Source organism: Legionella sp. JM-2024 (genome assembly GCF_055389095.1).
In genome coordinates this window covers 1,642,915-1,758,257 of sequence record NZ_AP039388.1, presented here as the reverse complement: position 1 = coordinate 1,758,257, position 115,343 = coordinate 1,642,915, and the positions used below count along the sequence as shown (strand labels likewise).

Sequence of the window (115,343 nt, the reverse complement as noted above, 5' to 3'; positions counted from 1 at the left end):
AGAAAAAAATTTACACTATCTGGTATTAACTCAAAATTTACCATCGAAACATTCTATTGAGACAATATTGGCATCCATTTCTTTTACAACAAAACTCGATGAACTCAAGCACTCTGAATACATTATTGAAAATATTCCTGAAAATTGGGAACAGAAAAAAGCGTTATATCAGGTATTAAATGAACAATGCAGTTCAACCTGTATTTTGGGAGTAAACACTTCTTCCATATCAATTACTAAAATAGCATCACTGGTTGAGTATCCCCAACGCGTTATAGGTGTTCACTTTATGAACCCTGCACCGATAATGCCAATGATAGAGGTGATTAAGGGATATCACACTGATGAATTGACAATAGAAAAAATCAGATCGTTACTTAAACAAGTACACAAAAAAATGATCGTTGTTAAGGATTCCGTTGGTTTTGTGAGTAATCGTGCAATGATGATTTTTATTAATGAAGCCATTTTTATGATCCAGGAAAATATTGCATCAATCGAAGACATAGATATTCTATTTAAACAATGTTTTGGGCATAAAATGGGGCCACTGCATACTGCAGATTTAATTGGTTTGGATACAGTTCTCTATTCTTTAGAAACAATCTATTCAGAGTTAAATGATCCAAAATATCGACCATGCTGGTTATTAAGAAATATGGTAGATGCGGGGCTTCTTGGACAAAAAACAAAAAAAGGATTTTATCAATATGAATAAGGAGAAGAATTTTGCCCAATTATCATCCTCGATACCTGAAACAACAGCGATTCTTTGATCAATTCATAGAAAACTATCTTCACTCCTATGCGGAAGTTTTTGATAAAGAAAAAAATATTCCACGCGATTTTTTTTATACATTAGCCAAAAATGGCTTTTTAGGTGCTTGCATACCTAAACGATTTGGTGGGCAACAATGGGATGAATTGACCATTGGTCTCATGCATGAAACATTTGCTAAAGAGCTTTGTTCCATGGCAAATATTTTAACAGTATTAGGCATGGTGAATAAATCACTCTTACAGTTCGGTTCTCGAGTACAGCAACAAACCTGGTTGCCCCGGATTGCATCAGGAAAAACTTTAGCTGCATTAGCATTAACAGAACCTAATATTGGTAGTGATTTGGAGCATGTTGAAACTCAGTTATTAGAAAGAGGGGATGAATTTATTCTAAAAGGGAGTAAAAAATACATTACCTTAGGACAAATCGCTGATTTATTTTTAGTTTTAGCCAATTGCCAAGGGCAACCAACTGCTGTTTTAGTTGAAAAAGACACGCCAGGCTTGATTATTTCACCGATGCCTGATTTTTTAGGTCTACGCTCTAATATGTTGGCAGAGATTTTCTTTGATGATTGTCGCATCCCTAAAACAAATCTGTTAGGTAGCATCGGTATGGGTCTAACTTATGTTATCCAAACTGCTTTAGATGAAGGACGCTATACAACCGCATATGGATGTGTTGGTTTAGGACAAGCATGCCTGGATGCAGCTCGTGGCTATACTCAAGAAAGAAAACAATTTGATCGTACATTGGGTGAACACCAGTTAATTCAAAAAATGATAACTGAAATGGTTGTGCAAGTTAAAGCTGCCCGAGAATTGTGTTTTTATGCAGGGGTACTTAGACAGCAAAAAAATCCAGCATACATTGCTGAAACATTAGTAGCTAAATATGTTGCTTCAAAAATGGTTGTTTTTGTATCTAATCATGCTTTGCAAATATTTGGTGCAGCTGGTTTTGATGAAACCTACCCTGTGGAACGATATTATAGAGATGCTAAAGTAATGGAGATCATCGAAGGAACCTCACAAATGCACGAAATTCTTATTTCGAAGCTTTGCATCAATTAATAGATGGGGGTTTTATAAAATGAAATCTTCTGATCAATACACAACAATTTGCTCTTTATTCGAGGAACAAGTAAAGCAATATCCAGAAAACACAGCTATTTATTTAGAAAATCGCCAAATTTCATATGATGCTTTTAATAAGCAAGCCAATCAATATGCACGACACCTGCAAAGAAAAGGACTACCATTAAATGGAATTGTCGGCATTCAACTCATGCGTTCTTTTGAGATGCTTGTGGCAATCTTTGCAGTCTTAAAGGCAGGAGGAGCCTATTTGCCTTTGGATCCCCTGGCCCCTGCAATTAGAAATCAAACTATCATTGAAGAGAGTCAAATAAAATTTCTAATTGTTGAGGATAATTCATTATTGACAGCAAAATCAGGGTTAAATGATAAAAATAATCTTCAAGTATTAAGCATTCATGACAATGTGAGCCATGAAAAATGCCATAATTTAAATCTGCTCCGAGGAAAACAAGATTTAGCTTATGTGATGTATACATCAGGTACTACAGGGAAACCAAAAGGTGTCATGATTTCACATCAGTCCCTGGTCAATCGAATTCTATGGATGCAAGACACTTTTCCATTACAAAGACACAATGTATTGTTTCATAAAACACACACTTGTTTTGACATTTCTGTTTGGGAGACCTGTTGGTGGTCTATTGTGGGAGCCGGGGTAGCTCTTTTACCACCTGGAAAAGAACATGATATTAAATTATTTATTCGTATGATTGAGCAATATCAGCTGAACGTTATTCATTTTGTACCTTCTGTATTACATATATTTTTAAATTATATTGAACAAGATTTTTCGATGAGTCGCTTAAAATCTTTAAAGTACGTGTTTGCCAGTGGAGAGGCGCTGGACGCAAGAAGTGTGAATTTATTTAATAAGCTATTCCAAGATCAAGGAACACTATTAGTCAATTTATACGGACCCACAGAGGCCACAATAGATGTTTCTTATTTTATTTGTGAAAAGCACAAGCGTTATCGCACTATTCCAATAGGAAAGCCCATTCAGAATATTCAATTTTTTGTGTTAGATGAGCAGCTCAATTCAACCGGTTTTGAACCAGGTGAACTATACATTTCCGGGATTGGACTAGCTCAAGGTTATTTAAATAATCCAGTGCTTACTCAAACATCTTTCATAGACAATCCTTACCTTCCTGGAGAAAAAATGTATCGTACTGGGGATATAGTCTGTTGGAATAATGCGAATGAATTATTATTTTTAGGTCGTAAAGATGATCAGATAAAACTACACGGTATACGTATTGAATTAGGAGAAATACAATTTCATTTATTAGAACATCCCGATATTCAGGATGCAGTCGTCGTTTGTCAGAAAGTGGATCTTCTTGATCATAGAATGGTCGCATTCTTAATTGCTAATAACAAACAAATAGAGCTTAGTAGTGCTGAACTTAAATCGTTTTTAAAAACCAGAATTCCAGATTATATGGTTCCTGAGCATTACGTATGGTTAAGTGCATTGCCAATAAAAGAAAATGGAAAAATAGATAAAGAGAAACTATTGAGTTTCATTTAATCCAAGAAACATCTGAGAAATAAAAATAAACTGGGTTTGATGGTTATTTAATTCAAATGAAAGAAAATGACTTATACTTAAAATAATCGTTTCATTAAAAAATAGTTGCAGCAATAAAATAAGGTGAGGCATGTTTTTGTAAGGAAATGAGAGGGTATGAGCAAGCTACACGCACATTTTGCGGCAACTTGTTTTAAAGTAGGTAATTCTGACTCAGTTGTCTAAGGATATGGCATCTGGTTAATGTCTATTAAAACTGTTAGTGCGACCAAAGAAATGGAGCCATTAAATTATGAATGTGAATGACCACTTAAACAAAATTGCTATTGTGGGTATGGCTGTAAAATTTCCTGGAGCCAATGATCTAGATGAATATTGGGATCTATTAAGATTTGGCAAAGAAGCGGTTAGTAAATTCTCCGCAGAGCAACTACTAAGGTCGGGTATTTCAGAGCAATTAATCACTGCGCCTTATTACAAACCATACAGAGGAATATTAGATAACCTAGAGTCATTTGATACCCCTCCGTTTGAAAGTACCACCAAAAATTATGAATTGTTAGGCGTTCAAGGCAAAGTGATGTCACATTTAACTTATCGTGCTTTGAGTACCATGAGAAGTCAGGTGAATAACTCAAATAACTTCATCAAAAGAACGGCTGTTTATATTGGCGCAAATAATCAACCTGCCTCTCATTTCTTGGGAGGAGCGTACTATCATGCTATTGATACTCAAAAAGCGATAGAAAGGTATTATTCAAAAGTAATTGCACCCTATATTTCCTATCAATTTGGATTTCAAGGAAGTTCTATTGATTTATATACGGCATGCTCGTCTTCTTTAACTGCTGTGATACAAAGCTGTCGAGAGTTAAATAGTTATCAATGTGATATGGCAATTGCAGGTGCCGTCTTAATCGATCTACCACAAGAAGTTGGTTATATTTATGAAGAAAACGGATTATTTTCCTCTGACGGTCATTGCCATTCTTTTGATGCTTCAGCATCCGGTACTTTATACTCAAATGGTGCTGGGTTGGTTGTTTTAAAGCGACTTGAAGATGCCATTGTAGATAATGATCTAATCCATGCTGTTATTATTGGAGACGCCATGAATAATGATGGCAATTCTTCAAAAGAAGGATTTATGGCTCCAGGAGTGCATGGCCAATATGTTTGCTTACAATCCGCTTGGAAAAATGCAGGGATTGAGCCAAGTGACCTTGATTATATTGCTGCTCATGGAGCCTCAACCAAACTAGGGGATGCAACAGAAATATATGCACTAAAAAAAGCGTTCAAAGACGTTACCAAAATAAATCATTGTCCACTGAGTTCGGTAATAAGCAATCTAGGTCATACAGGTATTGTATCTGGTATGGCTTCAATCATCAAAACAGTACTTATGTTAAAAAATAAAGCTATTGTTCCTTCAATTAACTTTGAAACTCCGAATCCAGATTTTATGTTGGAAGACTCTCCACTATATATTGCCACTCAATTCCAAGAGTTCCCTAAAATAAAAAAACACTATTTAGCTGGCGTTTCCAGTTATGGAGCAGGGGGGAGTAACACACACCTTGTTTTGCGTAGCTATAATGAAAGCTAAAATCTCATCTAATGGTGTCTTCAGGCAAACCTGTGTGAGTCTTCTGCAAGCTTGCAGTAAGCTCATTATAAAGCTAAATTTTTATGTCTTTTTTGTGAATGCTATAAATTACAGCTACGTGAGTCAGTGAGTTTTGTTTCTATATTTTCTGCAAAATGACTAAATGCATTTACAAGCCCGTCGGGGAAACCAGCGTTTCTGATCATTTCATTAATCTTTTGAATAGTTGGCAATGCTTGAGCAAGAAGCTCTGAATCTATTTCCAGATCACAATTTACTTCTTTATTCTTTGAAATAGCAATCAATAATTGGGCTACATTAGAGGGCGCAACCATTAAAAAATTATGCAAAACCACATCAGACTCTTTCTTGCCACCTGTCAGATCGTTCAATTTTTCTAAGGTTAGTCTTGTTTTTTTGAGTTGGTGATAACCTATGGATTTGCCTATCTGAATTAGATCAATTGGAGAGTAGGTTAAAGAGCTATATTTTTCAAGCAGCAAAAGCCTGGCAATTATTTTATCGTCTTCAGTGATCTCTGGTCTTACTTCCGTTTTATTGAAATAATCTATGAAGTCTATAAAATCAAATTCAGTGTAACTTCGACCTAATCCAACGTGATAAAGGTCCAGAATAGCACGACTTCCTGGTTCAGCACTGACATGTCCCGTTCTATTAAAAAAACCGTGTTCTTTGCGGATGCTATTTTCACATAGAACTCCACCTTCGATTGTCCAATATTCTTCAGCCGAAGGACCATAACTAAATCCAGAATTTTTCGGATATAATATTTGCATTATGGGATCATTTTCATATTTTGGACCTTGGAAAAAAGGCCTGAAATTATATCTTGCTTTCCCGGTAAGATTATGCAAACCATGAATTAACTCATGAGCCAATAAAATAAAGGCAGGGCCACCATCTGTTAATCCATTCCCAGCTGAGGCATAGACGTCTATATCCAAGGAAGATATTTTATCGTTAAAACGGTAATCTACACCAATAATAACCCTTGTAGCACCAATTCCACAAAGCGTTTCTCTTTTAAAAATAGTTTTAAAATCTTGCTCTGGTGTTATCGATTTGGGGATATAATCTGGACTTGTTTCTGCAAGTCCTTCCCGTACCATTGCACATTCAAAATTATGACTGGTTTTTAAGATTAATTGGGCATTCTTAGTTGTTAGCAAATAATTTAACTTTACAATTAATTGTATCCCTTGAGGTCTGGAGGCAATTTGCATTAGGAGTGAGGTAATGTAATTAAACTCTTCTTTGCTTAGTGAATTATTTCTACTGATGTTCTCTAACAGTTGATAAAAGTTTGCACTAACAATTTCTTTAGGTTTTTTTTCTTTTAATTCAGGAAGAATATATTTGGCTTTTAAGGAGATTGTTTCCTCATTATAGATATAAAGCGCTGAATTTTCATATAAACTCTCGGCTAAATCGTCATGAGTCACTTGTAATTCTCGCAAAACATTTTTTATTGCCAAAATTCTTTTAAAAAAATGAAATTGTTCATCTTTCGATGCGTCAGGATTAAATTTTGAGTATTGTTCTTCAATTGCTTTATATGCTGCATGATGTAAATGATCAATGTAAGCTGCCCACTTCATTAATGCTTGATCATTTTCTTGAGGAAATTCCTTTTGATGCTTAATACCTAATACAGATAAATGGTTGGAAACGTTTTCAATTTTTTCTTTCATGATCGAAATAAATACAACAAGTTTTTTTACATTATAGATGATTATATTTTGTTCGTCTGAAATATCGGAGTTCCTCAAAATTATGAACAAAATATCAATTACAATCATTACAACCCCATAAAACATCACTATGTTTTCGGGTATAACGGGTTTGAGTGTTGTACGATATAATAAATAATTCCTGAAACTATTATTCAACACTCGAGTTCGATTTCAATGGTATAAAACGATTCAGCTTACCTGAATACAAATAGATAATTTCAGGTACTTCGATGATTCTTACTTTGGCACCAGAGAAACCTACTTTGCTAAGACGTAAGCGTATATTCTCTTGCAATTGGAGCTTGTTTATAGAGCCAGTGGTTACAATCTTAATATTAACCCCATCTATTGTTTGTTCGACCTGATATTCTTGAATATTTTTTTCTGGCAAAAGTGCTCCCAAAAAAAGCGAATGATGTACAAAAATATTGCCAGGATAATTAAAGTCACATCCAGGTCTACCTTGAGGTGTTTTTATAAGCTGATGTTGTATACCGCAATCACAGGTTTTGTTTAAAAATAAAATGTCATCCGAGTTTTCATAACGGATTAGTGGCAAAGTATAATTATATAAATTAGTTAAATATACTTTGGAAACCATAACTCCTTTATCAACAGGGCGATTTAGTTCATCCAGTGGCTCAATAATACATTGATCATCATTCAAATGCATCTCATCCATATTCGCTCGGCAATTCAGTCCCACCATTCCCTCAGTACAACCAAATACATTAAAAATATCCACTTTAGGCCAGGTTTCTTTAATTAGAGCCAGAGTTTGTTCAAATAGTGGTTCTCCACCAACAAAAAGAATCTTAGGTTCAATTTTTATTTGTCCTTTTTGAACCAGTTGACATACTTTGTGAATATAGGAAGGAGAAGCAGCCAAGATATCTGGCACAATTTGATTGAGACGAGTAATGACTATGTTTAATGGCGTTACAGCCATAGGCAGAAAATACATATTTTCATTATGTCGCCCAAATGTTTTTGCTAAAGAGTAGGCTGCAATTGCAGTGTTTGTTACAAACAGGCTAACCGTTTTTGAATTTGCATTTAGTTTTGTAGTTACAATTTGCGTCCGTTCATCATTGTAGAGTGGATAGCGGATAAATGCAGTGTGAAATGTAATCCATTCATCCCAATCATAAATAAATACGCCTCGTTTCCCACTACTTCCTCCAGTTGACACGACCTGATAACGGGAGAATAGATACAATGTGTCGATCGCATCATTTTTTTTGCTTAAATGCTTTTCAACCAATGCTAATGAAAGCTTGGGATTGGTGACAATAGCATCCCAATTTTCCATTAAAATGGTTTTATTTATAGTGGGAAGCTCGTTTAATCGCTCCTTGGTGAATTTGTCTATGTTAATTTTTGCCAGCGTTTTTTTATACCAGGGAGATTTTGATTTTGCGTGAAGTAATAATGCTCTCAGTCTTTTATTAATTAGGTCTTGTAGCATTTCTTTTGAATAATAGATTGCTTCTTGATTTTTTTGAAACTGTTTATTGAAATCTTGAATCTGATGCAATGTTAATTCATTTGCAGCTATTGAACCATGATCCTCCTCACGGCTAACCAAATGATTGAGTCTATTTATTAAGAAGCGAAAAAAAGACATATAATTACCTTTTTTTAGAGCGTTACCCTGCTCACCTAAGTTAATAGTCTTTGATCATCTTCTCTGAGAGATCATAAAAAAGTAGCTCAGCACCAAAAAAAAGCATATATCCTGAATTTGCCAGGATATTCTCTCAAATGAGCCTGGTTTATATAGATTGTAGTACATTTATTCATTATGATAATAAGAAGTTACAGAAAAAAGTCAGTTTTTAATAATGCGGGTTGTATAATTTATATTCTGATTCAATAATATTTAATCAACTCACTTTTATAGTTATTTTAATTCATTTATGATAGGTCTAAACAGCGTTAAAAGGATTTTAAAATGCATAATTCATCAACATCGCAAAAAAGGAATGTGGCAATCATTGGTGGTGGTACCGCACTAACAACAGCATGGGCACTTGATAAACAGTCAAAATTCAATGTCACAGTCTTTGAAAAAAATGGATCATTTGGTGGACATATACAAAGTATAATAGCCAAAGATGCAATCCTTGAGGGAGGCGCTGAATTTATTGGTAATCCTGATCTTTATCCTAATGTTCATCGATTATTTAAATACCTCAAAGTCCCCTTACAAGAGTTTGAACTTAATATGGATTTTCATGACCTAAGGGATGATCGCCATATAGTCTTGCCCCCGTTATTCCATACAGATGATCACAATAATAATTCTGCCTTATCCCCTCTATCCTTTTTAGGATTATTCACAGGAGATAAACCACAGAAAAACTCACATATTTCTTTCCACACCTTGTTTTATGATTTTTACAGATTATTATCCATGAATGAAATCATTCACAAGTCTAAAAATAAATTATCAAATCCTGACGAATTTATCACTCTCGAAGACTTTGTAAATGCTTATATCAATGAAAGCTCCAGTTTTAAAAAACATCGACAAGATTTTGCAGATAATTTTCTTTATCCCTTGATCGCTGCAGGGTGGGGGGTTTCAACAGATACAATAAAAACTTTTGGTGCACACTGTGCCATGAACTATCTGACAGCTGGAAAAGACTGGTACGATGCAACTGAAGGATTAAGCTCATATATTAATAAATTAATGAAAAGGTGTCACAATGTTCAATTTGTTAGTGACACCTTCATCAAAAACATCATTCCTGTCGAAGAGGGTGGGCAAACAAAATATCATTTAATAAAAAATGATGATACCTATTGCACTGATAATAAAGGCAATCCATTAGTATTTGATGATGTGGTAATCAGTACACCAGCCTACATTACAAAAGAACTGATTAGTGAAATAGAAAATAGTACTATAGAAGAATTACGAAAAAAATTGGCAAAAGTACAATATTACGATACCACAATAGTATTTCATCAGGATACCAATTACTGTTCGCCTAATGACACAATAATTCATACTCGTTTTAATGGAGTAGATGCTACAAACACTATGTGCAAGGGGTGGAAATTTAAAAAAGATGAGATACCTGTTATGAAAACTTGGGTTTTACCCGGACAGCCAATGCCTCAAAACATTATTCAAGTAATCTATTATAAACACCCAGTAATGAATGAAGATTATTATGAAGCACAAAAAACACTGCAAAAAGTACAAGGCTTTAGTGGACTATGGTGGGGAGGAATTATTGCTGGAGGTTTCAATGGTTCGCATGAAAACGGTATCACTGCAGCTCTTCAAGTCGCAGCCAAATTATGCCTTCAGGAACATTGCCTGGAACACAATAAACGTTTAGCCATGTTTCCCGAAGTAATACATAACATTCAAAACGAAAATTTAGACATGGATTATGGGCACATGGATGAATCAATACCAACATGGTGTTCATGTCAATGATACGTTTAATGACCCTGTATATTATTATCTGAAAAAATCTATTGAAGAGGGGAGAGAATGAGATTAGAGAATCCATCCCCCTTTAAAAATAAACTAAATAGAATCTGCATGATATGAACCTCTACCGCAGTTACGTTGCATGAGGGCAATTAATCCATAGTCAATTTTAAAGCTTGCTCTTGAGCATTCGACTCATTCTTTAAGTAAGTCAGTTCATCTGTTTTCTTGAGCTCATCCGAGATATTCTTTGCAGACAAAATATTATAGGTTTTAAAAAAACTATAAGAACTGGCAAAACCTGCTATCACACAACCAGTCATTGCTAATGCTGCAATTCCTCCCGTTAGAACGGTAGTTGCCACTGCGAGACCCAAAACAGATGTTGCAAAAGCTAGTGTTGCAAGAGCTATGCTGGTATATAAAAATAAACTACTATATCGAGCTGCTATGTCAGGATTATTTCTCGCTTCTACATGAAATTTTGCATTGGACATCACACGACCTCCAAGCGTTACGGGACAAGGAATAAAGCTTGGCCATAGGATACCAAAAGCAAGATGATTGAAACTAATATTTGATAAACCCGGTTTTGGAATTCCTGCAAATTCAGTCAAAAACCACTGAGCTGCCACAGAGCAGTTTTCACCCAAAATGCTGGCATTATCCCAGGTTTCGCGCCAATATTTTTGCCAACTTTTAGTAATTTTATCAGTATCAGCCTCAATATGAAAACTATATATTGAGCTGGCTTCCTCAATATTGTATTTAGGTCCATGTGTGCACCAACTGTCTCTTGGGGTTTCCCAACGATTAACACCATAGAAAGTATGAGGACTTGTTGACGTATTTTCCAATACAATTTCTATATGAGACCAAATACCATGAAAATTTAATAGGTGTACTTTAATATCCGACATATAAATGATTAAGCAGAGCTTGATTGCCCCATATTTTACCTACTTGTTATTAAATTAACAATGGGGTTTTTAAATTGCTCAATATTGAATGAGTTTGTGGTATTTGTTTGATAAAATAATTATTATTTTATCAAACAAATACCTGATTACTGTTAGCTATAACTGATTACTTTTGTAATCTCTGTTAAATCGCTGTTTGAACCATGACTAAGATCACATGTCCCATATACGAGAGAATTATTTTCACTAGAAAAAAACATTCTTAATTGAGTAGCATTTTGGCGTCTTAATTTTGGACACGTTGAAGGGTAACCATCATCGTCAAGATGCTGTTCATTTACTCTAATAGATTCCTGAATTACCCGTTCTGGTAATTTTACGGCACCAGCATAGGACTCTACAGAATATAAGGTACCTGTCTTTAAATTGAAAAATTTTGACATCATTTACTCCCGCTGTTTTTAAAAATTCCATTTTGATAATAATTGGAAAACCATTAAAATTCACTACTTTTGTAATGCCATAGAAAAATGGCAAAGATTTTATCTAATTAGAAGGTTAACCATTATGAGTAAAACACATACCGAAAAATTATTTTCATACGGTACATTGCGATATGAAGCCGTACAGCTTGCTAATTTTGGCAGAAAATTGGAAGGGCAGGAGGACACAATACAAGGATTTAGATTATCTATGATTGAGATTAAAAGCCCGGAAGTTGTAGAAACAAGCGGTGAACAGCTTCATCCTATCATTACCTATACTGGTAACGGCTCAGATACTGTTCGAGGCATTGTTTTTGATATCAGCCAAGAAGAGTTAGCAGAAGCAGACAAGTACGAAGTCTCTGAATATAAACGTGTTAACATAAAACTGAACTCTGGCATTAATGCATGGGTATATATAGATGCCACAAATGATTTCGAAAATTAGCCAATAAAATAAGTGGATAACAATCTCATCGCATAATTATTATACGATGAGATATAAAAACTGATGTTTATCTAAAAATTATATATAGGCCAATTGATAACTAGTGATGTACATCAAGGGGAGGAATGTCTCCAACAGTAAATGTGGGCCCATGATCGCCTGGCTCATAGCCATCGGGATTTTGGTTATCAAGGACTTCCAGCTGGATACTCACTCCATCCAGAGGAAAATGCTGCATTAACTCTCTTCCCATATTACTAGCAATAATCTCCCAAAACACTTCAGCAGGAAACTCCTCTGAAGGCTCCATATACTTGAGGACGACCGAACGTAATGTTCGGTAATCCGGATATTCATTAGTTGGTGTTTTTTTCTTATAGGCATACTTAACATATATATTGACTGTCTGTCCTGATTGACGAGTCGTATGATATTCAGGAATAGCGAATTGAAAATAATTCTTCTCGTCAATATTTTCATATCTTGAACTTGCTAATAATGGGTTAGACCAATAAGAAACCACTGTTGTTAATATAATTATTCGGAATAAATTCTTCATTTAATTCTCCAATGTAAAATTAACACATCAATTTAATAAATATTGATATGCACTTTGGTTTAAAAAAGTGTTTTCATCATTGGTGAATGTCGTGGTGGCCTATAGACTTGTGTTCTGAATCCTCGGCATAGAGAAAAAAAATAAATAATGAATAAAATCAAACTCACAAGAGTATATTTGTTCAATAGATTTAATGTTTCCGACACCAAATAGATTTGACTTGAATTGCACTTCGAAGCAATAGTATTGATTGGCGTTTTTAGTGGGCATTTGACGCCATGCTCAAAAGCATACCTGACATTAGAATTGGCCGGAAATTTATTGTTGCTTGTTGTATATGGTAAAACGACAAGCAATATAGTGAAAAAAATAAAACATATTTTCATGTGTTTTATTTTAACAGGAAAATATATTTATTCAATCAACACCAGGATATACGACACCTAGTACAATATTTTAGCTGGGGTTAATAGAGGACACGATTTATATCACCCATCTCTTTCTACTGAAGAGTTTGTTGGGAACAACTAAAATACCTCAAATATCAATTTGTGGCGATGGAAATTCAAGAGCCAATAAATAAAACCAAAAGAAACCATTAATACCAATATTGATTATTTTTTATTCATTTTGTGTTATTATAATAGTATTCGAGTTAGATATTATAAATCACAGAGAGCCTATTATGACAAAGCATAAGTGGAGAGCTTTTTATGGTTCTCATCGCCAGGAAAAAAAAATTTCTTATGTTGAATATTTTAAAGAGCATTTAATTGAACATTTGACCAAAGAACATGACCCTCATGGTGAAACAAATCAACCGGGGAAAATAATTGAGACTGCTCGAAGTACAACTGGAAAATTATCAAGAATATTTGATGCATATAATTTCCCGGCTCCAAACTTTGAAGAGTTAAAAGCAATTAATCAAAAACCTAATGGGTTGAGAGAGCACATGCAAAAAAATGTAAATGGGGTTATCCCTGTTTTATTAAACGAAGAGGGAACAGCGCTTCATCCAAAAGTTATCGACGCCATAGGGCGCGAGAATTATGAAGCCATCTTAAAAAATGCTCAAGGTAATGAAAAAGAAGTTGCTCTGCAATTCCTAAAGGCAGTGGTGATAAGTTATGGACAAAGAATGTTAGACAATACTGATGATAAAAAACTGAAGAGTGAAGCCTTTTTTTCAATTATGCCTTCATTAGAAAAACTTGCCAATGAAGTGACTTTGAAAGGCTTGCCAGAACAATCTAAAAAAACAAATCCAATAGATATTCTAAAAATATCGCAGGAGTTTTTAGAACTACTAAATGAAGCTGAGAAAGCGGAAATTACTATCCCTAACAGCAGTATAATGCGTGATAAATTGGTAGCTGTATGTGATCTTATGGATCCAAGTAATGAAGATTATAAAATGCTTTCAGAAGAAACAAAAATTCAGAAGGCTATGGAAAATTATGATAAAGCAGTTGACAGTTTTATTGATGGGGCGCAAAAGACAATAGAAACTGAGCTTCCCAAGCCTAAAGAAGTCAGCTGGTTTAAACAGTTTCTACGACTCATTACAGGAAATGAAAAATTATTACAAAATACGGATGAGAAGCGTTATGATCGACAAATGAAAGTCCTTTCTGGAATTAATGATTTAAATAAAAAATTGAATTCTCTCCCAGAAGAAAATGAATTAAAAGACATATCCTCAAAACCTGAACAAACTCTTGACCAAAAAGATGAGATTCAGATGAAACTCTGATTAAAAGGGCGATTTTCATGGTTAGTTTGTGTAGAGTTTGTCTGATTATTTAATTCAGAGAGTTGAACATGGCAGAAAAAAATAAAAATAATGTTTATCAAATATATAATAAGATCGTTAATTGGTTTGACAATAGTCGTAGTAAAGATCTGACAATGGAGAAATTTTATTTAGATTTTATTCAAAAATATCTCCAACCTAAAAGCAAAATATTAGATGTGGGCTGCGGCACAGGGGAGCCTATAGCTCGCTTTTTAATCGAAAAGGGTTATGAAATAACTGGAATAGATGCCAGTATAAAAATGATTAATTTGTGTCAACACAGATTTCCAAAGGAAAGATGGCTTCTGGCAGATATGCGTACTTTAGATTTGAATGAAAAATTCCATGCCGTTATCGCTTGGCATAGTTTTTTTCATTTGCCTCATGAAGATCAGCGTATGACATTAAAATTACTAGCGTCCTACGTTAATCAAAATGGTTTATTAATTTTTACATCAGGACCAAAATACGGTGAAGTTTGGAGTGAAAATGGAGGGCACGATTTATATCATGCTTCTCTTTCTGCTGAAGAATATGAACAGATACTCATAGATAATCATTTTAAAATACTAACCCATAGAATTAGAGACCCAGAATGTGGAGAGGCGACAGTTTGGGTTGCTCAAAAAGGGTAGCGCAATTATTGAGAGAATCCCTCATAGTATGAACCCCATTAAGTCTGATTATTTTGATAATCAGACCTAATGTATGAAGTGTAGTTAATGTAGTCAACGTTAAGTAACTGGCATATATTTGTCCATTAATAGTTGATATTCAGGGAAAGATAAAATTGGGTTGAATTACAGAAACGGGACAAATGCGAACTAGCCTCTATAAATGAGAACCAATATAAGTAATGATGAGTTTATATGGTATAAAAAAAATAAGGTTTGTAGTTGTATAAACAAATAACCTCATATTCGTTAATCCATATCCGTAATTTACAATAGAACACGGTAGAAAAGGTGTTAAGCGAGATATAGCAAGAGATTTCCATCCAAATGATTCAAGGCGATTCAGCCATTGAGTTAATAGTCTATTTTTACCACCGGGAAGCCAAGAAAAACCAAAATATCGACTTACCATAAAAGCAATAGATGCGCTTACTACGGCACAAAATAAAGTTATCAAAAAGCCATAATAAAATCCAAACATAGCTCCTGATGCGAGAACGATGGGTTCGATAGGTAAGAATAACAATATGGCAAAACAATAAAGCATGAAAAATCCAATAAATGCATAAGCCCCTAGCCCTTGAGCCCATTGAATTAACGTTGGCATATAACTGTGTAATTCCCATGCAGAAAATCCAATCACAATAAAGATAGAAACTAACCTAAGCCATTTAATCATAAAAAAATAATCATTACATTCGTTTGGGACATTATATAACACAGGTGTTAATGACTAAAGAAAGTCAGATCCCACCACCCAGTGGTTTTAAATGGGTATTTTGTCGTTACAGACGTATTAAGAATTCGGATAGATATCTTGATGCTCATGATTATGGGCTCGAGTGCTGGAGATTTTTAGTACGTTGTTAAACTTAGCTACTCCGTTCGATTTGGAACGGAGTATTTTTTCCTTAATTTGATTTGGTTATTTAATACTATCAGGTTCCTAATTACATACTAAATAAGATCTGTTATCCTGCGTCAGAACGTTGACTACATCAACTACAAAACAATCTTGGATCTTTTAACATAGATAATCAGACTTAATGGGATTATAGTATTCAATGATAGAAATTAAGATATAAGTGTTTTCCTTGAAGTTATTCCTTCAAATGTATAGGCCTTACAACGATTAATTCCCAAACCGAAAAGCTGATTGATGCTCTTTTATTTCTTTCCTTGACAAATTTGTTTTATTTGTGAAAAAACGCATAAATTGATTAAATTCGTTATCCATACGACCACCAAAAATAGCATCATCATCTGTTCCTATGACTAAATTTTCAGAAACATCAGAGTAAACCGAAGCTACAGGATGTTCTTTTTCTTCCAGATGCCAGTTAAGCTTTTTATGGCAAGTCGGGCATACCTCTATAGGTAACGCCAGTGCGCGAATTTTTTCTTTCTGGTGTTCAGTTAAATAAATACAATGTCCTAATCTTATTTTGCCAAAAAATAATGTTCTTCCACTTTCTGGATGCTCTTTTTGCCATTTTTCTAATGCATCTAAAACTGCGTCTGTGTCTTGCCTTTCTGTTTCTGTATCACTCTCTCCCATATGGATAGCTATATTGACTTTATTTTCCAGGGCCATGGTCACTACTCTAGCCAAATCTTTTCCAGTAAGTGTTCTCATACCAAGAGGATTACCACTAATATCAATACCCACTAAAACAGGGCTTTTTAAAACGCGTTGAATAAAAACCGTAGCGTCTTCAACAGTGTGAATTGTTCGGTCGAGACTTAATAAGCCATGAGCTATTTTTTTATCATCTTTAAAATTAGCAGAACACAACCCCGCCTCAAAAGCATCAATGTAGTCATTTCTTGATTTGCCATTTATTGCTTTTGGTGTAGTGCGTATTTCAAGATATTTGGCTTCAGAATTTTTTGTTACATCAATTGTTCCTTGAGTGATATCGTCTAAACTTTGTACCATTTTATGAGTTAGCCCGAATAACCCCCAAATCATATCAATCAGCTTTTTGGCATATCCTTCAGCAGGTTGTTCTTTAGTAGCCTCTATATATTGTTCTCTCAGCTGTTCGTACTCATTATAAACCGCCATACAATTATTCTTTTCAGAAGTTCTTTTTAGAAATTCCAAACTAAAGCTGCCATTTAAATGGCAATGTAAATCACTTTTGTTTTTTTCAAACATTGCAAAATCCGTATTATAAAGACAAAAAAGAAGACATTATTATTAATTAATATTTTTTTGTAAATCTAAACTTATTAGTATAGGTTTTATAACTAACCATTAGGGTATAATTCAGGGTTCCTGAACTAATATCAGGGAAATTTTTTAGCATATCGTGGTAATTATAATTCGCATCTTGAATTAGAATAGAGAAAATTATTTCTTTTGCATTATACGCATGCATTAATCGATTAGCCTAGGAATTATCTTTTTTGCATAATTATTTCTGCATATTTTTGTGGAGCTGTTTTTTCATCTAATCCCAAATCTTCTTTTGAACGAGGCGATTGACATTCTGCTGTAAAAAATGAAGCTATTGTTTTTGAAAAATATTGGCGTGGTAAATAAGGTTTTCCTAAATGTGAATAAGTTGGTTTCCCTTCTAGTACAGCTTGATTTAGCAACGCACCAGGAACCGCTTGCGTTACTCGATCTGCGGTTGCTGCAGCCTCTGAACCGGTCACATTAACCTTTAAGAATATTTTTTGATATATAGGATCATTAATGGTTAGTTTAGGCTCTTTAATTCGACCAACAAGATTATCTGGCAAAATAATTTTAAATTGAGCAGTTATCTCAGGATGTTTTCTATATATTCCTAGTATCCCATTTAAATAAACATCCAGATTTTGTATACCTGGGTGCAGGCCAAGGCGAACTTGCATATTCGGATGATTTTTTAACTCTGTTAATAAGCAATCTAAAAATCCCGAATCAGTTTCTACTGGCTGAGTAGTACTACTTATGAATGCTAATGATTGATCTGGAGAAACTTGTAAAAGCTCTCTGACCTCTTGAGGTTTTTTTATGTTTGAAGTATTTGATGAATAAGCATTATCAATACTTAAATGGCCAGTGACAAACAAGCTATCGTCAGGAACATGGAAGTCCTCTTTAGCCGTGGCCAAAGGGAGAGCCCATCGAACATTAGGTTTTGCACTTAAGGACGGAACATGTTTCCAGAGACAATGATTATCTGGCTTGAACATAAACTCATAAGCCATTAATACTGGAATCTCCAGGGATTCAGCTAATTGAAATGGTATTTCACTGTTTATAGATGGTATGCCCAAATAGGTATAATCTATCTGCTGGTTTTGAAGATATTGATCTATCATACCAAGTTGTTCTTTAATTAATTCTCCTTCAGGAAAGAAATCTGAATTAGATTGGAGAATATCAGGAAGAGCAATTTTGCTTACTAATGTTGAAGATTGAAAGCTTTCAACACGTTGTTGTGCTGCTTTGGTCAATGAAATAAGAACAGTTTCTAGTTGCCCATTGTTCTCTAAGGCGTCAATTGTTTTTAAAGCTAAATCTGTGTCACCTACGCTACTGACAAGAAATGCGATTTTCATAATGTTTCAATAAATTAAAATAACCAAATAATGGTCATGATAACATTTTTTACTACTTAATCACAAACACACCCATGTGGATTTATCCAATAACTACAGCCGTTTTATTTTTTTAGACTGATTTTTTATCTAAGCCAACAATATCATAGATGGTAATGGGGGAAGCAATTCCCTTAACTTTTACTCTCAGATGCCCGTTTAATTTAAGCGAATTACTGACTTCCTGGTATGTTGCCTCGGAAATTAAAATTTGTCCCCCCAGAGTCAGATCTTGAATTCGTGATGCCAGATTAACCGGGGAACCAATGGCACTATATTGCATACGCTTTTGAGAGCCTATGTTGCCAACAATAGCACAACCTGTATTAATGCCTATACCCATTTCCAACTCAGGTAGTCCACTGTTTCGATTCATCTCATTCACCACAGGCATTGAAGCTTGCATCTCCAGTGCGCAGGCTATAGCTCGATAAGCATCATCGTCTCCGGAATATGGCGCTCCAAAAACAACCATGATGGCATCGCCAATAAACGAATCAACCGTGCCATTGTACTTTTCAATAACATCAACCATTTTTCCATAATAATTATTAAGTGCAGCAACAATTTTATCAGCTGAGAACCGTTCGGATAGAGTCGTAAAATTTCTCAAATCGCTAAACAAGATTGTAATCCTGCGTTCTTCTCCTCCTAGTTTTAATTCTGCTTTTGCTTCAAGAAGCTCGGTAACAATTTCATCAGACATAAAACTGCCAAACGCTTTACGAATAAAATTATTACGAATTTCAAGTTCTTTTTTAGCCTTTGTCAGAGAAATGTTTTTTTCTCGAACAGTCTTCTCAAGAAGCGAAATATCCAACAAAGTCAGTTGATCCTCTGCCAGTGTTGCCAAGTCTTTTAAAATTTTAATTTGGGATTCGTTTAAGTTACGTGGAGTTTTATCAATAACACATAATGTTCCCACATTAAAACCCTCGACTGTTGATATGGGAAAGCCAGCATAAAAGCGAATATAAGGTGAATCGGTAACATAAGGATTATTGCAAAAACGCTCATCTAACAAGGCATCTGGAATAATCATTGGCTTGCTCTGTTGTATCGTATAATGACAAAAGGAATCATTACGAGAGATTTTATTAAGGCCTAAACCACAACTAGACTTGAACCATTGATGCTGAGTATCTATAAAAGAGATAAACGCAATAGGAGCAGCCAAGTAACTGGAAGTTAGCCTGACAATTCGATCAAACCTCTCATCCGGTGGCGTCTCCAGAATTTTTAATTCATATAATGCAGCAATACGATTTTGCTCTTGTGTATTCACAGATTTTTTCATCATTTACTCAGAATAGTTATACACCATAGCCCCCTACCCTTGCCAACAACAAAATGAGATGCGAACTATGCTATTAAGATTATAGTACAATGCGCATTTATCAATTCGTCAAAAATTTCAAAGTTCGTGCTCTGTAACTACATAATTATCATTTGCTACACAAATTCAATAGATTCTTTAGTTTTTAAAACATGATCAATATTTTTCAGCAAATCGATATAAGATATTGCATAGCACTATTTTGCTATTATAGGATAATTTAGTGAAGATTTAGAAAGGACTCTAATCATGAAATTAAGCTTTTGGAAAAAACATAAAAATAATGAATCACAGCAACTTAATCAATTGCAAACGATCATTTCTCAACATGAAAAAAATAACCAGCCTAAGCAAGTAATGAAATTAAAAAAGAAAGCTCTTGCTCAAACCCAAGATAGTGAGAATCTGGAATCACTTAAACGAATCCTGAATAATTATGATAAAGACATTGATTGTGATGAAGTATTTAATTTATTCAAAACCACTCCTATTGATAATGGGAATCTCAGTACCTTAAAAAAACTTCATCAACGTTTCTCTGAAGCATTTTATGCTATTGCTGTTGCAAAAATTCATCTTTCAAAAGAACAAAGTTGTCCAGATGTCACTAAATATATTTCGGCATTCTTTTTCCATCGCATGTGCGTAGAGTGGTATTCATTTCTACGTGACTTTGATGAGATATATAACATTGAACTATGGGAAACATATGTGAAACTTTCAGATATTGAATCCGAATTGTTATATCATTGCAAAACCAATAACTTAAAGCTTACCTTAACCAGTGATCAAGTAAATTATATTCAGAGATGGGAAAACAGGGTTGATGAGTTAACCGGATGTTGCTACCCATGTTTTGGTATATAAATTAACTTGGAACCCAGCCTGACAATTTTTTTATATTACTTTGGCTGAGTTCTCGGTATACAATTGACCTATTTGACTGTCGCACTTCTAATTAGAATTGGCCACACTTGCCTATTTTCTGTAATTTTCGTGATATGGGAAGTAATGGAACGACCGACGTAAGGATTATTAGGGTTTCAGCCAACCATCAGCTTATATTCCGAAACAAAAATACAACTAAGTCTTGGTTTGATAAATCCTCAAGCCGATATTGGCCACCATAACTATATTTATCAAAATATTTACAGGAATTTCATAATAATTAGAAGCCAATACTGGAATAAAAGTTGGCAGATACTCTAAGACAATATAAAGTAAGTAGTATTTAATACCTACTGTGAAGGAGAAGGTAAAGTATTTGCTGAGGAAATCCCTGCCCTGGCTCCCACCATTGGCCAAAAATAACAGTATTAATCCAATCCCACCAACTATGGGAAATTGCCAAATATTTAGATAATCGATAAACTTGGGGGTTTTACCAATCATGTCCAAAGTTTGCTGAGTTAATTCAAAGTAGTCAAAAAGAATGATGAGATAAAAATAGATAAAAAGTTCTGTTTGGGAGAGGCGACTGGTTTGGATTTTCTCTATGCCAGCCTTGGTGCTGAAAAAACTTAATATCTTTGAGTGCATGCTTAGGCCCCTTTTTCAATCTTACAAACGGTATATTGTTGTTTTATGAACATTAAAAATTTTAGCAATTTCACTGACCGATTTATTTTCTTCCAATAATCGCTTTGCTAACAATTTCTGTTCCTCGTTTATTTTTTATGACATCTAAATCGAATCCCGTCTTGTTTAGCCACTACACGTCCTGCGAAAGTGGCCTGACGGATTAAATCATGCTCAAATTCAGAATACCGTCAAATACGGTCATGAAGTCGGTTGGTCGTTCCATTACTCCCCATACCTCTGTTCCATTAGTAACTATTGAAAGGCATCGATTATAGCAGAAAAATATTGTGGCTGCTCAGACCTGGAGTACCATGCCATGGCAATGGGATTGATATACGATTTTTGATGATTCAGGACGTGCAATTCACCTGATCTAATGTAAGGTTCTGCAAATTCTCTAGTCAGTACGCCATAACCAAATTCGGCAATGAACAATTGCGCAATGCTTTCAGTGTTATTGACAAAGTGTCTCTCTGACTGAACGCCCTCAAGCAAAGCATATTTATTTAAATAATTAAATGTCATTTGATCAGTTTGATCAAAATCAATTATTTTCTCATTCTGAATTATGTCGGATAATTGGCGATGCTTCCATTTTGCTGAGCAAACTAATAAATAATGCTCGGGAGATAAAAGCTTGCTTTCCATCTCTTGAGCCACTTGTTCAGGACGAATAATCACTAAATCAAAAGCACCTGATTTCAAATGCTGGCTAATGTCAGGGCTATCATCAACTAAAAATGACATATGTAGTTTGGGAAATAACTTCATTACTAGCTGGCACTGAGGAATAATTCGTGTTCGCATAATACTTGTAGGTCCAGTAATTTTTATTCTTACGTTTGATATAATACCCACTCCTTGAATATTCCCGAGCACTGTGTTTCCCATTTCAGTCACTCTCAGACAATAGCGATGTAATTGCTCCCCTTCTGCTGTTAATAACATACCACGTCGAGTACGGATAAATAATGTTGTCTTTAATTTTTGCTCTAAATTCCGTAAACGTTGAGTTACTGCCGTTTGAGTCAGAAAAAGTGATTCTGCAGCAGCATGAACTGTTCCTGTTCTAACTATTGCCTCAAAGGCAATTAACTGAGGATCAAGTAATATCAAAATTATTCATCATTTATTTAAAATGATTAATTATAAATATAGTTTTCCCTGAATTACAATAGTGTCATTGTTATAGGAGGAGAAAATTATGACCAAGTTAATCTATGCAAATAGCCCAAATTATGCGAATGCAAATTCTGTTATTTTTGGTGTTAATACAAAATGTGCTGGAACTGCACCTACCTTTTCATCAACAACTGATCGACATGAGTTTTCAGCTGATTTTATTAGACAAGTTGATAATAGATTGTATTCACTGCCAGAAAATTTTAAATCAGGTGCACAACTTTGGGACGAGGGTAACTTAGTAGTACAGCAACACACTATTTCAGAGGAAATTCAATTGGTATCTTCAAAATTTATCACACTCATGGAAGATCATAAAAAACCTATTTGCCTTGGTGGAGACCACATTATCAAATTTGCTGCCTTAAAAGCCCTGGATACAATTGTCCCTAATGAGTATGGTGTTATTTATCTTGACGCTCATCCAGATTGTGAAGTTAATGAAACACTATCCTATAGCTCAATTTTACATCATGGATTTTTGCTGCCCTCTTTAACCCCTCGCCAAATTATGCTGATGGGTATTCGACAATTCACAGAAAAGGAAGCGAATGCCTTATCCAGCTATCAAAACAATATTGGGGTTATCATGGGCAGCGAATTCGCCCACACTAATCTGGAAAATATGGTAAAAAAAATTATCGCTCAATTCGCAGGATTAAAATATCTTTACTTTTCAATTGATCTCGATGGGTTAAATCCATCTTGCGCACCTGCAGTAGAGAGCCCATACCCCGGAGGGCCAAGTGTAAACCAAATCATCTATTTGCTGCATGGCCTGCAAAACCATTTTACATACATTGGGATGGACATTTGTGAATTGATTCCAAAACTGGATCATAATCATATTACTGCCCTATCAGCAGCACGAATTATGAAAGAGTTTTATAGTATTGCGTCATCATGAATTCACAGTGTTAAATCCACTATATATGAATAATTAAAAAATAAAGCGAAATAGCCAAGCACGCCCACACCTGCAAATGCAGGATAACATGCAAAGTATTGGGGATTACATTATCCCCACGCGCAGGCAAAAAATGATGTGTATTTTTAAATTTGCTAAATTCTTCCTTAAGCTTTTGCGAACTACCCCAATAATAAGGAATCCACCAACTTAAAATAGTTCCGATTGTTAGTAGCAAGTAATATGTTAGTACTGTGACCATTGCTATTAATGGAACAGGAGTTTGTTGATAACACCTCAGTGTAATTATTAAAGGAATTAAAACAAACATTCCATTAACTAACGAACCTAATAAACGATAAAAAGTACTATCGGATTTTTTTAAAGCCTCTATATCATTAAAAGGGGGAATCGGTATCCAATCGTGAAATAACATAAATATTAGTAATATGGATTGTATAATAATAAAAAGAGCTATCATTTCTGTGCCTCAAAATAAATTCTACAGTCTTGAAACCTCTGCTATTGTACAATTACTTCCAATATCCATCAGATTTTTTGTCATTCGTACAAACCTTACATGTGTCTTATTTGGTAACTCGATTATTTCATTTGAAATTACCCTATAATCTAATGCCTTATAAAGTTTTACTCCTGGTAAAGTAGCCATCATTTCAAATCGAGTATACCCGCACGCAATAGCTTCCTGCTCACAATGTTTTAACAAAAAGCTACCCAATCCTTGTCTTGCGAATTTTGGATGAATAAAAAATGCTCTTATTTTGGCAAAATCCACTTTAGGATCAAGATAAGCGCCTTCCTCTCTCCCCAAATATTGACTACCACCAAATAATGTTTTTCTCATACTCCAGCCTCCACAACCAGCAATTATCCCATTTTTCTCAATAACAAAATAGGTTTTATCTAAAACCAACTCCAAATCGACCCCAAACACATATTGAATCGCTCCTTGTATTTCTTCCTCTGTATAGTCCTCTCGACTTAATTCCCTTGCTGAAATGGAAATCAATTGATTTAAAAATGGAAGTTCGTTCATTTCAGCCAATCTAATTTTGATCATCGTTTTCTCCTTAAGTAATCGATGAGATAAATTAGCATAAAATAAATATAAATAAATTTCTTATTTTATTTATAAAAATTACCTTTTATAATGTATTTTTATTTAAAAAGGTAATATATGAAAAATAAATCAGTTAAATCTTACTCAAATGAAAGAGACACAAACCATCCAGTTGAAATACTTGATAAAATTGATAGAAAGATCCTGAATATTCTTCAAAAAAATAATCAAATTACCAACCAAGCTCTGGCTGACATAGTTGGCATTTCTGCTCCTCCTTGTTTTCGACGTGTTAAGCGCTTACGTGAGGAAAAAATCATTGTGAACGATGTCTCTTTGGTTGATCCATTTAAAGTAGGTAGGCCATTAATTGTGTTTGTAAATATTACTCTTGAAAAACAAAGAGAAGATCTTTTAACACACTTTGAAAGAAAAATGTCGGAAGAGTCAGAAGTAATGCAATGTTATTTTGTATCTGGAGATACTGATTACCTACTCATTATTCATGTGAAGGACATGAACCATTATAATGACTTTGCCAGACGAGTATTTGCAAATGAACCTAATATTAAAAAATTCAGAAGCAGTTTTTGTCTTAATAGAACAAAATACAATACACAGGTAGTTTTATCTGAGTCTTAGTTATTCAAAATATTGAATAATTAGTAATTAAAAAAATGGCATGTACTATACTTTATTTAGGGATGAAAATTACAAGGAGCCACACTATGCAAGAATCACTTCACTCTTTATTTTTGGGGCAGGCAATAGGACTGTATTTTCTTATTGTGGGAATCATAATGCTTTCTCGAGCTTCATATTATCGTGAGTTATTGACTCATCTTAAAGAAGGCAGTGCTACAATAGTAACGGCCGGAAGCTTGGGACTAATTATTGGAATTTGCCTTGTACTTGTTCATAACATTTGGGTTCCTGAATCAGAAGTATTAATCACCATAGTAGCATGGCTTATTTTGATAAAGTCAATCTTGTGGCTTGGATTCCCTGAATTTATGGTCAAATGCAGCCAAAAAGCCTATAAAGGCTCGGGTTATTATATTATTTCAATAGTTGTATTAATTATTGGCATTCTTCTGATAACACATGGATTTTACCTGTTTTCATAGACAGCTTGGATGTCATCAGAGTGATTGCTAGCCTCTAAAATGCGGAGGGTATCTTTCATAAAAGGAATCTAAACCTGTTTAGAAAGATGCTGTTTGCATTTAAATATTTTGTAAAGAATCTTTAAAAAACTGTTAATTTCTTAATAAAATCTTAAGCTTTGTTACATATACTGCGATCTTCAATGGAAATGAACAGTTGAATAAGGAAATCTCTACATTATATGAGGTTTAGTATGTCATCGTTTAATCATTCTTGTGAAAAAATTGATATAAGTCTAGCTCATAATGTTCTAACCATTTATCCAAAAAATAAGGAAGCTCTTAACACTTTAAAAAAACTACTGAATAATCTTTACATGTTCTATTTCATAGGTGGCATTCCTAACTTCACTTCGAATGAAATGGAGCAAATTCAAATTAACATTAAGTATTCCTCGCAAATAACTGATACCAAACTCGGAAATACCCTTCTGGCGTTTGTCAATCATGAAGTAATGACTCACACAGAAAAAGAAGTATTTTTAACTAAGCTCAATGATGCCAAAACGGCATTTATGACGCAATTCAATACTGAATTGGAAAACATCAGGAAGAAAGCAGAAGAGCTAAGCAAAAAAGCTGAGTCCGATCCCTCTCAGTACAAATCAGCCTCTGAAGCGGCCAATAGGCTTCATCAAGAATTATTAATAGCCTCACAACTGTATTTTTTCCATAAAACACCCGAAGCTTATGAAAATTTTAAACAAACATGTCAAATTGAAATTGATAGAGCCCGATCAATACTCGAAAAGCATAGAGGATGGAAACCCATATTGGTAAATGCAGGTGCAGCAATTCTAGGTCTTGGCATTTTGTATTTGATCGCAGCCTCTGTGAACTACTACAAAACAGAAGGTCGTCACTTTTTCTTTCATTTTGAAACGGATTCCCTACAAAAATTAGAAAAATTGAACGTAGCCCAATCTCAAGTGCTACGAGTTTAAAGATTTGCAACCCGGATTTGTGACAAAGTCTCATAATCCGGGAAATATAAATTAATTCACCCTAATATCCAAAATGGAGCTCTTCATATCATTCACTAACGTTTCAGACTTTGTCTGAGAAAATAAACCGAAGCGACCTGTAACGTAATAATTGACCCCTAGGGCAAATAAATATCCGACACCCAATAAGGCAATCGCAGTAGACAGTTCAGCTACTAACCACCAAACATCCCGGTGATTTTTCAAAGTCGAATTTGCTATATCAATTTCTTTTGCACAGCGTTCTTTATAGCGCTTTATTAAAAAGGGATCCGGATTCTTTTCGAGATAATTTGTATAGATGGACAGTTTATTAACTAGCCTTGCCATGGCATCTGCGCCATCGAAGTGCCCTCTCAGACGCAAATCCTTCTCTTTCATTTGTAATGTGATTAAATGAAGATGAATTAAGTTGATCTGCCTTTTTAATTTAATCTCATTTTCAGTGAAATAAAATTGAGAATTTGTAGACTCCTTTAGTTGTTTATATTTTTCAAAATTAATTTGAGAAAATTGTTCGATAACTTCATCAATAGTCCCTCTTTCATCAGGATCGGTAACCAGCATTGTTTTTAAGCAATTCCTGATCTTATTTTTATCTTCATCCGTTAAATATAATTCCAACTCAGGATCAGAAAATAACAGCTCATTCGTGGATTTACTAATCACATAATCCAAATCTTTATCACGAGATATATAATAATTAGTATACTCATCTCCCCATAGATAACTTAAAACTCTACCTGTCGACCAAACATCAGTTTTTGCTGTATACAGTGGTTTGTCCTTAAAAGACTCAGGGGCTCTGTAAGCCCTTGTCCCACATCGACGATAATCCTGTTCTGGCTCTTTAAGCACAAAGCCAAAATCGATCACTTTGGCTACAGGCGGAGATTTATTAAAATCAATTATAATATTCCCTGGTTTTATATCTCTGTGAATAAGACGTCTATCAGTTACCTGTTCTTTAATAGCTTTTAAAATTGCAAAAGTTAGCTCGATCCGACTCATAAGATTAAATTCAGGTATTTTTTCAAGCAAATCAAGTCGTTTAACGGGATGAAGAACTTTTTCTAAAACGATTCCATCTACTTTTTCCATAACTAAATAACTGAGTTTTTTTTCTTTATCTTCTATAAACACTGGTGGTTTAACTGCTATATGTCCCGCCTGCATAATCCCTTGATATTCCTGAATTACTGCGTAACTTTGATCTCGTTCAGTATGATCCTGTATTTTAACTAATTTATTCTTCGGGTCTTTTTTAATTATGTTACCGAATTCAAACTGAATGCTCCCCGAAATAGGATACACTATGCCATATCCCCCCTTGCCTATTGGTTCCTTGTTGGGGTCATAAATTTCAAATGTGTACTTTTCTTGATTCGATTTTCTTGGGCGTCTGACTAAAGATTGGTTAAAATAGAAGTGATAACTGATATCCTCATAAGAATACTTGTATCCCTGCCTGTTGCTCCAAGCACCTGGTGAATTCTCATTATTGAGATAACAATCCAGAGCTTCAAAGGCTTTTGGATTATTAGTCTGAAATTTTTGAAGATTAGCTGCATCTATAGAAAAAAACATTGTTTGAGACATAATATTGTATATTATTTGTAAAATTAGGCCTATTGTATATCATTTAATTCGTTATGTTAAATTATTTGAACTCTTAGCCAAAATCTAATTCATAATTTCTTAAATTTATAGTATAAAATAAAATTTTTATTTCAAGGAGAGAATTGTGGGTAAGGTAAATGCAGTAGGAATGGCCGAAGTTGAAGTTGAAAGAGCCAAAAGAGAAAAAGCCTTGAGAGTTCTAACCTCCTCTCCCTTCAACATAGACAATAAAGAGCACACACAAGCTCTAGAGAAATACATTAAGCAATTTGAGCTAAGCGTTAATCAAATGTACCTCTATCAGGCAATGAGTTCCGCATTAACCGCCTGGGGTGGCTCTTGGATAGCTGGAATGTTTTTACCAATTCCTGAGTTTGCGAATCATCTTCTTACTGCTTGTCTCTATTTAGGAGTTGCAGGTTATGTTCTTGAATCATTTAGCATGACGGATTTTTATGAGCAGTTAACAGAAATGAAGGTGCTTTATAATTGGTGTTTGAAAAATGGCAAAGACAACTATCCCTCAGATTTCGATAATGACAATAATCTCTTGTATCCTGATATTCAACGAATGATTAAATTAATGGCGCCTTTATGTTCTACTGAATTCATGGTTGCCTGGCCTAAAGAAGTAAAAACAACGGAAGCACAAACCGGGATCCTGTCCAGCACGCTGTCTCTTGGTTATTATGTAGTATCTGCACCATTCTCTTTTTTCTCAACATCTAATAAACCAAGCCAAGATCAAGTTCAACGAGTGAAAGAATTAAAAGTGCAGGTGGAAACAAAAGGACTTGAATTAGGTGTTTTTGCCGGTTTTGAACAAGCAATAAAATATTTTGCTACCAATCCCGATTTCAGAGATTTACTAAAAGCCAAGTTAACACAACCTGTCAATTCCTTTAAGAACATATTACAAACAACCATACCTGCAATGCTCACAAGCCCTAGCTCAAAATAATATTTTGCCAACCTTTAACCTACAGTAAAGGTTGGCTTTACGTTAAATAGTAGGTTACAAATCCTAAAGGGATTCTCAAAATGACAACAATCTTTACAAATAGGGAATTGATTAATAAAAAATACAAGCAACTGTTTTTAGATAGAGTATCGAATGTTAAAAAATTAAAGGAATGTATTAAAGCAAGATACGATAAAAAAGATCTGTCTGATGAGATATTTTATAAACTATTCAGTAATAATCATAAACAAATCTATGATTTTATCGGTCCTCATAATGAAAATAGAATCAGACATTTTTTTGGTGATTTTGATAATTTCGACCCACGTGATAACCAGATTACAGTTTTAGATCGTTTTATTCTTGATAGTATTCATTTTGATGTGATAGGTACGTTATTAGTGCAATTTTATGAAGAATATAATAATAATCAGAAAGAGATTGATAAAGCCTGGCAACAGGAAATTCAAGCCTATGCTCATCTGGGCCCAATTCCAAACCAGACGATAATTACAAATTTAATTAAATCCAATAAAGATCTAGTGTTTAACGACTTGGAATTTCCCATTCATAAAAACGTTCAACTCTTCCAGTTAAAGAAATCTTCAATTGAATTAAATGTTCAAGTATTTATTCATTGGTTACCAAAAGTAAATAATGCCACAGATTCCAAATCCAATTTTCTTCATAATAATACTATTCTTTATAGTATAGTCGCAGGTATAGTCGCAGTTGCATTAGCAATAATCATTGCTCCTTTCTTATTTTCTACAGGTGCAGCGACTGGCTTAGCGGTTATTTCCAATCCCGTGTCCTGGGGTATTGTCTTTGGGGTATTAATAACAACTCTGCTTGCGATGAAGGGTATCTCCATTGCTGCTAATAAGTCCTCAAATCCTAATTGCAATGAAACAGAGTATTTTCAGGAAATAAAACAGTCATATAATGGAGTTCTTAAAAATAAAATGTGCTTTAGAAATGATAAAATAGAACAGTCTCCACCTGTTCACGATATCGCATGGCCGCTGTCAAATAGGAATAACCACGTGAAAGAAAAATTGGGGGTTGGTCAAGAGTTTAAATCTGAACTAGACCCATGCATTAAAATCAGCAGATGAGAGAAGTACCAACCAATGAGACTGTCTATGCTCATTCATCTGGGTACTTAACTTGATTTTTATGAAAGGGATTGGTTTAAAATTTGTGATGTAAAATATGAACGTAAATAAAATCCCCTCGGTAAGGTTTTTATACGATTTCCCTCTGAGTCATAACCATAACATAAGGCCTTCCCATTTGCTGCCTTGGGTCTTACCTGCAGATATTCTCCTGCAGCAGAATTTAATAATTCTAACTGTCCCATGATAATTTGGTTGGTTAAATAGTTCCAATCTTCTTCAAGAACAGACTCATGATGCTTATTTGGAGACCATAAAAATCCGCGCCCAATTCTTCTTTGTAGAAATGGAATATCAGTATCCCCTTCGATAGGTACCCATAATACTCGTTTTAATTTAGAGTAGCATTGAGAAGATTTCCAATGTTGCTCATGTATAGTAAGTAATGGGATCGAAACAATAAAAGTTGATTCTGCAGGTTTTCCTGACTTATTAATGGGTATCGTTTTTAATTCAATGTCCAGCTGTTTAAAATCAGGTAGTGATTCATTCTTTGCATCGGCACCTAAAGCCATTTCCAGAGCCTGGCCTGTCCACCCCTTTCTGTGAATCGGATTTAAGGAAGTAGAAATATTTAAGCCCATCGCTAATTGAGCAAAACTCAAGCCCTCAATCAACTGACACCGATCCAGTAACTCCTGCTCACTCTTCGGTGGTTTGCTTTTTAAGGCTGAAATCACTGGAACCCTCTTTTAATTCAACGCTAATAGGCTCGATAGGTGGTTGAATTCCTGCGGCCTTAAATTGAGCAGTAATTGCAAACAAGACTTTTGATCTGACTTCTACACGATTATGGTTTTGTATATTAATAAAATATCGTGCTTCAAATTCTATTAAAGCCGTATCAATTTTCTTTAAAAAAACTTGTGCTGGAGGATCAGAAACTATTTCCGGAATAATGGCTAATACATCAAGTATTAATTGCTGAATCATAACGGGATCATCTGCCCTGCTTACCTTTATTGGAATCACTGTACGAATAATTCCATCCTGATGAGTCCAGTTTGTAAAGGGTTTATTGAATGTTTCAGCATTAGGTATCAAAACTTGCGTGTTATCCCACGAAGAGACACGCATAGAACGAATCCCAATGTGGGCTACCTGCCCTTCGTATTCACCAATGGAAATCAAATCCCCTTCTCTTACTGGTCTTTCAATTAAAAGCATAATGCCACCAACAATATTGCTGGCAAAATCTCTAAGTCCAAACCCCATGCCAACAGCAAGTCCTCCAAGAATCATGGACATACCGCTAAAATCAAGACCTAATACGTGAAGAGTAATGAAAGTACCAAGTAGTATCACTGTGTATTGAGTAAACACGGATAAACTATGACGTATACCAACATCCTTGGTGTTTTTGTATAACCAACGAAAACAAAATTCACGCGTCCATTTTGCTGCCCAAACCAAAGCCGCGAGCAAAATAAAAAATTCGATTATGCTGGCAACAGTAATGTGTATGCCCGTGATGTTCAGAATACTGTACTTAACGATTTTTTCCAGGCTGGTCACAACTAACGAATCAGAGTACCAACCAAACAACTGAAATAAAACCAATGCACTTGTCAAAAATAAAACGATGCGCAAAATTTTATCGATTGGCTTTAGAAAAACTTCTATCCATAGCCAACCATTCTTTAGAGAAGATATCATCCATTCCGAAAAAAGCTCCAAAGCATCAAATATCAAACCTCTAACAAGAATATATCCTACTAAAACTAATAAAAAATAGGCCTGATAACGGCTCATAGTCCAAGCCATATTGACAAAGCCTATTAAACCAATAATTGCAGTCGTAAATAAAGTAATAGGAATTAGAATGACCAACAGGGACATTGCATTTTTAAAATATCTTTTTTTAGACTTCAATAATGGCCTGATAAGATAAGGAATAACATCTTTACTTTTCCATGCCACCAAAGACACCGTTAAGATAAACAACATAAATAATCGATTAAATATATCTTGTAATAAAACAGACAATGGTAATAAGTGACTAAATGTCATCAACGCGGTCGTCCACCCACCAAAGAGCAAAAGCCATTTTAATCGATAATATAATTTGACGTCTTTACCTGAAGAATCTGAAATACTTTCTAATAAGATCAAGCGCGCTATTAAAATCAAAATTCTAAAGGTAAACCATACTGCAATTAAATTAATTAACAATTGCGAGTTGGCAAGAGAAATACTGGTGAAATATAACACAAACCATAACATGGCAAAAAAACAAAGATGCGGCATATTCCTTTGCACTAAAACAAGTATTCCATCATAAAGGTAACCAGTAAATCTTGATCTCTCTTTGTCTCTGGCTAAAGTTTTTAAAAATTGATTTAAAATATAAAAAAAACTCAGAATACAAACCAGAAATACCCATAAAATAATAGTTGGAAAAGTATCTAGCCAAGTGTAGCTGTCATAAACTTTTAAAGTCAGTGTTTTTATATATTTATAAGATAAACTTGGAATTTCAATTAACTTCTTAAGGATTACAGTCCAGCTGTCAATATTGTATTCACTTAAACTTTGTCTAGTTGAAATCTGTTTCTTTAATTGATTCTGATAGTCTTCCAATCGCTTGGTTAACAGCAACTTTTGATTAGCAGTCTCTTTTAGTTCTGTTTTGACATCAAGCTGTAATAAGCTGTTAGACTTCTGTAATCCAGGCTCAACAAAAAGATTCGCTTCGTTTGTAAGAGAGGTGAGTATTATTTGCAAAGAGTTTTCGATACTTGAATATTGATTAATAACCTCTCTATAAGTATCAATTACAGACTGCAGAGTTTTGGTATCTGAGCTATTTAACAAAACCATGTCCGTTTTAATTACTTTTTTCTGTAACTCAAGTGTATTCAGCTTTTGATGAATAAATGCGATTTTCTGGTTATTAATATACAAATTGGCTTCGTAACTAATTTGTTCATTAACAGTCAATTCAGGGTGTTTTTGATCTTGTCCCGATACGATATTCGCATAAAGTGCATTCAGTTCTTTATTTAATTTTTCTTTGGAAAATTTTATTGACTTAAGTTTTTCCTCCAAGTCAAAATTTGCCTTCCAAAGTTCTAGCTCATTTAATGCATCATTTAAAATTAATTGATATTGCTTAGCCAAATCCAAAGTTTCGACAATTAATTCAGTAGTTTTTTTATTAACAGTGAGCAGGGTTTCGATTTTACCAACCTTTTCTTGAATATTTACCTCGCCGTTGGCAATCGGCATTTGTTGCAAATGCTTCAATTGCTCATTCAAATTGATTTCTTCTTTCTTTTGATTATCAAGAAAACCATTCAAACTTTCAATTTTAGCTTTATTCATCGAAAGAATAGTTCTAATCTGCCTCACTTTCTCGCTGTATTCTTTCTCATCCTTAGGCATACTCCTTTGTTTGATTTCATTGATGGCTATAGTCAAATGAGTTTTTTCATGAGCCAAATACTCCACCAATGTTGCATTACTTTCTTTAATCGACGCTGAAAAGATAGGGAAACTAAAAAAACTAAGTGTCAAAAAAAGAAGAGGCAGGAGCAAGCACCACAAGCGTTTGAAGCTTGTGGTGGTTAAATTTAAATTATTTTGTCGTAATAGTCGGAGCAAGTCTTATTCCCAGTTCATTTAATTGTGTACTTCCCGTGGGCGATGGTGCGCTTGTTAAGAGACAAGATGCTGTTTGAGTCTTAGGAAACGCAATAACATCCCTAATGGAAGTTGAGTCAGTTAACAACATGGCTAATCGGTCAATTCCTAATGCAATGCCACCGTGTGGTGGAGCACCATATTGTAAGGCATCTAGCAGGAAACCAAATTTTTCATGCGCCTCTTGCTCATTGATGCCAAGCAAGTCAAATACTGTACTTTGTAATTCAGGTTGATGAATACGAATTGATCCACCACCAATTTCATAACCATTAATAACTATATCATAGGCTCTAGCTAATGTTTGTGTAGGTTGGGAACGGAGTGCCTCAGCTGATAGTTCCTGTGGGGAAGTGAAAGGATGATGCATCGGCTGTAGTTTATTACTTTGGGGATCTAATTCAAACATGGGCCAGTCAACCACCCATAATAATTGCCATCCAGAACTAATCAGATTTCTGTCATGACCCAGTTTATTCCTTAAAGCTCCCATCGATTCATTGACTATATGGGTTTTATCAGCACCGAAGAAAATAACATCTCCTGTTTGTGCTTCAACTCGGCTAAGAATAGCCTGTACTGCAGTTTCAGGTAAAAATTTAAGAATAGGAGATTGTAAGCCTGCTGAACCAGCACTTACATCATTCACTTTAATATAAGCAAGTCCTTTGGCTCCATATATAGCCACAAACTGTCCATAAGTATCTAGTTCTTTTCGACTAAGATCGCATCCATTAGGTAACTTTAAGGCAACCACTCTCCCAGAATCATCATTAGCTGCAGAAGCAAACACATTAAAGTCACAATCTTGTACTAAATCAGCGATGTCAATTAATTCAAGAGGATTACGCAGATCGGGTTTATCACTTCCATACCGTGTCATAGCTTCCTTGTATGACATTCTTGGCAATTTATCAGGCAATGTGACATTAGCAAGTTCTTTAAATACAACTTTCAATAATCCTTCAATAAGTTGTAATATGTTTTCTTCATCAATAAAAGCCATTTCTATATCAAGTTGAGTAAACTCAGGCTGTCTGTCGGCTCGCAAGTCTTCATCCCTGAAGCAGCGGACAATCTGATAATACTTATCAAAACCTGACATCATCAACAATTGCTTAAACAATTGCGGAGATTGAGGTAAAGCATAAAATTGCCCAGGATGAACTCTTGATGGCACAAGATAATCACGCGCCCCTTCAGGAGTCGCTTTGGTTAGCATAGGAGTTTCAATATCCAAAAAATCTTGTTCATTAAGATAATTACGTATGCAACTGTTTAATTTGTGCCTTAAGGTCAGTTTGTTTTGCATAACCTCACGTCTTAAGTCAATGTAACGATACTTGTAACGTAAATCCTCATTAACAATTTGATGATCGTCAGGCAAAAAAGGTGGAGTTGGAGATTGATTAAGAATCTCAAGTTGGGTACCGATCACTTCTACCCTGCCAGTCTCCATTTTGTCATTGATCATTCCCTCTGGTCTTTTACGCACTATACCAGTAACACGGACAACAAATTCCGATCTAAGTTTTTCAGCAATTGCAAAAGTTACCTTGTTTTCAGGCTCGTAGACAACTTGCAATAGTCCCGAACGATCACGAATATCTAAAAAAATAACCCCTCCATGGTCACGTCTATTATGTACCCACCCACAAACTGTGATTTGCTTATCCAAGCTTAATTCATTCACGGCCAAACAGTAGTGTGTACGCATAAAACCACCTATTAAAGTTTATTGAGTTTTTACTTGTGACAATGCAGGATCAGCCTGCATTACACCTAAGGAAATTACTAATTTTAACGCTTCATCAATGCTCATATTCAATTCGATGGCATCTTGCCTGGGTATCATCAACATAAAACCCGAAGTTGGGTTAGGAGTAGTTGGCACAAATATAGACATCATGTCTTCCTTAGATTTTTCTTTAATTTCAACATTAACAAGCCCCGTCTGAAATGCTATAGTCCAAAGCCCTTTACGGGGATACTCCACTAAAACCACTTTTCGAAAAGCCTGACTATTAGTCGATAAAACTGCTTGAATGACTTGTTTCACAGCATTATAGATGGATCGCACCAAAGGTATTCTAGCCAACAAAGACTCACCCCAACCCACTAGCCTTTGTCCAAAAAAATTGGTTGCAATAATTCCAGTCACAAGTAATAAAATTAATGAAAACAAGACCCCAAAGCCTGGTATATGAACCCCTAGTAACTGCTCAGGTTGATAAGCTTTAGGAAATAAGGCCAGTGTGCCATCAAGCATATCAATGATAAAACGCAGAACTACTATGGTTACGAATATTGGTAGCCATACTATTAAACCTGTAATTAAATAGCCTCTTACTGAGATTGGTTTCACTCGCTATCACCTTTTGTCGATTTTAAAGTGTCAGTAGAGGTTGATGCTGGAATTTCTTTAGTGGAATTATCTTTTTTTGTGTTGGAATCTTCAGATTGATTCTCTGTTGACTCCTTTGCTGCGCTGCCCTTATTTTTGAAATCTGTAGCATACCAACCAGTACCCTTCAGCTGGAATCCGGCAGGAGAAATAAGTTTTGTCAAGGTATTTTCATAACACTTTGGGCATTGCTTCACAGGAGCATCTGTAATTTTTTGCATCAAATCAAAGTGATGATGACAACTTGTGCATTGATATTCATAAATTGGCATCTGGCATGACTCCATAAACTCGAAGTATCTGTAATTTAACTTTTCATTATAATTCCTAGCATGGGTTTAGCGCAAGAAGAACTAATACTGCAATCAGGGCAAAATCATATTTTGATTGTAATTCACACAAAACGATGTCATTTTGTGCGAAGAAAGGATTTCCTGAGGATAACTTCCGAGCTTGAGTGAGGAGATCCTTGGCTTTGCCAGGATCATTGATTGGGACAAAATAATGGTTCTAAATCAACTCAATCGGATATGATATTCACTGATAAAATCTTATTTTGATATAAAATCCCACTGAAATTACAAGGAATTTAAACAAATATCAGAAATCGACCCACCATAATTTGTAATAGCCAGCAAAGGATATTTTAATTGAGTCTCAAGAGTGCTTATATTTTCCTCCAACATTAGCATCTCAGGATCTATGCAGTTTGCAATCCATCCTTTACATATAATTTCATTTGCTTCGAGCGCAATCTGAGTAAGTAATGCATGGTTGATACAACCTAATTTCATACCTACAACTAAAATGACAGGAATATTAGTTAATTTCAAAAAATCCAACCAGGTTCCCTGATCATTCAGAGGAACCATGAGCCCCCCTGCTCCTTCAATAAATAGTTTCTCAATACCATCCAATTGCAAGTTAAGACAATAATCAGCTACTTTATGAATATTAATACATACTCTATCTTGCTTTGCGGCCAAATGAGGTGACACGGGTGATCTAAATCTCCAGGGATTAATAATATCCAAAGATAAACGGCTTTGCTGTTGGTGAAGAAGCGCGTCAGAATTTACTAATTGGTTCTCTTTATCATGACATCCACTAGCTATTGGTTTTATTGCTGCAGAATTAATAAAAAAGTGACCCAGTTGATTAGTAACAAATGTCTTACCGCAATCAGTATCAGTACCAGTAATAAAATATCGTTTCATTTTACAAATTCATTAATTGTTTTAACAAATAAATCGGTATGAGATAGAAAAGGCATATGAGCTGCCTTGTTAAACAATACATAATTAAAATCTGGATAAATTTCCTCCATCGTTTTCATTGTTTTAACAGGGGTTATGGGATCAAGTCGACCAAATAAATAAGCCGTAGGCACAGATAGCTTTTTCAAATCCTCTCTCAGGTCCCAGGTACCTAAAGCTTTAAGGCCGAATTCCAGTCCTTCTACAGACGGAGTATGGCCAAGTTTAAAATCAAGTTCCATATTACTAAGTTGTAAAGACAAAAATTCATTTAGTGTCTTATTAATATCTTTTGATAAATTGTTATAAAATTTGATGAATACCTCTTGCTCTACTCCTGGCCAGTTTACATCGGCGATAAAGCGTGGTGAAGAGGTAACATTTAACAAACAATGAATTCGATTTGGCTCCTCAATAGCCAGCCGCGTCGCATACAGCCCGCCCATTGACCATCCTACCAAAGCAAATTTATCTGGTAATTGATCAAACAATTTCTTTTTAAAATCATCCCACTCCATCATTGAGGTCAGTCCAAAGCCAGGTAAATCAACCAAAATAATTTGGTAATTAAGCTTAAGATAATGAACTAGTGGTAGCCAGATTTGACAATCAAACCCCCATCCATGAAAAAAAACTAACGGAATACCTTGCCCATATTTATCTAGGTGAATGTTCATATATTAAATGTAATTTGTTGAATAATTGAGTAATTTGCTCTGTACTATGTTTAAAATTAATAATAATCCGTAAACCAGAAGAAGTACTGCTTACGGTTGGAGACCTGATGGCAGAGCAATGAAATCCTTCTCTTTTCAGTGCATTAGAATAATAAAGCGCCTTATGAGGGCATCCTAATCTTAATTGCTGAATTGGTGTATCCGAGTCAAGCCAATTCAAAGGTGAGGACTTAATTAATTCTTTAAACTGAGAAATTAAATGCTTTAATTTTGTTCTTCTACAATCCGCTTCTATGATTATGTCTAATGTTTTTAGTAAGCCGTAACATAAAGCAGGACTAATGGCTGTTGAATAGATAAATGAGCGTGCTGCTTGTAACAACGCATTTATCCAATCTTGATGCCCTGCAACTATGGCTCCCTGAGAAGCAAACGTTTTACCAAAGGTAATGACCCGTAATGGCACTTCATTCTGAGTCAATCCATTATCTGGTACAGCCCCCTTTCCTTGAGGCCCGATCACACCAAAAGCATGAGCTTCATCCACGATGAGTTCAATACAATTTTCCTTGCATAAAGAATGAATTGTGGACAAAGGAGCCTTTTGTCCACTCATACTAAAAATTCCTTCTGTGATCACAACAGAGTCACCTAAGCTGGACGTCAATAGACTTGATAAGGCATTCATATCATTATGAACATAACGAGAGTAATTTACCTGAGACAAAGTTAATCCATCATAAATAGAAGCATGAACACTTTTATCTATGAAACAATGGGCTCCCAGACGTCCGAGCAAAGCCGTAATGGCTAAATTTGCAGAATAGCCAGAAGAAAATAAAAGGCAATCATCAACTCCCAATAATTTTGAGAAAGTATGCTCAAGAGTTCGATGGTTCGCATGATATCCGCTTAGAACCATAGAAGCACCACTTCCACAAGGATATAATTGATATCCTTTTTGATAGGCCTCGGCAATACGTTTATCCTCAGTTAATGACAAGTAATCATTAGAGTCAAACCGAACAATATCAGTGGTATTAGATTCGAAAAGTTGCCTCGTGCGTAGTAACCCTTGTTCCTGTATGTGTTTTGTATACTCTTCAATTTTAATATTAAGAGTCATTTATACCATCTCAGTTAAACCAAGCTTATTAAAAAGTGCTTTGTCCTTGATACGCTGAGGATTATCTTCGGTTAATAACTTATCACCAATAAATACTGAGTTCGCTCCTGCAAAATAGCAAAGGGCTTGTAGTTCATCACTCATTTCAGTCCGTCCAGCTGTCAATCTAATAGCACTTTTAGGCATTAAAATTCTGGCTGTAGCAATGGTTCTCACCAATTCGATTCCTTCAACACGCTCTGCCTTAGCCAGGGGCGTTCCTTCCACAGGGATTAAACGGTTGATCGGCACACTTTCTGGAGGAGTTTCCATGTTGGCTAATGTCAACAAAAACTCGATACGATCTTCTCTGGTTTCGCCTAATCCTAAAATACCACCACAACATACATTAATTCCTGCCGAGCGGACGTTATTCAGAGTATCTAAACGGTCACTGAACTTTCTGGTAGTAACTACTTTTTCATAGTAGGAAGGTGACGTATCAATATTATGATTATAATAATCAAGTCCTGATTCTTTTAAATGGTCAGCCTGCTCCCTTGTAAGCATACCCAAAGTCATGCAGGTTTCAAGCCCTAAGGACTTTACGCCCTCTATCATTTCTTTTAATTGCGGCATGACCTTATCCGGTGGGCAACGCCAGGCAGCACCCATGCAAAAGCGTTTTGCTCCACCCTCCTTGGCCTCTTTGGCACATTGCAATACCTCTTCAACTGACATCAATTTTTCTTTTTCTACATGAGTTTTATAATGACCACTTTGAGAACAATAGCCACAATCTTCTGGGCAGGCACCTGTCTTAATACTTAATAAGGTTGCAAATTGCAACGAATTAGAATCATGAAATTCACTATGAATAGTATGTGCTTTATAAAGTAAATCATTAAATGGTTGCTGATAAATTGCTTCGATCTCTGAAATTGACCATTTTTTCTTTTCTTCAGACACTTCTAACCCCTTTAATTCATAATAATGAACATGATAAAGTCACGCCTACGCTTGTCAACCAAAATTTTAAAAATGGTAAACATAGATCAACTTATAGCAAAAGATTTACTTCACATTTGGCATCCCTGTACACAAATGAAAGATTTTGAGACTTATCCACCTATCGTTATAAACAAAGCAAATGGTAGCTATCTGGATACCAACAAGGGTCCGTTGATTGATGCCATTTCCAGTTGGTGGTGTAAATCCTTAGGCCATAGCCACCCTTCCGTAGTAGCTGCGATTAAGAATCAATTAAATAGTTTCGAGCACGTTATTAGCGCTAATACAACTCATCCTATGGCTGTAGAACTGGCTGAAAAATTAAGTGAAATTACCGGCAAACAACATGTATTTTTTGCCAGCGATGGTTCCAGTGCAGTTGAAATTGCTATGAAATTAGCAATCCATGCTGCACAAATAAAAGGATACCAAAATAGAAATCAATTTATTGCATTAAAAAATGGATACCATGGTGAAACGCTTGGTGCTATGAGTGTTAGTGATTTAGGTCTCTATAAAGCACCATACACGTCATTTGGTGTTCAATGCCATTATATTAATGACATTCCATATGTCTCAGGCTTCAAAGATCCATTATGGGTAAATTGCGATACCCATTGGGATAAAATTGTTCAGCAATTAGATAAAATTACTGATAAAACATGTGCCATTATTTTAGAACCCATCGTTCAAGGTGCCGGAGGGATGCTGTGCTACAGCGCTGATTTCCTGTCAAAAATTGCTTCCTGGGCCAAAGAAAAGGACATTTATTTAATAGCCGATGAAATTATGACTGGTATTGGAAGAACTGGCCAATGGCTAGCATGTGATCATGCCAACATCAATCCCGATCTGATTTGTCTATCTAAGGGGCTAACTTCCGGATCAATACCATTTAGTTGTGTCATGATCGATAGCGCTATATTTGATCTTTTTTATAATGATTACCATACTGGTCAATCTTTTTTACATTCACACACATACAGTGGTAACCCACTCGCAATAAGTGCTGCATTAGCTACAATTAAAACAATTGAACAAGAAAATATCCTGGCGTATACGCAAGAAATTGGTGAGGCTATGCTGTCTTATTTGCATGATATAGCCAGAGAATGTGGAAAACTTGTAAACGTACGTGGCATTGGGGGGGTCGTTGCTGCAGATCTTATAGATACCGACCAAGATAGAATAGGATTCAAGATCTATCAGCAAGCAATAAAATTAGGTGCTTTAATACGTCCTATTGGAAATACTCTCTATTGGTTACCTCCGCTAAACACAGATAAAAAAATCATTGGGAAATTAGCAGAAATAACATTAAACTCTATAGAAACAGCCTATAATAAAACTCAGAGATATGAGTAAGGTTATTCATATATTGTCTTTATTTATTTATAAAAAATTCAAAATCATATGGATTCTGTTTACCATTGGCATCCTAATTCCATCCCTGTTTATCAATTGGAACCTTAACGAAAAAAGAGCATACAACGATCTAAAAGAGATCGCTATAAATCTTAGTAACAACATGGATGGTTTTATTGAAGATCTATTTCAAGAAATCTATGCTTTACCTGTGTATGGCAAAAATTTTGTTGATTGTAAATCTGATTTGTATCCGTTTCTAGAGCATATTACTCTCAATAATCCCAAAGTGTCAGGAGTCATTATTAGTGATAGCCAACATAAGCTATTCTGTTCAACTTTACCAAATAATAAAGGATTTATATCTACAACAGTTCATACACGCACAATATTAGGTCCATATGAACTACCTTTATTTGATCAACCCGTTTACTTGATCCAACAAAAAATGGGTAATTATCATATAGGAATTTATATTGTTGCTTCTGTTATAAAAAACGAATTAAAAACTGAAAAGGATATAACAACTTCCATCGCCTTATATAGTGTTGCAGAAAAGAAAACCATCCTACGCATTGAACTATCTGATGACAATAGAAACTGGGTATTAACTAAAAATATGGAGGCTCAAACACCAGAAAATCCAGCCGGTCTATTTGCGATAGAAAAATTACAAAGTATAAATGATATTTCCATAGTTGTTTTTGAAAATAGCAAAACCATCCTGTATAACCTTTGGTTTAGCCAGATAATAATTATTCTTATCATTTTAATATCTTCCTTTGTTTTATATGCCCTTATACAAAATATGATGTCAAAACGATATTCCTTACAGGGTGCATTGAAATTAGCTATTAAAAATGAGGAGTTTTATCCAGTATATCAACCTTTATTTGATTGTAAGGCAGGAAGGTTTTCTGGCGTTGAAATACTACTCAGGTGGGAAGATAAAGACAGTCAAATCATTATGCCTGATTTTTTCATTGTTGAGGCAGAAGTCACGGGCTTAATTGTACCTATTACACTTCAAATCATAGAAATAGCATTGAAAGAATCTAAACCTTTATTAGAGAAACAACCTTATTTTCATCTTGCATTTAATATTTCCGCATTACATTTTACTAATCCAGAATTTTTTAATGGTTTCAACAAGTTAATAAAAGAATACCATGTCTCACCACATCAGGTTATATTTGAAATAACAGAAAGAGAACTTCTTGATAAGAATGACAAAATTTTTATTGATAAAATGCGAGAACTGAGGAAGACAGGGTTCTCACTCGCGGTGGATGATTATGGAACTGGTCATGCCAGCATTAGTTATTTACAACATTTTCCATTCAATTATTTAAAAATTGATAAAGTATTTGTTCAGGCAATAGGTACAAATGCAATTACAGAATCCTTAAATGATGCCATTATTCAGATGGCAAAAGGGTTAAACTTAATAATTATAGCGGAGGGTGTAGAAACTAAAGACCAGGCAATTTATTTATCAGATAATGGTGTTCATTTACAGCAAGGTTGGTATTATTCTAAAGCTTTATCCATTGGAGAATTAACTATCCTGCTAAAAGGAGAAAAAATATGAGGAATTGTATTTTTTATGGTTTATCACTACTAATTTGTTTATCAACTGCAGGATTTAGTGCACCAGCAATGAATAAAACCAATTATTGGAAATGCGTAACCCATGATAAAGCTAATAAACAATGGACAGCACGCAGCCCTTACCGAAAGGTAGCTATTAATGTTGCATTCTCGGCTTGTAAAAAAGAAAGCGTAGTACCCGCAACCTGTAAAACATCAGCATCAAGTTGTGAAGGATTTGTAGATGGAATTAGTACAAGACCAATGTGGCATTGTACTGCCATAGACATGGCAGCCCAACCATGGGAAAGTAATTATTATTCTAATCGAGATGATGCAGCCCTCGCTGCCCAAGCCTTCTGTAAAGAGAATAGTACACTACCAGCGACGTGTTACATTAATATGGTAACTTGCATGAACATGAATGAAGGAGTCCGATCTCATGGTTTATTCAGTGGGATTAACTGGTAATATTGCAAGTGGTAAAAGCACAGTTGCTGAGTTTTTTTCCGAACTGGGTGTTGACGTCATTAATGCCGATAGAATTTCTAAGGAATTAACCTCTAAAAATACACCCTATTACCAAAGTATTCTTTCACATTTTGGTGCTTCAGTAGTATTGGGAAATGGTGATTTGGATCGAAGGCGCCTGAGAGATATTGTATTTTCTGATAATAAAGAGCGGCTATGGCTTGAAAATCTGTTACATCCAGCCATTCGTAAAAAAATTGAAGACAAGATTAAGGAGTGCACTTCTCCCTATTGCCTTATTGAAATCCCTTTATTATTTAATAAAAAACACTATCCTTACCTCCAAAAGGTTCTATTAGTTACTGCCCCATTGGAATCTCAGTTAGACAGAGTTATAAAAAGAGATAATTGCTCCAGGGAACAGGCGTTAGACATTTTAGCGACCCAACCGAGTTTAAAACAACGCATGGAAGCAGCAGATGATGTACTCAATAATGAATCTGGATTAATTGAGTTAAAAGCTAAAGTGAATGAATTACATAAAAAATATCTCGAGGAAGTGAACATCGAGCGCAAACGATAAATAACTACTAAACTATTCAAGTTTACCCAGATTTTAAACAAGGCAAAATCATACCATTCCAAGTTAATCCAACGACCTTATTCTGCTCAAATGATTATCGTCCTTCGCTTCGCTCAGCGATAACATCGTTTTGTTTGTTTTGTAGGCAAAATATGATTTTGCCCTGTGATTTTAAAGATTTTTTTGTTTTCAACAACTTTTATGTTAGTCTTGACACAAACTAAACATTAATAGCTTGATTTTTTGGATTTGTTTATAAAAAAATAATGCTGTTTTTTTTAAAACATGGAAATTCGTTTTTATTTAATGAGTATCTATAAAAATTTAAATAACCGCTACTATAGGATAAAGCTAGGGATGGCCTTAATCTATGCATAATAATATGATAACTTTTCAACTTGCAACTCATGTTTTATCAAGAATAGCTTTGCGCTTAGAATATCTATTTAAAACAATTAATGAAGCATGCAATGAGTCCCATGAGGTTATCCATCGATTTGCCTTAAAAAATATTATTGAAATTGTTGAAATAATTGAGAAACCTGAATTAAAAAGCCGATTTATAAAAGAATTAATTCGAATAGAACATGTACTAAAAAAACCTAATTTATTGAATAATAATGAGTTATTTGATCATCTGGCTACTCAAATTCATATATTAAATCATGTACCAGGTCGATTCAGTAATACCATTCAGGATGATGAGTTTTTAAAAATTTTAAGACAAATACACCATCCCAATACTAAAGAATGTGAATTTAATTCCCCGCATCTGGTTTTATGGTTTGACTCCGACCCTTTAATAAGACAAAAAACAATTAGTCAATGGGTAACTTGTCTAAAGGATCTGGAAGACACAGTAAAAATTTATTTATCCTTATTACGTAGTGTCACTCGATATATCCCTATCAGAGCATATAATGGGTTTTACCAATACAGCATTTCACCTAATTCAATGAATCATCTTATATTATTAAGAATGGATAAGACATTGAGAATTACACCTAAAATCCAGTTAGGGCATCACAGTTTGACTATTAGGCTCTATGAGCTAATTACTGCTCATGAAATTCGGGATAAAACAGTAGATATGGAAATTGCTTTTTGTCAAATTTAATATCACTTGGATTCAGCTCATTTTTTTATATAGTTTGAATTGAGTAACTGTTCATAACCCCGCCGGCTCTTCTTAATTGAAATGGATTGTAATCCCCCCACCATAATAACGTTCAACCCCGTTCAAAAGACCTCTAATGCGTTGATCCACTTCCAAGTCAATTACAATATTCTTTTTAATCTGATAAAGTATGCCTGCGTCAGCATTATAACCGCTCCCTTCATCAGGTGCTGTTTTACTTTGCCCATATGCCTCAACAAACAATGAAATTTTATTTTTTGTCCAAGACAAAATGAGATCCGGATTAATAGTGGTAAAGCTTTGACCACCGCTATTAATAGGCTCTGATAGAGAAATAAACTCCAAAGTTCCTGTCAGGTTTAATTGTGAGTTAAAATTATAACCCACTACTCCCGTTAAACCACCACCAGGTCCTTTACTGCCAAAAGAAGCACTTCCTGAAGGGAAAATGAATGTTCCATCAACTGCAACGATACAACTCTCATTAAACCATAAAACATGTTTGACATCTAACTCTGTTGCTGTAAAACCTACACGCGGCGTGACAGTTTGATTGATATAATTGGGTAACGTTATGTCCACTTCAAAGTAATCTGACAAACCCAGCTGTATTACACTAGCAGGAAAATTATTTTGTATTCCTTCACCGATCAATTGTTGATATTGATATCCAGCACCCAACAACACACTTTTAGGAGGAACTACGCAAGGATTTATTGCAATGCCTCCCCTATCAACAAAGGAAAACATATCCGTTGGTTTTCCACAAACACTTTCATAATTACTTACAGCGTGCACTTGAAAAGTAAGTAATATTAAAAAAAAAATAAAAATTCCATTTCGCTTGGTAACCATTTTCCTTCTCAATCTGAAGACCTTATATATAAAACCTAATATCATACTGGCCGTATGCAAATGAACTCTAAAGGATTGCCTTACTAAACTGGAATGCTCCTGCCTTAGTAGGGCATAATAACTGCAACATAGCATGAATTAATGTGGGATAAAACGGTGTATTATTCTATATCTGATATTTCGAATTATAAGTTAGTAATTAAATAGCTATTAAATCGAAAACAGCATGATTCGCCTCAGGAAAATCGTCAACTTTTAATTCCTCTTTTTTTACCCATTTCATATTGAGCTGTCCTTCCAGGCATAAAGGCATACCAGTAAAACGAGTCACCATAAAGATAATTAATTGTACTGACTTATCTGGATAGTCATAATTGACATACCCAAGTAACTGATATTCATTTACTTCTATGCCTACTTCTTCTTTTAGCTCTCGGATTAATGCGTCCTCAGCCAATTCCTCAGGCTCTAGTTTCCCTCCTGGAAATTCCCAAGATCCTCCATGAGTAGCATGCAAAGGACGTTGGGTAATTAATATGCGTTGTTTGTCATCAACAATAACAGCGACTGCTACTTTCACACCAAACTTCCATGACAAGCTTTATACTTTTTACCTGAACCACAGGGGCATGGATCATTACGACCAATTTTCTTTTCCTGGCGTCTAAATGTTTGAGTTTCACTCGCTGCCTCATCATTCTCAGATAGATTTTCATGCATTAGATTCATTTTTCTGATCTGATCGGCCCTACGTTGTTCTTCTACAGCATTAGCATCTTCTTCCGTTTGAATTTCAACAGAAGAGAGTATTCTGATGACTTCATACTTGAGATTATCCAGCATCATAGTAAATAAGCTGAATGCTTCTTTTTTATATTCTTGTTTTGGATCCTTCTGAGCGTATCCTCTTAAATGAATCCCTTGACGCAATTGATCCATTGCTGCTAAATGTTCACGCCAATGATTATCTAAAGTTTGTAAAATAACTGATTTTTCAAATTGGGAAATAACGGGTCTTCCAACTTTTCTTACCTTTTCATCATAATACTCTATGGATAAAGCAAGAATTTTTTCTTTAATTTGCTCTGGTTGTATGCTGTGATCTTTGTCGATCCATTCAGATACAGGTGCTTGGATTTTAAATTCATCTGATAAAACATCAGCCAAGGCTTGCGGATCCCATTGGTCTTCTAAACTTTGAGGGGGTATATAAGTATCTACCAAGCTCTCTATTACCTCATCCCTCATCATCTCAACCACTTCTTGAGTATCCGTCATTTCCATGATAGAAGCTCGTTGAGTATAAATAACCTGGCGTTGATCATTGGCCACATTATCATAATCCAAAAGCTGCTTTCTTACATCAAAATGGTGCCCTTCCAGCTTACGTTGCGCATTTTCAATTGCTCTTGTAACTAAACTATGCTCAATCGGTTCCCCTGGCTGCATTCCTAAACGACGCATCATAGAAGCGACACGCTCGGAAGCAAATATCCTCATTAAATTATCTTCAAGCGACAAATAAAAACGACTACTGCCAGGATCGCCTTGACGACCAGCCCGTCCTCTCAATTGATTATCGATACGTCTTGACTCATGACGCTCGGAACCAATAATTCTAAGTCCGCCAGCTGCAATGACTTCATCGTGACGTTTTTTCCAATCTTGTTTAATCGCTTCTTTATCTTGTTCACTTGCTTCAGCAGGCAAGTTTGCCAAATCTGCAGCCAGACTTCCACCTAAGACAATATCAGTTCCTCTACCAGCCATATTGGTCGCAATAGTTACAGCACCAGGACGCCCAGCTTCCGCAATAATTTGCGCTTCTTTTTCATGAAATTTAGCATTCAAGACCTGATGTTTTATATTCACCTTTTTTAAAAGCTGACTTAAAAATTCAGAAGCCTCAATAGATACTGTTCCTACTAAAACAGGTTGTTTTCGATCACCACATGCTCGTATATCCTCAATTATTGCCTGGAATTTATCGGCCTGGGTTAAATAAACCAAATCAGCTTCATCGTTTCTGATCATAGATTTATTTGTAGGTATAACAACAACCTCAAGATTGTATATTTGCTGGAATTCATAGGCTTCTGTATCGGCAGTACCAGTCATACCGGATAGTTTATTGTACATTCGGAAAAAATTCTGGAAAGTTATAGAGGCTAAAGTCTGATTTTCATTTTGAATAGAAACACCTTCTTTAGCTTCAACGGCCTGATGCAATCCTTCCGACCAACGTCTTCCAGGCATTGTGCGGCCAGTGTGTTCGTCTACTATAACCACTTGATTGTCTTTCACTATATAATCAATATCTCGATGAAACATGGCATGTGCTTTTAACGCAGCATTCACATGGTGCATCAGCATAATATTGCTTGCATGGTAAAGACTTTCACCAGGATCTAGCAATTTAGCTTTTATAAGTAATTCCTCAATATGCAAATGCCCTGCATCAGTTAAATGAGCCTGTTTTTGTTTCTCATCGATCGTATAATCACCTTCTCCACCTTCTTCCTCTTGTTTTTTCAACTGAGGAATCAAGGAATTAATTTTAATGTACAGCTCTGAACTGTCTTCGGCTGCACCTGATATAATTAGTGGAGTTCTCGCTTCATCAATCAAAATAGAGTCTACTTCGTCTACAATGGCGAAGTTAAGCTCTCTTTGAACCTTATCTGTTAAACTAAAGGCCATATTGTCACGTAGATAATCAAAACCATATTCATTATTGGTTCCGTAAACAATATCTGATTTATAAGCCTCTTGTTTTTCCTTATGCGACATATCAGGGTAAATAACACCAACAGTAAGTCCTAAAAATTCATATATAGGCTTCATCCACTGACTGTCTCTTTTCGCAAGATAATCATTAACAGTTACTATATGCACACCGCGCCCGCTAATGGCATTAAGATATGCAGGTAAGGTAGCAACTAATGTTTTACCTTCCCCCGTACGCATTTCTGCGATATTCCCTTCATGTAAAACCATCCCACCTATTAACTGCACATCAAAGTGCCTAAGACCAAGAGTGCGCACAGACACTTCTCTAACCGTTGCGAATGCTTCAGCAAGCAACTCATCCAGGCTTTCACCTTCATTAAAGCGGGCTTTAAATTGTTGAGTTTTAGCTGCTAACTCTTCATTTGACAAAGCTTGCATTTGAGATTCAAACGCATTAATAGCCATTACCGACTTTTCCATACGCCGTAATATCCGTTCATTTCGGCTTCCAAACATTTTCTTGATTAACGTACTCAGCATGGCCTAAATAACCCTCAGGATGTTCCAATTAACAAACTCATTAATGTACTAGAAATCGCGATAAAATGCCACGAATTGTTGACATTCGTCCTATTATTTCTTAGACATACTCGACTGGATTCATCTCTTCCAAATCCAGTAAATACTGTATTAACTCACTAAAACCAGAAGTATTTCTATCCTGGATAATACTCATTAATTTCTTTTTCCACTGTTTTGCTCCAGGCAATCCAAAAGCCAAATTAAAAAGAGGTTTGACAAGAATACTTAAAGACATCTCTTTTTGAGGGTCATCAAGCAAATAATCCAGATAATTAATTAGCAACTGACTACGCTTAATCTTAATAAACTCTGGATGTAAAGCTTGATGAATCTCAGCAATCTGGTACGGATTATCACAAGCCAATCTTCCTAACATCACGCCATCAACATAATTCAAATGACTGTTTATTTCATCAATAGTCAATATATTTCCATTTATAGCTACAAAAACATGAGGAATTTCTTTTTTCAATTCATACACATAATCATAATTTACAGGAGGAACTGTTCTATTTTGCTTTGGATTTAACCCATGTAACCAGGCTTTTCGAGCATGTACAATAAGCTTATCACAACCCGCTTCAATCAAAGGAAGAGCAAAAGACCTGAAAAATTCATAACTGTCTTGATTATCTATACCAATTCTTGTTTTGGCTGTAACCGGTATCTGAACTACTTGCTTTATGGCACGAATACAATCAACAACATGTCCCGGCTCCTTCATCAGACAAGCACCAAATCGCCCAGCCTGTACTTTGTCACTTGGACACCCTAAATTCAAATTAATCTCGTCAAAACCGCTCTGTTCCGCAATAATGGCGCATTTTGCCAACGCAAATTTATCCGCTCCACCTAATTGAATAGCCAGGGGATGTTCAATAGGATTAAAATATAAAGTGCGATGTGGATTATTTTGAATAGCCCCGGTTGTATGCATTTCAGTATATAAAAAAGCATTTGGAGCCAATAATCTCATCAGAATACGGAATGGACTATTAGTCCAATCAATCATTGGGGCTATGGACAACTTGGAAGATATATTATTTACCACGTTCAATACAAATAAAGATAAAGCGGTGATTATACCTTTTTGTTTGGGAAATATACAAAAAATAGTAGGGTCTGTTGACAATTCGCTAGATTGAGCCAAAATGGCGTGATTTTAGAGCACCGAAACACAGCATACATGAAGTATGTGAGTATCGGAGCGCATAAAATCACGCCATTTTGGCCAAGATAGTAGAATTGTCAACAGACCCTATGAATTTAAAAGATTACACTTGCTAAGCAACATTCATTGCCTGAATCAGTAATTGCAATTTTGTTCTGCCCTGATAAAAATTAATATCCAGCTTATAGGCCACATGGATGTATTTAATTCGATAATTAGGCCAAAATTTTAAATCCACATTAAAAGCAATAGCATCCAGCTGCTCACCACCTAGTAATGAAATTAATGTCATTTTTAAATGATTTTTTCCAACAACTCTCTGATCCAGAATTTCAAATACATTATCAAATACAGGTTCTGCAAATAATTGCCCCCAAGGACCAGCTTGCTGTATTAGTTGTGCTGTTTCCAAATTAAGCTCGTGTGGTTGTAACGGCCCATCAGTCAGTACTTCTCCTTCACATCGTGATAAATCAAGATGCTTCCGGGTTTCTAACACAAAAGCGTCACGAAAATCATCCAATAACTCTGGTTTAATACTTAAGCCTGCTGCCATGGCATGACCGCCAAATTTAAGAATTAATCCTGGGTTATCTTTATCAACAGCAGCCAATACATCTCTAATATTTAAGTCCGGTACAGAACGTGCAGACCCCTTTAACTCCTGCTCACTAACAGAAGCAAACGCAATAACAGGCCGATGGTATCTCTCTTTCATACGTCCAGCCAAAATCCCTATAACTCCCTGATGCCAGGATTTATCATGAATGCACAAGGCAACAGGTAAATTTTTATTGGCTTCATCACTAATGGATAACTTGTCCAAAGCAAGCATAGCTTGCTCTCTCATTTCTAATTCAATCTGTCTTCTTTCCTGATTCAATTCATCCAATTGCTGGCAGAAATTTCTTGCTTTTTGTGAATCAGTTGTAATTAAGCATTCGATACCAAGAGACATATCATCTAACCGGCCTGCGGCATTTAACCTCGGTGCAATAGCAAAACCAAGATCAGATTCTTTGAGCTTGGAATAATCTCTGCCAGCAATTTCAATTAAGGCTTTTATACCCTCTCTGCATTGCCCTTGACGAATTCGCATTATTCCTTGATTAACCAGTATTCTGTTATTCTGATCAAGTCCTACCACATCCGCCACAGTCCCCAACGCAACCAAATCCAGGAAATTCGCCATATTGGGTTCAGATAGGTTCATTTCACGAAACCAGTTACAATTGGATAAGTGCCTGCGAAAAGCAAGCATAACATAAAAAATAACACCAACCCCGGCGATCGATTTACTCGGAAACAAACAACCAGGTTGATTTGGATTAACAATAACGCAAGCTTCAGGTAGAGACTCAGCTGGTAAATGATGATCTGTGATTAATACATCAATTCCCATTTGATTTGCTGTTTCTACTCCTTCAAAACTGGCTATACCATTATCAACGGTAATAATTAAATGAGGTTGCCATTTGCTTGCTACCTCAACAATAGCTGGGGTGAGACCATAACCAAACTCAAATCGATTAGGCACCAAGTACTCAACAAACTTTGCTCCCATAGCTCGCAATGCAGTAACAGCTAAAGCAGTGGAAGTTGCCCCATCCGCGTCAAAGTCCCCAATAATGAGAATACGCTGTTCAGAACGCAATGCTTCCTCAAGTCGTAAGCAAGCTTCGTTAATACCTTTTAAAGAATGAAACGGCAATAATGTTTGTAATTGTTTATCAAGTTGAGATTCTTCAAGAATGCCACGTGTTGCATAAATGCGTTTTAGTACATCAGGTACATTCGGTAAATTGGCAGTATGCTCAGGTTGTTGTCGTTGTTTAATCAGCATGCGTCAGACTTCTCCATAATCGAGTAAACCAGTTGTATTTAGTGTGAATAGAAGCACAATTATTCCAATACCAATGTGCCGATATTTTTTTTATTTCAACTTGATGAGATTCGCTTAAAGAATCCATTCTATTTAATAAAATAATTTGAAACTCACTTAAATTCAGTGATGGGTTATAGACAAATACACTAGAGGAGCAAACTTGAGCTATATCGAGAAATTGTTTATCTGTACAAATTGGTATTGTTTTTTTTGCTGTTAGTTTGGCACTACCCCAAGCCCAGACACCATTTATTAAAGATTTCTGGGGATGAGATGCAAAAAACATTTGGCTTTCAGTAAAAAATTTTTGCCAATACATAGTAGTATCCAGTTGTGATAATTCAGGCATCAGAGACTTATTTAGCATCTGGTATACGGGTTTAGCATTAAGCGAAGGCTTATCGTCGACTTGTAATAACCAGGTGAATGCATCATGAAAATAAAGAATCATATTGTCATCCGCGAGATAAGCACAATACAAATCAAACCAATATTTGGCTTCTTCTTCTGTTACCTGCAGATTCTTACCAAAAGTAACAATCACAGCATCATTATGAGATGCTTGCCAATGTATAGGGGTTAAAACCACCCAATTTCCTTCTAGATGGTGACAGGATTTTAATAAGTCACCAATGGGAGGATTTACAGGATCATAACCAGTACAAACCAACAAATTAAGTTCTGCCGAACCTTGTGATTTTAATAACTTATCGCCCCTGTCATCACAGCTGTCCTCAATATTTATAATAACATCCATTCTTAAACAGCCCTAAGTAGACCATCTCTCTTAAACAAGGCTTTGAGATTCCTTAGTGCTTGTCGGGTTCTGTCTTTATTTTCAATTAAGCCGAACCGTACATACCCATCACCTTGTTGTCCAAAGCCTATACCAGGTGAAACAGCCACTTGAGCCTCTTTTAACAAGTATTTACTAAACTCAAGTGAACCCATATCACGGTAATTGAGGGGTATAGGAGCCCAGACGAACATGGTTCCCTTTGGTTTACTAACTTCCCAACCAATATCATTTAAGCCATCACACAAAAGATTACGACGTTTTTCATACAGATCTCTTATCTCTAGCACACAATCATCAGGTCCTTCCAGAGCTGCAATAGCAGCAACCTGTATAGGAGTAAAAGTACCGTAATCCAAGTAGGATTTAATGCGTGTCAAAGCAGCAACCAGCTCTTCATTACCGCAAGCAAATCCAACACGCCAACCGGGCATATTATAAGACTTTGACATGGAATAAGTTTCGATAGCGATATCTATTGCGCCAGGAACTTGCAAAATTGAAGGTGCTTTATACCCATCAAATACTATATCAGCATAGGCTAAATCATGGATAATCCAAATTTTATTACGCTTGGCAAGATCAACCACTTTTTCAAAAAATTCGTATTCAACACAGTGTGTACTAGGATTGGCGGGGAAGTTTAAGACCAGAGCCTTGGGTTTCGGCCAGGTTCTGTTAATAGCATCTTCTACTGCATCTAAAAATTGAATCTCATCAATTAAAGGAATTTGCTTTACATTAGCACCAGCGATAATAAATCCATAAGTATGAATAGGATAAGCTGGATCAGGAACCAAAATAGTATCACCTGGACCAGAAATTGCTAAAGCCAGATGCGCAAGACCTTCTTTCGATCCGATAGTAGTTAATATTTGAGTTTCACTGTCTAAGTGTACGTCATAGTGTCGCAGGTACCATGTTGCCATTGCACGGCGTAATCTGGGTATTCCTTTCGACATAGAATATCTATGGGTATCGGGTCTTTGAGCCACCTCAATCAGTTTATTAACGATATGTGGAGGTGTTGGTTGATCAGGATTCCCCATACCAAAGTCTATGATGTCCTCACCCCTTGCTCGCGCTTCCATCTTAAGCTGATTTATCGTATTAAATACATAAGGGGGTAAGCGTTTAATGCGTGGAAATTGGCTCATAATATTGACCTCTGTGATATACTGTTAACCACTATAACTTAATGAATTCTTTAAAACCATGAACATCAATCTAGAAACTGCTGAGCAATATGCTGTAGAAGCCTATAGCGATAAAAAGATTCAGATTAATTCCATAATTTATGAAGCTAGTTTAATTGTTTCCAGAGAAGAAATCATTACTGATTTTGTAATTAAAGACATCCAGGAAATAAATGATTCATACATCGATTTATTATTACGAAGCAAACCAGAATTAATTATTATTGGCTCTCTGCAAACAGGTAAAATGTTACCTGCTTCTCTAATGAGTCGATTTTCACAAAATAGAATAGGTATAGAATGCATGTCCATAGGTGCCGCTTGTAGAACTTATAATGTCTTGTTAAGTGAGCACAGAGCGGTCGTCGCTGGATTTATTTTTTAGCCTGTATTAGGCAAAACCGTAATACAGAGGAATTCCACATATCACGCTTCGCTAAAACGGGCTTGATGTGGTAATGAGAGTTGGATCTTGCTCTGCACGAACCTGAGTTAAAATGTTAGAGTTATAACTGCCTTCTGGCTTCCAACACATTGGGAATCTGTTCCAGTTTAGCTAATAGACGCGACAAACTGTGTAAACCATCTATTTCTACAGTTAAAGTAATATAAGCCATGTTTTCCTGTTTATTGCTCTGGGTCTGTAGGGCATAGACATGGGCCTTTTCATTTGAAAGTAACGAAGTGACATCTTTTAACAACTCGGACCGATCAAAAGCCTTGATTAAAACATCGACAACATAATTTTCTCGCGTTGCACTACCCCAATTGACTTGAATAAACCGTCGTTTTTGCTTCTCGCTCGCATGAATAATATTAGGACAATCCTTTCTATGGACTGATACGCCTCTTCCAATTGTGATATACCCTATTATTTCATCACCTGGAACAGGTTGGCAGCACCTTGCCATAAACGTTAATAAATTGCCCACTCCTTCGATTCGAAGATCACTGCCCGTTACTTCTGGTTTTTGTTGTTGTCTTACAAATTTTTGTAAATTCTGCTCAGAGGTATCTGGGGGCGCTAACCGATTGACAATCTGACCTATTTTAATATCACCACGACCCAAATTGGCATAAAGATCATCTGTTTTTTTATAGTTAAGGGCAGCAGCAACCTCATGCAGTTTATCTGATTTAATGCCTAAGGATTTTAATTCCTTTTCTAATAATTCTCGGCCATCTCGTATATTATCCTCATAATCCTGCATTTTAAACCAGTGTAATACTTTAGCCTTGGCTCTTGCTGTCTTTAAATAATTCAAATGAGGATTGATCCAATCTCTTGATGGCTTAATTTCCTTTCCAGTCAAAACCTCAACTCGATCACCTGTTTTCAATTGATACGTCAAAGGCACTATATGGCCATTTACCTTAGCCCCTCGACATCGATGTCCCAAATCACTATGAACATGATAAGCAAAATCCAAAGGAGTAACTCCATGAGGCAAATCCAGTACATCACCATCCGGAGTAAAGACGTATACTCTGTCTTCAAGGAATTCCGTTGTAATGTTTTCAGAGACACCTTTGTTAGCTGCCATCTCCTGATGCCATGCTAATACATCTCTTAACCATTCAATTTTGCGTTCATGGCTTTCTTTTTGGGTAACACCTCCTTCCTTGTATTTCCAATGCGCGGCCACACCCATTTCTGCTAAATCATGCATAAGGAACGTTCTGATTTGCACCTCAAAAACTCTTCCTTCCGGACCTTCAACTGCTGTATGAAGAGACTGATAACCATTGGGTTTTGGATTAATAATATAATCATCAAATTCAGCTGGAATTTGTTTCCACAAAGTATGAGCCATACCCAGTACCTCATAACATTGTGCCTCAGTATCGACCAGAACACGAACTGCAGTTGCATCATATATTTCATCTAATGATACGTTTTTGCGTTTCATTTTTTTATAAATACTATGGATATGTTTGGAACGTCCATAAACAGCGAAGTGATGAGCTCCCGTTGCACGAATCTGGTGTTCAAATTGCTCAACAATTTTGTTAACAAAATTGTCTCTATCCAATCGTTTGGCTTTCAATCCCTTGGCAATAGCCTTATATTCTTCCGGATGTAAATAACGGAAAGCCAAATCTTCCATTTCCCACTTTATAGCTCCTATTCCTAATCGGTTGGCTAAAGGGGCGTAAATTTCCATAGCTTCTGTTGCAAGCTGTTTACGGACAGCCTCAGACAGATGTCCCGCGGTTCTTAATATACACAGGCATTCAGCCAATTTGATTAAAACAGCCCGCACATCATCTACCATTGCCAGGAGCATTTTACGAATATTGTCAATTTGATTTTTGTTTTGCGGGTATTTATTCAAAGCTTGGAAATTGTTCATGGCACTCATCTTTTCTATGCCTCTGACCAATTTAGCAATGTTATGACCTAATTGCTCTTCAACATCATCAATGGACAAATCGGCATAATGAACATTTTCAAAAATAATTGCCGCAGCCAAGGTCTCCTGATCTACTTCCAAATCTGCAAGTAAATCAGCCATAGACAGGCCTTGTTGTAAACAAGTTTGTCCTGTTTCAGTAGCATGATCTTGCCCAGCTAATTGACTTAATGTACACGCATTTCGTATGAGCTCAAGATTATCCAAATACCCTTTTGAGCCAAGATGATGTAACCACATTTCTACATCAATACTGCCATCTGAAGTCAAAGGAGTAGTATCTTTTACTCTTACCATACCTATTATCCTTTTTGAAACAAGGCTATAGACTCGACATGTGCTGTGTGTGGAAACATATCCATCACTCCAGCTGTTATCAAAACGTAACCTTTTTGATTAACCAAAATATCAGTATCACGAGCCAATGTGACCGGATTACAAGATACATATACTATACGCTCAGGATTAATTGAATCAATTTGCTTTACAATTTCAAGCGCACCAGACCTGGGTGGATCAATTAAAACTTTATTAAATGAAGTATTAACCAGATTCCTTACTTCCATTACATCATCAAGATTGGCAGCATAAAAATCGGCATTGGCAATATGGTTAGCCCTGGCATTCATATAGGCTCTTTCAACCATATTTTTGCTTCCTTCAACTCCAATCACTCTAGAGCATAATTTAGCCATGGGAAGTGAAAAATTACCCAGCCCACAAAATAAGTCTAGCACTATATCAGAACTTTTTAATTCCATAAGTTGTAATGCCTGACTTACCATCTTTCTATTTAGCCCGGCGTTCACCTGGGTAAAATCATTAGGATGAAATTGAAAGGTAATTTTGTAATCTGGCAGCTGATAGCTTAAATAGTCATGGGCATTGGGAGGATAAAAAGAGAAAACAGTATCAGGTCCACCTGGCTGTAGAAAAATTTTGTATTGGAATTGTTGTGCAAATTCCTGAATTTTTAACTCATCTTGTGATGTTAGCGGCGACAAATTTCGGAAAATCAGGGCAACTTCATCATCACCTGCAGCAACTTCAATTTGTGCAATACAATGCTTATCTTCCATAGTATCAATTAATTTTCTCAAGTGAACAATATCAGCGTCTAATTTCGCATTAAGAATAGGACATTGATTAATCTCAGTTATGTATCTTGGATTATTCCGCTCTCTAAATCCAACCATAGTAGTTTGTTTCTTTTCTACAAAACGAGTACTTAAACGTGCTTTATTCCTATAATTCCAAGGATGAGATGTTAAAGGTGATAACACAGTTTGGGGTTCGGTATGTCCATAGCGTGACAACAAATCCAAAAGATGTGATTGTTTAAAACGAATTTGTTCCTCAGCACTCATATGTTGTAAAGAGCAACCCCCACACATTTGATAATGAGGGCACTTTGGCTCGACTCTTAAAGAAGATGATTCGACAATTGATAATAGTTTTCCCTCATCAAAATCTTTTTTCACACGCGTATATTGAAATTCAACCAGCTCATTAGGTAATGCTCCTTGAATAAAAGTTGCCTTACCGTTAATTCGCGCCACACCTTTTCCATCATGACTTAAATTAACAATCTGGGTAGTTTGTGGAATTGGATTTGGTTTTGGTTTCACTTTTCTCATGAAATAGTTCTCAAATAATTATCAATTATAAAAATCTCATGCTACATTTTTAGAATGTTGTATGGATATAAAAAACAAAAAATGCCCATTTAGCGGGCGAAATAATCAAAGGAATGCATAATGTTAAAGAATATCACACGAGCTTTGTCTTTGTCATTGTTAATCACCTACAACCTCAATGCCCACGAAGCATCATCTATCAAAACAATCTCATACCAAACAACCATTCAATTGCTGGAAAAATTTGGCGCAGGTTTTGCCAATCTCGAACATAAAAGCATAGGAGATTTGGTACAGCTTCACCTACCTGGTATTAATACTACTAACGGAATAATAAAATTGACTTTGCCAAATGGAGTAAAACTGAGTTATGGTGATATCGTCATGTATGGTGGCGACATGTTTGGAAATCCAGCAAGACCCATATCAAATTGTTCTGAAAAAGACAGGTTAACTTGTTTTCAGGCTCAGTTTGATGCCATTGGAACTTTAGGAAATAAAAAAGACAAACGCTGTTCTAATCCACTTAACCAACTGACTCAGCTTAATCAATATTTTATAAATTTGGCTAATGAACTCAAACAGTCACGACAAAATGGATCAAATGATTGGGATTATTACAATCAACATGAAATGGATATCAGTAAGGAATTAAACAAGCTCACCTGCGGCGGAAGCATAATCAGCGGCTTTATACCCTTTGGAAATTATATTAAATTAGCACAAGTTAATTATGATCATTTTGCTCCTGACTCACTTATAGCGTATAAAACAGGTCATCAATTTGCCTTGGAAACAGCACTAAAAGCCTATCGAAAAAAGCAAGAAGGACTTATAGAGGAAGCCAATGCGTTCCTTGAGTTAGCCTATGCTCAAAATGCTTTTGCTAATCATTACTTAACAGATTCTTTTTCCGCAGGGCATATGCGTACCCCTAGACGAGCCATAGGGCATGATATTTTACTACCTTCTGTTCTAAATCTGCTGATAGCCAATTTGATGCATAATGAAGATAATAAACATGGGTTAAATGTAGTTAATAGTGAGGGTATAAGTTGGTTTGCATATGGTGATGGATACTTATATAAACCTGAAGCGGAGCTACAAAGAGCTGTCATGGTGGATGCTATGCAACGTTCTGCTGATAGCATTTATAATACGTTTATGACTGGAGTTCTCCCTGAGCATTACCCTGAAATGGATGTATTTCCTGATTACTCTAAAATTGAACAGATCAATGACACAGCTCCGTTATTTAAGGTTGAAAATGGTATTTTGCTTAAGCGAGTTAAAAACAAAGATTATTATGACCATCATTGGACCAAATATTGGAGTGGTCTTGTGACTCTCATAGAATTTCAAGTTAGTAAAAGTTAAAGCCTTTTACTCTTAAGTAAGCATTATGAAGAAAAATATTATTATGTTTATTGTATCTTGTGCCATGTTCATGGAGGCCATAGATACTACAATTCTCAATACCGCTATCCCAGTGATGGCTCATAGTTTAAAGGTCAATCCACTTGACCTGAAACTTGCTTTAATCAGTTATCTTTTAAGTTTGGCAGTTTTTATCCCTATCAGTGGATGGATAGCTGACAAGTATGGTATTAAAAAGGTATTTATAACCGCTATAGGCATATTTACCTTGAGTTCTTTATGGTGCGGATTCACTGAAAACCTCATGGAACTGGTATTAGCCAGAATTATTCAAGGGTTAGGCGGTTCACTAACCATGCCCGTAGGACGCTTAATTATTTTAAGAACTTGTGAGCGCCATGAATTGCTTACCAAGATGACTATTGTCGTAATGGTTGCGTCTTTAGGTATGTTGCTTGGTCCATTACTTGGAGGTGTTATTACCGATCATTTTTCCTGGCGCTGGATATTTTGGGTTAATGTTCCTGTGGGTTTACTAGCCATGATTTTATCATACAAACTACTCCCTACCATGCTACCAAGGCCTGTTCCACCTTTAGATAAAGCAGGATTTGTACTTTTTGGAACTGGATTAGCCTTTTTAACTTTAGGTTTATCCATGTTTAGCGAGACTGAAGCAGGTATTGGCTACTCTAGTTTGATTATTATTTTATCTACCCTGTTGCTGGCTAGCTACACCCAACACTCTCGCAAAATGAGTCACCCTATAGTTAAAGTGGCTTTATTACATACTAGAACCTTTCGTATTGCTGTATTAGGTAATTTGTTAGCACGTTTAAGTTTCGGAGGAGTACCATTTTTATTGCCCTTACTGTTTCAAATTATTCTTGGATACTCTCCACGTTTATCTGGTATGTTGCTAGCTCCTGTCGCACTTGGCGTCTTCTTGGTTAAACCATTGTCATTTTCCATATTACGCATGTTAGGTTATAAAAAATTATTAATTTTAAATACAATTCTGGTCAGCTTTTCTCTTTGGTCCTTTTTATTTATTAACCAAAACACTTCAATTTATCAAATTGGCTTTTTAACTTTTATTTATGGTTTTTTTATTGCATTACAGTATACCGGAATGAACTCACTTGCCTACGCCAACATTGATGAAAATGATATCAGTAACGCAACCAGCATCATGAGTACCATTCAACAGTTATCTCAAAGTTTTGGAGTCGCGATATCGGCCATATTAGTGAGCCTATTCACTTACCAGACCTCCGAACATCTCGTTTTGTCTCTAAAAACTTTTCAAATAACTTTTTTATCTCTGGGAATACTTACTTTTCTTTCAGGATTAATATTTTCGGGTTTAAAAAAGGAAGACGGAGAAGAATTAATCAGTACTCCAACATTGAAATCCTCTTAAAATAGAGAGACAAGTATTGCCGATTTTGAATGACTGGCGACATGCTAAATAAAAATTAATATATTGATAAAATTGAAATACCTGGGTTATCCATCGGTTTTCCAGAATATTAAACTCTACCCATCAACTGGGGATGTGGATACGCGATGGATACGAATTAACTATTGTTGTTACCCGATTTTGAAAAATAATCATTCAAAATTTTCATAGTAATTGGCTTCAATAGAGCGCTGCCATAAGGTAACAGTGGCGCATTCGGGTTGCTTCCCTCGGCAATAACAGGTTCTTTATCTGTCAAATTACTCACGAAAATGTATCGTTGCTTACCATTTTCCACAAAACCTACAAACCAACCATCTCGTAGTCTACTGGGATTTTTTTGTCTTTCGTTTCGCCCATGTCTCCCGGAACCTGTCTTACCATAATAATCTGCTCCGTTCTCCAATTTTCCTAAGTACATGTTTTTTCTGGTAATATGTATTGCCTCTGGAGTAAGTGGCAGTTCATTGCTTAACATGGCTTTTAGAAAGTTTAATTGCTCCAATGCCGATATTTTTAGGCTACTGCTTAACCAGGCATAGGCAAGACCGTTTTTTCTACCAGGATCCCCACTGAAATCCTGATTACCATAATCAAAACCAGCCAAATAATGCTTGATTTGTGCATAACCCATCTGTTGCGTAATTTGTTGTGACACCCAAACAACAGAATATTTAAGCCAGCTGGCAGGAGTTTGATCTTGATTCCAATCAGCTAAATCTTCCTTAGTGCCATTCCATTTAAAGACAGTCTGCTGGTTAATTGTTCCTTGATTGAATGCCATTAAAGACAGTGGAATTTTAAAAGTTGAATCAGGTGCTATTCTCTCTGAACATCGAGAATTTGGGTTATATTCACTGACGATCTTGTTATTGTTTAAATCATAGAGAATAAAACAGGCATTATATTTTTTAAATAAATTGTAATAATCAGATTTTTTTGCTGCCAATACCGGCGCATTGATGAAACAGAATGCTAAAAGCAGACTTAAGAACTTGATCATGAAAACCCTACTAAAAAATTGTTTACCTGAGGATAAAGCGACCAATCCATATTTTAGCATTGCACATTCTCCTTAGACAAAGGGAACTATTATTGACCCATCAATAAAAAATACAAACAGGCTCACCAGGTTCGTTACTCACGAGCGACTCCTTTAAAACAGAGAGCTTTCTTTTACACTTAATAAAATCAGCATCTTTGGAAAACATGGTGAGTTGAGTAGAGAAGACTTCAATACCAAACACTATTTCAATAAAATTATTGATATGCGCTTTTAACTGGTTCCAAAATCCAGGCGCTGACTCTAAAGATGGTTTGTATTTATGGATAATATCCGTACATTGATCAGCCAGGAGGTATTGATTTATCGGAGCATGAGGGTATCTCAATCTGGAATCTTCATCCAGGATAATACTTAGGTCACGAAGGAAACCTTTAGCAGCCTCCATTACCTTTACCTGTTCTTTAAGTTTTGATTTATTCGCATTTAAAATCTGTTCGACACGCAAACGCAACTGACTCACTGCCTTATGGACCTCACTTTCGTCAAGCAATTCCTCAGTTGCCTCGACAAGCAACCTTTCTCCCTTATTAAGGGCTTTAGTAAACCAATTAGGCATGTCCATGCTCCACTAATAAATAAAGTGGGCAATTGTATATCATAGCATGGCAGACTATCAATCTTTTCTACACAACAATAAAGGACAAAATTTTACCAAAACAAGTCATCTTATGATAATAGGAAAAGTGCTAAAAAAGACATTAGGATCTCAAATATTGAGAAATAATCTCAGCAACAGGAGCAGGGTCATCCATGTGTACATGATGACCTCCTTGTACCCTATGTATGATTAAATTTCTTATTGATTGAGCTCGACCTTCAAAAACAGCTTCGGGATAAGACACCCCCTGATTGGCAAGAATAAGACAAACAGGCGTTTCAATAGCACGTAACATCGCTCTAATTTCATCTTCATGTGGAATAGTGGAACTAATACATCGTAATCGGGGATCAAAAGTCCAAACCCAACCCTCTTTGCTTTCTTTTGTGCCACGTTGAACCAGAGCTTGGGCGGCCTGATAGCTTATATTACCAATGTTCATGCGGTCTTTTATAGCAGAATCCTGACTGACAAATACAGTTCTCTGTTGCTGACCAAATGTTAAATAGGTTTCAATATTTAATGGCAAATAAGCAATACTGTTTTCAATAATGTTCACTGTTGGCCCTAAAATATCCAAAAATACAAGTTTCCGGACTTGATTGGGTTGGTTAATTGCTATAACAGCTGCCAAAAATGAGCCCAATGAATGAGCAATAATATCAAATCGTTTCCACTTCAATGCCTTGATGACATGGCACATCAAAAAAGCATCATTTTTCCAATGAGGAACAACCCCTTCAGGATAGTGGCTTGATAATCCTGTCCCAGGATAATCCACAGCAACCAGTTGCCTATCAACTAATAAGGGCGCTAACAAATCAAAGCTCGCCGCATTATCCATTTTACCATGCAAACACAACACCGGATTAGGATTATCGGAGTTCCAGATTTTAAGAGCGATAGTAAATCCTGGAATTTCAATTGTTCTCTCTTCGTACGTTATCAAGATCAAATTCCTGCATTAACATAGGGTTAAAATATCCTATTTTATCTCAAACCTGTTAGCATTATAATAAATCTTCAAAATTAGGAAGTACATTATTAGGGCTGTTGACATTTCCAGATCGAGTCGAGAAACCTTGGTTGAAACAGAACTTAGTGGAAGAGGAAAAGTATCAGTGCTAATATAAGCTATAGGTGTTAAGCAGTAAACAAACACCTAATGATTAAAATTCATAATGCTGTATCCAAACACCTAAGGAGAGTATTTTGAGTTTATCGCTTACCAGTCCAGCGTTTGAACACAATGCATTCATTCCTGATGAATTTACTTGCCATGGAGCAGATTATCCACCACCCCTCATGTGGGAAGATCCGCCTCAAAATACCAAATCCTTTGTATTAATTATGGATGATCCAGATGCACCAATGGGTGTTTGGATTCACTGGATTTTATTCAACGTACCGGCAAATTGCAGGGAATTAGACGCTGCCATCGATATACCCAACTCAGCAATTAGCTGCAAAAACAGCTGGGGAAAAGCAGGTTACGGCGGACCCTGTCCACCTAGCGGAACACACAGGTATTTTTTTAAGTTATATGCTTTAGATGCCTTGTTATCTTTGGATGAAACTGCATCAAAGCACGATGTAGAATATGCCATGCAAAGCCATATTCTTGAAACGAGTGAGCTTATAGGTAAATATTCCAGGCAGTAAGGTTTAATATCAAATATTAATCAGATTTTTCTTGATCAACCTTAACGATTTATTCTTGATACAATTCATTAATATTACTCCGCGAACAAAAAGATAATAAAATGTACAGAATGGTGTGTATTTTATAAATGCCCATACTTTCATCAGTAATTTATATTTAAGAATAACTTAATTTGAATTTATTTTTTCATTGTCGTATAATTTATAATCTTAAAGTTGTTTTTATAATCAAATATATGAAAGTACATCTTAAAATTTGGACAAAAAAAGAAGAGTTTCATGAGATTCCTTCAGAAACAACCGAACTTAGAATAGACGGTTATCAACCAATTGAGCCTCTCAGTTATAAAGAATTATTTGATCGTTTTTCTATCATTAAAAGCCTAACTAAACTTAAACACCTTAATATGTGTGGTGGTGGCAATTATCTTGATAAAGTAAGTGGCACTGAATTGGCTAATATTATAGCCCAACTACCACAAAGCTTGACTTACTTAAATTTAAGTTTGCTAAATTTAACAAGATTCAGTGGCGAGGAAATAGCTAATATTTTTACTAATCTTCCTAAGAATCTAACTCACCTGAATCTGGATCTTGTACATTTTAACGAAAAACTAAGTCATGAGGAATTACTGGAGATATTTTCTAAACTTCCTTCCAATTTGATTCGCCTTGATATGGCGGTATGCTCTAGGAATGCTACGCACATAAGTAATCTCTTTGCTGTTATTCCAAAATCAGTCACTCACATTAACTTGAAAGAGAGCATCATGGAGTATTTAACTCACGAAGAACAAGCTCAGTGTTATAAAGCTATTCCAGAAAATGTGACCTCTATTGATTTGAGAAACATCTTAAGATTAACTAAGACTAATTCATCCGATTTAAGTCAATTTGACTCGGCTTTACCTTATATTCAAACTGTTTATTTAAGTTTCGATGAAATTAAATCTATTTCTCCAGAAAAGCGAGCTCAATTAGGGATGATGTTCCCCAAGGCAAAGAACATTATTTTTCTTGATTCTAATGATAAAGAAGTAGAAAACATAGAGTTTAAGCAACAAATTCTGATGAGAAAAATTAAGGGACATAAAAAAGAGCAAGAAGAACTTCAATTCGAAAAACAACACCATAAACACGAAAGTCAACATAAAGAACCCAAATCAGAACTCATAGTCAATGAAACTATCAAGAAAATTGATGGTATTCTTGAGAAGCTTGCTCTCAAAATTGACCGAGTAGATCAACATAAATACAAAAAAGCACATGAAGCAGCTAATACACTTTTAACCAGTTTGATAGCTGCCCGTAATGTTTATGAGCATGATCTACAAGGTAATAACATTCCTCAGGAAAAGGCTAAGGCTGGAAACCAATTCAAATTAGCTTGTAAAGAGGCAATAAAAGATGCCAAATCAGTTCTAGAAAGGGATTTGGGTTGGGGTGACTATCTGAAGAACCTACTAAAAAGCCTGGTTAACGCCGTGATCACTGTTGCAACTCTGGGCTCATGCCAGGGCTTTTTCTCACACGTACGTCCAGAATCTGTAAAAGCGGTAGAAAAAGCGGAAGAAGATTTAGAAGTTAACAAAAAAAACACCCTTTCCTAGTAGTGTCCTGGTTGTCTATGCACGGCAGCCAGGAACACAAACAATATGACAAAAAATGCCAGATACTTTTTGTTATCGTAGTTTGACGTTGAGAGAAACAAAGCTTAGGACCTCATTTAAACTACTAAGATAATTCTTTAGGCAACGAATCAAGAAAATCTGTCACTTCTTTTGGAGTAAGTTCATAGGTCTGTCCTCTGGATAAAAACCTGGGCATGGAAAGCATGCCATAACGTACTCTTATTAGCCGACTGACCTCGACTCCTTGAGACTCCCATAATCGACGAACCTCTCTGTTTCTTCCTTCGTTAAGAGTCACATGATACCAGGAGTTAGCTCCCTCCCCACCACGGAATTGTATTTTGGTGAATTTGGCTAGCCCGTCATCTAACACAACTCCTTTCAGTAAGTTATTTAAGGATTCCGGGCTCACTTGACCATGCACTCGAACCGCATATTCCCTTTCCAAACCATATTTTGGATGCATTAGTTGATTAGCTAACTCCCCATTATTGGTAAAGATAAGCAAACCAGAAGTATTCAAATCCAATCGACCTACTTGTACCCAACGTCCTTGTCTGAGATGTGGCAAATTATCAAATACTGTTTTTTCAAATTTAGGGTCATGTCGACTGGAAATCTCACCTACTGGCTTATGATAAAGCAGAATTCGTGTATTTTGTTTAACCTTTAAAGGATTGGGAATCAATTTGCCTTTGACAGTGATTTTGTCATGGGGACCAGCTGAATCACCCAGCTTGGCAGGTTTGCCATTAACTTGAACCCAGCCACTATCAATCCATCGCTCCATTTCACGACGAGATCCCAGCCCTGCTTGGCTTAATATTTTCTGCAATCTTTCACTACTCATTCTGTAAGACACTCTTCTGTAGATTGGTTTACTTGCTGTAATGTCAATGATTCCATTACTTCAGGTAAGGAGGGCAGTTCACTTAAATAATTTAAATTGAAGTAATTTAAAAACTCTTTGGTTGTAGTATAAACTGCTGGTTTTCCCGCTACGTCTTTATAACCGGCAATACGAATCCATTCTCTTTCCATTAAGGTTTTAATGATCTGGCTGTTGACAGCAACTCCTCGTATTTCTTCTATATCCGCACGGGTGACAGGTTGCTTATAAGCAATTATTGCCAAAGTTTCAAGTAAAGCACGAGAATATTTCCCAGGCTTTTCAATTTGCAATCGTGCAACCCAAGTACCATATTTAGATTTGGTTTGTACCTTATAACCACTTGCCACCTGAATCAGTTCGAAAGCACGAGAGGAATAGTCGACCATTAAACTATCAATAACTGACTGCAAACTATCTAGTGTTGGCCTCTGCCATTCGTCGAATACCCCTTGTATTTTTTCCAGGGTAAGCGGCACATTACTGGATAAAATTAAGGATTCAACAATATTTTTTAATTCATTCTCAACCATCTTATGCAGCCTGTAAATGTATAGGTGAAAATGGTTGGGTTTGTGTAATGACTAATAAAGACTGCTTAGCTAATTCAAGAATCGCTAAAAAACTAACTACCAAACCCATTTTTCCCTCTTTCAGAGTGAATAATTGATTGAATTCCAGAATTTTCTGATGTTGCAATTGAAACAGAATACGGCTCATTCGCTCACGGACAGACATTAATTCACGGGCAACCTGATGTTTGGAATAATGCTCTTCACGCTGCATTAAAAATTTCATAGCCTCAATTAAATCAGACAACTGGACTTCAGGATAAACCTTAATAGTCTCAACTTCATCGGGATTAACCTGAAATGTAAAATTATCGCGGTCTTGCCTTGGCAAAACATCCAATAATTCTGCTGCCTGTTTTATTTGCTCATAAGCCTGCAATCGTCTAACCAGAGTCATGCGAGGATCTTCCTCTTCTTCTTCAGAATCTGGAATCACAGGCAATAAGAGCCGGGACTTAATTTCTGCCAGTACAGCAGCCATTAACAAATAATCAGCGGCCAATTCCATTCTTCGATTTTCCATGAGTTGGATATATTGTAAATATTGGTTAGTTATGCTTGTCATAGGGATATCAAGAATATCAATATTTTGTTTGCGAATCAGATACAGCAATAAATCCAATGGACCTGTAAAAGAATCCAGTAATACTTCCAATGCATCAGGGGGAATATACAAATCGTCAGGAATCTGAGTAATTTCCTTACCATCCACTACCGCTCTTACCAGAGGTTCGGGTAACAACTCCCTATTCATTAATAGTCAAGCCCCATCACTTCTCTAACCGTATTTAAAGTTTTACTCCCTTCTTCCCTTGCAGCCTCACTTCCTTCTGCCACAATACGCTTGACTGACCCTAAATCAGACTCATAATCAACAATTGCATCCTGTATCGGTTTAAGCTCTTTCTGTATAGTATCTATAACCGGCCTTTTGCAATCAATACAGCCTATTCCAGCAGTACGACAACCCTTTTGCACCCAATCTTTCACCTCATCATTGGAGTATATTTTATGAAATTGCCAAACAGGACATTTTTCAGGCTCGCCAGGGTCAGTACGTTTAACACGAGCCGGATCAGTTGGCATAGTCAAAATTTTCTTTTCAACCGAAGCCGGTTCTTCTCTTAACATGATCGTATTATGATAAGACTTAGACATTTTCTGCCCATCCAATCCTGGCATTTTTGCAGTCTCTGTGAGTAAAGGCTGAGGTTCATTTAATATAATTTTCCCACTGCCCTCTAAATAACCTAGCAATCGTTCTTTGTCTCCAATCGATAAATTAGGTTGATCCTCTAAAAGTGCCTGAGCAGTATGAATGGCTTCGTGGATTCCATGCTCTTGAAATTGTCTGCGTAATTCAGTATAGATTTTCCCATTCTTTTTACCCATTTTTTTAATAGCTGCAATAGCTAATTCTTCAAAATTGGGTTCCTTACCATAAAGAAAATTAAACCTTCGGGCCACCTCACGAGTTAATTCAATATGAGCCACTTGATCTTCACCTACTGGAACATAATCCGCATGGTATAAAAGTACATCGGCACTTTGTAACAGGGGATATCCCAAAAAACCATAGGTTGATAAATCCTTCTCTTTTAATTTTTCCTGCTGATCTTTATAGCTTGGAACTCGTTCTAACCATCCCAAAGGTGTAATCATAGATAAAAGTAAATGTAATTCAGCATGCTCAGGGACCCATGATTGAATAAAAATTTTGCATAATCCAGGATTCACCCCACAAGCTAACCAATCAATAATCATATCCCAAAGATGTTTCTCAATAAAACCAGACTCTTCATATTGTGTAGTTAGACCATGCCAATCAGCAGCAAAGAAGAAACAATCGTATTGATGTTGCAATTTTATCCAATTTTTCAAAACACCATGATAATGCCCTAAATGCAATCTTCCACTGACACGCATTCCAGATACAACTCGTTTATTGGAAGTAAATAACGCTGACATCAATTTCCTCTTATTGTTATAGATTAATCAATCATTTTAAGTAACACCAATACATTCCTTGAAATCACTTGGGAAGTACAGCTAAACATCATTATCTAAATGGTTCGGGATCCCCTTTTCCTTCCCTTATAATTACCGGATAATCTCCTGTTAAATCAACTACGGTTGTCGGTTCATGACCACAATTTCCACCATCAATTATTAGATCAATTTGGTTTCCTAACAAATCCCTGATGGCTTCAGGCTCGCTCAATGGAGCCGCAGCCCCTGGCAAAATTAGAGTGGTGCTCATTAACGGAGCCTCCAGACACTCCAATAAGGATAAGGTGATCGTATTATCAGGAACTCTTAACCCCAAAGTTCTACGTTTTGGATGAAGCATTAAGCGAGGTACTTCATGAGTTGCATTAAGAATAAAGGTATATGACCCTGGCGTAAAAGCTTTCAATAATCTAAAAATAGAGTTAGATACTCTGGCATAAGTACCCAGCTGAGATAAATCGCGACAAACCAAAGTCATATTATGATGTTTATCAAGTTGACGTAAACGACGAATACGCTCCAACGCAGATTTATTACCTAGACTGCAACCTAACGCATATCCAGAATCTGTCGGATAAACAATTAACCCCCCATCTTCAATAATTGAAACTGCTTTTCTCAATAAGCGTGCTTGAGGATTATCAGGATGTAATGCAAAAAACTGACTCATAAAGTCCCCTGTTTAATATTCCATTCTTGCCAAATAGGCGTACATATTATTGGTAATTGTTGTTGGCGTCCAAGGTTTATACGTGATTGAGAATCACCATGGTAATCTGATCCTGATGAAGCAAGCAAATCAAACCGCTTACATAACCCAGCCATTTCTTGAATTTGCACTGTAGTCATTTCTCCAGAAACTACTTCCATGCCAATACCGCCCACATCCTTGAAATCATTGATTAACTCATGCAATTTAGAACGCGTCAATCCATATTTAAGGGGGTGAGCTATCACTGCTTGTCCTCCAGCATGCATTATACCCTTAACCGCATCCTGCATACTAAGCCACATGGTTGGAATATAGGCGCATTTGCCTCTTCCAAGGTAATTTTTAAAAGCAGACTTCATATCTCTTGTCTTTCCTTCATTAATCAATACTTGAGCAAAATGAGGCCTTCCTACACGTTTGTGCCCTGCTAAATCACACGCTTTATGGTAAGCATTATTAATACCAGCCAAATATAGAGAATCTCCAATTTGCTCGGCTCGTTCTATTCGACTTTTATTTTGATGCAAAATTAATTCTTGCAACTCCGGTGTATGATTAATTTGATATCCAAGGATATGAATGTCGTATTTTTTCCAACGAGTACTTAATTCTATCCCATTGACTATTTTAATAGTTGTATGGAGTGCTGCTCCATATAGGGCGCTATAGCCTGCAACAGTATCATGATCAGTAAGTGACAAACATTGAATTTTTAAATTATTTGCTCTTTCTATCAGTTCCTCTGGAGTGAGAGTGCCATCTGAAAAAGAGCTATGACAATGAAGATCAATCATAAATTGAAATCAGTTTAAAAAAACTGAAGTATAGCATAGTTATTATCAAAACCAGGTAAAAATGCGATTTTATCACTTTCCAGATTATCCTCTTCTTTGAACAACTTGCACAACATAGCACTTTTGCACTATTCTTTAAGTATGGTCAGTTAATCTTTTAAATGCTTTGAGTAGCACACTAAATAGCGAAGTAATTAAATTACCACCACTTAATACCCAGGAGCTCGCAAACCTGTGTGGCGTTTTGCATAGTAACTTAAAAATTTTAGAACAACACTTCAAGGTTTCAATAAAAATCAAAAACCACAATATGATTTTATGCGGTCACTCAGATGATCGTTTTGAAAAGATAAAAAAAGTATTAAAATTATTATACCCTTTAACTACACAACCTATAGATGTTAATACAATGCGTGTCTTAATCAACGAGGATTATCAATCAGCAATGACCCATCATATCAGACTATCTCGAAAATCAATTTCTGCACGTAATAATAAACAAGCAGCCTATCTGGATGCTATTGATAAATACGATATTACATTCGCCGTTGGTCCTGCTGGTACCGGTAAAACCTACCTGGCTGTTTCCAAAGCAATCGAATGTTTTGAAAAAGGAGAGGTTCAGAGGCTAATCTTTGTAAGACCGGCCGTGGAAGCTGGTGAAAAACTGGGTTTTCTGCCCGGTGACCTTGTAGAAAAAGTTTTACCGTACTTGAGACCCATCTATGATGCGTTATATGAAATGATAGGTTTTAAAGAAGCTCAAAAATTGATTCAAACAGACATCATTGAAATTCTTCCATTGGCATTCATGAGAGGAAGAACCTTAAATGAATCCTTCATTATCCTAGATGAAGCTCAAAATACCACTATCATGCAAATGAAAATGTTCCTAACACGAATGGGGTTTGGCTCTAAAACAGTAATTACAGGCGATATTACTCAAGTTGATCTACCTAAAGGAATAGACTCAGGACTTACCCATGCTGTTAAATTATTTAGACATATTCCTGATATTAGCATTCATACGTTTACCAGTCGTGAGGTCGTTAGACATCCTTTAGTTTCAAAAATCGTGGACTGTTATGATAATGAGATTGAAAGGAATAAAAAATGACCTATCACATTGACATACAAAATGCTACCAATGAACCTTTGCCGCTCAGTGAAAACGAAATAACTATGCTTGCTTCATTAGCCCTAAAAGATCATAAAAAAGATGCTGAATTAACTGTCCGTTTGGTTGATATTGAAGAAATGACTAATCTCAATAATACCTATAGAAAGCAGAACAAACCAACCAATGTTCTTGCATTCCCTTGTTCTTTACCCCCTAACATTGAGTTGGAGTGTCCTCTTCTGGGAGATGTCGTTATCTGTCCTGATGTTTTATTGGCTGAAAGTAATCAATTGAATAAATCACTACAAGCACATTGGTCTTTAATCCTAATTCATGGGGTGTTGCATTTATTGGGCTATGATCATATAAAAGACAATGAAGCCTCAATTATGCAAGCGATTGAAGCTAAATTATTAGCTGAATTAGGATATGCTAACCCATATGAAGTCGAGGAAAATGAACTTGAATAAAGTGGAAGATGGTGGTTCGTGGTTTTCTCGCTTAAAACAATTTTTGCAGGGAGAGCCGCAAAATCAGGAAGAGTTGGTCAGTTTATTAAGAGACGCACAGATACGCTCTTTGATTAACTCAGAGACACTCGCAATGATTGAAGGTGCGATCCTTTTCTCTAAAATGCGCGTCCGAGATATTATGTTACCTAAAAATCAAATGGTTTGTATCAACAAAAATGATGATTTTAAACATATTATAACAATTGTCACTCAAACAGGACATTCACGCTTTCCCGTTACCGGTGAAAACCCCGACGAAATTGTTGGTATTTTACATGCGAAGGATCTATTAGGGCATCAACCAGAAAGTCAGGAATCATTTGATTTGCTGGATATCTGTCGACATGTCACCTTTGTGCCTGAAAGCAGGCGTCTCGATAGCTTGCTCAGTGAATTCCGAAGTAATAGAAATCATATGGCTATCGTTGTTGATGAATATGGGGAAGTTTCAGGATTTGTTACCATTGAAGACATCATTGAACAAATAATCGGTGACATAGAAGATGAATTTGATATAGATGAAGATGCGTATATTAAAGCACATGAAGGACATTGTTATATTATTAAAGCCCACACACCGATTGAAGAATTTAACGATCAGCTTAAAGCGGACTTTAGTGACGAGACCTATGATACGATTGGGGGTATAGTATTAAATAAATTTGGGTATTTACCCAAACGCGGCGAGATCATCACCATAGATGATTTTGAATTTAAGGTTCTTAATGCTGATTCGAGAAGAATAAAGTTATTGGAATGTCTTGATAAACGAGTTTCAGAGAAACCAAATTCTAATATTGAAGGATAATTAATTCATGAGCAGCTCTATTCTCATTATTGATGATGACACCGAACTTACTGACTTATTGAACCAATATTTGGAATCAGAAGGTTTCGAGGTAGTATGCGTACACGATGGTGAAAATGGCGTAAAAAAAGCCTTAAATCAGGTGTTTGATGCAATTATTCTAGATGTTATGCTTCCCAAGCTTAATGGCTTTGAGGTACTAAAAGCGATAAGAGAACATTTAGAAACTCCTGTACTAATGTTAACTGCTCGTGGTGACGATATTGATCGTATTGTTGGTTTGGAAATTGGAGCAGATGATTATTTACCCAAGCCCTGCAATCCACGAGAATTGGTAGCACGTTTACGGGCAATTTTAAGACGTACTCAAAAAATTCCAACTTCTAAACCAATTATTGAACAACACAATATCATCGTCGATTGCTCGAAACGCCACGTTACAATGGGAGGAAAATTTCTGGAATTAACCAATGCAGAGTTTAATATTCTGGAAATGTTAATCAAATCACCGGGACAAGCATTTTCTAAAGAAGAACTAACAGAATATGCCTTAGGAAGGAAATATACTGCCTATGACCGCAGTATTGATGTACATATCAGCAACTTGCGCAATAAATTGGGTGATAATCCTCAAGGAGAGCCTCTGGTCAAAACTGTTCGTGGTTTTGGATACATGTTTAATGCGTAGTTTGTACTGGAAAATATTTGTCTCTTTTTGGCTTGCCACCATTCTGATTATTTTCACTATCGCCTGGGTTACCAGTCAAATCGCTCAAAAGTCTTCGCAACCAGCTCGAGAAGAAATGTTCATGGACAGTTACGCTAACGCAGCTGTCGCAACCTATGAGTCAGGTCAACAATCGGCACTTTTGAAATGGCTTGATCAAATAGGTTTATCTCGGCATATGACCCTTTACCTGCTTACCAGTACTGGTGAGATTATTGGCGCACAAAAACCACCTGAAAATGTAAAAAAAATTTCGGAAAACCTGATTAAAGATCAACTACCAAGTGATGGTATATTTAAATCTGGAAAATTAATTGTGAGTCATGAGATAATGTCAACTTCAGGAAAATATTACCGGCTTGCAGCAGTCAGTGAAAAACCAATCTCGTATTTTGTACAAATTCCCTGGGCAGGACTTACTATTCGTTTAACCCTGGCCACATTCATTAGCGGACTTATTTGCTATTTACTTTCAATCTATTTAACCCAGCCCCTTCGTTCACTTGGTATGGCAGCAAAATCCATAGCCAAAGGAAAACTAAATACCCGGGTCGGTCATTTCAGAGGTCATAGTAAAGATGAGATCGCGGAGTTAAGTAATGAATTCGATCGAATGGCAGAACAACTAGAAGCCCTTGTTCATTCCAAAGAAAGATTAATTCAGGATATCTCTCATGAATTACGATCTCCCTTAACCAGACTTAAAATTGCTATTGAACTGGGTAAAAAGAAAACCAAACATTTAGCTGATAGTGAATTTACACGTATGGAAACAGAAATATCCAGACTCAATGATTTAATAGGAGAAATTCTGGATTATGCTCGTTTGGAAAAATCAACAGCAGAACTTCAATTATCCCAAACAAACATTGCTGATTTGCTCTCAGACATTATTAACGATGCCAATTATGAATTTGGTAATAACTCCGTGAGAATACAGCCTGGAATAATTAGTTCTTGTCAATTGGTTATTGATCAACGCTTAATACACAGAGCAGTTGAGAATATTGTTCGTAATGCTTCACACTACTCGCCACCAAATGAAAAAGTCATTATTTCATCAAGTTATAATGAAGATGAAGATCAATTATGTATTGATATTATTGATAAAGGTCCTGGTGTACCAGAAGATCAACTAGAAAAAATATTTAATCCTTTTTATCGAGTAGACACCTCCAGAACCAAAAAAACAGGGGGGTATGGTTTAGGATTAGCCATCGCTGCTCAAGCAGTTGCCTTACATAAAGGTGAAATAATCGCTAAAAACAGGGAAGAAGGAGGATTAATGATTCGAATTAAGTTGCCAGTAAATGCCAATTGAGATTTTCACTCGACAACACCACTTTTGCCAAAAATAGACTTTTTATATAACCGTTGTCTTTTGCTTTGATCTAACGTAGCAATAAAACAAAAACACCAGTTATACCACAGGTCTAAAGTAAGTTATACAATGAAACAATAATCTAAATTTCAAACCCTTTGAAGATCATTATCAAAACACTCTAGTCAAGATATGAATTTACTGGATAAGAACTTGATTATTCAGTAGAATGAGAAAAAAAACATTCGGAATATAATTTTGTGAGTAACGATACAAAATTAAATAATGCAAGCAGCTATTTCTTTTTTTCTGGGTTTATTGTTTCAAAAATTAAGTATCTACCCGTCCCTCTGGTATCTCCTATTCTTAATTTAATTTCACTTTTTCTTTATTTAGTTGGTTATTGTTTTTGGTTCATATCAAGCCATTTTTACCCCTCTCAAGAAAAAAAGAAAAGTGAATGGTATGGGTTTGCTCAATTCAAAGAGCAATATCTTTACGCTGCTGCGCTCGGGCTTGTCGCAACGTCCATTAGCCTTATAGCAATTTTTTTGCCAATATTGCTTGTTCCAGCAGGATGGATTTTTTTGGGCAGTAATATCATATGGACTATTGGCGAATACCATAAATTAAATAATCCTCCCAGCCATGAGGAACATTTTTCTCAAGATCGTCAAAGTGTTTATGTGTCTTATGCTTTATCAATGACTTTAATTGGATTTATTACTGCAACATCAACTACCTTGGCATTTTTTCTTCCAGTAATAACTATTCCTTTACTTATTTCTACTACCCTCATTTGTATTGGAGTAGGATCATTGGCATTGAAATTTTGGCTTGAATCCAAATTTGGTGACTTTCAACCCCCTTGCTCTAATGACGCAAGTTATAAACAAATGAACAATGGTTTAGGGAAAAAAATTCATTCTGAACCCGACCTGTCCATGGCACCATACCATGGCACCAGTCCACTGAATTCAAAATCACATAATGCAAAAGAGAAGGAATTATCGCTTGATTATCAATTGGATCTGCCAATCCAGACTTGTAAAAAACCTCATTAATTTAGTATATTCTGCACGCCAAACAAGAGAGTCATAATGGATAAAATTACTTCGAAAATGATTACTGAGGCTCATAAGGTATTAGTCAATGCCTATGCACCCTATTCCAAATTTTCTGTCGCATCTTGTATCTGCACAGATAAGAATAACTTTTATACTGGAGTAAACATAGAAAATATCTCTTATGGTTTGACAACTTGTGCCGAAGCCTCCGCAATTTGTAACATGGTATCTGCAGGCGAGAAAAAAATTAAAAGCATTGTAGTGCTGGCTGGAAATAATTTACTATGTTCCCCTTGTGGGGCATGTCGACAGAGAATACATGAATTTTCATCTCCTGAGACTATGGTACATCTCTGTAATAAAGATACAATATTCCATAGTATAACCATTAAAGAATTACTACCCTTAGCTTTTGATTTTAACCCTTAATTGGATGATTTTATGACGACTTCAACAACCACTACTAGCTATCCCCATTTAGCAGCAGAGTATATTAAAAAATTATGTCCATCATTTAAACCAATAGTGGGTGTGGTATTAGGATCAGGGCTAGGTCAATTTGCAGAAGAACTAGAAGATGCCATCACTATAGAATATGAAAAGCTCCCTGGTTTCCCCAATATTACGGTGCAAGGTCATGGTGGAAAATTAATCTTAGGGTATTATGGATCAACTGCCGTTGTTTGCTTACAGGGCAGAGCGCATACTTATGAAAGCCTGGAAAATCATAACACAGTAAAAACGTATGTACGAACCTTAAAACTATTAGGTTGCAAATATTTTATTGCCACTAATGCTTCTGGCTCGCTAAGAGAAGATGTTGGGCCAGGTGAATTAATGCTAATCACTGATCACATCAATTTTCAACCTGGCAATCCTTTAGTTGGCCCTAATGATGAAGAATTTGGCCCCAGATTTTATCCTTTGGATAATGCCTACGATAAATCCATGCGCAAAGATTTACTGGATATAGCTCAAAAAAATTTAATTAATTTGCATCAAGGAGTTTATGTTTCTGTATTAGGTCCAAATTATGAAACTGGCGCCGAAATTCGCGCGTTTAAACTATTAGGTGCTGATGCAGTAGGAATGTCTACCGTCCCTGAGGTATTAGTTGCCAACCACTGTGGATTACGAGTGGCAGTCATTGCAACTATAACGAACTACGCAACTGGCCTTGCAAAAACCAGCCATAGTCATGAAGCGGTTATCAAAATGGCATCTACAGCGTCTGAAAGGCTTAATATTTTGATTAAACAATATATCTTGGGATTATCGTGAGTTTAGATAAGCATTTAAATAATATTTTATATCAACTATTATCTAATCAAGATATTAAACCCATCATCAATGATCAATTAATAAAGTGTATCGATTTGACATGGTTGGATGCAAATGCTTCTGCTGATTTTTTACATCAGTTACAAAACCAGGCCTACAAGAATCATGTTGCTGCTATTTGTGTATTACCCAAACATCTTCATGAATTTCAGCTTAACTCTCAAGTCAAATTAGCCACTGTCATCAATTTTCCTCTTGGCAATGACGACTTGCTAGCCTGCCTGGATGATATCGATAATGCCGTTCAACTTAGTGCAAATGAGATAGATTATGTATTTCCTTACCAGCATTACTTAACTGGAAATAAACAAAAGGCATTAAATCACTGTGATGTTATCATTCAGGCATGTAAAAAAAATCAATTAACCTTAAAAATAATTTTGGAAACTGGAGCATTTCCAGATATGGAAAGCATATATCAACTCTGTACTGAGTTGATTGCTCTTGGAAGCCATTTTCTTAAAACTTCCACCGGAAAGATTCCACAAGGCGCCACCTTGGCATCAGTGTTTGCAATGCTTTGCGCTATTAAAGATTCCCCAGAGCCCATATGTGGCATAAAAGTATCTGGTGGTATAAAAAGCTCTCATCAAGCGCAACAGTATGCTCAACTTGCTGAATTAATGATGGATAAAGCGATTGATAGAGGTTGGTTTCGTATAGGAGCTAGTACACTGTTAAATGAGTTATTGAAATGTTAAACCAAGATTACTGATATTTACCTTATTAGCTTTTCCAAAAATAGCTTTCAAATGCTCTATTCGAAGCATCACGTCCAGGCAGGAAAACGACATTATGGGGTACTAATTGCAAAAAATTATTACAAATTAGGCATCGTTATGATCCTAAAAAACTGTTCATTTGCCACCATTGTATAGCGAGTGAATAAAATCAATTAATAATTTTGAAAATCTCGGTTAGAATAATGAACCATAGTCAATTAATTATCATTGGAGTTTGAATTATCATGGGTAATAAAATTATATTTAAATCCATTCCAGCATTGCTATTAGGCTTATTTCTAGCTGGTTGTAGCAATGAGCTTCCTCCAGGTGAATATGATGCTAATGAAATTGGCAAAGTTAAAAAAGTAATACCCGGGGTCATTATTTCTAAACGTCCGGTGAACCTGCATCGACAAAGTACTGATGCCAATCTTCATTCTAAAGGTAATGCCGAAAATAATTTACTTGATGGTGGTTATAATCGGACTCACGGCATGGAATATGTCATCAAACTAAACTCTGGTAGTATTATTTCAGTAGTACAAGCAGAGGATTTGAGATTAAAAAACAAACAGAAAATTCTTGTCATTTATGGAAGAAACACTAGAGTTGTAGCTGATAACGGTAGCGACGTATATTAGTTTTAAAAATACTTGCTCAAGACCTTAACGTATTGAGCAAGTCCTCCAAACACCTATTGTATGCTACAAATTTAACGATTAGTAATACGAACCTATTTCAAAACAATGCAACTGCAATTGCTAACCACATAAGCAGCCCATAATAATTACTGACTAAAAATGCCCTAAAGCAATTCTTTGGAATTCTTTGATAAATTAATTTTTGCTGATATATCAATATCCCAGTTGCAATAAACCATACAGCATAAAAAGGCCATGCCACACTATTTTTTATTCCCCAAAATAGCCATAATGAGTGAGAGAAACATTGCAACAACGCAATGATTAATCGGTCAAAGTCAGCAAAATATATAGCTGATGATTTAACCCCTATTTTTAAATCATCAGCTTTGTCCATCATTGCATACATTGTGTCATATGCAACAATCCAGGCGAAATTAATTAAAAATAATAAAATTAAATTGCTGTTCAAAGCTTCTCCCGAGGCAATAAATGCCATCGGAATACCCATTGAGAAAGCAATCCCTAGCGCAATTTGAGGTACATTTATAAATCTTTTGCAAAAAGGGTATATAAAAGTAATGAATATGGCTATCAGAGCTAGATAAAAACAAGCCGTCGGAAGTTGTACTAATAGAAGTAATGAAGTAAAAAGTAATAGGAATAATAATATAAATGCTTCAGATAAACTAACCTCACTGGAAGTTAAAGGACGTAACTTGGTTCTTGCTACATGTCTATCAATATGTCTATCGGCTATGTCATTAATAACACAACCTGCAGAACGCATCAAAACAGTGCCTAACAGAAAAATTATAAACAAATCTCCAGTAGGAGCATCATGATTGGCAATCCAAAGTGCCCATGCCGTAGGATACCAAAGTAATAAAATTCCTATAGGCTTATTTAAGCGCAGTAATCTTGCATAAGCATTCCACGAGATCATGACAAATTCTCTAACTCTGGTAATAATATTTCAATTAAATAAAATGAGTTCTGATCCAGAAATATTAATTCTGTTAACCTTACCCATAAAGAGGCATACGACGAGCTAATGTATTTTTTTACCCAATAAAACTCAAGATTCACTTTGTCAACAGGATAACAAAGTAAGGGTAGACGCCTTACTTTGCTTTCACCAAAGATCAAATTCCGTATTGATTCATTTTCTAAACGATCAAAGAACTCAGGCTCAAGATTATAACAGGTTTGTGGAATAACTGACCTGGCGTACCAATAAATCATTCTCTGATTTTTCATAATAATTTCACGCTGGAAAATAATATCATCTTGTATATTCAGAACATATTTGTCCCACCAGTTGGGTGTTGTCCACTGCTGCGTTAAAAGCTCCAAATCAATCTGTCCTACTTTTGTCTTCAATTTGTCGGTCAAGGAATCCTGGCACTCTAGCCAGCTCTTGAGTGATTCAGATTCCTTTACATCGGAAAACAGGATGGTTTGATTATTAATAGGCATAAAATAATACTTTGAAAAATATATTTGTAAGATATTACAAAATTACCTCTTTATGAACAACCATCTCAGACTTTTACCCGATTTTAACTCTACCTAACCTGTTTAAAGTAATCATAACCTTTTCATGAGTATGCCAGTTGTCCAAAATGAATTTACCATTACTTATCGCATGAGATGGGCTCTGAGACAAACCAATCCTGTTAACAGAATCAACACCTATCCAGTTAACGTTCCAATATCTCAAATTCCACTGCCATTGATGAATTACATCCATTTTTTTAGTTATCTCATTGAAGCTCACAAGCATCATTCCTTTAGACCAGTTTTCAGTAAGATTTAAAGGAGTAAGATAGACAGATTTTCCTATAATGATTGCTTGAATTTTAGAGTATTGGACCGCTGTTTTTATATTGTTAATTAGGATCTGTCGCTCATTTTTCTGTGTTAGAAAAATAAATGACTTTGAACCTATAAGTACTAATCCTGTAAAAATAGCTAATGTAATGACAAGTTCGAGTAGTGTTAGCCCTCTAATTTTCATGAATTTTAATTGTGTCTAAGAAATTTTATGATGAAAATAGGATGCCACTGCAGCAGCAATACCTTTAGGTGATATAGCGGCCGTGTAAGCCAAAATTTTATTTCTTATGCCTGGAATAATATATAGTTTTCTCTTTTGTAACCCTTTGTAGGCAATTTTGGCTACTTTCTCTGGGGTCATCATCCCAATATATCCTTTCTCCAACATAGAATTTTCCATACCGGAAGAATAAAAGAAATTGGTTTTTGTTGCTCCTGGGCAAAGAATAGACAAAGAAACTTTAGTATCTTTAAGCTCATAAGAAATCGCATGAGATAATGTTACAACATAAGCCTTGCTCGCATAATAAGCAGCCATAAGAGGGCCTGGTTGAAAAGCTGCTGTCGACGCTATTTGCAAAATGCTTCCTTCATTTCTAGCTACAAAATCATTAAGATAGCATAGTGTCAGCTCACTTAATGAGACCATATTTATGGCCATCAAATCATCCAGCTTAGCCAAACTCATCTCACTGAACGAACCCATGTAACCTATACCCGCGTTGTTAACCAGACAATTGACTTCCAGACCTTGCTCTTTCAAATCAGCATACAATTTAAATGCGCTTCCAGCTTTGCTTAAATCACATACTTTATATTCCACTTTAACATGATACTGAGAACTTAATTGCTTAGAAACGTGCGTTAATTGTATTGAGTCCCGTCCAACAAGTATTAAATCATGACCGTGTAGTGCAAACTCATGCGCCAAAGCCAAACCTATGCCTTTCGAGGCTCCCGTCACTAAGGTCATCATGATAATTATCTCCTTTTATCGTTTGCATAGGTTCCATATTGTTGCGCAAATAATCAAGCAATTTACTAGCCTCGGTGTGTTTTTCTTGTTTAATTAAATTTAAAATCCGCAAGCATTGAGGAAGACTTAAATCCCATTTTCCAAAATATTTTGCTCTCAAGAGGTTTATATTACTATACAATAAGTTCTCAACTTCTTTTAATATATCATAGACTTGTTGACATGTATTTTCTTTAAGTTCTTTCACTAATTTAACAATAATATGAATCATAATATGACCATCACTTGAAATTTTACCAAAATGTTTTAGACAATCAAAAGGAGCATGTATGCTCAGTGAGTGGCGAGCACGATCTAACAGTGCCTTATCGATTTTACTTATTAAGAACTTAGAAGATAACTTTAAAAAAATTGGATATAAAGCTAACAAAATCGCATGGTTATTATCTTCAGAATCTACACTATGATTATTATGTAGATGACACACTGAATTACCAAAAAAGGTTAAGGAAGAGCTTTCATTTGGTTCTGTCTTCTCTTTAGGGGGATTATAAGGTGTGGACGTATTAAAATAGAGATTTCTAAGCTCAAGAGATTGTTTCATTAAAGCAGTTCGGTTAGGCAAAGCGGATTTAACAATAAGGTCATTCACAATCTCAAACCATTGTAGATCACCTCTGTAACAACAGTAAGCAAGTAAATCGCCTAAAGAATTGAAAGTGGAATACATTAATTCTCTATTGACATAAGTATTACCCTTCCTGGTATATCGCACATTAATGTAGTCCATAGTCGTTTGATGACCATTTTGAATTAACTCCTCTTGGGTCTTTTTTTCTACATTAAATCCTGTAGTCGAAACGCTTCCAGTTTCGGGAATTATTGTTTGAAGAGCATATTGTCTTAATTTTAAGCGGTCCCGTTCCCATCCACTTGCTGGATCACTAACACCTGTTAATAAACTGTAAATCCAATTGAGGATAAAATTCTCTCGATAAACTTTATCCATTATTTTATCAATGACGTTTCTTTCAACCCCATTATCAAATTGAACTGCCAATACTTTTAAATTATTACCAAATTCGGACTCAAGAAAAGTGGAATGATCATCAAAAAAAACTTCTGTTGGAAAATTACTTAATATTCCTCCATCGTTATGTTCTTCACCATCTAAAAGCGTATCTCTATACAAAACCGGGAAACTGGCGGATATTTTAACTGCTTCACTAACCTCCATTAGTGGATGACGTGCCAGTGACAAATAAATGGTTTTCCCTGACCGTTTATTTGTTGCCGTAACAATTAATTCCTTACCAATGCCACAATCAGGAAACTGTAGTCTCAATGACTCCAAAGTGCTAAAGGTAATTTTTCCTTTAGGATATGGAATTTTATATTTATCTACAATTTGATTTACTTTATTAGCAATAGCATAATCAAGTGCTGTTTTTAGTGAATGCGCATCTGATAATCCATTTCTGTCTATATCAAACTGTACTAAATGCTCCTGCTTAAAATGTTTAAAAAGTTCTGTAATTTCATCTGCGGTATATCCTAAATAGCACATCAATGCCATGATAGCGCCTGCAGAACTTCCAGCAAATTTTGTAGGTTTGATTCCTGCTTCGTTTAAAGCCTTCCAAACTCCGACATGAGCAAAAATTTTGGCACCACCACCACAAAGAACCAAATTGGTAATATCAGGACGCCTTTCCGTAACTAAAATCTCTTTTGATTTGGAGCGTTGATAAATTTTGACGGTTTTAGTCTTGTAAAGTAATTCTAATTTGTCTTCGGATGCTCTTGGCTTTTTCACCTCATCCGCGTTACCGGCAAATAGATTAGATATCCATCTCCAAAGCCTGATATACCAAGGTTTCAAACCTGTAAAACGCTGCATTCTCCTATAGCCATACATTTCTTTATGACGTGCGGCAGGATTTACTACATCAATTGATTGGGGATGCGCACTTTTACACACAGACTCAAAATTAAGACTTTTATAATTAAGGTCAACTAATTCATCAACCAATTTATCAGTAATAAATACTCTTTTAGTGTTACCCAGTGGTTCTTTTTGTGAGTCATTGGGATCTTTATATTTACTACCTGAAGGCGGAACCAAAAATTGGTTAAAACCTATTAAAATACCTTGTTTCCCATGACACATTTCAATCCCTGTCAGCTGGTAATGGAGTGAAAGTCCCAAATCTGTTATCTTCCAATGTTCCGATTTATTATTAAACAACCAATTTTTTAGTATACCCCACCAGCTTAATTCCACTTCCGCAGTAAAACCTCTGTAGTCATTGACATATACACCACTTAGGAAACCATGTTCTTTATCTTTTTGATGAGGTGCGAGTAGCCATTCGATGAACAAAGATCTTTTCGCGTCACTCAATCGAGTAAAATCAAAAATCATTCGTTCGTTATCAAATAAGTAATTGCCTAGAGAAATCTTATTATCTGGGGGTAACCCATTTATTCCAAGACGTCCTAAATAAGCTGTTATGATGATTTTTTTTAATAAATCTAAATTCTGAGGGTATTTTGTGTCAGATTCCAGCAGCTGACTTATGACGTGCTGAGGGGTCATCAGTAAATCCTTACGCCTGGTAGTCCATAAGATAAATATCTGAAATAAATTGGATTTTATTTAAATATTTATCAATCTTCTTTATAACAATTATCATAAATTTTTATAGAATTGAATAGAAATGGTATAACTTATTAATATTTGACAAAAATTATACCATATGTCTCTTTTAATTAATATATGATCAATAAATATCACCAAGAATGGCAGAAACAACTTCGGAGGGATTAGCCGCTTGTGTAATTGGTCTTCCAATAACTAAAAAATCACTTCCTGCTTTAATGGCCTGTTGTGGGGTCATGACGCGCGATTGATCATCTTTTAGGTTATTTGGCAATCGTATTCCAGGAGTCACAGTAATAAAACTATTACCGCACACCTGTTTTATGGTTTCTACTTCATGAGCAGAACTGACTATACCATCAAGCCCAGCATCCCTGGCAAGCTGAGCCAAATTCTTTACTTCATCAAGTAATGAGTGACTAATACCAATGCTGGCCAGTTCGCCTTCTTCAAAACTAGTCAATACAGTCACTGCAATCAACAAAGGTTTATCTTGGCCATAAGACTCTAAAGATTTTTTTGCTGCTTGTAGCATCTTCAAGCCTCCTAAAGCATGAACATTAATCATCCATACTCCTAGCTCGGCTGCTGAATGACAGGCTTTTGCTACGGTATTAGGAATATCATGAAATTTTAAATCCAAAAATACTTTAAATTGTTTGCCTACCAGCTGTCTTATAAACTGAGGGCCTAAGAGAGTAAAAAGTTCACTTCCAACCTTTAAAGCACACTGCAACGGATCGAGTTTATCTATCAATTGTAATGCACTATCCTGATTATCAAAATCCAACGCAACAATTAATTTAGGTGTCATTTAAGCTACAGCCTCTTCATTTATCAATAGCAAAGCATTTCTAACTGCGACAACTATTTTCACTTGCTCTTCCTCTTGTAAATAAGGATGCATAGGCAAACTAATCACACGCTGACTAGCATTTTCAGAGTTTGGAAAATCTCCAAGTTTATAATTCAAATAATTGAGCGCTTGCTGCTGATGCATGGCAACTGGATAATGTACAGCAGTAGGTATTCCTGATGCCTGCATTGACTTCTCGAATACGTTTCTGTTATCTACTTCAATTGTATACTGAGCATAAACACTATTGTTGAATTTATGTACATACGGGGTTTTTACCAAGCTTGAAAGCATTTCATCGTAACGCTCAGCTACTCTTTGCCTCATTAAAATTTCATTAGAAAAAATTTTTAATTTCTCAAGCAGAACAGCTGCTTGAATAGTATCCATTCGGCCATTAATTCCTACTCGCTTATGGCAATAACGTGCATTTTGACCGTGAATTCTAATTTCAACTAATTTCTTAGCCAAGGCATCATCATTGGTAAAGCAAGCACCTGAATCTCCATAACCTCCTAAAGGTTTTGAAGGGAAAAAACTAGTACAACCGATAGTAGATAAGGAACAAGAATATTTGCCTTTATAAGTTGCCCCAAAACTCTGAGCCGCATCCTCAATAACCGGAATACCGTATCTTTCTGCGATAGCATTAATGGCATCGTAATCGGCACATTGCCCGTATAAATCAACTGGCATAATAGCCTTTGTTTTCTTTGTGATCGCTTTTTCTAATTGTTCCGGGTTTAAATTATAACTTAAAGGATCAATATCAACAAAAACAGGTACTGCATGGCAAAGACTGATTACTTCAGCTGTTGCAAAAAAACTGAAAGGACTAGTAATCACTTCGTCCCCTGGCTGAATTTCCAATGCCATTAATGCCATTAATAAAGCATCAGTTCCACTTGAGTTCACAATCGCATGTTTGACGCCAATAAAAGAAGCCAATTGTTTTTCCAGTTCTGCAATTTCAGGGCCCATAATATATTGCCCGTGATTTAATACCCGTTTAATGCTGCTTAGAATGTCCTTCTCAATTAAAGAATATTGTGTTTTTAAGTCGATAAATTGCATTATAATCTCATAATTAGTATATAAATTGTTTAGCTACACCTAAGACTGAACACAATGAAGTTAAGAAATAATTTTTATAAAAACATAGGGTTGCAATGAATTTATTAGAAAGTAAACTGTCATAATAACCACTAAAAAGCGAGCCAGATTGAATCGCGCTCAAATCTTTCAACTGGTTGCTTCACTTGGATCACAACGACACAATTCAATTACGATACCAAACTAATAATATGCAACTTTTCATTAACTTTGTGATAGCATGTCTTGGGCTAATCCCCTTCCAACCCATGAATAGGCTTCATTCTACCCCACTGTTTACAACTTGGGCAATGCCAATGTAAATGTTTACCACCAAAACCACAGTGCCCACATCGATATATGGGCTTATTGTCTAAAAATTTACTAGTAATATCATAAAGCATTTGTAGTTTTTCACGTACTTTCCCATGAGCTGATTCGAGATGCCAATATATCAAGCGATTTAATCCTCTTATTGACGGATGTTTGCTTAAATTATCAGCTACAAAGTCAATTGCAACATCCATTCCCTTATTTTGTCGCAGATAATCAGCAATAACGAAAATCACTGAAGCTCTGGGGTGTTTTACTAAAGTCTGTTCAAGATAATGAATGCAATCCGGCATTGAATCCAGTTCTTTATGACAAAAAACCAATGGTTCTATAATTTCAGTTAAAAATTCCGCATCTTGTTGCGGCACGCGCTTTAAAGACCGAATCGCTTGTTTATAACGACCCTCTTTAATTTCTATTGTTGCATTCATCAAACTGGCTCGTACTGATTCAGGATCGACATTCATTGCTTGTTTGATACAATAAATTGCTCTGTCTATAGCATTGACTTTAAGAGCTTGATTAGCCATTTCACAGTAATAATGAGCTGCCTGATTATGAAAACTGGCTCCAGTAGAAATTTCCAATTTTTTAATAATATCTAAAGCCTTTTCCCAAGCTTTTTCCTGTTGGTAAATTGCCAATAATCCTTGAAGACTGTTTGTATCTCGGCTCCCACCTAGCTCGACAACCTCAAGAAATATGCGCTCAGCCCGATCAAAAACTCCAGCACTCATATAATCTTGCCCTAGAGCCATCAGTGCTTCTTTGCGTTGCTGGATGCTTAATTGTGGCCTGGCAATTAAATTTTGATGAATACGAATAGCTCTGTCTACTTCGCCTCTACGTCTAAATAAGCTACCCAATGCCAGATGTGTTTCTACTGTATCACTATCCACTTCTAAAAGTTTGATAAATACATCAACCGCTTTATCAGATTGCTCATTCAATAAATAATTAAGTCCAACTACATATTCTCGCGATAACCGATTATGAACATGAGCGTCCTTATTAGAGTTATTGCGACTTGCCATCCACCATCCAGACCACGCGGCAGCAGGCAACAATAGTGGCCATAAATTAATCATTTATTAATTTTCCTCTCTGCATACCGAGTATCCCAAATAATAATTAAATTAATGTTGATCTTGTAAAGGTATTGAACGTAGATTTTTTATTTCTTTTTCAGTTAGTTTTAATTGGCTTTTCATTTTACGACATTCAATTTTTAAACGCCAATATCGTGCAATAAAGAGAACAAAGCCAATAAAGACTCCAACACCAAGCATAATTGTCATAAGGACAGATATAGGCATAGATACCGTTTTGAAATAGAAATTAACTTGAACTGAGGAGGCGTTTAGAGCAGCAAAACTAACACCAATAATAATAAGTAATAGATAAGTTACCAGCATCAATATGCGCATCGAGTATTCCTTTTATCCTTAAACTAAAAAACTCATCATACCATAATCTGTTTCTCAAAATAAAAAAGCGTAGAGTTATCTACGCTTTTTTTATCTTTGAATTTAAAAGGCTATTCACCCTCTTTACTAGCCATTTTCTCTTTTAATAGATCCCCTAGAGTAGTTGAAGCAGCTTCAGTTCTAGAGTATTTTTTAATTGCATCTGCTTCATCCTGAGCATCTTTGGCTTTAACAGAAAGCGAAATGGTGCGATTTTTTCTGTCTACATTAGTGATTTTTGCTTCCACTTCATCACCAACTTTTACAACAGTGGTAGCATCATCAACACGCTCATCAGACAGTTCACCAACACGAATTGTTCCAAAAACGTCTTCTGCTAATGCAACAGTTACGGTTTTAGCCTCTACTGCGGTGACAGTGCCTTTAACAATCGAACCTTTAGTGTAAGTTTCAGAAAAGCTTGCGAAACTATCACCTTCCAGTTGCTTCAAACCAAGAGAAATGCGTTCTCTTTCTGGATCAATTGCTAAAATGACAGCTTCCAGTTCTTGGCCTTTCTTAAACTGTTTTACCGCTTCCTCACCAGCTATAGTCCAGGAAATATCAGATAAATGAACCAATCCATCTATATCACCATCAAGACCTATAAAGATTCCAAAATCAGTAATAGAGCGAATTTTGCCTTGAACCTTTTCACCTTTATTATGAGTTGATGCGAATTGCTGCCAAGGATTACCCACACATTGTTTCATGCCTAAAGAAATGCGACGTCGTTCTTCATCAATTTCAAGAACCATAACGTCAACAACATCTCCTAAAGAAACCACTTTGCTTGGATGAACATTTTTATTAGTCCAATCCATTTCTGACATGTGTACTAACCCTTCTACACCCTCTTCGATTTCTACAAAACAACCATAGTCAGTAATGTTGGTTACTTTACCTTGTAGTCTCTTTCCTATTGGATAACGCTCTACCAAATCAACCCAGGGATCATTTCCTAACTGCTTCATTCCTAAAGAAACTCGATTCCTTTCACTATCAAAGCTTAACACTTTAACTTTTACATCTTGACCTACTGATAGCAGTTCGCTCGGATGTTTAACTCGTTTCCAGGAAATGTCAGTGATATGTAACAGACCATCTATACCACCAAGATCAATGAAGGCGCCATAATCGGTAAGATTTTTAACAATACCATGAAGTTCTTGACCATCATGCAATGATTCCAGGAGTGCCTGTCTGTCAGCGCTGCTTTCTTCTTCAACAACCGCACGCCGAGAAACAACAATATTGTTACGTTTCAAGTCCATCTTGATGACTTTAAATTCAAGTTCTTTACCTTCGAGATAAGAAGGATCTCTAACTGGTCTAACATCAACCAGAGAACCTGGTAAAAACGCTCTTATAGAGCCAATTTCTACAGTGAAACCGCCTTTGACTTTACCAGAAATCAAACCAGTCACTGTTTCATTATTCTCGTGACATTTTGACAATTTACGCCATGCTTCCTGACGCTTGGCTTTTTCTCTTGAAAGGAGCGTTTCGCCGTGACCATCTTCTACTGAATCCAGGGCCACTTCGACAGTATCACCTACTTTCACTTCCAGTTCGCCATTTTTATCGTAGAATTCTTCTACAGCAACAATACCTTCTGATTTTAATCCTGCATTTAGGGTAACAAAATCATCATCTATATCAATAACCTTAGCAGTAATAATGGCACCAGGATAAAATTGAGCTCCGGCAATACTTTGCTCAAATAATTCTTTGAAACTTTCAGACATGTTAATAAACTCTTTAGTAAAAAAATGGAAGAATGAGTTCCACTCACCTTCCCCCCAATTAGAACTATAAATTATTCAAACGTTCATCAATTAATTTTAATACATTATTGAACACTTGTACAATTGTTAGTCCAGTTGTATCGATCAAGACGGCATCCTCAGCTGGTTTCAATGGAGCATGTGTACGAGCCGTATCCCTTGCATCACGTTTAGCCAGTTCTTCAACAACCTGGGCGAGGCTAACATTAATTCCATTATCTTTCAACTGTAAATATCGTCTATTTGCTCTTTCTTCTGCACTTGCATACAAATATACCTTCAAAATCGCATTTGGAAAGACCACTGTACCCATATCTCTACCATCAGTAACCAATCCAGGAAATTGAGCAAAATCTCTCTGACGTTCGAGCAATGCTCCCCTTACTTCTGGAATTGCTGCAATGAGTGAAGCATCTTGGCCACACTGTTCACTACGAATTTGCTGACTTATATTTTCGTTATCAAGTATTACTTTTGTTTCATTATCTGGAGACGATTCAAAACGTAAATTCAAAGACAGAGCCAAATCAGTGAGTTGATTGATTTGATCGGGTTTTATGCCGTTTTTACGGGCAGCATGAGCGAGAACACGATAAATCGCACCACTATCAAGCATATTCCAATGTAATTTCTTTGCCACCAAATGGCAAATTGTTCCCTTCCCTGTTCCGCTTGGACCATCCAATGTAATAACAGGAATTTTTTTATTAAAAACCATCAGCTAAATTCCTCTATCTGAAAACGAAGCCTATTGGCAGTACTTGCAAAGGAAGGAAATGATGTTGCAACATTCGTACAATTTCGGATAGTTATAGGAGCACTGGCTATGGCTCCAGCAATGGCAAATGACATGGCAATCCTATGATCTCCTCGACTATCCACTTCACCACCATGTATATGACCACCCTCGATAAATATTCCATCCTCAAAGCCTTCCGCATGAATACCTAATCGATTTAATCCATCCACCATTGCACCAATACGATCACTTTCCTTCAGCCGAAGCTCCTTAGCTCCATGAAGTGTAGTTTGTCCTTTAGCGCAGGCCGCTGCAATAAAAATAACAGGAAACTCATCAATGGCTAATGGCACCATAAAAGCAGGGATATTAATCCCTTTTAATTGTGAATATTTAACTTGCAAATCCGCAACTAATTCTTCTCCATAAGTCCTCTGATTCAAAACAGTAATATCGGCACCCATTTCAGTTAAAATATGGATAATTCCAGTCCGTGTAGGATTGACACCTACATTGCGAATTAAAACATCTGAGCCTGGGGTTATAGATGCTGCAACAATAAAAAAAGCAGCAGACGAAATATCCCCTGGAATATTAAGATGAGTTCCATGGCATTCCCCATGCCCATCAATAACTATAGAATCATCCAATATCTGAACCGGGTAAGAAAAAGTTTTTAGCATTCTCTCTGTATGATCACGACTTACAGCATGCTCAGTGATTTTTGTTTGTCCTTCAGCGTACATACCTGCTAATAACAGGCAAGATTTTACCTGTGCACTAGCCTCTGGCATGACATAATGTATACCCTGTAACGTCCTTCCACCTTTTATTGTAATTGGTGGTTTACCCTCCTGAGTGGTTATATCGGAACCCATTTGACTTAGAGGTCGACTAATCCGAAGCATAGGTCTCTTAAGCAGACTTTCATCTCCAGTTAATTGACTATCAAATTTCTGCGCCGCCAGCAAACCCGCTAATAAACGTATACTGGTACCTGAATTACCACAATCAATAATGCTTTTGGGTTGTTTTAATCCATACTTTCCAACTCCATGAATAACAAGACGTTGTTTATCAGGTCCCTCGATTGCAACACCCATCGATTGAAATGCTTTTAGTGTTGCCATGCAATCTTCACCCTCTAAAAATCCATCAATCACTGAAGTTCCAACAGCAATTGAACCGAAGATAACAGAACGATGAGAAATAGATTTATCTCCAGGAACCACTATTTCGCCTTCTAGAGATTTAACAGGTTTACTAATAAAATTAAGCTTGCTCACTAACCATTTTCCTTAGCAAATTCAGACATAAACTCAATGAGAGCATTCACTCCAGACATGGGCATGGCATTATATAAGCTGGCGCGCAGACCTCCTACAAAACGATGGCCTTTTAATGCACATAACCCACGTTCATTAGCCCTATTTAAAAACTTCTCTTCCAAATCAGTATTATGAAGAGAAAAGCAAATATTCATAATTGAGCGAGCTTCTCTTGAGACGGGAGTCAAATAAAAATCGGTGGAATCAAGATATTGATATAACTTCGCAGCTTTCAGACAATTCTGCCGAAATAGTCCCTCTACACCACCTTGAGTCTTAATCCAATCAAACATTTTGGCTGCCAAGTAGCAATTGAATACTGGTGGAGTGGCATATAATGAATGATGTTTCGCATGAGTTTCATAATTCATCATGGTAGGAACCATTGGCTTAGGACATTTTTTTAACAAAGCTTCGTTAATTATAGCAACGGTTAAACCAGCATTAGCAATGTTTTTCTGTGCACCCGCAAAAATCAAACCATACTGTTTAATATTTATTGGCTCACTCAGCAAACATGAGGTCATATCAGCAACTAACGGCACTTCACCGGTTTTGGGAACATAAGGAAATCGGACTCCATTCACTGTTTCATTTGGCGTGAAATAAACATAAGATGTATTGTTTTTGAATATCCAATTTTGTGGATCAGGAACAGATACAAAGCCACCTTGCTCTTCATTGGCAAGACAGTAGGCCCTTTTCACCAGATTTGCTTCATGATAAGCCATCTGAGACCAGATTCCTGTCACTATATAAGCGGCCTCATTTTCTGGTTGTAACAAATTCATAGGAACCATTGCAAATTGAGTACGAGCAGCCCCTCCTAAAAATAATACATGGTAATTTTTTGGAATGTTTAGCAGTTCTCTTAGTGATTGTTCTGCAGTACTTAAAAGATTAATGACTTCAGATGTTCTATGTCCTATTTCAAGAATGGACATACCAGTACCGTGCCAATTAAGAAACTCCTCTTGCGCTTCCTTTAATATCACTTCAGGAAGCATAGCAGGGCCGGCACCAAAATTATAAACCCTGGCTTTCATCACTACTGTCTTCAATTTCTAATGCTGAATTTTCTGAATCCTCCAAATCTTCTCCAAGATCCTCAATCTTTTGCATTCCTACAACGGTCTCGCCAGAACTGACATTAATTAAGCGAACACCTTGTGTATTTCTGCCTATCACAGACAACTCATTGACTTTGAAACGTACCAAGGTTCCTTTATCTGTAATTAACATCGCTTCATCATTATCTGTTACCTGCAAGGAACGGATAACTTTACCATTTCGTTCAGTAACCTGAATAGAAATAACTCCTTGTCCACCTCTGCCTGAAACTCGATATTCATCGATATGAGTTCTCTTGCCATAGCCATTTTCAGTTGCTGTTAAAATAGTTCCACCATTAGGGTCTACTACCACGAGAGATTTAACTGCCTGATCTTTTTCAATTCTAATTCCGCGAACGCCTCGAGCTGTTCGTCCCATTGGCCGCACTTTATTTTCATCAAAACGAATGACTTTTCCTGCATCAGTAAACAACATAATGTCTCTGGTACCATCGGTAATTCCGACTCCTACAAGACTATCGTCATCATCCAGATCAACTGCAATAATTCCATTTGACCTTGGCCTGCTGAACGCATTTAAAGGTACTTTTTTAACCGTTCCATTCTTGGTAGCCATGAATACATACGTACCTTCCTTATACTCACGCACAGGAAGCATAGCATTTATCTCTTCACCTTCTGCTAATGGAAGAATGTTGATTATAGGTCTTCCTCTGGAAGTACGACTTGCCAGGGGTAATTGATAGGCTTTCAGCCAATACAATTTACCATGGTTAGAAAAGCACAATAATGTATCGTGTGTACTGGTAATCACCAAACGTTCAACAAAATCTTCGTCTTTCACATGCGTCGCCAGTTTTCCTTTCCCGCCTCGACGCTGAGCCTGATAAGCTGTAATTGGTTGATATTTCACATAACCTTGATGAGATAAAGTCACAACTACGTCTTCTTCGGTAATTAAATCTTCAATAGTCAAATCTTCTTGTGATGCTGTAATTTCAGTGCGTCGTTCATCACCGAACTGAGTCTTGATTTCAATCAATTCATCACGAATCACTTGCATGAGTCTTTCCGGAGAAGCCAGTATATCAAGTAACTCTTTGATTGCATTCAATAACTCTTCAAATTCGCTAATTATTTTATCTTGTTCAAGAGCAGTTAATCGGTGCAATCTTAATTCAAGTATTGCCTGAGCTTGGGCAGCAGACAATTTATATCCATTCTCATGCAAACCATATTCTTCAGTTAAATCATCTGGTCTTGACGCATTTGATCCGGCTTTTTCCAACATAGCCTTTACCAAACCCGGTTGCCATATTTTATCTAATAAAGCTTCTTTTGCATCCTGGGGTGTCGGTGATTTTTTAATTAATGCAATCATTTCATCGATATTAGCCAGAGCAATTCCCAAGCCTTCGAGCAAATGAGCACGATTTCTGGCTTTTTTCAATTCAAATATTGTTCGTCTAGTAACAACTTCTCTTCGATGTTTAATAAAATATTCAAGTATTTGTTTTAGATTTAAAGTACGTGGTTGGCCATCAACCAGCGCGACCATATTAATCCCAAATACATTTTGCATTTGAGTATGGGCATATAAATTATTTAATATGACATCTGCTACCTCATTGCGCTTTAACTCAATGACAACTCGCATTCCCTGTTTGTCCGACTCATCTCTCAGACCAGAAATTCCTTCAATTTTTTTGTCTCTCACCAATTCAGCGATGCGTTCAATCAAACGCGCTTTATTAACCTGATAAGGTAACTCCTGAATAATAATAGATTGGCGCCCTGAACTTTCTTCAGTTTCTATATCAGTCCGTGCTCTGATAACCACTCGTCCTTTTCCAGTCCGATACCCTTCGATGATTCCAGCGCGTCCATTAATTATTGCTGCTGTTGGAAAATCAGGACCAGGAATAATTTCCATTATATCTTCAAGACTGGTTTCAGGCTCATCAACCAAAGCAATACAGGCATTAATCACTTCAGTAAGGTTGTGTGGCGGGATATTAGTCGCCATTCCCACTGCAATACCTGATGAACCATTAACTAATAAATTGGGAGTTCGTGATGGTAATACAACTGGTGCAAATTCAGTTTCATCATAATTAGGAGTGAAATCAACTGTTTCCTTCTCCAGATCAGCTAATAATGCATGAGCCACTTTGGACATTCGCACTTCGGTATAACGCATGGCTGCAGGGGCATCTCCATCCACAGAACCGAAATTTCCTTGACCATCAATCAAGAGGTAGCGCATAGAAAAGGGCTGCGCCATACGAACAATAGTATCATAAACCGCTGTATCGCCATGAGGATGGTATTTACCGATTACATCCCCTACTACACGAGCAGACTTTTTATAAGGTTTATTCCAGTCATTACCCAGCTCACTCATTGCAAAAAGAACTCGCCTATGTACTGGCTTTAAGCCATCACGCACATCAGGCAATGCTCTACCTACAATGACACTCATAGCGTAATCCAAATAGGATTGCTTCAATTCGTCTTCAATATTGACTGGTAAGACTTCTTTAGCTAGATATACCATGATTTGGATGTATCCTTTAGACAATAAATTACGATTAATTTAATACAAAAGGATACCACACTGGACGTCTTAATTAAATCATCTTACGCTTCAGAAGGTTCGAGGATGTTTATAATGTTTGCGAGTGATTTGGTAATAAAGGAATCCAAACAAGATTTTACATCGGCGACAAAACTTCCATGTATTCTATTTGCAAGTACCACGCTTAAGGACAAGCATCTATGTCCAAGCATATTGCCAAGTGCATAAATAGCAGCAGTTTCCATTTCAAGATTAATTATCGAATAATTATTAGCACGAAATTTTCCCAACTGACTAATTAGATTTGGGTAACGAAGCGGCAATCTTAATTGACGTCCCTGTGGTCCATAAAAACCACCACAAGTAGCAGTAATTCCGGTATGGCCCAAAAAATTAAACTGTTCAGCCAATTTAGGGCAAGATTCAGAAATATAAAATGGACCACTCTCTCCATTTAGATGCTGTGATAACTCTTCTTTAATCACTTGAAGTGCTCGAGTAGGTTCATACTGATAATAATCAATCAAGCTATCGAATCCAATTGCGTATCGACTAATTGCTATATCTCCAGGCAAACACTCTTCAGTCAAACCACCGGTGGTACCTAATCGAATGATTGTTAATCTTTTTTTGTTAGCATTCACTGTTCGAGTCGACAAATCAATATTTGCCAAAGCATCAAGTTCATTCATTACAATATCTATATTGGGCATGCCAATACCAGTTGAAAGTACAGTAAGTCTTTTGGAGTCCAAGTATCCTGTATGTGTAACAAATTCCCGATGAGAACGTTGCACCTCAATCTTATCAAAAAATCGACTGACCTGACTCACACGAGCCGGATCTCCAACCGTAATAATAACGTCTGCTATCTCTTCTGTTCTTAAATCAAGGTGATATACTGCACCACGATGGTTAATGGGTAATTCCGCTGGAGTTATCATTTTTTTTTCTATTCTCCCTCAAATTTCTAAACCATAATATATACTCAATGTATGTGATTTAGAATGACTAAATTATCTTGGGTGTTTAAATCCCGAGCTAGCATTTTTTATGACCAAAATTATGTTTAATTTGACTGTATGTTGTCATTTTTATATAGTTCCGCGCACTAGTGCAAGTAAGAATGCCTATGGCATATAAATTATCGGGAGAAGCAATGACTCAAAAGACAGCGAAACTCAGCATCAAAGGGCAAGAGGAGATTGATTTACCAATCTATACTCCTACCTTAGGTAATGATGTAATTGATATTACCCAGCTTGGTTCACATGGCGTCTTTACCTTTGATCAAGGTTTTTTATCAACTGCCTCCTGTGAATCTAAAATCACCTATATTGATGGCGACAAAGGCATTTTGTTATATAGGGGCTATCCTATAGAGCAACTAGCAGAAAATAAGGACTTTCTTGACGTCAGTTATTTATTGCTTAATGGCGAATTACCAAATAAAGAAGAGAAGAAATCTTTTGTTAATTTAATTAACAACCATACTATGGTTCATCAACAAATGTATCAATTCCTGAATGGATTCAGACGTGATGCTCATCCAATGGCTATCATGGTTGGAATAGTGGGTGCCTTATCCGCTTTTTATCATGAATCAATGGATTTGAATAATGCACAAGACCGTTTTATTTCAGCAATCCGATTGGTCGCTAAAATGCCTACTTTGGCTGCAATGAGCTATAAATACTCTATTGGCATGCCTTATATGTATCCAAAAAATAAAATGTCTTATGCAGAAAACTTCCTTCACATGATGTTTGGCGTTCCTTCTGAAGATACAACTCCAGATCCTGTGTTAGTAAAGGCTATGGATACCATCTTTATTCTCCATGCTGATCATGAACAAAATGCTTCTACATCAACCGTTCGCTTGGCTGGCTCTACCGGGGCTAACCCCTTTGCCTGTATTTCCGCTGGCATTGGAGCCTTATGGGGCCCTGCTCATGGTGGAGCCAATGAAGCTTGTTTAAATATGTTGAAGGAGATAGGTGATGTAAGCCGTATCGATCATTATATTAAACGAGCCAAAGATAAAAACGACCCATTCCGCTTAATGGGCTTTGGCCACAGAGTTTATAAAAGCTATGACCCAAGAGCCAAAGTAATGCGCAAAACCTGCTATGATGTGTTAGAAGCAGTGGGGGCAAAAGAAGCACCCTTGTTCAAACTGGCAATGGAGCTTGAGCGTATCGCTTTAGAAGATGAGTATTTCATCGAGAAAAAACTCTACCCCAACGTAGATTTTTACTCTGGGCTTACCTTAAGTGCTATCGGAATACCAACTAATATGTTCACCGTGGTATTTGCTCTGGCCCGCACTGTTGGATGGATGAGCCACTGGATGGAAATGGTTGCCACTAAATCACGTATTGGTAGACCACGTCAGTTATATACTGGTGAAAAAATTCGTGATGTAAAATAAAAAACATAACTTTTCAAAGTAGCCCGTGTTAGGGAAAACCATAATACGGGCAATGCCAGAAAATTTTATCTATACTATGTGCCAGATTAATACAACAAAAGATGACATAAAATTTGATTTATTTCTTAAAGTAACTTTATCCTAAGATTGTGAAGAGCTGATCGACTCTTGTAATAAAGACTTTTGGTGATAGATTTTGTATAGTGCACGCTTATAACAGGCTAGGAGTTCGAAGAAATCACCCATGAAGCAAGAGCAGTTTTACATTGCGGGTATCGACTTTTCTGATGATAGTTACGAGCAGGTTGAGCTTGATCGTAAATTAGAACTTGTTTTGGACGCCCTTGAAAAAATAAATATGAATGCATTAAAACAAGTTGGAAGCAATGTCATTATTCTTGTCGTACTGCATGAATATTTTTTTACGCCAATATCCATTAGCAGCAGTGATAAAAAAAAGTGTCTTCAGAAGATATCCGATAAAATCAAGAAATACCCTAATATGGTTATCATACCAGGCAGCTTTTCAAATTTTAAAAATGAACCCGATTCAAGATTAAGTCCTGAGAAATTAGAGAAAAAAATTAAAGCGACAAAGGAAGCTTACCAAATTGCGGACAGCAATAAACAACACCATAATGTTTATGATTTTAACAATTTAATATTTGCATTAAATTATTTCAATTTAATTTCGTTATTGAAGAATAATAAGCTTAAAACAGCAGTATTTTTAATGAATTGCGCCTATGCGATGAGTTCAACAAATACAATAAAACACTACAAACGTTTTATGTTTTATGAAAAATCCCTTTTACCATCTTCTTTTGTCAAAAATTATGTGTACGCATTTAAATACAACGAGTTGATTCAAAATATCAGTGTGAAGGGGATTCAGCTCAGCTTATTAATGACAGTTTGCTTCGATCATAAGTTTATTGACCGGAATAGCCTTGTCAGAAAAAAACCTGATATTCATGTGATTCCATCTAATTTTATTTCTGTAAAAGAAGATCATCTTCTCGGTAAAATCAATATACACATGGATGAAAGATCAGGATTATCTGTCTATGTTAACAAAAGTGACTATAATAGCGACAATATAAGAGCCATGCTTTACAGGATTGACCCAAACAACCCTGGTAAAGAAAAAATATTGTCTGTTAATATTAAAAAATATCAACAAAATAACGCCCATGCTAATTTTCTGGAATGCAATAGATTAATAAATAATGGAAAATTAAATATAAATAAAAATTTGGATGAAGCGCTGTATTTTTCTGTTAGAGAGGGAAATCCTTATGCTTCAAAGTATCTTTTCAAGCAAGGTGCTAAACCAAATGTACAAACCTATGAGGAGCACAATACAGCCCTCTTTATTGCATGCAGTGTTGGAGATGATGAGCATGTAGAACTTCTCTTGAGTAATCATGCCAATGCAAAACATCAAAATAAACGGGGTCAGACACCTCTCTGGATTGCCGCCCAAAACGGCCATATGAAGGCTGTTGAAGCTTTGATTAAAGCAGGTGCCAATATTAATCAAGCGGATAATAACGGCGATACCCCGCTTTTAATCGCTGCCAAAAACAGACACCTCAAGGTTATGGCTATTCTTCTCGAAAATGGTGCTAACATCAAGCAAGCAAACAGAACTCAAGAATCACCAACTTCTATTGCAACAGAGAAAAAAGATATTGAAATGATGGAAATCCTTTTAAAACACCAAGCTAATAACAATCAGGAGGAAACAAACTTCTCTGAACCCTCTTGTATATGCTATTTCTGAAGAGAAAACCGTTGAAGATTTCTTTTGTGATATAATTTAATAAAAACTTTACCTTCGACAGAAAGCAACTTGAAATGCAAATTTCCCTTCAAGATTTTGGTAGTTAATGAGCTCTATATTATAAAATATGAGCCGGATTATTCTAGTTTATTTTGATTTTTAAAACTATACTTTGTGTGAAATGTTCCTGCTCTACTTTTGTCCTGATTTAACCATTGCCAACGCCTCCAACCAACCTCGAAAATCCTTGTCCACGTCCTCTCTTTCTCTAAAAGGCCGAAACTCACACTCGGCGTCCCATATTTTATTTATTGCAGAAATGGAATCAAACAAACCATAGCCAATAGCAGCGAGTATTGCTGCACCTTTAGCAGTCGTTTCAATATCCTTGGGTTTTTGAATTGTTAATTGGCACTGATCAGCAAGAAATTGAAGAAACCATTGGTTTACTGCCATCCCTCCATCTGCTCTTAATAAAGTCAAATCCAGTTGACTATCATCTCTCATACAAGTTAATACCTCACGTGTTTGATAACAAACTCCTTCCAATGCAGCTCTGGCAAAATGTGCTCTGTTCGTTGAGCGTGATAACCCTATTATGGCAGAGCCCGATATGGATAACCAATGGGGTGCTCCTAATCCAGTAAAAGATGAAACCAGATATACCCCATTATTACTATCCAAGCTTTGGGCCAACGATTCAGTTTCGCTGGAATGAGATATTAATTTCATTTCATCTCTTAACCATTTCACAGTGGTACCAGCATGATAAATACTACCTTCCAAACCATAGACCGTTCTGTCCTTAATTTTATAAGCAATAGTAGTCAATAATTTGTGCTTTGAATGAACTGGCTGATCTCCAGTATTAAGTAATAAAAAACCACCTGTACCAAAAGTTGCTTTAACCATTCCTCCATCAAAACAGCCTTGCCCAATTAAAGCCGCTTGTTGATCACCTGCAACACCAGTGATTGGAATTTCTACACCTAACCATTCTTTATCAATCATCCCAAAATAATTATCACTGGCATGAACCTCCGGCAATACCGATTCAGGAATGGACAAAAGCTCAAGTAATTCCTTATCCCATTTTTCATTATTAATGTTAAACATCATAGTTCTTGAGGCATTGGTTATATCAGTAGAATGTTTCTCACCTTTGGTCATGCGCCATATTAAAAAACTATCAATTGTCCCAAATGCCAAATCTCTTTTGCAAAGTAATGACTGCACTTTAGGATTATTTTTTAATAACCAGTTTAATTTGCTTGCTGAAAAATAAGGATCAGGGAGCAGCCCTGTTTTTTCTTGTATCATTGAGGAACATTCCGCCAGGGTTAGACAGAACTCTTCCGTGCGTCTATCCTGCCACACAATAGCAGGTGCCAGGCATTCACCCGTTTTCTTGTTCCAAATGACAGTAGTTTCTCGTTGATTGGTAATGCCACAGCATAAAATTGATTTTCCTTGAACTTGTGATACAACATCTCTCATTGCCTTGACAGTTTTTTCCCATATTTCTTCAGGATCATGTTCCACCCAACCTGGATTTGGGTAATATTGTGTAAGAGGATACTGACTACCGGCAATTAATTCACCTTGACGAGTATAGATCATGGCACGAGTACTACTTGTTCCCTGGTCAATAGCTAGTATATAGTTCATTATTGTTAGCTTCCTCTGTATTATAATTATTAAGTAGTCACTACTCATGTCATCCTGAGTACCTGCAAAGGATCTCTATGGGATGATAGAAAATTAACAGTTACGTTGAGTGTAATCTTTTTTCGGAGAGAAAAACATGGATCAAGTTTTTGATGTTGCGATTATTGGTGGAGGCATCAATGGCTGCGGCTGCGCTGCAGACGCAGCATTAAGGGGACTTTCCGTGATACTCTTCGAACAGGACGACTTGGCTTCCAAAACCTCATCAAGCAGCACAAAGCTAATTCATGGTGGTTTAAGATATTTAGAGCATTATGAATTTGGTTTGGTAAAAAAAGCCCTTAAAGAACGCCAAACACTCCTCAATTTAGCACCCCACTTAGTCCATTCACAATCCTTTGTTTTACCTTATTTAAAACACATGCGCCCTTCCTGGTTACTGAGATTGGGATTATTTTTTTATGATCATCTCAGCCGAAAAAATCATTTGCCGAAATCCAAATCGATCCGCAGAAATAATAAAAACAATTATTTTATGCCCCTAAAAGAAGAGTTAAAACGAGGTTTTCTTTTCTATGATGCCACTACAGATGATGCACGTTTAACCATTCTCAATGCCATACAAGCAAAAAATCATGGTGCCAGCATAAGGACGCAAGCCAAAGTAATCCAGGCTGAGGTTATTAATAATATATGGCATTTAACTATCCAGCCTTCCAAAGGAAAGAGTTATAAAATGTACTCCAAAAGCATTATTAATGCAGCAGGTCCCTGGGTTCAATCCATTGCCAAATTAACTCAAACACCTATCCAGAAAAAAATCACCCTGGTTAAAGGCAGTCACATTATTGTCCCTAAACTCTTTGAAGGAAAACATGCCTATTTTTTGCAACATAATGACCAACGAGTAATTTTTGTGATCCCTTATCATGGCTTTAGTATGGTTGGAACCACCGATGTTTACTATACTGGAGATCTTAATCAAGTACAGATCAGCGAAGAAGAGATTGATTACCTGATTGAATCAGTTAACTCCTATTTTAAATTCAAAATAAATAAAGAAGATATAATCTATTCCTGGAGTGGTATAAGACCTCTACTGGCTGATGAGAATAAAACAGTGAACGTGTTAAGCCGTGATTATTCCTATGAATTTAATAACTCACCCGCTCCCATTATTACAATTTTTGGTGGAAAAATAACCACGTACAGGCAGTTAGCGGAAGAAATTATCAATCAACTAACACCCTTATTCCCTCAACTTCCAGCATCCAAAACAAAACACACACCCTTACCTGGAGCCACATTAGCTGACATGAATTTTGCACAGTACGTTAATTATGCTAGAGAAAAGTATCATTGGTTGGATGAGGAATTATTGAATCGTTACCTCAATACGTACGGTTGTTATACTGAAATTTTTCTTTCCCAATGCAACAATATGGAAGCAATGGGTAAAAAATACGGATCAACCCTTTATCAAGTTGAAGTAGATTACCTTGTTTTAGAAGAATGGGCGAATAGTTGCGATGATATACTATACCGTCGCACCAAGTTGGGTCTTACCATGGATAATGCCAGCAAAAAAGAGCTGGCAGATTATCTGGCCAGTATTTCTATTTATCCCCCTGCTCCAACTGAGCTCGTATTTCACTAACATCCGCATCCAGTGCTTGTTGTGCCAACTCTTTTAAAGTAGACTCGGGTATACTTCCAGCATCAGAATAAATAACGATGCTGTCTTTAAAAACCATGAGATGAGGTATGGAGCGGATCTCGAAAAAATCAGCCAGTTCTTGTTGCTCTTCAATATTCACTTTAACAAATTGGATACCTGGAAACTGATCGGAAACTTGCTCATACACTTTTGAGAACTGTTTACAAGGAGCACACCACTCTGCCCAAAAATCAATGAATACTATCTCATTGTCATTAATCAATGACTCAAATTCGGCACTGGTTATAGTCTGGGTAGGCATGTGGTCTCCTCAGTCTCAAGTATCGTTATGATGTTATCAAATATTTGCTCTACTGTACCTGTACCGCTAATAGTATGAAATTTGGGGGCCTCTTTAGCACCAGATTCGTCCCATTTCTTATAGTATTGTACTAATGGTGCTGTTTGGTTATGGTACACTTGCAAACGCTTACGTATCGTTTCCTCTTTATCATCATCGCGTTGAATCAAAGGCTCTCCTGTCAGGTCATCTACTCCTGGACTTTTCGGCGGATGATTAATAACATGATAAACCCTTCCTGAAGGCTGATGAATGCGCCTTCCACTAATTCGCTCAATTATTTCCTCGTCATCAACAGCTATTTCTATCACATGGTCCAAATGTATTCCTGCTTGCTTTAAAGCCTCAGCTTGAACTAAAGTTCTTGGAAATCCATCAAACAGAAACCCCCTATCGCAATCAGGATTTTCTAGTCTTTCCTTGACCAAACTAATAATAATATCATCGGATACTAATCCCCCCGACTCCATAATTTTTTTTGCGCTCAAGCCTAAAGGAGTCCCTTCTGCGATGGCAGCACGCAACATATCGCCTGTCGAAATTTGAGGAATTTTATAACGTTTAATTAAAAGTGAAGCTTGGGTTCCTTTGCCAGCGCCCGGTCCACCTAAAAGCATTAATCGCATCCAAAACTCCTTAAACAATTCGTATTCATTATAAACTTTGAAACATAGTAACATATTAGCACTACAAAATTTTATAATTATTTGGGGTATGTTGACAAATAATTTTGGGCATGCATAGTCTCTATGCCCTATATATTCTATGAATATTTCAGGAAATATGTATTTTTTGAGAAGAAAAAATTAAGTAAAATGACCATCAACCCTCCTTCGCTTCAGACCGGCCCTCCATACAAAGATTTCGGTTCATCCTCACCACCAGGAACGTGACTTTAACGAACCTTTACAAGAATTGAGCTGCATAGCATAAAGTTGCGATTTAGCCTTCACCTTACGTGCCACGGAAATCAACCACGGCTTTTGTAAATAGGTTTTTCTTTGATATCCGCCTATTCCTTCATGATAAGCTAAATAAAGCGAGTAAGCATCGGATCGGGGAATACCTGCTTTAATATTCGCCTGATTGGCATACCAACCGATGAAATCAACTCCATCCCCAAAATCATCACGCGAAGACCATAACCACCCATTCGTTCGTTTATAATTATTCCATGTTGAACGCAAAGCTTGGGTATAACCATAAGCAGTCGATGGTCTTGTCCATGGAATTATCCATAGCAATTTGGTACGTGGGGGTTTCGCTTTGGCATTAAATTTTGATTCTTGATGAATGATTGCCATTTGGACTGGGACTGGCACCTTCCAACGCCGCTCGACATCTTTAGAATCCGCATACCACTTGGGGTATTGTTTAAAGATGTTACAAATATTATTAATGTCCGCTGGAGGTTTACTGACGCAGCCCGTAAGAAAAATAATAGAGCAAAGTAAAGCGAATTTAATCTTCATGATTTTATTATAAAAAATCCGTGATATAGCATTAAGTCTCAATGCCACAACATAGTTAACTTAAAATGAATTTTAACAAATATGCTGTATAGAATCTACGTTATTTAAAGTTACTTCTTTCCATTCACATGATAGAATCAATTTGGAACTAAGTTATTATGTCGACAAATCCAGGAAGTTTTGCAACCATTGAAAAGCCATGTATGGCCTCATGCCTATCAGCAAAACTCCCTAAATCTACCGACATAATGATATAAAAATTGGACTAACCAGAAAAATAAACTCCTATGACAATACTTGTTTTTGATATTGAAACAATCCCCGATATTGAATCAGGCCGAAAATTGTTTGCACTCGATGGCTTGTCAGATGAAGACACTGCGCATGCGATGTTTGCCTTAAGGCGTGAGAAGGTAGGGCATGATTTTTTACCTCATTATTTACAAAAAATCTGTGCTATCTCAGTAGTAATTAGTCATGGAGCTCAAATAAAAGTATGGTCTCTTGGTGAGAAAGATTCTGATGAGAAGGAATTGATAACCCGTTTTTTTGCTGGAATAGACAAACACACACCTACTTTGGTGAGCTGGAATGGAAGCGGCTTTGATCTTCCTGTACTTCATTACCGTTCGCTATTACATAGAATTAGTGCGCCAACTTACTGGGAAACGGGAGAAAATCAACAAACCTTTAAGTGGAACAATTATCTAAGTCGTTTCCATTATCGTCATATTGATCTAATGGACGTACTTGCAGGATATCAAAATAAAGCCTTTGCTCCATTAGATGATATTTCAACCATACTTGGCTTCCCAGGAAAAATGGGAATGAGTGGTTCAAAGGTTTGGGATCAATACCTGGCAGGAGAATTAAAAGAAATTCGCGATTATTGTGAAACAGATGTACTCAACACCTATTGTGTCTATTTGCGATTTGAGCTGGTACGTGGAAATATCAGCCAAGAGAACTATGACAAAAATATGGATCGGCTCAAAAGCTATTTAAGCGCAGAGCATGATAAAATACATTTACAAGAATTCCTTAAGAGAATGGCCTGAATTGAACTGCCACTTATACCTAACGTGATAATACATTCACGGCTGTGTTTTAAAAATAAGCGCAAACTTATTTATATACGGTTATTTTTTATCCGCTCCCTTACGGTCACGGCTCGGTTTTGCGCCAGTATAATCTGAGCCGAGACTATATCCGAGCCGTGACCGTAAGGGAGCGGATAAATAATAACTTCAAGGATACAGCAGAATCAGCTACTGATAAGTCACATGAGTAGCACTCAAAGAGTAATCGCTACTCTAAAAGGATCTCTTTCCCGAGAAAGCAAGGCTATAAGTATCCGCCTCAATAACTTCCTGAGCCTTACAGTACTCTTCACTCTTCAAATGATTCAAGGTGCTATAATACCTTTCACATCCTAGTTGTTCATAAGATTTCAAATCAACCGCATTGGCCTCATTTGCCAATTGTGTCCAAGACCAAATCGTTATCCACCATTCAATAATAGGTTTATAAACCTCTATCCACGCCAAAAGAGATTCATTAAGTTCTTCCGTATTAAAGTAAGCTTTTAACAGAATATGTTGTTGTTCGCGATTTAGTTTGGCCTCAACCATAAAATAGACCAAGTCCCAAATAAAATCATTATTACTGGAGTATTCCCAATCAATTTGATGTATCTTTTCGGATCCTCTGATTTCTGGATTTTCTGACAAAATAAAATTAAGTGGTGTTGTATCGTTATGGCAAGGAAATTGATCAATATGGTAAGAAGAAAAAGTCTCTTTTAATTTTTTCATTTGTTGTTCAATAAAATCTATTTCTCCGGGAAAACTGAATTGTTTAACTTTTAATATATGTAAAAGATCTTCATTTCGCTTAAAAAAATGGGTGTCATTATCAAAAGGTTCAGACTTATGAAGTTTTCTCATCATGGCAGCTACTTCGTATAGAATCTCCTTTCGCGCCAAAGCTTTGTCATCCAAAGCATGAACTCCTTCGATAAAACGTGTCACTTGCAAACCATCCTCCGGATCAAAAAATGCTATCGGAACATTAAGCTCTAATTGCTCCGCTTGTTTGGCATTATGAGCCTCATCCCGTCTGGTTAAAAAAGATGACGATCCTTTTCCAGCAATCCGCATAACCCATTTTTCAGGAGCGCTCTTGATTCTTAATCTAAAGTTGGAGTTCGTCATGCCGCCAGTCATTAATTTTAATTTCAAGACATCAAGTCCCAGATTAGTAAACATAGGTACTCTATGAATAACTGGTAAAATGGATAAGTATTTTTGGGTCAGTTTGACTAGCTGACACCACTCTTTATTTACTAAAGAAGCAGCAGACCGGGATTTGGGATCTAGTAAACTGAGTATGTAAATGATTAAATGCTCATTTAATTTAGGTTTATTATTATCATCGCCAAAAAAGTATAATTTCATAAAATCTTTGTTAATAAATGACAAAAGTGAAAGTATTATATAAAAACTGATAATAAAGTAACAGATAACAGACTACTGCTTTATTTAGGAACACTGAATGTTTTCTCATCTTAATCGCTATATCGCACTTTATTTTTTACTCGCTCTGTTCATTGCTCCAATCCACCTCCTTGCTCTGGATAGTTATTATTACTGGGACTGGAGCAGGCATTTGGCCCTTTCTTATTATGATGGCTCGCCTATGGTGGCTTATTTTATCAAGTTCGCCACTGTATTATTTGGTGACTCCTTGTTTGCTTTAAATTTTGTTGCTATTGTCTCAACCGCCTTAACCAGTTTTATCATTTATAAAACGGCCAGGCTATGTCTTAACAAAGAAGCCAGTTATATCACAGTCATTGTTTGGTTGTTTTCGCCACTCGTCACTCTGGATTTAATCAATCAAACAACCTATGACACGCCACTGACTCTTTTTTGGGCGTTAACTCTTTACTTTACAATAAAGTATATCCAGTTCAATCGTACTCAAGATTTGTATTATATTGGGCTTAGTATAGGCCTTATGCTTTTATCCAAATATTCTGGTATTGTTCTGGTACTGGCCTTACTTATTTTTTTAGGGGCAACTCCCTATAGACGACTTTTTAAATCCGTACATTTTTATTTTGCATTAATCATAACAATCATTGTCTTCAGTCCCGTCATTGTATGGAATGCTCAACACGATTGGATATCTATTCGTTACCAGTTAAGTACACATCAAATGCAACATACCTCTAATTCTATAGGGAGTATATTCAAAAGTTTTTTTAATATTTTTCTACCCGCAATCAACTTTTTATTAATTCCACCCACTTTGTATTTATTCAAATCTGCACCTAGAAAATCTCCTGTATTTTATTTGTGCCTCATTATTTGCATTACATTTATTCTTTTTTATTTATTGGTTGCCAGTAGAGCCACAATCAGAGGGTATTGGTTGAGTCAATATTTGATCACTGCCAGCATATTGGCGGGCTATTGTTATCAAACATGGTCCTATCGCAATTCCACCTATTTATTAATTGTATTTTATGTTCTTACAAGTGTGATTTTTTTGTTGAATAATACTATCTTTTTTAGTTTTGGATATTCAAAAAAACTTGCCTACTATCAATGGATACAGCAACTCAATCACTCTAATGAAAGGCTCCCTGATACAGTAATAACCCCAGGATGGTTTGAAGCACGCATGCTGTTTTTTCTCAAAAATAAACCAACGATTTATACATTCGATTGTGGATCAGTACAAAATCAATATAAGTTTTGGTCCCCTGATCTGAATACTCTTGGCGATGTGTTATATATTGATACCTTTGATAGAGTATCGTGCGTTCAAAAATACTTTAATCAATGTCAACCTTTGAATATACCAGCAGCTCTTGATGACAAAGGCCAGCAAATAATTTATGCCTATCGATGCAGTAATAAAAGAAGTTCTTAGGTTCTACAAGCAAGGACGTGTTACAAGGTTCGGTGTCTCTGGCTAAAAATTAAACGCGACTATGATTCTTCAGAGTCTTTTGATTTAAAAAATAAGTGTGACCGTTTTTGAGACCAAATAACATTTGAATAAAACAGATAGTTGATAATGGAGCCGACACCAAGACCGGAGGCTAGAATAATATTTTCCTTCAAAACCCCTTGTCCGAAGTAATCAACAAAAATATGAACCCATAAACTTTGGAAGTAAACCATAAAAACAGAATAAAGAATAAATTGTGAAAAACGACTAAGAGTCTCTGTCTTAGCCATGCGAAGATTCGCTTTCTGTTTGAATGTAATGGAATGATGAAATATAAAATTGGATACAATAGCAGCACTGATAGCGATTTGACTAGATTCTAAAGCTGAATGATTCGAACTCCGCAACCAATTGTATGTGCTAAACTGAATCAATGCTCCGAGTGATCCTACGCAACACATCGTGATATATTGTCGTAACTCTTTTAAGCGAAGCGTAAAAAGGACACGCAAGGTGTCAGCCATACTGTTTTTAGGTAACTTGCTTTTCCCCTTTTCCCTATCAACAAATTGGATAGGAAATTCAGCAATTTTGGCTTTCGCTTTATGCAAAAGCCAGTATAGTTCAATTTTATAAGCGTAATTTGGAGACAAGAAGCTTGAAGGTAATAATTGTCTTAGCAAAGTAGTACGTGTTGCCCTTAAACCAGAAGTAAGATCTTTGTATTTTCTGGTTAACAGAAGACGAGCAATCCAATTGCCTCCTACCGATAGTAATTTACGATGAAGCGCCCAGTTAGAAGGAATCTTCCCTCCAGAAATATATCGACTACCAACCACGACATCATGTTGCTTAAGTAATTCTAACATCGGTGCAATGTAACAAGGTTGATGAGATCCATCTGCATCAAACTCAAATACCACATCAGCCTGTAATTTATCCATAGCAATTCGCATAGCTTGCAAATACGCAGAACCAAGGCCTGTTTTCTGTGGCTCTTCAGCGAAATGTACACGGTGTGATGTATAAGCTAATTCTCGAGCTATATGCGCTGTAGAATCAGTGGAGTGACTATCAAATACAAGAACTTCAACCTGATAATCTGGTAATAATCGAGTTTCCTCAAGAATCAAATCAATTGTACTGGAAATATTATCTTCTTCATTGTAAGTAGGGATGATAATAACGACTTTTTCTTTGGGCATACTGATTTGGTCATTAGAAGCAGATTATCGAAGTAAACAAATCTTATCAAATGGCAGACTTGCCGTAAACAAACTTTAAGTGACAGCCACTATTGTATAAATTTATCCTTCATACATGATGTTTTTTTGTCCTGTATGAAAAGATTTATCAGATTTTTCTACCAAACCATGAAGCAAAAGTATATACTGATAGACCGCCTTTTCGAAGTAATTTATTCAGGGTTAATGCTATGTCTGAACCACTTATTAAAATCTCACGCAGACAAGCCATTATCTTTGCTAGCTTTTTAGTCTTGTATGAATTTCTTACTTACATTGCCAATGACATGATCATGCCTGGCATGATTAATGTTGTTAAATCGTTTAACGCAGCAGAATCTGTTGTTGCTACATCCCTTACTGTATATATTTTAGGCGGAGCCAGTTTGCAATTCATACTTGGCCCACTATCAGATACCTACGGCAGAAGACCGATGATGTTAGTAGGATCCTGTTTATTCTTTCTGTTTACGCTTTTAATTGCAAGCTCACACTCCATGAATCAATTTTTAATCGCTCGATTCTTCCAGGGAATGGGACTATGTTTCATTGGTGTCATAGGTTATGCGACGATTCAAGAAATATTTGAAGAAATGGATGCCATTCGATTAATTGCTATTATGGCTAACGCAGCAATACTGGCTCCGCTATTGGGGCCTCTTTTGGGAGCTATTATCATTCATTATGCCTCCTGGCGTTTAATTTTTGTCTTTATAGCATTTGGCGCTCTTCTAGCCTATTGGGGATTATGGCGTTTCATGCCTGAACCAATAGGTCAGATTAAAACAGATGGTCAGCTAATAGCCAAAGCTCCTTTTTCATTGAGATCAATAATCCAAAATTATAAGGCTCTGTTATCTAATCCTGCCTTTTGTTATAGCGCCATTGCAGAAGGTCTGGTGGGAATACCATGTATCGCCTGGATTGCTCTTGCGCCAATCATACTCATTGCTGAAGCAAAATTAAGTGTCATTCAATATGGTCTCTGGCAACTACCCATATTTGGAGCAACTATATTAGGCAATTGGTGCTTACATCGATTAACTTATAAATATAAAATCGAAAGAATTATTTTTATAGGTTGTGTCCTCATGGTTATAGGGCTTGCTACAACAGCTCTCCTCCCTTATTTCTATGGCAATAATTACCTGTATTTAATACCAGGGATTATCATTTACTTCTTCTCACTTAGCGTGATTAATGCGCCATTAAATCGATACTGTCTCTTTGTAACCTCTGTAAGTAAGGGTACCGCATCCGCATTAATCAGCTTAAGTATCATGATCATTGGTGCTATTGGTATCGAAGTAGCCAACTTGTTTTACCAACAACATAATAATCTGCATTTTGCAATCTATTGCAATGCAGTTGGAGCTTTGTTTTTACTCTTTATAGGCCTAACTTTTTTTGTAGCATCAAAGAAAAAGTCTGAGATCAGTAAACCTCTTGCATAACCAATGTATTTAAAATGCGTCGTTATTGAAATTATTTTTAAACTCATCCTCATCATTACCCTTTTTTTGTAAATTTGTATTTACAAAAAAGCTGTAATTATTAATAGATGGCGGCTTTTCATTTTTAACTGTATTCAAACCTAGTGCAGGAATAAATTCATGGATGACTTTAAGAGATTCTGGCTTGCTTGCTGCATTATCCAACATCGTATAACCCAGTATGGTTTTAACCTTAACTACGGCCAATCTATCTTGTTCAGGAATAAACCCAAGAATGGTTTTAAGGGATTCAGGGTTGCCTGCTGCCCTATGCAGCACCGTATAACCCAGCCTATTTTGCATCTTAACCGCATCCAATCTATCTTGTTCAGGAATAAGCTCAAGAATGGTTTTAAGGGATTTCGGGTTGTCTGCTGCAGCATGCAACACTGTATTACCATCATGACGTTCCACCTTAACCGCATTCAATCTATCTTGTTCAGGGTAGAGTCTAAGAATGGTTTTAAGAGATTCCGGGGCGCCTGCTGCTTTATACAACACCGTATCATCATAATAATTTTTAACCTGAACGGCATTCAATCTATATTGTTCAGGAATAAGCTCAAGGATAGCTTTTAGAGATTCCGGCTTGTTTGCTGCATAATGCAACACCGTACCACCATCATTATTTTTCACCTGAACAACATTCAATCTATTTTGTTCATGAATAAGCTCCAGAATGATTTTAAAGGATTCCGGTTTGTCTACTGCATTATCCAACACCGTCTTACCCTGTTTACTTTTAACCTGAACGGCATTCAATATATCTTGTTCAGGAATAAGCTCAAAAATGGTTTTAAGGGATTGCGGGTTGCTTACTGCATAATGCAACACCGTATAACCATATTTATTTTGAACTTTAACCGCATCCAATCTACCTTGTTCAGGGTAGAGCCCAAGAATGGTTTTCAAGGATTCCGGTTTTTCTGCTGCAACATGCAATAACATACTATCATTATTATTTTTAACCTGAGCCGCACCCAATCTGTTTTGTTCAGGAATAAGTTCAAGAATGGTTTTAAGAGATTCCGGGGTATCTGTTGCTTTATGCAACACCGTATTACCATATCTATTTTTAACCTTCACTGCATCCAATCTGTTTTGTTCAGGAATAAGCTCAAGAATGGCTTTAAGGGATTCCGGATTGTCTGCTGCAAAATGCAACACCGTATTACCATCATTATCTTTAACCAGAACAACGGCATCCAACCTCTGCTTTTCAGGTATGGATTCGAATGCTTTGGTTACATACAAGGCATTATTGGTAAGAACCGCCCAATGCAGAATATTACCATTTGGGTTGAGTTCCTTGTAATAAGTAATGACGGCAGAGGCCAGTGCGTTCACTTGTTCTGCTGTCAGCCATTTTTGTTTGATTAACTCGGCTATATCGGCTAATGCTTTATCGGGTTCCGTAAGATTGATATTGTTTAATAATTCCCCATATAAGGCGGGCGGGAAATTCATAATCAGACTGATAAACTCAAACGAGTTCTTAGGCGCAATCCCTTGAATGGCTTTTTTAATGAATCTTTCAGGCAGCTTGCGGTAGCCTATATCGTCTTGGGGGAGAGTGATGTGTTTATATTTTTTTTCCAGTTGCTTCAGGCTTTCTTGGGTCATGTGAGCGGGTTGATTAAAAAGTGGTGTGTTTTGATTGGCTTCTACGACAGAGCGTAAATGCATGGCCGCTGTCTCAACACAAGTCCCTTTTTTTATCTCATTATCGATGATGCTGCCTAAACTGCCATGATTGCCTTGAGCGTTTCTTAAATGGTCTTGTATTTCGGAAGGCAAGCTTTCCATAAAAGAATAAAACATATCAATGGCTTCAACAGCAGTTTGGCTCGCAAATTCACTGCCTGTCATCCTCTCGCCACCCAATGTTAATCCTTTGATTAACAGTTCCAGTGCCTCTTTAGGGGCCCTGCCCTGGTTCTTAAAAAGGGCAATATCGTTTTTTAAGGTACTGAGCGCATGATTATGTTCATACAAGGCATCAGCAAGTTTGGGATAGTCTTTCTTTAAGTATTCGTAAAATTTGGCCTGGCTGCGTAACGGAAAATTTTGTATAGACCGAACATCAAAAATCATCTCCCCGCTTATCACATAATGGGACAAATCAGACAAAAGAGCTTCATTTGTCAAATCCGATGTATCTTTTTTTAAGTCCAAAATTGGCTCTATGTCTTTGAATGCTGCTTTAAATGAGCCTGAGAATGTGATGTCTTGTGGAAGCATTACTCGAAGGTGTTTTTTCACATGCGGCGCTATGATAACCAGCATGTCGG

At 36.2% G+C, this 115,343-nt stretch carries 105 protein-coding genes and 1 pseudogene (2 of these 106 only partly in view); 42 read left to right on the top strand and 64 right to left on the bottom strand.

The features are described 5' to 3' along the window. From ACZ5EK_RS07825 to ACZ5EK_RS07810, 4 genes are all read left to right on the top strand, one after another. A protein-coding gene (locus ACZ5EK_RS07825) for a 3-hydroxyacyl-CoA dehydrogenase family protein (RefSeq protein WP_464432387.1) crosses the window boundary here: on the top strand, positions 1–718 show its 3' portion. Its footprint begins 137 nt before the window's first position; the window shows 718 of its 855 coding nt (coding positions 138–855); the start codon falls outside the window, past its left edge; the stop codon is at positions 716–718. Positions 719–729: 11 nt separating this feature from the next. Next, positions 730–1,854, top strand: coding sequence for an acyl-CoA dehydrogenase family protein (locus ACZ5EK_RS07820; protein WP_464432386.1), 1,125 nt, complete (start codon positions 730–732; stop codon positions 1,852–1,854). A gap of 19 nt (positions 1,855–1,873) precedes the next feature. Then, positions 1,874–3,415 carry an amino acid adenylation domain-containing protein gene (locus ACZ5EK_RS07815; protein WP_464432385.1) on the top strand — a complete coding sequence of 514 codons (1,542 nt, stop codon included), beginning with the start codon at positions 1,874–1,876 and terminating at the stop codon, positions 3,413–3,415. 292 nt (positions 3,416–3,707) lie between these two features. Next, complete coding sequence (locus ACZ5EK_RS07810; RefSeq protein ID WP_464432384.1) at positions 3,708–5,024, top strand: beta-ketoacyl synthase N-terminal-like domain-containing protein; 1,317 nt, start codon at positions 3,708–3,710, stop codon at positions 5,022–5,024. Between the two features lie 101 nt (positions 5,025–5,125). On the opposite strand, the gene ACZ5EK_RS07805 is transcribed toward ACZ5EK_RS07810, so the two are convergent. Both ACZ5EK_RS07805 and ACZ5EK_RS07800 read right to left on the bottom strand, forming a co-directional pair. Next, positions 5,126–6,844 (bottom strand): hypothetical protein, encoded by a 1,719-nt coding sequence (locus ACZ5EK_RS07805; RefSeq protein WP_464432383.1) that lies wholly within the window; start codon positions 6,842–6,844, stop codon positions 5,126–5,128. An 82-nt stretch (positions 6,845–6,926) separates the two neighbouring features. Next, a complete protein-coding gene (locus ACZ5EK_RS07800) occupies positions 6,927–8,405 on the bottom strand; it encodes a phenylacetate--CoA ligase family protein (protein WP_464432382.1) in 1,479 nt (492 codons plus the stop codon). Positions 8,406–8,732: 327 nt separating this feature from the next. Here ACZ5EK_RS07800 and ACZ5EK_RS07795 point away from each other — a divergent pair, with 327 nt between their 5' ends. After that, the gene (locus tag ACZ5EK_RS07795; protein WP_464432381.1) at positions 8,733–10,235 is read left to right on the top strand and encodes an FAD-dependent oxidoreductase; all 1,503 of its coding nucleotides are present in this window, start codon (positions 8,733–8,735) and stop codon (positions 10,233–10,235) included. A gap of 149 nt (positions 10,236–10,384) precedes the next feature. Here the strand turns inward: ACZ5EK_RS07795 and ACZ5EK_RS07790 are convergent, their stop codons facing one another. Both ACZ5EK_RS07790 and ACZ5EK_RS07785 read right to left on the bottom strand, forming a co-directional pair. Continuing rightward, complete coding sequence (locus ACZ5EK_RS07790) at positions 10,385–11,152, bottom strand: hypothetical protein (protein WP_464432380.1); 768 nt, start codon at positions 11,150–11,152, stop codon at positions 10,385–10,387. A 152-nt stretch (positions 11,153–11,304) separates the two neighbouring features. After that, on the bottom strand, positions 11,305–11,595 hold the full coding sequence (locus ACZ5EK_RS07785) for a peptidase (protein WP_464432379.1): 291 nt from the start codon (positions 11,593–11,595) through the stop codon (positions 11,305–11,307). Positions 11,596–11,719: 124 nt separating this feature from the next. On the opposite strand from ACZ5EK_RS07785, the gene ACZ5EK_RS07780 reads away from it, so the two are divergent. Then, positions 11,720–12,085 (top strand): gamma-glutamylcyclotransferase family protein, encoded by a 366-nt coding sequence (locus tag ACZ5EK_RS07780; protein ID WP_464432378.1) that lies wholly within the window; start codon positions 11,720–11,722, stop codon positions 12,083–12,085. Positions 12,086–12,185: 100 nt separating this feature from the next. Here ACZ5EK_RS07780 and ACZ5EK_RS07775 read toward each other — a convergent pair whose 3' ends face one another. Continuing rightward, a complete protein-coding gene (locus ACZ5EK_RS07775; RefSeq protein ID WP_464432377.1) occupies positions 12,186–12,644 on the bottom strand; it encodes a hypothetical protein in 459 nt (152 codons plus the stop codon). 610 nt (positions 12,645–13,254) lie between these two features. Between ACZ5EK_RS07775 and ACZ5EK_RS07770 the strand changes: the two genes are divergently transcribed. Both ACZ5EK_RS07770 and ACZ5EK_RS07765 read left to right on the top strand, forming a co-directional pair. Beyond that, complete coding sequence (locus ACZ5EK_RS07770; RefSeq protein WP_464432376.1) at positions 13,255–14,400, top strand: hypothetical protein; 1,146 nt, start codon at positions 13,255–13,257, stop codon at positions 14,398–14,400. A gap of 68 nt (positions 14,401–14,468) precedes the next feature. After that, the gene (locus ACZ5EK_RS07765; RefSeq protein ID WP_464432375.1) at positions 14,469–15,077 is read left to right on the top strand and encodes a class I SAM-dependent methyltransferase; all 609 of its coding nucleotides are present in this window, start codon (positions 14,469–14,471) and stop codon (positions 15,075–15,077) included. Positions 15,078–15,273: 196 nt separating this feature from the next. Here ACZ5EK_RS07765 and ACZ5EK_RS07760 read toward each other — a convergent pair whose 3' ends face one another. The 4 genes from ACZ5EK_RS07760 to ACZ5EK_RS07745 all read right to left on the bottom strand — a co-directional run bounded on the left by ACZ5EK_RS07760 (position 15,274) and on the right by ACZ5EK_RS07745 (position 20,013). Beyond that, entirely contained in the window at positions 15,274–15,795 is a 522-nt protein-coding gene (locus tag ACZ5EK_RS07760; RefSeq protein ID WP_464432374.1) for a TVP38/TMEM64 family protein, read from the bottom strand. A gap of 453 nt (positions 15,796–16,248) precedes the next feature. After that, entirely contained in the window at positions 16,249–17,277 is a 1,029-nt protein-coding gene (locus ACZ5EK_RS07755; protein WP_464432373.1) for an amidohydrolase family protein, read from the bottom strand. A gap of 242 nt (positions 17,278–17,519) precedes the next feature. Next, entirely contained in the window at positions 17,520–18,674 is a 1,155-nt protein-coding gene (locus ACZ5EK_RS07750) for a hypothetical protein (RefSeq protein WP_464432372.1), read from the bottom strand. 112 nt (positions 18,675–18,786) lie between these two features. Continuing rightward, complete coding sequence (locus ACZ5EK_RS07745; protein WP_464432371.1) at positions 18,787–20,013, bottom strand: adenylate/guanylate cyclase domain-containing protein; 1,227 nt, start codon at positions 20,011–20,013, stop codon at positions 18,787–18,789. Between the two features lie 285 nt (positions 20,014–20,298). Here ACZ5EK_RS07745 and ACZ5EK_RS07740 point away from each other — a divergent pair, with 285 nt between their 5' ends. Beyond that, positions 20,299–20,916 (top strand): hypothetical protein, encoded by a 618-nt coding sequence (locus tag ACZ5EK_RS07740; RefSeq protein WP_464432370.1) that lies wholly within the window; start codon positions 20,299–20,301, stop codon positions 20,914–20,916. A gap of 216 nt (positions 20,917–21,132) precedes the next feature. Here ACZ5EK_RS07740 and ACZ5EK_RS07735 read toward each other — a convergent pair whose 3' ends face one another. The 3 genes from ACZ5EK_RS07735 to ACZ5EK_RS07725 all read right to left on the bottom strand — a co-directional run bounded on the left by ACZ5EK_RS07735 (position 21,133) and on the right by ACZ5EK_RS07725 (position 22,746). Continuing rightward, entirely contained in the window at positions 21,133–21,588 is a 456-nt protein-coding gene (locus tag ACZ5EK_RS07735; protein ID WP_464432369.1) for a hypothetical protein, read from the bottom strand. Positions 21,589–21,609: 21 nt separating this feature from the next. Further along, positions 21,610–21,684 carry a hypothetical protein gene (locus tag ACZ5EK_RS07730; protein WP_464432468.1) on the bottom strand — a complete coding sequence of 25 codons (75 nt, stop codon included), beginning with the start codon at positions 21,682–21,684 and terminating at the stop codon, positions 21,610–21,612. A 198-nt stretch (positions 21,685–21,882) separates the two neighbouring features. After that, positions 21,883–22,746 (bottom strand): LysR family transcriptional regulator, encoded by an 864-nt coding sequence (locus ACZ5EK_RS07725; RefSeq protein WP_464432368.1) that lies wholly within the window; start codon positions 22,744–22,746, stop codon positions 21,883–21,885. 88 nt (positions 22,747–22,834) lie between these two features. Between ACZ5EK_RS07725 and ACZ5EK_RS07720 the strand changes: the two genes are divergently transcribed. Further along, positions 22,835–23,719: an arginase family protein gene (locus ACZ5EK_RS07720; RefSeq protein WP_464432367.1), complete on the top strand. Its 885-nt coding sequence runs from the start codon at positions 22,835–22,837 to the stop codon at positions 23,717–23,719. Positions 23,720–23,738: 19 nt separating this feature from the next. Here ACZ5EK_RS07720 and ACZ5EK_RS07715 read toward each other — a convergent pair whose 3' ends face one another. Both ACZ5EK_RS07715 and ACZ5EK_RS07710 read right to left on the bottom strand, forming a co-directional pair. Further along, positions 23,739–24,200 (bottom strand): hypothetical protein, encoded by a 462-nt coding sequence (locus ACZ5EK_RS07715; protein ID WP_464432366.1) that lies wholly within the window; start codon positions 24,198–24,200, stop codon positions 23,739–23,741. A 21-nt stretch (positions 24,201–24,221) separates the two neighbouring features. Then, a complete protein-coding gene (locus tag ACZ5EK_RS07710; RefSeq protein ID WP_464432365.1) occupies positions 24,222–24,800 on the bottom strand; it encodes a GNAT family N-acetyltransferase in 579 nt (192 codons plus the stop codon). A gap of 117 nt (positions 24,801–24,917) precedes the next feature. On the opposite strand from ACZ5EK_RS07710, the gene ACZ5EK_RS07705 reads away from it, so the two are divergent. The 3 genes from ACZ5EK_RS07705 to ACZ5EK_RS07695 all read left to right on the top strand — a co-directional run bounded on the left by ACZ5EK_RS07705 (position 24,918) and on the right by ACZ5EK_RS07695 (position 26,910). Further along, complete coding sequence (locus ACZ5EK_RS07705; protein ID WP_464432364.1) at positions 24,918–25,442, top strand: Lrp/AsnC family transcriptional regulator; 525 nt, start codon at positions 24,918–24,920, stop codon at positions 25,440–25,442. Between the two features lie 86 nt (positions 25,443–25,528). Further along, a complete protein-coding gene (locus tag ACZ5EK_RS07700; RefSeq protein ID WP_464427471.1) occupies positions 25,529–25,927 on the top strand; it encodes a hypothetical protein in 399 nt (132 codons plus the stop codon). Between the two features lie 233 nt (positions 25,928–26,160). Continuing rightward, on the top strand, positions 26,161–26,910 hold the full coding sequence (locus ACZ5EK_RS07695) for a lpg1484 family Dot/Icm T4SS effector (protein WP_464432363.1): 750 nt from the start codon (positions 26,161–26,163) through the stop codon (positions 26,908–26,910). Between the two features lie 51 nt (positions 26,911–26,961). Here the strand turns inward: ACZ5EK_RS07695 and legK1 are convergent, their stop codons facing one another. Then, complete coding sequence (gene legK1, locus ACZ5EK_RS07690; protein ID WP_464432362.1) at positions 26,962–28,536, bottom strand: Dot/Icm T4SS effector kinase LegK1; 1,575 nt, start codon at positions 28,534–28,536, stop codon at positions 26,962–26,964. A 157-nt stretch (positions 28,537–28,693) separates the two neighbouring features. On the opposite strand from legK1, the gene ACZ5EK_RS07685 reads away from it, so the two are divergent. Together ACZ5EK_RS07685 and ACZ5EK_RS07680 are read left to right on the top strand one after the other, a co-directional pair. Continuing rightward, the gene (locus ACZ5EK_RS07685) at positions 28,694–29,530 is read left to right on the top strand and encodes a hypothetical protein (RefSeq protein ID WP_464432361.1); all 837 of its coding nucleotides are present in this window, start codon (positions 28,694–28,696) and stop codon (positions 29,528–29,530) included. Positions 29,531–29,610: 80 nt separating this feature from the next. Beyond that, positions 29,611–30,648, top strand: coding sequence for a hypothetical protein (locus ACZ5EK_RS07680; RefSeq protein ID WP_464432360.1), 1,038 nt, complete (start codon positions 29,611–29,613; stop codon positions 30,646–30,648). A 59-nt stretch (positions 30,649–30,707) separates the two neighbouring features. Here the strand turns inward: ACZ5EK_RS07680 and mutH are convergent, their stop codons facing one another. The 9 genes from mutH to bioB form a co-directional block, all read right to left on the bottom strand. Next, complete coding sequence (gene mutH, locus ACZ5EK_RS07675) at positions 30,708–31,388, bottom strand: DNA mismatch repair endonuclease MutH (protein ID WP_464432359.1); 681 nt, start codon at positions 31,386–31,388, stop codon at positions 30,708–30,710. Beyond that, complete coding sequence (locus ACZ5EK_RS07670; protein WP_464432358.1) at positions 31,351–34,311, bottom strand: mechanosensitive ion channel domain-containing protein; 2,961 nt, start codon at positions 34,309–34,311, stop codon at positions 31,351–31,353. The genes mutH and ACZ5EK_RS07670 overlap by 38 nt, the downstream gene beginning before the upstream one ends. Continuing rightward, entirely contained in the window at positions 34,286–36,067 is a 1,782-nt protein-coding gene (gene aspS, locus ACZ5EK_RS07665; protein WP_464432357.1) for an aspartate--tRNA ligase, read from the bottom strand. The genes ACZ5EK_RS07670 and aspS overlap by 26 nt, the downstream gene beginning before the upstream one ends. 18 nt (positions 36,068–36,085) lie before the next feature. After that, positions 36,086–36,715 carry a DUF502 domain-containing protein gene (locus tag ACZ5EK_RS07660; protein WP_464427463.1) on the bottom strand — a complete coding sequence of 210 codons (630 nt, stop codon included), beginning with the start codon at positions 36,713–36,715 and terminating at the stop codon, positions 36,086–36,088. Next, positions 36,712–37,026, bottom strand: a complete 315-nt coding sequence (locus tag ACZ5EK_RS07655; protein WP_464432356.1) for an FmdB family zinc ribbon protein — start codon at positions 37,024–37,026, stop codon at positions 36,712–36,714. The genes ACZ5EK_RS07660 and ACZ5EK_RS07655 overlap by 4 nt, the downstream gene beginning before the upstream one ends. A gap of 306 nt (positions 37,027–37,332) precedes the next feature. Next, on the bottom strand, positions 37,333–37,971 hold the full coding sequence (gene bioD / locus ACZ5EK_RS07650; protein ID WP_464432355.1) for a dethiobiotin synthase: 639 nt from the start codon (positions 37,969–37,971) through the stop codon (positions 37,333–37,335). Continuing rightward, entirely contained in the window at positions 37,968–38,687 is a 720-nt protein-coding gene (locus ACZ5EK_RS07645) for an alpha/beta fold hydrolase (protein WP_464432354.1), read from the bottom strand. The genes bioD and ACZ5EK_RS07645 overlap by 4 nt, the downstream gene beginning before the upstream one ends. Beyond that, positions 38,668–39,813: an aminotransferase class I/II-fold pyridoxal phosphate-dependent enzyme gene (locus ACZ5EK_RS07640; protein WP_464432353.1), complete on the bottom strand. Its 1,146-nt coding sequence runs from the start codon at positions 39,811–39,813 to the stop codon at positions 38,668–38,670. The genes ACZ5EK_RS07645 and ACZ5EK_RS07640 overlap by 20 nt, the downstream gene beginning before the upstream one ends. After that, positions 39,814–40,761 (bottom strand): biotin synthase BioB, encoded by a 948-nt coding sequence (bioB, locus tag ACZ5EK_RS07635; RefSeq protein WP_464427458.1) that lies wholly within the window; start codon positions 40,759–40,761, stop codon positions 39,814–39,816. 72 nt (positions 40,762–40,833) lie between these two features. Between bioB and bioA the strand changes: the two genes are divergently transcribed. From bioA to zapD, 5 genes are all read left to right on the top strand, one after another. Further along, a complete protein-coding gene (gene bioA, locus ACZ5EK_RS07630) occupies positions 40,834–42,168 on the top strand; it encodes an adenosylmethionine--8-amino-7-oxononanoate transaminase (RefSeq protein WP_464432467.1) in 1,335 nt (444 codons plus the stop codon). Further along, on the top strand, positions 42,161–43,759 hold the full coding sequence (locus ACZ5EK_RS07625; RefSeq protein WP_464432352.1) for an EAL domain-containing protein: 1,599 nt from the start codon (positions 42,161–42,163) through the stop codon (positions 43,757–43,759). Before bioA ends, ACZ5EK_RS07625 begins: the two co-directional genes overlap by 8 nt. Beyond that, on the top strand, positions 43,756–44,229 hold the full coding sequence (locus ACZ5EK_RS07620) for a hypothetical protein (protein WP_464432351.1): 474 nt from the start codon (positions 43,756–43,758) through the stop codon (positions 44,227–44,229). Before ACZ5EK_RS07625 ends, ACZ5EK_RS07620 begins: the two co-directional genes overlap by 4 nt. Then, a complete protein-coding gene (gene coaE / locus ACZ5EK_RS07615; RefSeq protein ID WP_464432350.1) occupies positions 44,201–44,812 on the top strand; it encodes a dephospho-CoA kinase in 612 nt (203 codons plus the stop codon). Before ACZ5EK_RS07620 ends, coaE begins: the two co-directional genes overlap by 29 nt. Positions 44,813–45,182: 370 nt before the next feature. Then, a complete protein-coding gene (gene zapD, locus ACZ5EK_RS07610; protein ID WP_464427452.1) occupies positions 45,183–45,929 on the top strand; it encodes a cell division protein ZapD in 747 nt (248 codons plus the stop codon). 72 nt (positions 45,930–46,001) lie between these two features. Here the strand turns inward: zapD and ACZ5EK_RS07605 are convergent, their stop codons facing one another. From ACZ5EK_RS07605 to alaC, 7 genes are all read right to left on the bottom strand, one after another. Then, positions 46,002–46,805 (bottom strand): transporter, encoded by an 804-nt coding sequence (locus ACZ5EK_RS07605; RefSeq protein WP_464432349.1) that lies wholly within the window; start codon positions 46,803–46,805, stop codon positions 46,002–46,004. Between the two features lie 199 nt (positions 46,806–47,004). Continuing rightward, entirely contained in the window at positions 47,005–47,385 is a 381-nt protein-coding gene (mutT, locus tag ACZ5EK_RS07600; RefSeq protein ID WP_464427449.1) for an 8-oxo-dGTP diphosphatase MutT, read from the bottom strand. Further along, on the bottom strand, positions 47,382–50,075 hold the full coding sequence (secA, locus tag ACZ5EK_RS07595; protein ID WP_464432348.1) for a preprotein translocase subunit SecA: 2,694 nt from the start codon (positions 50,073–50,075) through the stop codon (positions 47,382–47,384). Before secA ends, mutT begins: the two co-directional genes overlap by 4 nt. A gap of 100 nt (positions 50,076–50,175) precedes the next feature. Further along, positions 50,176–51,168, bottom strand: a complete 993-nt coding sequence (gene dusA, locus ACZ5EK_RS07590) for a tRNA dihydrouridine(20/20a) synthase DusA (protein WP_464432347.1) — start codon at positions 51,166–51,168, stop codon at positions 50,176–50,178. Between the two features lie 232 nt (positions 51,169–51,400). Then, complete coding sequence (recJ, locus tag ACZ5EK_RS07585) at positions 51,401–53,131, bottom strand: single-stranded-DNA-specific exonuclease RecJ (RefSeq protein WP_464432346.1); 1,731 nt, start codon at positions 53,129–53,131, stop codon at positions 51,401–51,403. Next, positions 53,121–53,930 (bottom strand): hypothetical protein, encoded by an 810-nt coding sequence (locus tag ACZ5EK_RS07580; protein ID WP_464432345.1) that lies wholly within the window; start codon positions 53,928–53,930, stop codon positions 53,121–53,123. Before ACZ5EK_RS07580 ends, recJ begins: the two co-directional genes overlap by 11 nt. A 2-nt stretch (positions 53,931–53,932) precedes the next feature. Continuing rightward, the gene (gene alaC, locus ACZ5EK_RS07575) at positions 53,933–55,126 is read right to left on the bottom strand and encodes an alanine transaminase (protein WP_464432344.1); all 1,194 of its coding nucleotides are present in this window, start codon (positions 55,124–55,126) and stop codon (positions 53,933–53,935) included. A gap of 58 nt (positions 55,127–55,184) precedes the next feature. Here alaC and ACZ5EK_RS07570 point away from each other — a divergent pair, with 58 nt between their 5' ends. Then, positions 55,185–55,550: an Mth938-like domain-containing protein gene (locus tag ACZ5EK_RS07570; protein WP_464432343.1), complete on the top strand. Its 366-nt coding sequence runs from the start codon at positions 55,185–55,187 to the stop codon at positions 55,548–55,550. 121 nt (positions 55,551–55,671) lie between these two features. Here the strand turns inward: ACZ5EK_RS07570 and relA are convergent, their stop codons facing one another. Both relA and rlmD read right to left on the bottom strand, forming a co-directional pair. Continuing rightward, positions 55,672–57,876, bottom strand: a complete 2,205-nt coding sequence (gene relA, locus ACZ5EK_RS07565; protein WP_464432342.1) for a GTP diphosphokinase — start codon at positions 57,874–57,876, stop codon at positions 55,672–55,674. Between the two features lie 5 nt (positions 57,877–57,881). Continuing rightward, a complete protein-coding gene (gene rlmD, locus ACZ5EK_RS07560; RefSeq protein WP_464432341.1) occupies positions 57,882–59,216 on the bottom strand; it encodes a 23S rRNA (uracil(1939)-C(5))-methyltransferase RlmD in 1,335 nt (444 codons plus the stop codon). Between the two features lie 120 nt (positions 59,217–59,336). Between rlmD and ACZ5EK_RS07555 the strand changes: the two genes are divergently transcribed. Together ACZ5EK_RS07555 and ACZ5EK_RS07550 are read left to right on the top strand one after the other, a co-directional pair. Beyond that, positions 59,337–60,593, top strand: coding sequence for a phospholipase (locus ACZ5EK_RS07555; RefSeq protein WP_464432340.1), 1,257 nt, complete (start codon positions 59,337–59,339; stop codon positions 60,591–60,593). 25 nt (positions 60,594–60,618) lie between these two features. Beyond that, the gene (locus tag ACZ5EK_RS07550; protein ID WP_464432339.1) at positions 60,619–62,016 is read left to right on the top strand and encodes a DHA2 family efflux MFS transporter permease subunit; all 1,398 of its coding nucleotides are present in this window, start codon (positions 60,619–60,621) and stop codon (positions 62,014–62,016) included. 157 nt (positions 62,017–62,173) lie between these two features. Here the strand turns inward: ACZ5EK_RS07550 and ACZ5EK_RS07545 are convergent, their stop codons facing one another. From ACZ5EK_RS07545 to ACZ5EK_RS07535, 3 genes are all read right to left on the bottom strand, one after another. Continuing rightward, entirely contained in the window at positions 62,174–63,118 is a 945-nt protein-coding gene (locus ACZ5EK_RS07545; RefSeq protein WP_464432338.1) for a penicillin-binding transpeptidase domain-containing protein, read from the bottom strand. A 40-nt stretch (positions 63,119–63,158) separates the two neighbouring features. Beyond that, complete coding sequence (locus ACZ5EK_RS07540; RefSeq protein WP_464432337.1) at positions 63,159–63,677, bottom strand: lpg1453 family Dot/Icm T4SS effector; 519 nt, start codon at positions 63,675–63,677, stop codon at positions 63,159–63,161. 142 nt (positions 63,678–63,819) lie between these two features. Further along, a complete protein-coding gene (locus ACZ5EK_RS07535) occupies positions 63,820–64,668 on the bottom strand; it encodes an alpha/beta fold hydrolase (RefSeq protein ID WP_464432336.1) in 849 nt (282 codons plus the stop codon). 263 nt (positions 64,669–64,931) lie between these two features. On the opposite strand from ACZ5EK_RS07535, the gene ACZ5EK_RS07530 reads away from it, so the two are divergent. Both ACZ5EK_RS07530 and ACZ5EK_RS07525 read left to right on the top strand, forming a co-directional pair. Then, the gene (locus ACZ5EK_RS07530) at positions 64,932–65,381 is read left to right on the top strand and encodes a YbhB/YbcL family Raf kinase inhibitor-like protein (protein ID WP_464432335.1); all 450 of its coding nucleotides are present in this window, start codon (positions 64,932–64,934) and stop codon (positions 65,379–65,381) included. Positions 65,382–65,617: 236 nt separating this feature from the next. Then, the gene (locus tag ACZ5EK_RS07525) at positions 65,618–66,991 is read left to right on the top strand and encodes a hypothetical protein (protein ID WP_464432334.1); all 1,374 of its coding nucleotides are present in this window, start codon (positions 65,618–65,620) and stop codon (positions 66,989–66,991) included. A 124-nt stretch (positions 66,992–67,115) separates the two neighbouring features. On the opposite strand, the gene rluB is transcribed toward ACZ5EK_RS07525, so the two are convergent. From rluB to ACZ5EK_RS07495, 6 genes are all read right to left on the bottom strand, one after another. Then, on the bottom strand, positions 67,116–67,862 hold the full coding sequence (gene rluB, locus ACZ5EK_RS07520) for a 23S rRNA pseudouridine(2605) synthase RluB (protein WP_464432333.1): 747 nt from the start codon (positions 67,860–67,862) through the stop codon (positions 67,116–67,118). Further along, positions 67,859–68,434: an SMC-Scp complex subunit ScpB gene (scpB, locus tag ACZ5EK_RS07515; protein WP_464432332.1), complete on the bottom strand. Its 576-nt coding sequence runs from the start codon at positions 68,432–68,434 to the stop codon at positions 67,859–67,861. Before scpB ends, rluB begins: the two co-directional genes overlap by 4 nt. A 1-nt stretch (position 68,435) precedes the next feature. Beyond that, complete coding sequence (locus tag ACZ5EK_RS07510; protein ID WP_464432331.1) at positions 68,436–69,227, bottom strand: segregation and condensation protein A; 792 nt, start codon at positions 69,225–69,227, stop codon at positions 68,436–68,438. Continuing rightward, on the bottom strand, positions 69,227–70,441 hold the full coding sequence (locus ACZ5EK_RS07505; protein WP_464432330.1) for a tryptophan--tRNA ligase: 1,215 nt from the start codon (positions 70,439–70,441) through the stop codon (positions 69,227–69,229). The genes ACZ5EK_RS07510 and ACZ5EK_RS07505 overlap by 1 nt, the downstream gene beginning before the upstream one ends. Positions 70,442–70,532: 91 nt before the next feature. Next, positions 70,533–71,153 carry an L-threonylcarbamoyladenylate synthase gene (locus ACZ5EK_RS07500; RefSeq protein ID WP_464432329.1) on the bottom strand — a complete coding sequence of 207 codons (621 nt, stop codon included), beginning with the start codon at positions 71,151–71,153 and terminating at the stop codon, positions 70,533–70,535. Then, positions 71,150–71,989, bottom strand: a complete 840-nt coding sequence (locus ACZ5EK_RS07495; RefSeq protein WP_464432328.1) for a PHP domain-containing protein — start codon at positions 71,987–71,989, stop codon at positions 71,150–71,152. Before ACZ5EK_RS07495 ends, ACZ5EK_RS07500 begins: the two co-directional genes overlap by 4 nt. 166 nt (positions 71,990–72,155) lie before the next feature. Between ACZ5EK_RS07495 and ACZ5EK_RS07490 the strand changes: the two genes are divergently transcribed. The 11 genes and pseudogenes from ACZ5EK_RS07490 to ACZ5EK_RS07440 all read left to right on the top strand — a co-directional run bounded on the left by ACZ5EK_RS07490 (position 72,156) and on the right by ACZ5EK_RS07440 (position 80,251). After that, a complete protein-coding gene (locus ACZ5EK_RS07490) occupies positions 72,156–73,106 on the top strand; it encodes a PhoH family protein (RefSeq protein WP_464427427.1) in 951 nt (316 codons plus the stop codon). Continuing rightward, positions 73,103–73,579, top strand: coding sequence for an rRNA maturation RNase YbeY (ybeY, locus tag ACZ5EK_RS07485; RefSeq protein WP_464432327.1), 477 nt, complete (start codon positions 73,103–73,105; stop codon positions 73,577–73,579). Before ACZ5EK_RS07490 ends, ybeY begins: the two co-directional genes overlap by 4 nt. Beyond that, positions 73,539–74,429 carry an HlyC/CorC family transporter gene (locus ACZ5EK_RS07480; protein WP_464432326.1) on the top strand — a complete coding sequence of 297 codons (891 nt, stop codon included), beginning with the start codon at positions 73,539–73,541 and terminating at the stop codon, positions 74,427–74,429. Before ybeY ends, ACZ5EK_RS07480 begins: the two co-directional genes overlap by 41 nt. A 7-nt stretch (positions 74,430–74,436) precedes the next feature. After that, positions 74,437–75,117: a two-component system response regulator CpxR gene (gene cpxR, locus ACZ5EK_RS07475; protein WP_464432325.1), complete on the top strand. Its 681-nt coding sequence runs from the start codon at positions 74,437–74,439 to the stop codon at positions 75,115–75,117. Next, the gene (gene cpxA, locus ACZ5EK_RS07470; protein ID WP_464432324.1) at positions 75,110–76,477 is read left to right on the top strand and encodes a two-component system sensor histidine kinase CpxA; all 1,368 of its coding nucleotides are present in this window, start codon (positions 75,110–75,112) and stop codon (positions 76,475–76,477) included. The genes cpxR and cpxA overlap by 8 nt, the downstream gene beginning before the upstream one ends. Positions 76,478–76,737: 260 nt before the next feature. Further along, positions 76,738–77,541, top strand: coding sequence for a hypothetical protein (locus tag ACZ5EK_RS07465; RefSeq protein ID WP_464432323.1), 804 nt, complete (start codon positions 76,738–76,740; stop codon positions 77,539–77,541). 36 nt (positions 77,542–77,577) lie between these two features. Continuing rightward, the gene (gene cdd, locus ACZ5EK_RS07460; protein WP_464432322.1) at positions 77,578–77,973 is read left to right on the top strand and encodes a cytidine deaminase; all 396 of its coding nucleotides are present in this window, start codon (positions 77,578–77,580) and stop codon (positions 77,971–77,973) included. 12 nt (positions 77,974–77,985) lie between these two features. Further along, on the top strand, positions 77,986–78,825 hold the full coding sequence (locus tag ACZ5EK_RS07455; RefSeq protein ID WP_464432321.1) for a purine-nucleoside phosphorylase: 840 nt from the start codon (positions 77,986–77,988) through the stop codon (positions 78,823–78,825). After that, positions 78,822–79,586 (top strand): deoxyribose-phosphate aldolase, encoded by a 765-nt coding sequence (gene deoC, locus ACZ5EK_RS07450; RefSeq protein ID WP_464432320.1) that lies wholly within the window; start codon positions 78,822–78,824, stop codon positions 79,584–79,586. Before ACZ5EK_RS07455 ends, deoC begins: the two co-directional genes overlap by 4 nt. An 89-nt stretch (positions 79,587–79,675) precedes the next feature. Further along, positions 79,676–79,774 (top strand): annotated as a pseudogene (locus ACZ5EK_RS07445) (BBE domain-containing protein); the annotation flags it as partial. A 78-nt stretch (positions 79,775–79,852) separates the two neighbouring features. Continuing rightward, positions 79,853–80,251: a hypothetical protein gene (locus ACZ5EK_RS07440; RefSeq protein ID WP_464432319.1), complete on the top strand. Its 399-nt coding sequence runs from the start codon at positions 79,853–79,855 to the stop codon at positions 80,249–80,251. Positions 80,252–80,348: 97 nt separating this feature from the next. Here ACZ5EK_RS07440 and ubiA read toward each other — a convergent pair whose 3' ends face one another. The 15 genes from ubiA to ACZ5EK_RS07365 all read right to left on the bottom strand — a co-directional run bounded on the left by ubiA (position 80,349) and on the right by ACZ5EK_RS07365 (position 97,924). Beyond that, positions 80,349–81,197, bottom strand: a complete 849-nt coding sequence (gene ubiA / locus ACZ5EK_RS07435) for a 4-hydroxybenzoate octaprenyltransferase (RefSeq protein ID WP_464432317.1) — start codon at positions 81,195–81,197, stop codon at positions 80,349–80,351. Further along, entirely contained in the window at positions 81,194–81,730 is a 537-nt protein-coding gene (locus ACZ5EK_RS07430; RefSeq protein ID WP_464432315.1) for a chorismate--pyruvate lyase family protein, read from the bottom strand. The genes ubiA and ACZ5EK_RS07430 overlap by 4 nt, the downstream gene beginning before the upstream one ends. 73 nt (positions 81,731–81,803) lie before the next feature. Beyond that, entirely contained in the window at positions 81,804–82,271 is a 468-nt protein-coding gene (locus ACZ5EK_RS07425; RefSeq protein WP_464432313.1) for a pilus assembly FimT family protein, read from the bottom strand. Between the two features lie 15 nt (positions 82,272–82,286). Then, complete coding sequence (locus tag ACZ5EK_RS07420) at positions 82,287–83,066, bottom strand: SDR family NAD(P)-dependent oxidoreductase (protein ID WP_464432311.1); 780 nt, start codon at positions 83,064–83,066, stop codon at positions 82,287–82,289. Further along, positions 83,011–85,665, bottom strand: coding sequence for a Dot/Icm T4SS effector VpdC (vpdC, locus tag ACZ5EK_RS07415; RefSeq protein WP_464432309.1), 2,655 nt, complete (start codon positions 85,663–85,665; stop codon positions 83,011–83,013). Before vpdC ends, ACZ5EK_RS07420 begins: the two co-directional genes overlap by 56 nt. Positions 85,666–85,849: 184 nt before the next feature. Then, the gene (gene pyrF, locus ACZ5EK_RS07410; protein WP_464432307.1) at positions 85,850–86,542 is read right to left on the bottom strand and encodes an orotidine-5'-phosphate decarboxylase; all 693 of its coding nucleotides are present in this window, start codon (positions 86,540–86,542) and stop codon (positions 85,850–85,852) included. After that, positions 86,543–87,658, bottom strand: a complete 1,116-nt coding sequence (locus tag ACZ5EK_RS07405) for a DegT/DnrJ/EryC1/StrS family aminotransferase (protein ID WP_464432303.1) — start codon at positions 87,656–87,658, stop codon at positions 86,543–86,545. 269 nt (positions 87,659–87,927) lie between these two features. Beyond that, positions 87,928–89,097, bottom strand: a complete 1,170-nt coding sequence (lapB, locus tag ACZ5EK_RS07400; RefSeq protein ID WP_464432301.1) for a lipopolysaccharide assembly protein LapB — start codon at positions 89,095–89,097, stop codon at positions 87,928–87,930. 48 nt (positions 89,098–89,145) lie between these two features. Further along, positions 89,146–89,436 carry a LapA family protein gene (locus ACZ5EK_RS07395; protein WP_464432300.1) on the bottom strand — a complete coding sequence of 97 codons (291 nt, stop codon included), beginning with the start codon at positions 89,434–89,436 and terminating at the stop codon, positions 89,146–89,148. A 110-nt stretch (positions 89,437–89,546) separates the two neighbouring features. Further along, complete coding sequence (gene rpsA / locus ACZ5EK_RS07390; protein WP_464432297.1) at positions 89,547–91,223, bottom strand: 30S ribosomal protein S1; 1,677 nt, start codon at positions 91,221–91,223, stop codon at positions 89,547–89,549. 64 nt (positions 91,224–91,287) lie between these two features. Continuing rightward, on the bottom strand, positions 91,288–91,980 hold the full coding sequence (gene cmk, locus ACZ5EK_RS07385; protein ID WP_464432295.1) for a (d)CMP kinase: 693 nt from the start codon (positions 91,978–91,980) through the stop codon (positions 91,288–91,290). Next, positions 91,980–93,287: a 3-phosphoshikimate 1-carboxyvinyltransferase gene (aroA, locus tag ACZ5EK_RS07380; RefSeq protein ID WP_464432293.1), complete on the bottom strand. Its 1,308-nt coding sequence runs from the start codon at positions 93,285–93,287 to the stop codon at positions 91,980–91,982. Before aroA ends, cmk begins: the two co-directional genes overlap by 1 nt. Continuing rightward, the gene (gene serC, locus ACZ5EK_RS07375; RefSeq protein ID WP_464432291.1) at positions 93,287–94,375 is read right to left on the bottom strand and encodes a 3-phosphoserine/phosphohydroxythreonine transaminase; all 1,089 of its coding nucleotides are present in this window, start codon (positions 94,373–94,375) and stop codon (positions 93,287–93,289) included. Before serC ends, aroA begins: the two co-directional genes overlap by 1 nt. Next, positions 94,356–96,959, bottom strand: coding sequence for a DNA gyrase subunit A (gyrA, locus tag ACZ5EK_RS07370; protein WP_464432290.1), 2,604 nt, complete (start codon positions 96,957–96,959; stop codon positions 94,356–94,358). Before gyrA ends, serC begins: the two co-directional genes overlap by 20 nt. Before the next feature lie 83 nt (positions 96,960–97,042). Further along, on the bottom strand, positions 97,043–97,924 hold the full coding sequence (locus ACZ5EK_RS07365) for a nucleoside phosphorylase (protein WP_464432289.1): 882 nt from the start codon (positions 97,922–97,924) through the stop codon (positions 97,043–97,045). 215 nt (positions 97,925–98,139) lie between these two features. Here ACZ5EK_RS07365 and gltA point away from each other — a divergent pair, with 215 nt between their 5' ends. Next, positions 98,140–99,411: a citrate synthase gene (gene gltA / locus ACZ5EK_RS07360; protein ID WP_464427690.1), complete on the top strand. Its 1,272-nt coding sequence runs from the start codon at positions 98,140–98,142 to the stop codon at positions 99,409–99,411. A 244-nt stretch (positions 99,412–99,655) separates the two neighbouring features. Next, the gene (locus tag ACZ5EK_RS07355; protein WP_464432287.1) at positions 99,656–101,197 is read left to right on the top strand and encodes an ankyrin repeat domain-containing protein; all 1,542 of its coding nucleotides are present in this window, start codon (positions 99,656–99,658) and stop codon (positions 101,195–101,197) included. A gap of 192 nt (positions 101,198–101,389) precedes the next feature. Here the strand turns inward: ACZ5EK_RS07355 and glpK are convergent, their stop codons facing one another. Next, on the bottom strand, positions 101,390–102,865 hold the full coding sequence (gene glpK / locus ACZ5EK_RS07350; protein ID WP_464432284.1) for a glycerol kinase GlpK: 1,476 nt from the start codon (positions 102,863–102,865) through the stop codon (positions 101,390–101,392). Between the two features lie 136 nt (positions 102,866–103,001). On the opposite strand from glpK, the gene glpD reads away from it, so the two are divergent. Continuing rightward, positions 103,002–104,522, top strand: coding sequence for a glycerol-3-phosphate dehydrogenase (gene glpD, locus ACZ5EK_RS07345; RefSeq protein ID WP_464432282.1), 1,521 nt, complete (start codon positions 103,002–103,004; stop codon positions 104,520–104,522). On the opposite strand, the gene ACZ5EK_RS07340 is transcribed toward glpD, so the two are convergent. From ACZ5EK_RS07340 to ACZ5EK_RS07330, 3 genes are all read right to left on the bottom strand, one after another. Next, positions 104,482–104,844 (bottom strand): thioredoxin family protein, encoded by a 363-nt coding sequence (locus ACZ5EK_RS07340; RefSeq protein WP_464427395.1) that lies wholly within the window; start codon positions 104,842–104,844, stop codon positions 104,482–104,484. The two genes, glpD and ACZ5EK_RS07340, sit on opposite strands and share 41 nt — an antisense overlap. After that, positions 104,826–105,509, bottom strand: a complete 684-nt coding sequence (gene adk / locus ACZ5EK_RS07335) for an adenylate kinase (RefSeq protein ID WP_464432280.1) — start codon at positions 105,507–105,509, stop codon at positions 104,826–104,828. The genes ACZ5EK_RS07340 and adk overlap by 19 nt, the downstream gene beginning before the upstream one ends. Positions 105,510–105,758: 249 nt before the next feature. Continuing rightward, the gene (locus ACZ5EK_RS07330; protein ID WP_464432279.1) at positions 105,759–106,355 is read right to left on the bottom strand and encodes a transglycosylase SLT domain-containing protein; all 597 of its coding nucleotides are present in this window, start codon (positions 106,353–106,355) and stop codon (positions 105,759–105,761) included. Positions 106,356–106,642: 287 nt separating this feature from the next. On the opposite strand from ACZ5EK_RS07330, the gene ACZ5EK_RS07325 reads away from it, so the two are divergent. After that, a complete protein-coding gene (locus ACZ5EK_RS07325) occupies positions 106,643–107,413 on the top strand; it encodes a 3'-5' exonuclease (RefSeq protein ID WP_464432278.1) in 771 nt (256 codons plus the stop codon). 255 nt (positions 107,414–107,668) lie between these two features. Here the strand turns inward: ACZ5EK_RS07325 and ACZ5EK_RS07320 are convergent, their stop codons facing one another. Further along, complete coding sequence (locus ACZ5EK_RS07320; protein WP_464432276.1) at positions 107,669–108,811, bottom strand: phosphotransferase; 1,143 nt, start codon at positions 108,809–108,811, stop codon at positions 107,669–107,671. A gap of 97 nt (positions 108,812–108,908) precedes the next feature. Between ACZ5EK_RS07320 and ACZ5EK_RS07315 the strand changes: the two genes are divergently transcribed. After that, the gene (locus ACZ5EK_RS07315) at positions 108,909–110,294 is read left to right on the top strand and encodes a glycosyltransferase family 39 protein (protein ID WP_464432275.1); all 1,386 of its coding nucleotides are present in this window, start codon (positions 108,909–108,911) and stop codon (positions 110,292–110,294) included. A gap of 59 nt (positions 110,295–110,353) precedes the next feature. On the opposite strand, the gene ACZ5EK_RS07310 is transcribed toward ACZ5EK_RS07315, so the two are convergent. After that, complete coding sequence (locus tag ACZ5EK_RS07310; protein ID WP_464432274.1) at positions 110,354–111,520, bottom strand: glycosyltransferase family 2 protein; 1,167 nt, start codon at positions 111,518–111,520, stop codon at positions 110,354–110,356. Positions 111,521–111,750: 230 nt separating this feature from the next. Between ACZ5EK_RS07310 and ACZ5EK_RS07305 the strand changes: the two genes are divergently transcribed. After that, positions 111,751–113,013 carry an MFS transporter gene (locus ACZ5EK_RS07305; RefSeq protein WP_464432272.1) on the top strand — a complete coding sequence of 421 codons (1,263 nt, stop codon included), beginning with the start codon at positions 111,751–111,753 and terminating at the stop codon, positions 113,011–113,013. A 9-nt stretch (positions 113,014–113,022) separates the two neighbouring features. Here ACZ5EK_RS07305 and ACZ5EK_RS07300 read toward each other — a convergent pair whose 3' ends face one another. Continuing rightward, positions 113,023–115,343: the 3' portion of a hypothetical protein gene (locus ACZ5EK_RS07300; protein ID WP_464432271.1), read on the bottom strand. It continues 328 nt past the right edge of the window; 2,321 of the gene's 2,649 nt are visible here — the last part of the coding sequence; its start codon lies beyond the right edge, outside the window; it ends in the stop codon at positions 113,023–113,025.

Excerpts from the sequence above, each read along its gene's own strand:
- ACZ5EK_RS07815 (WP_464432385.1), top strand. The coding sequence starts at position 1,874 with ATGAAATCTTCTGATCAATACACAACAATTTGCTCTTTATTCGAGGAA.
- ACZ5EK_RS07810 (WP_464432384.1), top strand. The coding sequence starts at position 3,708 with ATGAATGTGAATGACCACTTAAACAAAATTGCTATTGTGGGTATGGCT.
- ACZ5EK_RS07805 (WP_464432383.1), bottom strand. The coding sequence starts at position 6,844 with ATGATTGTAATTGATATTTTGTTCATAATTTTGAGGAACTCCGATATT.
- ACZ5EK_RS07800 (WP_464432382.1), bottom strand. The coding sequence starts at position 8,405 with ATGTCTTTTTTTCGCTTCTTAATAAATAGACTCAATCATTTGGTTAGC.
- ACZ5EK_RS07795 (WP_464432381.1), top strand. The coding sequence starts at position 8,733 with ATGCATAATTCATCAACATCGCAAAAAAGGAATGTGGCAATCATTGGT.
- ACZ5EK_RS07790 (WP_464432380.1), bottom strand. The coding sequence starts at position 11,152 with ATGTCGGATATTAAAGTACACCTATTAAATTTTCATGGTATTTGGTCT.
- ACZ5EK_RS07785 (WP_464432379.1), bottom strand. The coding sequence starts at position 11,595 with ATGTCAAAATTTTTCAATTTAAAGACAGGTACCTTATATTCTGTAGAG.
- ACZ5EK_RS07780 (WP_464432378.1), top strand. The coding sequence starts at position 11,720 with ATGAGTAAAACACATACCGAAAAATTATTTTCATACGGTACATTGCGA.
- ACZ5EK_RS07775 (WP_464432377.1), bottom strand. The coding sequence starts at position 12,644 with ATGAAGAATTTATTCCGAATAATTATATTAACAACAGTGGTTTCTTAT.
- ACZ5EK_RS07765 (WP_464432375.1), top strand. The coding sequence starts at position 14,469 with ATGGCAGAAAAAAATAAAAATAATGTTTATCAAATATATAATAAGATC.
- ACZ5EK_RS07760 (WP_464432374.1), bottom strand. The coding sequence starts at position 15,795 with ATGATTAAATGGCTTAGGTTAGTTTCTATCTTTATTGTGATTGGATTT.
- ACZ5EK_RS07755 (WP_464432373.1), bottom strand. The coding sequence starts at position 17,277 with ATGTTTGAAAAAAACAAAAGTGATTTACATTGCCATTTAAATGGCAGC.
- ACZ5EK_RS07750 (WP_464432372.1), bottom strand. The coding sequence starts at position 18,674 with ATGAAAATCGCATTTCTTGTCAGTAGCGTAGGTGACACAGATTTAGCT.
- ACZ5EK_RS07745 (WP_464432371.1), bottom strand. The coding sequence starts at position 20,013 with ATGATGAAAAAATCTGTGAATACACAAGAGCAAAATCGTATTGCTGCA.
- ACZ5EK_RS07740 (WP_464432370.1), top strand. The coding sequence starts at position 20,299 with ATGAAATTAAGCTTTTGGAAAAAACATAAAAATAATGAATCACAGCAA.
- ACZ5EK_RS07735 (WP_464432369.1), bottom strand. The coding sequence starts at position 21,588 with ATGCACTCAAAGATATTAAGTTTTTTCAGCACCAAGGCTGGCATAGAG.
- ACZ5EK_RS07720 (WP_464432367.1), top strand. The coding sequence starts at position 22,835 with ATGACCAAGTTAATCTATGCAAATAGCCCAAATTATGCGAATGCAAAT.
- ACZ5EK_RS07715 (WP_464432366.1), bottom strand. The coding sequence starts at position 24,200 with ATGATAGCTCTTTTTATTATTATACAATCCATATTACTAATATTTATG.
- ACZ5EK_RS07710 (WP_464432365.1), bottom strand. The coding sequence starts at position 24,800 with ATGATCAAAATTAGATTGGCTGAAATGAACGAACTTCCATTTTTAAAT.
- ACZ5EK_RS07705 (WP_464432364.1), top strand. The coding sequence starts at position 24,918 with ATGAAAAATAAATCAGTTAAATCTTACTCAAATGAAAGAGACACAAAC.
- ACZ5EK_RS07700 (WP_464427471.1), top strand. The coding sequence starts at position 25,529 with ATGCAAGAATCACTTCACTCTTTATTTTTGGGGCAGGCAATAGGACTG.
- ACZ5EK_RS07695 (WP_464432363.1), top strand. The coding sequence starts at position 26,161 with ATGTCATCGTTTAATCATTCTTGTGAAAAAATTGATATAAGTCTAGCT.
- legK1 (WP_464432362.1), bottom strand. The coding sequence starts at position 28,536 with ATGTTTTTTTCTATAGATGCAGCTAATCTTCAAAAATTTCAGACTAAT.
- ACZ5EK_RS07680 (WP_464432360.1), top strand. The coding sequence starts at position 29,611 with ATGACAACAATCTTTACAAATAGGGAATTGATTAATAAAAAATACAAG.
- aspS (WP_464432357.1), bottom strand. The coding sequence starts at position 36,067 with ATGCGTACACACTACTGTTTGGCCGTGAATGAATTAAGCTTGGATAAG.
- ACZ5EK_RS07655 (WP_464432356.1), bottom strand. The coding sequence starts at position 37,026 with ATGCCAATTTATGAATATCAATGCACAAGTTGTCATCATCACTTTGAT.
- bioD (WP_464432355.1), bottom strand. The coding sequence starts at position 37,971 with ATGAAACGATATTTTATTACTGGTACTGATACTGATTGCGGTAAGACA.
- ACZ5EK_RS07645 (WP_464432354.1), bottom strand. The coding sequence starts at position 38,687 with ATGAACATTCACCTAGATAAATATGGGCAAGGTATTCCGTTAGTTTTT.
- ACZ5EK_RS07640 (WP_464432353.1), bottom strand. The coding sequence starts at position 39,813 with ATGACTCTTAATATTAAAATTGAAGAGTATACAAAACACATACAGGAA.
- bioA (WP_464432467.1), top strand. The coding sequence starts at position 40,834 with ATGGTAAACATAGATCAACTTATAGCAAAAGATTTACTTCACATTTGG.
- ACZ5EK_RS07625 (WP_464432352.1), top strand. The coding sequence starts at position 42,161 with ATGAGTAAGGTTATTCATATATTGTCTTTATTTATTTATAAAAAATTC.
- ACZ5EK_RS07620 (WP_464432351.1), top strand. The coding sequence starts at position 43,756 with ATGAGGAATTGTATTTTTTATGGTTTATCACTACTAATTTGTTTATCA.
- coaE (WP_464432350.1), top strand. The coding sequence starts at position 44,201 with ATGGTTTATTCAGTGGGATTAACTGGTAATATTGCAAGTGGTAAAAGC.
- zapD (WP_464427452.1), top strand. The coding sequence starts at position 45,183 with ATGCATAATAATATGATAACTTTTCAACTTGCAACTCATGTTTTATCA.
- ACZ5EK_RS07605 (WP_464432349.1), bottom strand. The coding sequence starts at position 46,805 with ATGGTTACCAAGCGAAATGGAATTTTTATTTTTTTTTTAATATTACTT.
- secA (WP_464432348.1), bottom strand. The coding sequence starts at position 50,075 with ATGCTGAGTACGTTAATCAAGAAAATGTTTGGAAGCCGAAATGAACGG.
- recJ (WP_464432346.1), bottom strand. The coding sequence starts at position 53,131 with ATGCTGATTAAACAACGACAACAACCTGAGCATACTGCCAATTTACCG.
- ACZ5EK_RS07580 (WP_464432345.1), bottom strand. The coding sequence starts at position 53,930 with ATGGATGTTATTATAAATATTGAGGACAGCTGTGATGACAGGGGCGAT.
- alaC (WP_464432344.1), bottom strand. The coding sequence starts at position 55,126 with ATGAGCCAATTTCCACGCATTAAACGCTTACCCCCTTATGTATTTAAT.
- ACZ5EK_RS07570 (WP_464432343.1), top strand. The coding sequence starts at position 55,185 with ATGAACATCAATCTAGAAACTGCTGAGCAATATGCTGTAGAAGCCTAT.
- relA (WP_464432342.1), bottom strand. The coding sequence starts at position 57,876 with ATGGTAAGAGTAAAAGATACTACTCCTTTGACTTCAGATGGCAGTATT.
- rlmD (WP_464432341.1), bottom strand. The coding sequence starts at position 59,216 with ATGAGAAAAGTGAAACCAAAACCAAATCCAATTCCACAAACTACCCAG.
- ACZ5EK_RS07555 (WP_464432340.1), top strand. The coding sequence starts at position 59,337 with ATGTTAAAGAATATCACACGAGCTTTGTCTTTGTCATTGTTAATCACC.
- ACZ5EK_RS07550 (WP_464432339.1), top strand. The coding sequence starts at position 60,619 with ATGAAGAAAAATATTATTATGTTTATTGTATCTTGTGCCATGTTCATG.
- ACZ5EK_RS07545 (WP_464432338.1), bottom strand. The coding sequence starts at position 63,118 with ATGCTAAAATATGGATTGGTCGCTTTATCCTCAGGTAAACAATTTTTT.
- ACZ5EK_RS07540 (WP_464432337.1), bottom strand. The coding sequence starts at position 63,677 with ATGCCTAATTGGTTTACTAAAGCCCTTAATAAGGGAGAAAGGTTGCTT.
- ACZ5EK_RS07525 (WP_464432334.1), top strand. The coding sequence starts at position 65,618 with ATGAAAGTACATCTTAAAATTTGGACAAAAAAAGAAGAGTTTCATGAG.
- rluB (WP_464432333.1), bottom strand. The coding sequence starts at position 67,862 with ATGAGTAGTGAAAGATTGCAGAAAATATTAAGCCAAGCAGGGCTGGGA.
- scpB (WP_464432332.1), bottom strand. The coding sequence starts at position 68,434 with ATGGTTGAGAATGAATTAAAAAATATTGTTGAATCCTTAATTTTATCC.
- ACZ5EK_RS07510 (WP_464432331.1), bottom strand. The coding sequence starts at position 69,227 with ATGAATAGGGAGTTGTTACCCGAACCTCTGGTAAGAGCGGTAGTGGAT.
- ACZ5EK_RS07505 (WP_464432330.1), bottom strand. The coding sequence starts at position 70,441 with ATGTCAGCGTTATTTACTTCCAATAAACGAGTTGTATCTGGAATGCGT.
- ACZ5EK_RS07500 (WP_464432329.1), bottom strand. The coding sequence starts at position 71,153 with ATGAGTCAGTTTTTTGCATTACATCCTGATAATCCTCAAGCACGCTTA.
- ACZ5EK_RS07495 (WP_464432328.1), bottom strand. The coding sequence starts at position 71,989 with ATGATTGATCTTCATTGTCATAGCTCTTTTTCAGATGGCACTCTCACT.
- ybeY (WP_464432327.1), top strand. The coding sequence starts at position 73,103 with ATGACCTATCACATTGACATACAAAATGCTACCAATGAACCTTTGCCG.
- ACZ5EK_RS07480 (WP_464432326.1), top strand. The coding sequence starts at position 73,539 with ATGCTAACCCATATGAAGTCGAGGAAAATGAACTTGAATAAAGTGGAA.
- cpxR (WP_464432325.1), top strand. The coding sequence starts at position 74,437 with ATGAGCAGCTCTATTCTCATTATTGATGATGACACCGAACTTACTGAC.
- cpxA (WP_464432324.1), top strand. The coding sequence starts at position 75,110 with ATGCGTAGTTTGTACTGGAAAATATTTGTCTCTTTTTGGCTTGCCACC.
- cdd (WP_464432322.1), top strand. The coding sequence starts at position 77,578 with ATGGATAAAATTACTTCGAAAATGATTACTGAGGCTCATAAGGTATTA.
- ACZ5EK_RS07455 (WP_464432321.1), top strand. The coding sequence starts at position 77,986 with ATGACGACTTCAACAACCACTACTAGCTATCCCCATTTAGCAGCAGAG.
- ACZ5EK_RS07440 (WP_464432319.1), top strand. The coding sequence starts at position 79,853 with ATGGGTAATAAAATTATATTTAAATCCATTCCAGCATTGCTATTAGGC.
- ubiA (WP_464432317.1), bottom strand. The coding sequence starts at position 81,197 with ATGATCTCGTGGAATGCTTATGCAAGATTACTGCGCTTAAATAAGCCT.
- ACZ5EK_RS07430 (WP_464432315.1), bottom strand. The coding sequence starts at position 81,730 with ATGCCTATTAATAATCAAACCATCCTGTTTTCCGATGTAAAGGAATCT.
- ACZ5EK_RS07425 (WP_464432313.1), bottom strand. The coding sequence starts at position 82,271 with ATGAAAATTAGAGGGCTAACACTACTCGAACTTGTCATTACATTAGCT.
- ACZ5EK_RS07420 (WP_464432311.1), bottom strand. The coding sequence starts at position 83,066 with ATGATGACCTTAGTGACGGGAGCCTCGAAAGGCATAGGTTTGGCTTTG.
- vpdC (WP_464432309.1), bottom strand. The coding sequence starts at position 85,665 with ATGACCCCTCAGCACGTCATAAGTCAGCTGCTGGAATCTGACACAAAA.
- pyrF (WP_464432307.1), bottom strand. The coding sequence starts at position 86,542 with ATGACACCTAAATTAATTGTTGCGTTGGATTTTGATAATCAGGATAGT.
- ACZ5EK_RS07405 (WP_464432303.1), bottom strand. The coding sequence starts at position 87,658 with ATGCAATTTATCGACTTAAAAACACAATATTCTTTAATTGAGAAGGAC.
- lapB (WP_464432301.1), bottom strand. The coding sequence starts at position 89,097 with ATGATTAATTTATGGCCACTATTGTTGCCTGCTGCCGCGTGGTCTGGA.
- ACZ5EK_RS07395 (WP_464432300.1), bottom strand. The coding sequence starts at position 89,436 with ATGCGCATATTGATGCTGGTAACTTATCTATTACTTATTATTATTGGT.
- rpsA (WP_464432297.1), bottom strand. The coding sequence starts at position 91,223 with ATGTCTGAAAGTTTCAAAGAATTATTTGAGCAAAGTATTGCCGGAGCT.
- cmk (WP_464432295.1), bottom strand. The coding sequence starts at position 91,980 with ATGGTTTTTAATAAAAAAATTCCTGTTATTACATTGGATGGTCCAAGC.
- serC (WP_464432291.1), bottom strand. The coding sequence starts at position 94,375 with ATGAAAGCCAGGGTTTATAATTTTGGTGCCGGCCCTGCTATGCTTCCT.
- gyrA (WP_464432290.1), bottom strand. The coding sequence starts at position 96,959 with ATGGTATATCTAGCTAAAGAAGTCTTACCAGTCAATATTGAAGACGAA.
- ACZ5EK_RS07365 (WP_464432289.1), bottom strand. The coding sequence starts at position 97,924 with ATGATAACTCCAGCGGAATTACCCATTAACCATCGTGGTGCAGTATAT.
- gltA (WP_464427690.1), top strand. The coding sequence starts at position 98,140 with ATGACTCAAAAGACAGCGAAACTCAGCATCAAAGGGCAAGAGGAGATT.
- ACZ5EK_RS07355 (WP_464432287.1), top strand. The coding sequence starts at position 99,656 with ATGAAGCAAGAGCAGTTTTACATTGCGGGTATCGACTTTTCTGATGAT.
- glpK (WP_464432284.1), bottom strand. The coding sequence starts at position 102,865 with ATGAACTATATACTAGCTATTGACCAGGGAACAAGTAGTACTCGTGCC.
- glpD (WP_464432282.1), top strand. The coding sequence starts at position 103,002 with ATGGATCAAGTTTTTGATGTTGCGATTATTGGTGGAGGCATCAATGGC.
- ACZ5EK_RS07340 (WP_464427395.1), bottom strand. The coding sequence starts at position 104,844 with ATGCCTACCCAGACTATAACCAGTGCCGAATTTGAGTCATTGATTAAT.
- adk (WP_464432280.1), bottom strand. The coding sequence starts at position 105,509 with ATGCGATTAATGCTTTTAGGTGGACCGGGCGCTGGCAAAGGAACCCAA.
- ACZ5EK_RS07330 (WP_464432279.1), bottom strand. The coding sequence starts at position 106,355 with ATGAAGATTAAATTCGCTTTACTTTGCTCTATTATTTTTCTTACGGGC.
- ACZ5EK_RS07325 (WP_464432278.1), top strand. The coding sequence starts at position 106,643 with ATGACAATACTTGTTTTTGATATTGAAACAATCCCCGATATTGAATCA.
- ACZ5EK_RS07320 (WP_464432276.1), bottom strand. The coding sequence starts at position 108,811 with ATGAAATTATACTTTTTTGGCGATGATAATAATAAACCTAAATTAAAT.
- ACZ5EK_RS07315 (WP_464432275.1), top strand. The coding sequence starts at position 108,909 with ATGTTTTCTCATCTTAATCGCTATATCGCACTTTATTTTTTACTCGCT.
- ACZ5EK_RS07310 (WP_464432274.1), bottom strand. The coding sequence starts at position 111,520 with ATGCCCAAAGAAAAAGTCGTTATTATCATCCCTACTTACAATGAAGAA.
- ACZ5EK_RS07305 (WP_464432272.1), top strand. The coding sequence starts at position 111,751 with ATGTCTGAACCACTTATTAAAATCTCACGCAGACAAGCCATTATCTTT.